This window comes from Proteus sp. CD3 (genome assembly GCF_008808075.1).
GTDB classification, from domain to species: Bacteria; Pseudomonadota; Gammaproteobacteria; order Enterobacterales; family Enterobacteriaceae; genus Proteus; species Proteus appendicitidis.
Window position 1 is genome coordinate 2,018,503 of sequence record NZ_CP019686.1, and the last position, 115,343, is coordinate 2,133,845.

Here is a 115,343-nt window from a genome sequence, read left to right on the forward strand (position 1 = left end):
TTAAAGGACCCTGATTTCCTAACAATAATAATAATCCGATACCGATAACTAATGGGGGAGTGACTAAAGGCAAATCTAATAACGCATCAATAAAACGATGCCCTTTAAAAGGAATTCTTGCCATTGCCCATGCGGCAGGTACACCTAGGATAATTGCTAGACATAAAGAAGTTAACGCTGTACTCAGTGACATACCAATAGCAAAATGAAATTCAGGATCGGTAATAACTTGCCTCAATTCAACATAAGAAAGTTGGCATATCAGTGCAATTAGCGATCCTAAGATCAGAAATAACAATAAAAAAAGTGGAATTAATGCCCATCGAAACACGTTATTTCCTTTTTTAGATAGATATTTATTTTGCTGTAATAATGAAAAAAGCCACCAGTGAGTTGGTGGCGAAAAAACACAATTTATGTGAGAAAAAAATCTATGGTTTCGAAATTACAGGAAGAAAACCATAATCAGTAAAAGCTTTTATTCCTTCAGCACGAGTAAAATAATCAGCAAGCAATTGTGCTTCTTTCGGATTTGCTGACGTTTTTAAAACAGCAAGTGTTGCCACTTCTTCTGGGCTGCCTTCAGGAACTGGAAGTAAAACGAGTTTATCTTGATTTTTCATTGCATCTGCATATCCAATAATGGCGGCATCCACTTCCCCATTAAGTAAATACATAAGCAATTGTTTAATGGTTGCTGTACGTACAACAACTTTATCACGTAATTTATCGCCTTGACCTGATGCATCAATAAGCTGCTCGCCACTTTTTCCTAATGCGATAGCTTTAGCATCACCCATACCTAGTTTTAATGAACTATTCGCAAGATCTTCTAGTGTTTTAATATCACCCACTTTATCTTTACGCACAGCAATAACTGGAATATGGCGAACAATAGAATATTGATTAACGACTTGCCCTTCTTTATCTAACTTTTCCACATAATCTTGTGAGCCAGGAAAAAATAAATCTCCCTGCTTAGTTAAATTAAAGCGTGTTAAAATTTGACCTGAACCGCCATATTCAATAGTAACTTTATTTCCTGTCTCTTTTTCAAAGACACTCACAACTTGCTCAACCGGTTGTTTTAATCCAGCACCTGCATAAAGATGAAGCTCGGCTGCAAATGTATTATGACAAATTAATCCTAATGCAAGCCCTAAGCCAGCAAGAAATTGGCGTTTCATAAAAATGGTGATCCTAACTATCGTTATATAATTTTTTATATAATGAATGATATAAGTGTTTAAGGCAAGAGGCTCATATAAAAAAAGATAAAAATGTTAACAACTTATCATTTTTATCTTTTTCTTTATATGTAAGCTTTACAAAATAGACTGATCAAAACAAATGCTTCAACTACTTTATTTTTATCAGAAATAAGGAAATCTTAAATAGTGGTTTGCCAACAAACCCTCGCTTTCACGAGGATATTATCACTCATTGTCTAGTTCTAATAATGCCAGCGCTGTCACTTCATCAATCACAATATCGGTGGCGTAACCTCCTTTTATCGCCCCTATTGTTGCCTGAATATTTTCCACACCACCAGCAATAAAAAGTCGCTGTGTTATTTGTCTTAATTGAGCAAGGCTGATTCCCATTACCCTAAGGTCAATATCAGAAACCAAAGGATTACCTTGCGCATCATAAAAACGTCCACAAATTACACCAACAGCACCCAAATCACGATATTGGGCCATCTCACTGCTCGTTAAAACCCCTGTTGCTACCAAAGGATTATCATCAAATGTATTACCCACAACAAAAAGGGCTTTATTACACTGATTTAGCGCCGAAAAATTACGCCTAATAATAGGCTCCGCTTGAAGTTCCATTGCTAAACGCGCACTAGAAACCACCGCAGGCACATGCAAATTAATACTACACCCAGACAACTTGTTTGCGATTAACGCGGCCGCTTCTGTTGTTTTAAAATCAGGCTGTGGCGCTACTGCACCTATCATTTGTAGTACTGTGATATTTTTTAATGACTTGGGTGGAAGATAATGACCTAATTTATAAATTGTTCGTCCCCAAGCGACACCTAAAATATCATCATCATTAATTATCTGAGAAAGATACATCGCTCCTGCTTTCGCTAATCTTTCTCTATTCATATTTAAAGTGTGTTGCGATTTATTCTTTTCTTCATCAGGTAAAATAAGCACATTATTAAGATCGAACTTTGCTTTTATTCTGATGGCATAATCAATCGTAGAAAATACTGATGAATCCAAGTTAATATTTACGAATCCTTTTTCTCTAGCTAGATGCAAATATTTCACGACTGTAACACGAGAAACACCCATAATATTTGCGACTTCACTTTGACTGAGTCCGTCCTGATAGTAAAGCCACGCAGCATAGAGAACGGGATCATTATCAAATAAACTCGCGTTTTTTAGCGAATTATTATCCATTTTAAACCCCACAAATTTTTATAAATCTTATGACTAATTAGTTTATTTTATATTAGAGATATTATTGAAGATAAAAATGCTCTTAGCAAAATTAAGTCTTATAACACAAACAGATACATTTCATTAATCTACTAATAATATCGGCACCCTGGATATTTTCTTTACTACAAGAACCTTATAATACGTAAAAAGCCCTTAATGATGCCGTAAACATTTCATATCGAGAAAGTTTTTTTTGAAAATACTGTTTTATTTCGCTAAAAATAAAAATATTAGCTTTAAGTTTTAAATAGTTTTATTTTGATAAAATTAAAATCACCCAAATCTTATTGTTGCTATGAAAGATCAAATTAATTTTAAAAGGAAAAACAATGATAATCGCATACTCAACAGCACCAAATGAAACAATCGCTAATGAAATTGCTCACTACCTTATCAATGCAAAGCTTGCTGCTTGTGTAAGTTTAATACCTCACGTAAAATCTATTTATCATTGGAATAATGAAATTATTGAAGATAATGAAATACTTATGATGATAAAATCCGAAAAAAGCAAACAACAAAACTTAATTGATACTCTTGTCGAAATACATCCTTATGATACTCCTGAAGTGATTATAATACCGATTGAAAATGGTTTTAAAGGTTATCTTAATTGGCTCCATACCTCTTTGAATTAAAATACCGTTAAATTTTCAGTGAGATCTCTTTTCTGATATTTTTTTCAAAAAATGATAATTAGTTGTGAATTAAAGCATCTTATATCATCTCAATTATGAGACAAATAACCTGTTGTTAATATCAAACTAAATTGCTTTTTTTTGAACATGATAAGCATTTAAAATACTCTTTATAAGTGTCTGTATTTTAATTTCAACTAACGATAATCTAGGTGGTTAATTATATTTCTAATATAAAAATATTTATTTTGTTAGTCTTAGTGTTTTTTTAAAAAATAGGAAAAAATAGGTAGAATAGCCTTTAATGCTAAATTAATAAGGTTACTAGCATCTTATTCTTTTTATTTTCTGTTATAATCAACAGACTTTCTCTAAATTACATGCAAAAAGGAGTAAGTTGTGAAAACAAACAGAGTCGCAAGACGTATTTTAGGTTTACCTTATAATTTAAGTCGGTCTAAAAAGAAAGTGCGTTTTTCCATTATTGCCTCTACAAACGCTGAAAATGTACCTGCTAAGTTAAAAAACACAGCTAAAGTCTGTTTAAAACAGGATTTCAGAAAGAACGCAGAGCACAAACGTATATATATGAAGTTAACAGATGCTTATCCAGAGTATCTTGCAACTAATTAATATTTTTATACGCCAACGCTATTTAATAAATATTTTCGTATTTAGTTTGTATACTTAAAATATAAAAAATAGCATATCCCTTACATCATGTAAGGGATATTAGTTTTCTAGGCTAGTTTATTTTTGCTATTTATAGAGTTCTTTTCTTATATTTATAAGCGTAACTTCTGCCATTGAAGGCTCCACTTTATCCGGCAATGGGCTTAATTGAAATGCGCTCTTAATAGTCTTAATAAGAATTTCACTGCGTTCTAATAATTCATCATAACTAAACTGACCAGCCTTAATTGCTAATAATTCATCTCTATTATCACACCAAACCTTCACTTTACCTTCTTGTGCGATCCCTAATGCAATATAGAGTAATCTAAAGGTATGCATCATATTCTTACTATCGTAACTTCTGCCATGATCAATGTTTTGTTGGTAACGAACATCATTACGTTGTTCAACCCACTGCCAATATTCATGATATTGCTTGCGGTATGCACTATAGCCTTCTTTATTAAAGCTAAGATAACCTTCTAGTTTTGCTGTTTTAGAAATACTACTTAGCAATACATCATTTGCATTTTCTTTTTTTATTATTCCTTGATAAGGCTCTTTATCATCATAATAAATTGCATAAATATCTTGAGCATGAGTAAGTTTTGTTAACCCAATATACTCTTGCTTCCAATGTCGATTTTCTAACCAATTATTGATTAATATTGTTTTTCCATCTTCAATGACATAACAAAAATCAAGAATAGTTTTTAATTTTTTTTCGACTGGATTTACTATTTTTTTATTTAATCCCTGAGCTTTCTTAATCTGCCCTTGTGCATAGTGGACAAATGTTTGAACACAAGTTTTAGACAAAAACCATTCTGGTTTTATCAATGACATTAAAGGGTGTCGATAAATAACCATCTGTTTGGGGGAATTAAGTAATTCTAAAATATTAGGATTAGATGCACACAATAGCTCTATAAATCTTCCAAGCTCATAATAGACAATATCATTGGTTTCATTACTTACTTGTGGTGTATATTCCAATCCATAAAAAAGATCTTTAGGAAGATAAAAGACACCTTTAATATCTGTATCTGATGTTTCCGTTGCAAGATTATGCGAACGACTTCCAGCGATACTTTCAAATAAAAGGTAAGGTTTTATATCTTCAATCGTCAGTTTCATCTAATTTTTTCCTAAACCAATTATTTAAAATATCATTATCTGGCACTGCTCTTTTGGGTAATTGAACATTTGTCTCTTGCCATAAAAAAATCATTAAATGTTGCATCGCATCTGTTGGAACCCAAGTAAAATGTTCATTTTTATCTGATTTAAATTCTACTAATTTTTTGATGTCTTTTTGTTCTTCAACAGTTAAAATTTTTATCAGCTTATCCAATTGCATAGGCGGAATATCTCCCGTTTTCACTGTCCAATAAGCGGATAAAAGAGAACGCAGCATATAGAACCATTTTTTTAATTTTATTGGCTCTGCACTAATCTCATTTTTAGCGTTATTATCAGAAGAATATCCACTCACAACTTTAGCAATTCCTCTGTAATGATGAACAATTACTTTTGGTTGATAATAGAGTTTTGCAAGCTCCAATAACTCTTTTTGAACATTAGGATATTGTTGATAAATTATTGGCGATTGGAGCCATTCTAATAATATACAATTCGATTTACGTAATAAGTGTAATGCTTTGGTAAGATCCCAAGCGCCTACATCAAACCAACTATTTTCTATCCATTCGAAGGTATCTTTAGGTTTATCAATAGAAAGATAAGCATTACGAGGCCGTATAAAAATACCTCGAACATCATAATCACTATCTGTTGAGGCAAATCCCCAAGCTCGACTACCACTTTCTGCAACATAAAGTAATTTAACTTGATGCTCTTGCTCTATTTGCGGTAATTTTTTTAATATCTCATTATGCATGATATCCTTATCTCCTATTTTATTAATTTACAACATCATGTAGATGCTGTTATTTATAATTCGAGTATTAAACAATAATAACGAAGTTAAAAAAAAGTGATCAATTCAATGTAATTAATAATGGATTTTTCTATGAATAACAATAAATTTAAAAGCATTGCTGAAATTAGAAAAGATAACCTGATTTATATTATTGAACGCTACTACAACGGCAAACAAAAATTACTTGCTGATGCGTTAGGTGTAGCCCCAAGTATGATCTCCCGTTACCTATCACTAAAAAACCTAAAAAGTCATCGCGAACTTACCACTCACATGTCACGAAAAATTGAGTATGTGACTAGAATTAGTAAATATTGGATGGATATAGACCATTTGAAAGAGGGTCATGCGAAGTCAGAAAAAGAAGAATACATTCTGACCGAGATTGGACAAATACTTTCAGATAACATCACAACATTTATGTTAAACGATGGAATAAAATCAAGAGTTAAACTCTCTGTTGATTCGGGTCTTGCACAATCAACGGTTAACCGCATTATTAATTGTGAAGCCAGTGCCACCACTGAAAACATTGATGCTATTGCTAAGGCAATGAGACGTCAGGCTTACGAATTATTAATCCCTAAGAATGATAAAGGCGCTATTTATTACGATAGAAAAGCCTATTCTAAATTACCTTTAAGTGAACAAATATCAATTCAAAACTTTATTGAATTTATTATTTATAAAAATAATCCTACAACTAGTGAATAGATATATACAAAAAAGCCACCAGTAACTTACTGATGGCTCTTGTTTTTTTAACCTTTATCAACTATTGCTGATAAACGGTATTTTATTCCCACTCGATGATCAATACCGTCTTAAAACACTATAAAATCAATATGATATTATTATTTTTACATGTCGGTACCACACAAAATACCATGGTAAGAAAACCTGGAAGCTGTACTGGTCGTATTACCCGACGCAAAACGCTTTTAGACTGACAACTTGTACTCCACAAAAGATATTCGTCCAAAAGCGGTTATTCAAAGAAGTCAACCCCCGGGTAGGATCTTCCGCTTGCCTCCACCAGACTTACATCATCACGAAGCAATGTCACCATCGCTTCATGATGTGCTGTTATCTGCTGATCGTCCCAGCTTGTATTTCGAGTGATTTCCGCCATTCTCTTGAGCTTGGGACTTTGAAGTTCAATCGTATCCTTGAAGTTTTCGGCCTTCGCTCTGGGAAGACTATTGCTGAATTTTGAGTTCGCACTGACGCTTACGAGCGCGAGGTTGCCAAGCAGGTTAAGGCTAGAACCTGAAACAACCGCGCCTGACTGCTCTTTGTCCGGATGCTGTGGATAAAAGTGCTCAATGGAAGTTCTAAACTGAAATTTGAAATCTCGTTTTGAGGAATCGCTCAACAGAAGATAGTCGAGATACGAAAAGACAATACGGCTGATACCAAACCCTTGTGGTTGCTGATCTTCTTCAAAGGGGAATGTCTCTTTAACCTTGCTGCGAGCATATCCCTTCAACAAATCGGCAAGATCCGCATGTTTCACGTCTCGAGGGGCTTTAACAGAGAGCCAGCGAAGAACTTTGGTAATCCAGTGCATCGTTCGCGGAGAAGTGTAGGTAATCCGAAGCATGGACTGAAGCAGCAATACATCTCGGGTATGTGGATCAGCACTCCCATCCTCCTCTAAGCTTCCATTGCTGGCCGAGAAAACATGGATGTACGTCGGGGTTGGCTTCTTGTCCCCGCCTCCTTTTTTCAGTCGCTGGAGAGACCAATCGCCATCGTCACCGATGTTTGCCGTGAATTGACGCTTCAAGATGAAGCCATCGAAGAGGTTGCGGCACTTGAGAAGCATAAATGCAAAACTACGCACCCAATCAGCTTTAGCATCGGGTACATTATTTACGGCGTCGTCAAATGACTTGATGAGGCACTTGTCGTCAAGCAGGCCTTCGTCTTCGACCTCATCGCCTTTCATAATTCTTAGAACGTGTAGCAGAAAGGCCGGAAACTCAATAGTCGAACGAAACCGCTCGTTGCCCTCGTCTTCAGTGGAATTTGACTCGAGCTCTTTAGCGTATTTTGACAACGCCTCATCCAAGGACAACGATACCCCTTCGGAGGATTGCCTTGATGAATTGATGCCGGATTGCGGACGACTTTCCATTAGCGAAGCGAAGCTGGTCACCTCCAGCCAGGACCATTCATCACCAAATACTTTGTTTCGCAAACTTGTGTCACCACGGGTCAGAGACATCTGGACATAAGAATCCATGTCAGCACAGGAATCCCAAACCCACGCAAAGCATTCGCGTTCATATTGATTGGGCAGTTTGCTCATCAGGCGAGCCTTAACAATATCAACCTGCTTGAGTTGCTGCCCACGAGTGTTCATGATCTCGAAGTAGCGATTGAGGTCGGTATTGGGTGGCAGCGAGGCACGGACGACAGTCACCTTCGTTAGCAAGAAATCGGAGAATTTTTCGCGTGAGCGATTAAGGTTTTCATTCTGTTTGAAGAACTGATTGATGATGCTGTAGCCTTCATGAATGCCAGCATCTGCATTACTCGTGGAGCCCTGCGGTCGAAAGTGCTCCTTAGCCGCCTCCTGTGCTACTCGCAGCAGGGCCTCAGTTGCCCGTGCGCGCGACTCATATTGCAAGTGGCCTGCATGGCCAACCGACGGCTTCTCACCCTCACCGTCTTGCTCCAGGAAGGTCAGAAGCAGATAGAGGGTTGTAAGTCGTTGTTGTCCATCTATGACCTCGAACTCATCCTCTCTACCCCGCTTGATTACAACAAGGTTCCCAAGAAAATAGTTGTCCTGGCCCCCTACCACCGAGTCTTGAATATCGCTAATAAGTTGCTCAATCTGTTCGGCCCGCCAAGCATAGTTCCGTTGATAAATAGGAATCAGATAATTGTCAGTGAATAGCTTGCCTACTGTTAACAGTTCAGGTTTCAACTCCTTCTTGCTCATTGCAGCCCCTTGATAAAAGCTACGAGTTCCTTTTCGTGGTTATCGCTGTATGGCTTACTTGCTATTGGAAGTTTGCGAACAACACTTCCAGTCATCGCGTTACGTAGCAAAACAAAAGGCGATTTATTTGCATCGTTTTTACCTCGCGCTCGGTTGTCAGCAGATACAAATTGCACACGAAGTAACTCGACCCGCAAGGCATATGCCCATGCAAATAACCTATTTCGCACTTCATCTACATCTTCATCGCCAAACTTGTTTGTATAGCAAAGCAGCGCGGCAATGAACAATTCGTACACGTAGCGGTAGCGACTTTGAGATGGGCCAAAGTTTTTGAAACCTCTGTCAATAACCTCTTGTTCCAGTATCTTCAATTCGTCAAGCATGAATGTCACCATCTCGAAAAATGAGCGTCCTGCGATTATCGGGGCATCAAGCTGAAAGCGGCTGCGCCCGGCATTTCGTGCATCATGTGTAGAGGATACCGACCATGCACTTAGAAGTGGCATAGCGGCTTGTGCTGCAAGGTGATATCGCAGATTTGGCGAAAATGACCTGTGGGATCGTGATGAAATGCCCTTGAACATGCCGATGTCCCGAATAGTAAATTCGAGCGAGCTTTCGCCTCGTGACCACTTGGATATCCGGTATAAAAAAGTAGAAAAAAGCCTGTCCAGATCCTCATCGTTTACGGCTTCCCAAGCCTCAACGACAGCCACTTTCATAGCAGCGGACTCATCGTGCATTTCGCGTAGGTGGTGTGCTTTGAGCAAGTCGTGAGGGGCAAGCGGTTTGCCGCGATAGTTCTGGGAATCAAAGACACGAAATGCCTCATCAATATCGTCCGTCACAATACGCACCAACTGACATTTGTGACAGATAAAATCCAAAAACTCTTTTTTATCTTCCAACTGCGACAGGCGCTTTTGAAGCTCTATCCAAACTAGGGAGACAGGGGTTTCGCTGTTACCAGACATCGAAATTTGATGATTTATCGGATCTAAGGCCGCAAGAATCATTCGCAAAGTCAGCAGGCGCTGCTGCCCGTCGACTACATTGAGATACTCACCATCATCGTGAAGAATGATTGCACCCAAAACATAGGGAATATCTTTTCGTTCGGTATCTCGAAGAGCTTCGCTGATATCATCCACCAGTTGTAGAGCAGTCGATACCTTCCAACTGTATGGGCGTTGATAGTTCGGTATCCGAAGACCTTGCTTGAGTAGTTCATCCACGGTGACTGCACTAACACCGTTCTCTCCGTTAATCGCCATTCCTATGTCCCTTCATTGACGCTTTTCTATTTTCTCAGCGTATTTTCCGCAAACTTTATTCACCTATATGGATACTTCGATTCCGAGCGGCGGCTGTCTTGTTCACAATTTCTATCACGAGGTGCTCCTCTGGCGCATATTTAACGATCTGGGGCATGGGTCGAGAGAGCGGTTCTGATCAAAGCGAGCATCGTTGGCATCAGCACAGCGCTGCAATGCACCCGGTTGTCGATACCATGGCATTTGCTGATACTGTCACATGGTATTTGCTATATCTTCGATTCAGCGTCGGCTTTATACCATGAAAAATGCCATTGATAATGCAGTCGATATCATCAATGGCACTCACTAAATCAAATAATAGGCTAAATAATAGCCTCACTCCCACTCAATTGTTGCTGGTGGTTTGCCGCTGATATCATAAACGACGCGGGAGATACCGCTAACTTCATTGATAATACGGTTAGAAACACGACCTAAGAAGTCATAAGGTAAATGCGCCCAATGCGCTGTCATAAAGTCCACTGTTTCAACAGCACGTAATGAAACAACCCAGTCATATTTACGACCGTCACCCATAACGCCCACTGAACGCACAGGTAAGAACACGGTAAATGCTTGGCTTACTTTGTTATATAAGTCAGCTTTATGTAATTCTTCAATAAAGATTGCATCCGCACGACGTAATAAATCACAGTACTCTTTCTTGATCTCACCTAATACACGAACCCCTAAACCAGGACCCGGGAATGGATGACGATAAAGCATATCGTAAGGTAAGCCTAACTCTAGACCAATTTTACGAACTTCATCTTTAAACAGTTCTTTTAATGGCTCCACTAAACCCAGTTTCATATCATCAGGTAAACCACCCACATTATGGTGTGATTTAATCACATGAGCTTTACCTGTTGCAGATGCTGCAGATTCGATCACATCTGGGTAAATAGTACCTTGCGCTAACCACTTAACTTGTGGCTGTTTAACAGCTTCTTCATCAAAGATTTCAATGAATGTATGACCAATGATTTTGCGTTTTTTCTCAGGATCGTTTTCGCCCTTCAACGCAGTTAAGAAACGTTCTTCTGCTTCAACATGGATAATATTTAGGTCAAATTTACCTTTAAACATTTCCATGACTTGCTCTGCTTCATTCAGACGCAATAAGCCGTTATCAACAAATACACATGTTAAACGTTTACCAATCGCACGGTTTAACAATAATGCAGTCACTGAAGAGTCAACACCGCCTGATAACGCTAAAATAACGTGATCATCACCAATTTGCTCTTTTAAACGAGCAACCGTGTCTTCAATAATTGCAGCAGAAGTCCACAGAGCATCACATCCACAAATATCTAAAACGAAACGTTTTAAAATCGCTAAACCTTGATGGGTGTGTGTCACTTCTGGGTGGAATTGAACACCATAAAAACGTTTCTCTTCATTCGCCATAATAGCAAATGGGCAAGTTTCAGTGCTGGCTACTGTTACAAAGTCTGATGGAATAGCAGTAACTTTGTCACCGTGGCTCATCCACACATCTAATAATGGTTTGCCATCTTCGCTAACTGAATCTTGAATATCATTAAACAGAGCACAAGTTTCACGAATTTCAACTTGTGAATAACCAAATTCACGCTCACCAGAAACTTCGACATCGCCACCTAATTGCATCGACATCGTTTGCATACCATAACAAATTCCTAATACAGGAACGCCTGCATTAAATACGTATTCTGGCGCACGAGGGCTGTTGTCTTCAGTCGTACTTTCAGGGCCACCAGACAGAATAATACCATTAGGATTAAATTCACGAATTTGTTCTTCTGTAACATCCCATGCCCAGAGTTCACAATAAACGCCGATTTCACGGATACGACGAGCAATAAGCTGCGTATACTGTGAACCGAAATCAAGGATAAGAATGCGATGATTATGGATATTTGCTGTCATTTGTGGTGAATTCCAAAACAGATAAAGTCATAAAGTTGAAAGGCTTGCTAATTTACAATCAAAACAAGCCTTTCTCGGAATAAATTACATACCTAAGCGATAGTTAGGTGATTCTTTTGTGATGGTGACATCATGGACATGGCTTTCTTGAATACCCGCACCACTGATACGGACAAATTCAGCTTTGGTATTCAATTCTTTAATTGTTGCGCAGCCTGTTAAGCCCATGCATGAGCGTAAACCACCCATTTGTTGGTGAACGATAGTTTTTAATAAACCTTTATAAGCAACGCGACCTTCAATACCTTCTGGTACTAATTTGTCTGCTGCATTGTCGGTTTGGAAGTAACGATCTGATGAACCTTTAGACATTGCACCTAACGAGCCCATGCCGCGATAGGATTTATAAGAACGGCCTTGGAATAGTTCGATTTCGCCCGGAGATTCTTCAGTACCTGCAAACATTGAACCCACCATAACGCAAGCTGCACCTGCTGCTAATGCTTTTGCGATATCGCCAGAGAAACGAATACCACCATCTGCAATAACAGGAATATTGCGATCTTTCAGTGCTTCAACTGCATCTGCAATAGCGGTAATTTGTGGTACACCAACACCAGTTACGATACGTGTTGTACAGATTGAACCAGGGCCAATACCAACTTTAACCGCACTTACACCTGCATCAGCCAGCGCTAAAGCACCTTCTGCGGTCGCAACGTTGCCACCAATAATAGGTAGATTTGGATATAATGCACGAGTATCACGAATACGCTGTAATACACCTTCAGAGTGACCGTGAGACGAGTCAATAAGTAAAATGTCAACGCCAGCAGCAACTAATGCTGCTACACGTTCTTCGTTACCAGCACCTGCACCAACAGCAGCACCTACACGTAAACGACCGTGTTCATCTTTACATGCGTTTGGTTTACGCTCTGCTTTTTTGAAGTCTTTTACAGTGATCATGCCTTTCAGGTGGAAGTGGTTATCAACCACTAAGGCTTTCTCTACACGTTTTTCATGCATTCTTTGCATAACAACATCGCGTGCTTCACCTTCTTGTACAGTTACTAAGCGATCTTTTGGTGTCATTACCGCAGTAACTGGTTGGTCTAAATCAGTAACAAAACGAACATCACGCCCCGTAATAATACCCACTAATTCGTTGTCATTAGTTACAACTGGGTAGCCCGCAAAGCCATTGCGTTCAGTCATTGCTTGAACTTCACGTAAAGAAGTTTCTGGTGTTACGGTGATAGGATCAGTGACAACACCACTTTCATGTTTTTTCACACGACGAACTTCTTCAGCTTGACGTTCGATAGACATGTTTTTGTGGATAAAACCAATTCCACCTTCTTGAGCTAATGCGATAGCTAAAGGCGCTTCAGTCACAGTATCCATTGCAGCAGAAAGCATAGGAACATTTAGGCGGATTGTTTCAGTCAGTTGAGTAGACAAGTCGGCAGTATTAGGAAGAACAGTGGAGTGTGCAGGAACTAACAAAACATCATCAAATGTAAGTGCTTCTTTTTTAATTCGTAACATAGCAATATCTCACCAAGGCGGCTTTTAGGAAATAGAAAATATTGCCGCGGAATTATACACACCGTAATCGGTTGCTTCTAGCTTTTTTTCAAAATTTTTATTGATCCTGCCACTAACTTAGGTAGTATCAATCAATTAAGTCTTTGTTTTAAAATTTGATCTGGCTCACATGACACTACCGATAAACAATAATATTTTTACTGTTAGCCGTCTAAATAAGACCGTTCGCCAGTTATTAGAAATGGAAATGGGTCGCATTTGGATCAGCGCTGAAATTTCCAATTTTACTCAACCTTCTTCTGGTCACTGGTATTTTACATTAAAGGATACGAATGCCCAAATTAGAGCGGCGATGTTTCGTGGGCAAAATACTAAAGTTACTTTTCGCCCTCAGCATGGTCAGCAAGTTTTAGTTCGCGCAACAATTACATTGTATGAGCCACGAGGCGATTACCAATTGATTGTTGAGAGTATGCAACCTGCTGGTGACGGGCTATTACAACAACAATTTGAGCTATTAAAACAAAAACTCAGTGCGGAGGGGTTATTTGATGCTATTCATAAAAAATCCCTACCATCTCCCGCTAAACAGATTGGTATTATTACTTCATCAACCGGAGCAGCACTACACGACATCTTAAATATTCTTCGTCGTCGTGATCCTTCTTTGCCTGTGCTTATCTACCCAACCGCTGTTCAAGGTGCTGAAGCGCCTATGCAGATTGTTCATGCCATCGAGCTTGCTAACCGCCGTAAAGAGTGTGATGTTTTAATTGTTGGTCGTGGTGGCGGTTCGTTAGAAGATCTCTGGGCATTTAATGATGAACGCGTTGCTCGTGCTATTTTTGCCAGTGAAATTCCGATTGTAAGTGCAGTTGGTCATGAAACCGATGTGACCATTGCTGATTTTATTGCCGACCTTAGAGCGCCAACCCCTTCTGCTGCCGCAGAGCTTATTAGTCGTAACAAACTTGAGTTATTGCGCCAATTACAATCGCAGCAACAACGCCTTGAAATGGCGATGGATTACTATTTAGCAAAAAAATTACGCGCAATAACACAGCTTCATCATCGTTTGCAGCAACAGCATCCTCATTTACGTCTTGCTCGTCAGCAAAATGTATTAGCTTCCACACAACAGCGCTTAGTGACTAGTTTTCAGCGACTATTGCAAACCAAACAACATCAACAAACACAACTACAAAAACGCCTTAATTACCAAGAGCCTAGTTCACAAATTCAAGCATTACTTCGCCAACAACAACAGTTGATTTACCGTATGAGAGAAAGTATTTCACTACAGTTATCTCGTCAACGTGAACAATTCGCTATTAGCTGCTCTCGTTTAGAAAGTGTGAGTCCTCTCGCAACACTTTCTCGCGGTTACAGTATTAGCGAAACAGAGTCTGGAGAAGTGCTGAAAAATACCAAACAAGTGAAAGTGGGCGATCCATTAAAAACCCGTGTTGAAGATGGTTGGATCACCAGTGAAGTGGTTAAGACACAAAAAATAAGAGCAAAGCGTAAAACAACCACTAAAAGTGACAATTAACCCCTGCTTCTTATTTAATTCGATACAAAAGGAAAACGGCATCAAAATCATATTTGGTGCCGTTTTTTATTCTTTATTCAGATAATTATCATTGAATACTAAAAACGCACTTCTCCTGCAAATAAGTAGCTTCGACCTCGAGCTGTTTGAGTATTACTTCCCGGATCTTGCATTATCGGCGCTGAATTACTTCTATCAAGTGCATTAGAATAGTTTTTATTCATTAAATTATGCACGGCAAACTTCAGCGAAATGTTTTTATTAATTCTGTAATTACTATAAAGATCAATAACCGTTGGAATATTATCTTGTTGCACCATAGGCACTTTACCCGTGTCGTAATCTATGCCTTCAGGTGAGGATTTACGCGATTTTCCCGTTATTTGGATCACAGTCCCTAGTTCTAATGACTGGTCATCAAAGAAACGAACACCGGTATCAATAGTGGCATAATATTTAGGTAATTCAGAAGCGGGTGTTTGCCCAAAGTCTGTACTGGCAATCGAAGTCGGTTGAGATGTTCGCTGATCGCTATAAGAAAGGTTTGTGTAAAATACACCAGCATCATAATTTGCTTGAAGCTCATAACCACGCAAGGTTACTGGCTCAAGGCTATTGGTATACAGGAAAATATTGCCATCATATTCTATTCCGGCATAATCATCATCCGTTAAAGAACCGTCATTTTTACAACGCACCCCACCTTTGCATACAAAATAAGACTCACTAGAAATGTAGTCTTTGACTTTTGTGTGATACCACAATCCTTTAAATCGTAAGCTGTCACCTTCAACAATTAAATTAGGACGATAGCTATTAAAACCCAATTGAACAGTATCTGCCTTTTCGCTTTTTAAAAATGGGTTCATTGAAGCACCACCTTCATTGGCAAAGAAGATTTCTTGCGATGTAGGCGCTCTCATCGTTTGTGCATAGCTTACAAATGGCTGAAATTCAGGAATAATTTCAGCAGAAAGCAGCATTCCTGGGTCCCAATTTCTATCATGGCGATTGACATTCATTTCACCTTCAGGGAAACAGGCAGCTGTTGGATCGCAAGCTGGTTTACGCCCTTTAATATGATAATCGACATAATTTAAATTGAGATCTAGCGTATAAATATCGTATTCAAATTTCATTTGTGAGAAGAAGCTGGTTAAATCGTTTTTTCCTTGCGGTGCAAACGTATTATATTCAACCATATTTTGTGATTGCCACGGATCAGTAGAAGGCGCAGTAACACTGCGTTTGTATTCCGTTGACATTAATTTGGAGCCAAGCGTTAACGCCATATCCAGTTCACCGTAATTAAAGCGACTGGTATTTTTGGCCACTAATGAGTCAGAGATATTTTTGGCGTTTGCTTCACGTAAACTTACAAGAGAATCACCAGCAAACTTTTGCGATGCTTGGCTGTGGCTAAGCAGAATTTCGCTATCAAATAGATCATTTAATGGTGTATAACGATATTTTGCATAATAATCTTTAGCATCAATTTTACGGCGATTAAAATCATTGTTATAAAAACGACCACTTAATTCTAATTCATGAGAATCATTTGGTTTTATATTTATTTTGGTGAGTTCTGAGTGTGGTCTTTGATTAAATTCTTTACTTGTCGAAAATTCTTCACTATTAAAACCAGCACCATTTTTATAAGACGATTCTATTTTATGTCCACTTAACGCAAGCATTGCGCCAACCGAACCATTATCATTAAATAATGAGCGCTGCCCTGCAAAAGCAACCATACCGTTATAACCTAAGCCATTTGTACCACCAGCCGCTTTACTTCTTACTCCCCATGAATTCCCTTTAAATATAATATCTTCTACACCAATAGTTTTAAAGTTAGCACTTCCTGCCAGAGCATTAATACTATTTTCACCATCTTGTTGACCACGAGAAATGTCGATTTGAATAATAAAATTCGGATCGATCATGGTATTAAATTGGTTGTAGGGTTGCGCACCATGAGCATATTGGCTAGGTGATGTGCTATACATAGTTTGTGTGACACCATCCACCATCATATTCACACGCCCAAAACCGCTAAGCCCGCGAATATTAACACTAACACCCGGTTGGCTCACATCCATTTGAGTATACGTTCCTGGTGTTGAACGTAATGCTTGTTCAACAGTTCCAAGATTATTAATTTCACCAATAGAACTATAAGCACCAGGTTTTGCCAATGCTTTTTGTTCTGGTGTTTCTTTTTGTGCTGATGAGACTTTTAAGCTACTAAATTGAACCGCTTTATCAGTTTCAGATGCGATGGCAAGATGATTAACACCCGAAAATAAAATAAGAGTGCTGAGTATTTTCCTTGTAAACTTCATAATAAACCTATTCTTTATTTTTATTTAAATAGGCCCACGTTGCTTTATATAAAGTAATTAAACTAGAAAATATTATTATTGTTATATTCGCTTTAAATAATAGCGCTGTCTCCCTTAAAGAGAGACAGACTAGTATTAAATTTATTTATTATTACTGATTATTCTATTTTATATTTTGAGCTTTAAAATAGACTTCAGGCTGTTCTAACATCAGAATAAAAGCATATTCTTTTGCTGTGTCGCGTAAGCGATTAAAACGTCCTGATTTACCACCATGCCCTGCACTCATATTCGTATCAAGTAATAGTAGGTTATTATCTGTTTTTAATTCACGCAATTTAGCAACCCATTTTGCAGGCTCCCAATATTGTACTTGTGAATCATGTAATCCTGTTGTGACTAATAAATGAGGATATGCCTTGGCAACCACATTATCGTATGGGCTATACGATTTTAGGCGGAAATAAACGTCTTTATCCGCAGGATTTCCCCACTCTTCATATTCCCCTGTTGTTAAAGGAATAGAAGCATCAAGCATTGTTGTCACAACATCCACAAATGGAACTTGAGATACAACACCGCGGTATAATTCTGGTGCCATATTCACAACAGCCCCCATTAATAAACCACCTGCACTGCCACCCATAGCATAAACGTGTTTAGGCGCTCCGTAACCTTTGGCAATTAGATATTTAGTGGCATCAATAAAGTCGGTAAAAGTATTAACTTTATGTTCCATCTTACCTTGGTTATACCAACGCTTTCCTAATTCACCACCACCACGCACATGCACAATTGCATAAACGAAGCCTCTGTCTAACAAGCTTAAACGCGGTGAACTAAATGAAGGATCAATGCTACTACCATATGAACCATAGCCATAAATTAAGATAGGATTTTCACCTTTCTTAAATAAGTCTTTGCGATAAACCAATGATACGGGAACTTCAACACCATCTTGAGCTTTTACCCAAATGCGTTCACTTTCATACAAATCACGTTCAAAGCCTTTTACTTCTTGCTGTTTAAGCAGTTGCTTTTGATGCGTTTGCATATTCCATTGATAAGTTGAAGAAGGCGTTGTCATGGAAGTATAACCAAAGCGTAGCTCTTCGCTATCTGCTTGAGGGTTAAATCCTAGCCATGCCATATAAACCGGATCGTCAAACGTAACATTCGTTGATTGACCTGTTTTCCAATCAATCTGACGTAATGACACTAAACCTTGTTTTCTTTCTTCAACAACCAACCAGCGATTAAAGAGATCAAAGCCTTCTAAATCGACATCTTTTTGTGGTGCAATGACGGTTTCCCAAGGCTTATCAATTGATGAAGTTTTATAAAGACCAAACAATTCACTCTCATGATTCGAGCGAATATAGAATTCGCCATTAAAATGGTCGATATCATATTCACGCCCATCTTGACGGGCAGAGAAGATAACCATCGGTTTTTCTGGTGAATTCGCATCAATTAAACGAGATTCTGAGGTTGTAGAGCTTTCGATAGAGACAAGAATGTAATCTTTAGATTTGCTTTTACCCATCCATGTATAAAAACGGTCGTCGTTTTCTTCAAAGATTTTGACATCTTGTTTACGATCAGTGCCATATTGATGGCGATAGATTTGATAAGGCAGTAGCGTTTGCGGATCTTTATCAACATAAAATAGTGTTTTGCTGTCATTTGCCCACACTAAGTTTGCAGAGATATTGGTTAACACATTCTCTTTCCATGTATTATCCGATAAATCTTTATAGGCAACATTATAGTTTCTGCGCCCTTCTTTATCTTCTGCAATAGCAATACGTTTGTTATCTGGGCTGATTGTCAGATCACCTAATTGATAGAATTCATGCCCTTTAGCACGCTCGTTTCCATCAACGAGAACTTCCCATTCACCTTCGCTATTTACGGGTTTGCGCTGATAAATAGGGAAATCTTTACCTTCTTGATAAATAGTACGATATGTATATCCATTATAAATATAAGGTACTGATTCATCGTTTTGAGCCATTCGGCTCACCATTTCATTAAAGAGCGTTTCTTCAAGCGCCTTACCTTCTTTCATTACTGATTCGGTATAGGCATTTTCAGCATTCAGATAATCGAGTACGTTAGGATCTTTACGTGAATCATCTCGTAGCCAATAATAATTGTCGGTGCGTGTATCTCCGTGATCTGTCATCACATGAGGCACTTTATTCGCTTTTGGTGGCATCACTAGGGAGTCCTTCTGGTTTTGAGCCAATGCAGGTGTTGCTGAAATTAACAATGCCATGATCGCACTCGTTAATTTCAACGTCATCCGTTTTTTTGTTGCGATTAGCATAACGTTTATTTCCTTTTAACCTGTCGTTAGAACGTTAGTTTAGAAAACTCAATTGGCATTTCAACCATTATTTTACCTTTCGACAATAACTCTATTGGCGGTATAGGCAAAGGTTCAGCACGTTTGAGTACTCTTTGTGCTTCTCTGTCTAAAGAACGCACGCCACTACTAAGGATCAACTCACTCGATATGACATAACCTTGTTCATCTACAATAAAGCGCACTTTAGAAACGCCGGTTTTACCTTTGCTTTCTGCTTCTTCAGGATAGGCTTTATAGCGATTAAGGTGCCCTTTTGTTTTAGCTTGCCATAATGCAAGCACACTTTCTGAACTATCTGAATCGCTATCATAATTTGCGCTAACATCATTAGATTGCTGTTTCGCTGCAGAGCGACTACTTGAAGGTGCTGATTGGCTAGACACATTTTCACTAATAGTGGGCGCAGGCTTTACCGGAGAGGTAATAGGTGTCACTTTGGCTGTTTGCTCTACATTGACTCTTCTTTTAGGTTTTTCGAGTAAAATCTCTGCATTTTCATTCACAATCAGATCAGGCTGTTTTTCAGCAATATCTTGCTCTACCTTTTTTTGGCTTGCTATCGCCAGTTGTTGATCGACGCCTACAACCTGTTTTTCATCGCTGATTGCTTGTACGTTTTCACTTAAGCTCATCATTACAGCTAATTCTGGCTCTTGTATAAATACCTTACTCTCTTTATTGAAATAAAAACAAGCCATGACAAAAATAGCATGTACACCGATAGCCAAAATAAATGCTTTGGAGCTACAAAGCTGAAATTTTGGCATTTGATCCATACAAGAGGAAATAAACATATTCGTGTTATCAATAAATTAAGGTAATGCGACAGGTGTTATCCAAAGATAATCGGCATGAACTGAAGTAACATCACTTCCCTCTTCCGTCATTATCACGACTGTCACGTTTTCATTCGGTGCTAGATCAGCAACGTGTAAAGGTACACCCATTACTTTTGTGGCATGAAAAGAGCCAGCAATTAAAAGTGCGGGTGTCGGAGCATCTAATAAACTTTTAGCCATTGCACGATCGCGCAATTGCTGAATAACCGTCATTTTTTCTGCTTGTGTTTTATCAAGCTCGCCACCATGAGAAAGCTCGATGGTCTTTTGAATAAGTTCGCGAACAGATGGAGCAGTTGAATGCACACCATCAATAATAGGAGGGTTTTTATACGCACTAGATATTTCACTACGATCAATATTTGCCGCTAATAAAGGATAATCCGCGCTTAGCCCTGCTTTAACTATATTGCCATACCATTTCCAAGGCCAACCTGAATTCCATTTTAATGCAGCCATTAATCGCTCATCTCGTAGGTATTCAGAGCCTGAATAACGTTTTTTTGTATTATCAACTAATGATTGCTGGCTTGGTGTTAGCATCTCAAGTAAAACCGCTCCTTGAGGGCGCTTTTTAGGCAATTCTGTCATTAACCAATATTCAATATCATGATGATAAGCATTGTCATGTTTTTCACCAATAATCACATGCGATTGATTTGCTAATCGTGTTAACAGTGTATCTGCGGTGATGAATTGCCCAGTCTGAGTATCAATGATGTTTGCTGACTGAATAATTGCCAGATCTACGGTTGATACAGGTTGTTTTTCTATCGAATGACATGCTGAAAGGCTTACCAATGAAACTAGTAGTAAGATCCTTTTTGATATTGAGAAAAACATAATCATCCTATTAGTTATATATACCTACTTTAGTCGGAGTCATAGATTAATATTAATGTTAACAGTTATCAATATCATTCTGATATTAATTTGCATTTAATGTTTTTTGTATCTATTCAAAGAGTATAAAAGTTGAAAAGCATAAAAAAAGCGCCTGATAAAAGGCGCTTTATAGATGGAATAATTTAATTAGTAATTATTAATTTTGAGATTGTGTCTGAGCTTCAACAACAGCTAATGCCACCATATTTACGATACGACGTACTGACGCAATTGGCGTCAAAATATGAGCTGGTTTAGCAACACCCATTAATACTGGTCCTACTGTCACACCATCAGAGCTAGTTACACGTAGTAAATTATAGCTAATACGTGCGGCTTCCATTGTTGGCATAACTAACAGGTTTGCAGAGCCTTTTAATGGGCTATCTGGCATTATATCTCGGCGAATAGATTCCACTAACGCTGCATCTGCATGCATTTCACCATCAATTTCTAATTCAGGCGCACGCTGTTTGATTATCTCTAATGCTTGTCTGAGTTTAATTGAAGATGGGCTATCAAAAGAGCCGAAACTTGAGCGAGAAACCAGCGCTGCTTTTGGCTCAATACCAAAGCGACGAATAGTATCAGCAGCCATAATTGTAATATCTGCTAGTTGTTCTGCGGTTGGATCTTCATTGACGTAAGTGTCTGTAATAAAAGTGTTACCACTTGGCAATAGCAGTGCATTCATTGCCCCTGCGGTTTCCATTCCTTCACGTAAGCCAAACACATTTTTGTAGATTTCAAAATGTTCAGAATAGCTACCCACAGTACCGCAAATCAGACCATCTGCTTCACCTCGGCGAACCATAATGGCACCAATAAGTGTTGGATTGCCAATCATTGCTCGGCGAGCTTGCTCTTGTGATACACCGCGACGTTTCATGATTTGGTGATATTCTTGCCAATATTCTTTGAAACGTGGATCGTTTTCATTATTCACCACTTCAAAGTCTTTACCGGCTTTAATATGTAAACCCAATTTCTGAATACGCATTTCAATCACACTAGGACGACCAATTAAGATTGGTGTAGCTAATCCTAATGTTACTAATTCTTGTGTTGCATGCAGTACGCGGTTTTCTTCCCCTTCTGCTAACACAATGCGTTTTTTCTCTTTTTTCGCTTGAGAGAAAATAGGTTTCATAAATAAGTTCGTTTTATAAACAAACTCATTAAGGTGTTCGATATAAACAGAGAAATCTTCAATTGGGCGAGTTGCAACACCAGAATCCATCGCCGCTTTGGCAACCGCTGGCGCAATTTTCACAATCAAACGTGGATCAAACGGTTTCGGAATAATGTATTCAGGGCCAAAAGAAAGCTCCTGATCACCATAGGCCGAAGCAACTTCTTCGTTTTGTTCAGCAAGTGCTAATTCTGCAATAGCATGAACACAAGCGAGTTTCATCTCTTCATTAATTGTTGTCGCACCAACGTCTAATGCGCCACGGAAGATGAATGGGAAACACAATACGTTATTAACCTGATTTGGGTAGTCAGAACGCCCTGTACAGATAATCGCATCAGAACGTACCGCTTTTGCTAATGGGGGTAAAATTTCAGGCTCTGGGTTTGCAAGCGCAAGAATAAGCGGATCGCGTGCCATTTTTTTGACCATTTCTTGCGTTAATACGCCAGGCCCTGAACAACCTAAGAAAATATCAGCATTATTAATAACATCATCTAATGTACGAGTACCGTTATCTTCGATTGCATAAGCCGCTTTGGTTTCTGCCATATTAGCTTCACGTCCACGGTAGATAACCCCTTTAGAGTCACATACAGTAATGTTTTCGCGTGTTAGCCCTAAAGCAACTAATAAGTTCATACAAGCAATAGACGCGGCACCTGCTCCAGATACCACCAATTTTACTTTACTAATTTCTTTTTTAATAATACGTAAGCCATTAAGAATAGCGGCTGTAGAGATAATCGCTGTACCATGCTGATCATCATGGAATACAGGAATATTCATTTTCTCACGCAGTTTTTTCTCAATATAGAAACACTCTGGTGCTTTAATATCTTCGAGGTTAACACCACCAAACGTTGGCTCTAATGATGCGATAATATCAACGAGTTTGTCAGGATCTGTCTCATTAACTTCAATGTCAAAAACATCAATGCCAGAAAACTTCTTAAACAAAACGCCTTTACCTTCCATCACAGGTTTACCTGCTAAGGCACCAATATTTCCAAGCCCTAGTACCGCAGTACCATTTGAAATCACCGCGACAAGGTTACCTTTGGCTGTGTAGCGATAAGCGGCAAGAGGGTTTGCTGCAATTTCTAAACAAGGAACAGCAACGCCCGGTGAATAAGCTAATGCTAAATCACGTTGGGTTGTGAGTGGTTTTGTCGGTGTTACTGTGATTTTGCCAGGTACGGGAAATTCATGAAAATCTAGAGCGCTTTGTTTTAATTTGTCTTCCATCTTCATATCCTTTGTATCAATAGGGTAAGGGCTTCGTTAGTATAATGGTAATGACGCGTTAAATCATGACGGCTCCGACACTTTTTTCAAATTAGTAAACTCGATTTATTAGAAACAACTAATACCTAGTTATAGGTATATTATTAACGCTATTTAATTTCATCAGTGTAATAAACTCGAACAGAAAAAAGACAATATCTGTTTATTATTTACCAGATATTAAATTAACATTTAAAATAATTAAAATTTTTATATAGCTTAAAAAAACAATAACTATTTTCACTTGTTGATTATTTTTAATATAGCCCAGTTTACGGTCAACTCATTGTAATTATAAAGATTTTATAGAATTAGATTTTTTGTTAGTCGTTTTGGTTATTTTCTTTTTTACCCGTAACAATAATTGGTGTAATATTGCCAACCGTCAATTTTATTTTCTTATTGTTTTAATAAGATGTCTGATTCTAATTTTTATTCCTCATTTGGAATTTACTTTTTTATTTTCTGCTATTGGAAAGATTACGCACATTATTATTTTTTTTTAGGGAGAGGGGTTATGCCTAGCTACTCAATTATGATAGTGGATGATCACCCTATCATGAGATATGGATTACGGCTATTGTTAGAAAAAGACAAGGATTTTGTCGTAGTAAGCGAAAGTGGCAATGCTCAAGAGGCTGTAACCGCTGCAAAACAGTTAAATCCAGACTTAATTATGATGGATTTAAATCTACAAGGGCGTTCAGGTATTGATATTATTCGGACACTTCGTCGCTCTGGTTTAACATCTTATGTTCTTGTTTTATCCGTTTCTGATTCACGTAATGATGTTTACGCTGCGTTGGATGCAGGCGCAAACGGTTATCTTTTAAAAGAGTGTGAGTTAGACATGCTATTACTTAGCCTACGTAAAGCGGCTGTTGGGCATCCAGTTTATAGTGAGCGAGTGTGGCAATATATTCAGCTTAGGCAAAACTATTCTGATCCACTTTCAGCGTTGACTAAAAGAGAGTTGGATGTTCTTCATGAAGTGTCCGCAGGAATGAAAAATAAGCAAATTGCTGAGAATTTATTTATTTCTGAAGAAACAGTGAAAGTTCACATTCGTAATATTTTAAAGAAATTGCAGGTTACTTCTCGTTTAGCTGCCAGTCTTATTCTTATTAAGCATCAGTACTAAACGTATTACCCCGACACAGGGTCGGGGTAATAAGATATATCGATTTAATATTCCATTTAAGTCTATATCACGTCATCTATTACTCAATAGGTACTGGATAACTCAATACTTTGAAATGATTATCCGGTAATTTTTCGATATTTAACTGATACAGCTCTCGGTTTATTCCATTAATTACAATATCAAGTTCACTAAAGGCGGATTGTATTTCTTCATTGGTTGCCCATGAAGGAATGCCTTTCACACCATAATAAAAATAAATTTTACTTTTACCTGAGCCTATTGGCTGAATTTCTTTTATCTGACTAATAAACAGGTGACCATAACAGAAATCTTGATAAGGTTGCCACGCTCTGCGCCCCTTTTCACTGAGATTGAACACCCATTCTTCTCCATTTGCGGTTTGTTCAATCAATCCTGCCTCAACTAATGCATGCATTCTTTCTAATACCCATGGTGCATCATCTTCATTGCTGTACACAGGCCATTTCCCTTCGCCCAAACACAATAAATAATCACTGTTAAAAAAGGCCTCTAAGGCTATTTTATACTCATCAACTTTTTGGCTGTCATTTTCTTCATCTGCCCAGCTAAAAGAAGAGAGTAAAAGCAATATAAGACTCAGTGAAATACTTTTCATATTTTCTTTTACCAACGGAAATCTTTATTCGTATTTGTATTACTCTACGCTACACAATTCGTTACACTAACGTGACAGTTTAATATCCGATATATTTTATAATGTAAATAGGATTTTTCACTACAACAAAAGCTGTTATTTTGGAATTGTATAACACTCACTCTCATCAATACTAATATTACGTATTGTCATATAAGGAAAATATCATGTCCACGACGAACCTGACATATACCATGTACGGCATAAAAAATTGCGATACAATCAAAAAAGCACGTAAATGGCTAGATGATAATCATGTTTCCTACACATTTCATGATTACCGCAAAGAGGGTTTGACGGAAGCATTATTACGCACCTTTACAGAAAATTTAGATTGGCAGACACTTGTGAATAAAAGAGGAACAACTTGGCGTCAATTATCTGATGAAGAAAAAAACGCAATCACAGATGTTACCTCTGCAATCTCACTTATGTTAGATAAACCCGCCATCATTAAACGCCCTATTCTTGTGTCATCAGATAACCGCTTTATTGTTGGTTTTGATGTCAATGATTATTCGACCTTTACAGGAGCCTAATTTTTATGTCCTGCCCTGTTATTGAGCTTGCACAACAACTGATTTCGCGTCCCTCAATCAGCCCTGATGATCAAGGTTGTCAGCAACTGATTATCGATAGGCTTGCCCCTCTTGGTTTTACGATTGAAAGAATGCCTTTTGGCGAAACTGAAAATCTTTGGGCTTGCCGTGGTGGTGAAGGTGAAACACTGGCTTTTGCTGGTCATACTGATGTTGTACCAACAGGTGATCCTACTTTATGGGATAACCCGCCTTTTGAACCATCTATTCGTGATGGTCTGTTATATGGGCGCGGTGCGGCAGATATGAAAGGCTCGCTTGCCGCCATGATTGTAGCGGCTGAACGCTTTGTTCGCGCCTATCCCGATCATCGTGGACGACTCGCTTTTTTAATTACATCAGATGAAGAAGCCAAAGCTGCAGACGGTACAGTTAAAGTCGTACAATCTTTAATGTCGCGTGGCGAACGTCTCGACTATTGCCTTGTGGGTGAACCTTCAAGCCAACATCATTTAGGTGATATGGTAAAAAATGGTCGTCGAGGCTCAATAACAGCAAATTTAATTATTCAAGGTGTGCAAGGTCATGTCGCTTATCCTCACCTTGCAGAAAATCCCATTCATCTTGCCTCCCCTTTTATCCAAGAGCTAGTGAATACGGTTTGGGATGAAGGTAACGAATTTTTCCCAGCAACCACAATGCAAATTGCCAATATCCATGCAGGTACAGGCAGCAATAATGTCATTCCCGGTGAATTGTTTATTCAATTTAATTTCCGCTTTAGTACTGCCATTACAGATGCAGAAATTCGCCAACGTACAGAAGCATTATTACAAAAGCACCAACTTCGCTATCAGTTGGAATGGTCTTTATCTGGTCAGCCTTTTATTACTGGTCAAGGCAAATTGCTTGAAGCTATCCGTTACTCCGTTAAGCATTACACCAATTTAGAGCCAGAACTTTCCACCAGCGGAGGCACTTCTGATGGTCGGTTTATTGCCCAAATGGGAGCGCAAGTTGTCGAATTAGGCCCTGTTAATGCAACAATTCATAAAGTTAATGAGTGTGTTAATGCGGCAGATTTACAACAGCTTAGCCGAATTTATCAGCGGGTTATGGAGCAACTTATTTTATGATAACGCCTTTAATGCTAACTGGACGTTCTACTGATCATTTAGTCACTTTATCCGGCCAGCATCGCTTACAATTTAATGCCACTAAGGCTTTTTTAGCATTACAACAACAAGCCGCAAAAGCAGGCTTTAAATTAATGCCAGCCAGCTCTTTTCGTGATTTTAATCGCCAATTGGCGATATGGAATGGAAAGTTTGAAGGTACTCGCCCCGTTTTAGATGCACAAAGTCAGCCAATAGATATTCATGCATTATCAGACGGTGAGCGCTGTATCGCTATTTTAAAATGGTCAGCATTGCCCGGTGCAAGTCGCCATCATTGGGGCACGGAGATTGATATTTACGATCCTTTCCGTTTACCTGAAGGTCAATCATTACAATTAGAACCTTGGGAATACGAGAATGGTGGCTATTTTGCAGAGCTGAATGAATGGTTAACGGAAAATATGTCAGCGTATGATTTTTATCGTCCTTTTACTCATAAAGAGAGCGATATTGCTTACGAGCCATGGCATATCAGTTATTGGCCTCTTTCTCATGAAGCTTCTCTTGCTTACACACCTGATATTCTAAAATCTGTGTTAGAAGAAGAGAATATTTATGGTAAGCAGTGGCTATTAGCTAATCTTGACGAAATATTTGCACGTTTCATTGTTTTGCCCGAGTAAATTTTGCTTGAGTAACGTTATTTTTCATATGGGGCTTCTTGTTGATCGTTAACAGGAAGTCGCCACATAAATATCAACAAACACGCTAAGATTATCAGCAATAATATTCTGACCCAAAGCATAGACACTAGCCACAGTGAAATCGCAAACGTAATTAAGATAATTAAGATAGCTTTAGGTTTCGCCCCTTTGGGCATAGCGTGATAAGTTTGCCAATATCGTAAATAAGGGCCGAACCAAGAACGATAAAGTAACCAATAATGGAAGCGCTTTGACGAACGAGAAAAACACCATGCAGCAAGTAATAAGAAAGGTGTCGTGGGTAACACAGGCAAAATAACACCTAAAGTGGCTAATCCAACACATAACCAACCTGCTATAATCAATAATATCCGTTTCATGCTGTGCTTTCCAATCTATGCTTTATTGCGTTATTTTATAGAGTAAATAAAAAAGATCCTCATTCTCAACAACAATTTTAAAATATAAGGCTTATTTATGCACTGGTTTGCTGACTATTGGTGGGTAATTTTAATTCTTTTAGTAGGAATTATTATTAACGCTATTAAAGATATGAACAAAATCGATCCCAAGCAATTTCTTAAAAATAAGCGAAAGCTGCCTCCACATCGTGATTTTAATGATAAATGGGATGATGAAGATGATTGGCCTAAACAAAATCAAAACAAGAAGGATGAGAATAAGTAGCTAACCACTGTTGATAACGCGATGTTAATTGAGGATCTTTTTCAGCCATTAATTGTGCGCATTGTTCTCTTAATTGCTTAGTTAAGGCTTTTTTTCCTGATAAAGAAAACTCAGTCACACACTGCTCAACTGCCTTATTGTCTACAAAAAAAGCCACTAATAACAGATAGTGTTGTTCATAACCCACCAAAAAGTGAGCAACACTCTTATAAACAGTAAGCGCTGGACGATGAGCAAATGCAAAACCCGCCATCATTAACCAACTGTCTTGTGGTCTATCAATATGATTTGGTATTAAATTATCCGCCAAGCAGAGCTTAGTTTGCTGTTTTATTTGCGGATATTGCAAAGCAAAAGCACGTAAAGACGAGCGCAATAACTGTTCGCCTTTTTCTGTTAGTGGATAAATTGCCATTGCCGCGTAACATCCACTGCTTGCCTCTTTATGAACCCCAAGCCGTACTATTTGAAAGCCACATTGCATCCAAAACTGTGCTAACACTTCGGTATAACCAAAGCTCACCGAAAGATAATCAATAGCCTGTTTTTGGCTCACTTTGACAATATCAGCAATTAAATTTGCAGCAATTTTTTGGCGTCGATATTGCGGTAAAACCGCAATACGGCTAATACGCAATGAGTTTAAACACATTGCATCGGGCGTTAAACCATAAGTGACCAATGATTGAGCAACCAGATTGCCTCTAGGTCTACGAGTACCTAACCAGACATCATGAGCAAGTTCGAAAGGTAATCCCCCTTCTTCGATACACCACACCGCACCCACGATTTTTTTATTAATTGATGCAGACCAATAACGCTGTTTTTGACCATCAAGTAAACGTCGTAGATCAAGTGGGGTTGTTCGATAATGCGCACTAGTAAGTAGCTGATAAAAATCATGTAGTTGTGAAATGTTATTATGCCAATTTCCTTGAAGCTGGTGGATATCGATTTCACCTTGTTGCTGACAATCAAAATCGTACTCAGGTTCATCAAGCAATAACAACTGATTTAACCAATTTTCTAATGGGCAATTTTTAGCCCAACGAATGGGGGTTTTTAATTGATAGGTACGCAAATTAGGAATATTGTCTCCTAACTTCAGCATAAAACCTCGGCCTGTTCCTTCATAGCCTTGTACCGTGGTTGTCATTAATACATTAGGAAAATAGCCACATAGCGCTTCTAGCTGTGCAATAGGCAGAGAAGCTGCCTCATCAATAATCAGCCAATCACTGTGAATTTCGTTATTTATACACAGCGCTAATAAATTATCAGGAGAGCAAAATGAAATAGCTTTACTGGTGTGTGAAGATAAAACATCTGTAATATTTTTAGCCGGCGCGCATACCAGTACATTTCCTTGATATTGCTCGATAAACATTCCTGCTAACGCTGACTTTCCTCTGCCTCTTGGTGCAATAACACTCCAAATACCTGATGTTGATAATAGCAAATTATCTAAAATAGCTTGCTGCTCTGCGGTTGGTTTACCTTGTGGAAGCGTCCAAGATTTAGCTTTTTCAATCAATGGGGGAAAATGAAATGGCGTTGATTGTTGCCAGACAATGGCGTGATCATCATTTAAAGTGATGTTTTTTAGCCATGCCATAAAATTTGGTGTTGAAAGCACGCCTTGAGCATCATTCCAGCGCTGACTATCGTTATCGATATAACTGTCCCAACATTCAATCTCCGGCAAGCACAAAATCAATACACTGCCTGCTTTTAATGTGCCCGCTAACATGGCTAACGCATCAGTATTAAATCCCTCATTAGCATCAAAAACCGCATGTAGAAACTCACGCCCTAATAGGCGAATAGCATGTTCAGGCAAAATAGCATCAGGTTGATTGGACGAAATAGTGACCCAATCACCTTGGCATAATTGAGTCATTTGCTGGATCTGTGCCGTTTGCCATGCAGATTCACCCGCTAATAGCAGTAATTGGCGTTGCCCTAATTGAGCTAATTTTTGCTGATATTGATGTAAATGGGAAAATGGCACAGCTAGGATTTACCGATTAACAATGAAAGAATACCCGCTGCAATTAATGGCCCAACAGGTACACCACGGAAAAGTGCAACACCAATGACGGTTCCCACTAATAAACCAGCAACCGTTGAAGGCTGGTTATTCATTAAAGAAACGCCCCGTGCACCTAACCAAGAAACCGCGATACCTATTGCAATTGCCAGCAGTGATTTCCAGTTTAAAAATGAGTTAAGAACTTCTTGCCCTGAAATACGCCCAGTTGCTATGGGGGTCATTACCCCAATAGTCAAAATTAAGATCCCGATGGTCATGCCATATTTTTCAACAACAGGAAAATATTGATTTAGAGGCGTGATTTTAATCACTAACAAAGCAAGCATTGCCAACGTTACAGTCATATTATGACTAATAATACCAAGCCCCGCGAGAACCAGCAAAATTAATAGTGAGGGATCAACGTTACTCATGTTTGTTCCTAAGCCTTTCTCTTTATAGCGTTAATTATCTTTTATTTACCGTCGAATGGTATTAGTTCAAAGACGAAGAAGCAAATGTATCGCAAGATTTAATGCTGCCACTGTTATAGCCTCTCATAAACCAAGTCTTGCGCTGTTCTGCAGTGCCGTGTGTAAAACTATCAGGCACGACATAACCCTGCTGTTGCTTTTGTAATTTATCATCACCTATCGCTTGTGCCGTTTTGATCGCTGTTAATAAATCGCTTTCATCAATACGACCTTCACCTGCAATAAAATGTCCCCACATTCCAGCAAAACAGTCTGCTTGTAGCTCTAATTTTACAGATAAACGATTTGCTTCTGCTTTTGATCGCGCCATTTGTTGTTTTTCACGCATTTGATCAGTGATACCTAATAAATGCTGAACATGGTGCCCTACTTCATGTGAAATCACATAACCTTGAGCAAATTCACCACCACCACCTAGGCTATGTTTCATTTCATTATAAAAAGAGAGATCGAGATAAATTTTTCTATCCGCGGGGCAATAAAAAGGTCCCATTATTTTCGTACCTGTACCACATTGCGTTGTGGTGCTGTTGGTATATAAAACGAGTTTAGGATAGCTGTATTGTTTGCCTGCTTGTGCAAAAATAGTTTGCCAAAAATCTTCTGTGCTGGCTAAAACGACACTACTAAAATCTGCAGCTTCATTATAAAGGGCGCTTTGTTGTTCGTTACGTTGTGGCGATTGTCCGGTTTCACCCGTTAATGAGTTAAAGTCAAATCCCATAAAACTGGCTATCACTAAAACAATAATAATCACAAACCCATATTTAGTGCGTAGCAAAAGTGCAATTAATCCTAATGGGAGATTACCACCGCCTGATGCGGGAGAAGATTGCCCTCTTCTATCTTCAACATTGTCACTTCTTCGGCGATCATTCCAACGCATAACTTATCCCCATAGTTTAAATAGACGACTTTAGCTTTATTATGAACAAATTTATCACTTGATTTGAGATAATAACAAATAATTGCAATCTCTATTCCCTATTTTTTAAGAGCAAGATAATAGAGACTATCAGAGTAAGATGACACCCGTTGTCACAACGAAAAAATAAGCATCGTAAGGAATTAAATCTGCTTTTTTAACGATTTCATAATAGAATTCTTATTTCTTGCCTGTGTATTTTCCTTCACTAATAAATAGATAATTTAATGACTCGAACCCAACGTTTACTCACTTTATTGCAGATTTTAAAAGAAAATCGCTATCCGATCACGGCAGAAGTATTAGCTGATAAATTACAAATTAGTGTCAGATCTATTTATCGTGATATTGAATCTTTACGTAATCAAGGTGCTGAAATCACAGGTGAAGCAGGTATAGGTTATCAGCTAAAATCAGGCTTACTCCTACCACCATTAACCTTTGATATTAATGAACTCGAAGCGCTTATTTTAGGATTACGTTGGGTGGAAAGTAATACAGATAAAGAATTAAGTCACTCTGCATTACGAGCAATTAATAAAATCAATGCCGTGGTAACAACACAGCATCAAACTTTACTTGAACAAAATACATTATTTGTTCCCACAAACCGAATTATTGAAGTTGATCATACCATTGCTAAAGATATGCGTTTTAGTTTACGCGAAGAAAAAAAAGCCAAAATAGATTATCAAGATGCTCAAAAACAATTAAGCACTCGAATTATTTGGCCAATTGCTGTGGGTTATTTTCAAGATTCGCAAGTGATTGCTGCATGGTGTGAATTACGCCAAAGCTATCGCCATTTTAGGCTCGATAGAATTATCTCTTATGAAGTATTAAGTGAGAATTTGCCTTACCCTAAAAACTATTTACTCTCTCGATGGAAAAAAGAGATCCTCAAAGAGGCTCCTGACAAAAACTGACGCACCGTTTGCGTAATATCTTCCTTGCTGTCTCAGTTTAAACAACATCATATTAATCAACACAGTAAGGAAACATCATGAGTGAACTTATTTTTTATACTAATACAATGTCTCGCGGTAACACAGTGGAGCTTTTCTTAAAAATGCTAGATGTGCCTTATCAGCGTGTTGAATTAGAATATGGCGAACCAATGCGTACCCCTGAATATCTTGCGATTAATCCAATGGCAAAAGTGCCTGCTCTCGTTGATGGTGACAATATAGTCACTGAAACAGCAGCAATTTGTGCTTATTTAGCCGATAAGTTTATTGAAAAAGGATTTGCGCCTGCTTTAAATTCGCCAGAGCGTGCGGCTTATTATCGTTGGTTCTTTTTTACAGCAGGTCCTATTGAATCCGCATTTACGGTAAAAGAGCTTGGTATGGAGCTTAATGAAGAACAGCAAAAATCATCTGGTTTTGGTTCTTTTGAACGTGCTTTTCATTGCTTAGAAACCGGCTTAGACAGCGCAAAACCTTATCTTTGTGGCAAAAATCTAACGGCGGTTGATGTTTATGTCGGTTACTTCCTTATATTTTTATGCAAATACGCACTTATTGAGCCGACACCATTAATTAATCAGTATCTTGATAACCTTGCACTTAATAATGAAATAAAACAGTTATTAAAAAGTTTAGGATTACGATAAATTTTTTATGATTAAAAATCATTCAATCAAGCTAACTGCATAGCTGCTTAATTATGTTCTTTAATACATTCCATTTAAAACGTGATATTTAAAACGCGATATTAAAAAAAAGGTCAGTTTTTAAGCTGACCTTTTCTAATTACATCAAGTTTGGCTTGACGTAATCGTTTGCGTATTTAGTCTAAAGAAACACCGATTCGACGTGCAACTTCTTCGTATGCTTCAATTAATCCGCCTAAGCTTTGACGGAAACGGTCTTTGTCCATTTTATCTAAGGTATTTTTATCCCATAGACGGCTTCCATCAGGAGAGAATTCATCACCTAATACAACTTTGCCATGAAATAGACCAAACTCAAGTTTAAAATCGACTAAAATAAGCCCTGCTTTATCAAAGAGTTCGCTAAGGACATCGTTTGCTTTATAGCTCAAACGTTTCATTTCTGCGAGGTTTTCTTTAGACACCCAACCAAAGGTTTCACAGTAAGATTCATTGACCATAGGATCATGACGCGCATCATCTTTTAAGAATAAATCAAAGATTGGTGGATTTAAAAGTGTACCTTCTTCAATACCTAAACGTTTGACTAATGATCCCGCTGCACGATTACGGATAACGCATTCAACAGGTACCATATCGAGTTTTTTTACTAGCACTTCATTATCAGAAAGCAAACGTTCCATCTGCGTTGGGATACCCGCTTCTTCCAGTTTATTCATAATGAAATGGTTAAATTTGTTATTTACCATTCCTTTACGATCAAACTGTTCAATACGTTGGCCATCTAACGCTGATGTATCATTTCTGAATTCAAGGATAAGAAAATCAGAAGATTCAGTGGCATAGACCGTTTTGGCTTTTCCACGATACAACTCAGCTTTTTTCTGCATCTGACACACTCCAAAGATGTGATAGGTTTAACAAGAAATTTGCTTCCCATACTCTACTCTAGATCAGATAAAAAAGCTTTTAAAACGTGAGTACTATCACTAAAAAATCTTAGAGGCAACGCACGGCTCACAACGTTTTGTTGTTGAAAACTACCAATAAAAGAGTCGTTTGATAAAATCAGGATATATAAAATAGAAAAAGTCAGAATAAGAATAGATTATATCACCGCATTATTTCTATTTTTAGATGATATTATTAGTAAGCATTAGATCTGTTTCAGATTACATCTATTTTGAGTAATTAATAATAAAAAACCAGATTAATTTCTTTTTATTGAAAGTTAATCTGGTTATCAATGTTAGCATCAATAAATTTTAATAACTTATTTCTTATCTATTTTTATATTTAAAAAATGCATGTTATCTCTTAATAACATCATGCTTAATTAAATAATAAAACAATAGATCTCATAAGCAAACCAACCTAATAAAGCGCCAGCAGGTAAATCAATTAAGTAATGTTGTTTCGTAAACATGCAAGATAATGCAATAAATAATGGGAATAAGAAAACCCATGGACCTAAAGTTGCATAAGCAAGGCATGCTGTGAGTGTTGCAACGGAAACATGCATACTTGGGAAGCAGTTTGAAGAGTCATCAAAATACTGAACAAATTTAAGAAATTTCTCTGACGCTGTTTTTCCTGGGTTTAAGGTGCGCCAATGTGCTGGGGTTGCAACAGGGAACACAACAAAGAAAAACATTTGCATGACGAGCAAAACAATATAACTAAAAACAATCATAATAAATTGTCTTGAGTCTTGAATGATCCAATTGAGATATAAAATTGCAGGATAATATAAGAAGCTATAGATCCATGACCACCATGGCCAGAAAGGAATTTTCTCATCAATTGGTGAATTAATAACTTTCACTTCTCTCAATGTATATCGTTGAGTAAAAAAATAAAATTGATAAACACCTACGATAAGTATCCCACTTAATATCAAGTGAATAATCATATCACCTGCACTCATAAATACCTCTTTATATAGTCAGCAAATGCTTTGTTATTTTTATTTAAGAATAAGAATTGACGCAATATTGCATAAATTTAAGCGTATTGCATTAAGATTAATATTATTAATAATAATTAAATTAAACCCTATCATTAAAAGAGCATTCAATTAATGACGTTTAATTTAGATTAATACCATTATGTTTAGATCATAAAAAAGCCGCACAACATTTATTGTGCGGCTTCTCGTATTTTTAAAGAAAAATACTTATTTTACCGGTTTACTGAAAGCAGCTTTCAGCGCAGCAACCATTTGATCATTTTGTGATTGTGTTAATGGTTTACCTTTATCACTGATAAATTGTAAACTACTGCGGTTATTTAAATCGCCGACTTGTAATTTATAATCAGCTTCTTCAACCGTTGGTCTATCAACACCTAACGCGCTCCAGTTTGCACTGCTCATTCCTTTATAGGTTACTTCAATTGAACCTTTAGAACGTGTGCGATCGCCCATCTTCATACCAACACTTTCTAATGCGATAGGTAATCTATCCCAAACCACATCAAATGGTGCACGAACGATAATCACTGGAAGACCTGCATTATCACTGCCACTTTGGACATCGATAATACCTTGTAAATTACTACTTGCCGTATTTTCGCTTAAATTACGCATACGGTTTAAGCCATCAACCAATTCGTTAAGCATTAAAATATTGTAACGCTTCACTTCAGCCGGATCAGTCATTTCAGTTTCGCCTTGGCGTAAACCTTCGTTAGTCACTGTTAACGAAATAACATTACCTGACTGAGCAATCACTAAACGCTGACGTGTTTGGAAAGGTACGTTTTCATCAGCACGCAACCATGTGATCCAATCAGTATGAAGCTCTTTTTGTCCCGCATCACTTTTAACAATCGCAACACCTTTCTCTTTTAAGATAGCGTTAACTTGCTCATATAGTGTTGTATTTTCAGGTGAGTTTGGTAATAACAAACGGCTGTTATCTGCATTATTTTCACTGCGTGAACCACTTAACAGATTCAATGCTTGAGTTGGTGGACGAATATCAAGCGCTAAACCAACAGGTTCAGTTTTTTTAGGGGTTGGAATGTCATATTCCCCATTTTGCAAAGGCAACACCATACCCGCCGGAATCGCTAAATTCTTTAGCCCTGCCGTCTCTAAATAAGACTCATCACCACTGACCTGACGTTTATAGCGCTGATCACTTGAACAGGCTGCCAGTAAAACCACCAGCGACAGACCCGCGACTTTCATAATCTTTGATTTATGCAATAGTGTTGCCATTAAAATTCCCTAAGTTTTACAGTATTCCCGCTGTTAACAGCGCTTTCTCAACAATTTGCTGACCTGATGATGTCAACGGAGTCATAGGTAAGCGCAATGTGGCGTCTTCAATCAATCCAATACGTTGACACGCCCATTTAGCTGGGATTGGATTAGGTTCAACAAATAACTGATGATGTAGATCCATCAGACGTCGATTAAGTTCACGCGCTTTCGCAAACTCACCCGCATTTGCTAATCGACATAATTCTACCATCTCTGACGCAGCAACGTTAGCAGTAACCGAAATAACACCATGACCGCCAAGTTGCATAAAGTCTAATGATGATGCGTCATCGCCACTTAATAAGATAAAACTATCATCATTAACCAACTCTTGGATTTGACTAACACGACTTAAGTTCCCTGTCGCCTCTTTAATTGCCACAATATTATCCAACTTGGCTAAACGTGCAACTGTTACAGGCAATAAATCGCATCCAGTACGACCCGGTACATTATACAGGATTTGTGGTAATTCGGTGCTTTCAGAAATCGCTTTAAAGTGCTGATATAATCCTTCTTGTGAAGGTTTATTATAATATGGCGTCACACTTAAACAACCTGCAATACCTTTATTTTCAAACTGTTGTGTAAACCAAACTGCTTCAGATGTTGCATTAGCGCCTGTACCAGCAATGACAGGAATACGCCCATCTGCCATATCTAATGTCATTAAAACGACATCAACATGCTCATCGTGACTTAATGTTGCAGATTCTCCTGTTGTACCGACAGAAACAATGGCTGCACTGCCTGCCTTAACATGATAATCAACTAATTTACGTAAACTAACCCGGTCAACGTTGCCTTTTGCGTCCATTGGCGTAACCAATGCCACCATACTGCCTGTAAAATTAAATTCGTTATTCACCATAATCATTGCTCCGAGATAGACGTATACTCAATGGTACTCATTCATTGCTCTATTGAAAACTACTTAACTCTAGGTTTCTAATGAAATTTGCTAATATTCTTTGATGTGAATTAAAGAGATATAATAATTGAAGATAGTGAGCAAGGGATCTTGGCAGAAATCGAAATTTGTGTTTACCTGTTAAGAATAAACTGAAAGTCAAAAGGAACCTTATTTTGCCCATACCTGATAAACATTTTCTCGTCATTACTGCATTAGGTGCTGACCGTCCTGGTATTGTTGATACCATTACACAACTAGTCAGCCAATGCGGGTGTAATATCGAGGACAGCCGACTTGCGATGTTTGGTCAAGAGTTTACGTTTATCATGCTACTTTCAGGTGGCTGGAACGCTATTGCGCAATTAGAAGCGTTATTGCCCATTAAAAGTGCGGAACTGGATTTATTGACCGTAATGAAAAGAACCACCAATGGTGCGCCAATTACTTATCCTTCAACAATCGCAGCGAAAGTTGATATTGAAGATGCACCCGGTATTGTAGAACGTTTTACTAATCTATTTAGCCAACATAATTTTAATCTTGCTGAATTAATATCTAAAACACATCCATCAGAAGATGGCTCTCCTGCCCGTTTAGAAATACAAATTACGGCGCATAATCCATTAGATGATCATGGTATTGTTATTAATGAGAAATTTAATCAATTATGTACAGAGCTGAACGCTCAAGGCACAATTAGTATCGTAAATAGTCTGATGATGAAACAGTAAAAATGGAGAATGACCTAATGAACCCATTAAAAGCCGGTGAAAAGGCGCCTCAATTCAGTCTGCCCGACCAAGATGGAGAAACAATTAATTTATCTGATTTCGCTGGCCAACGTGTGCTCGTTTATTTTTACCCTAAAGCAATGACTCCGGGTTGTACAACCCAAGCATGTGGCTTACGTGATGAAATGGATGCGCTAAAAAAAGCCAAAGTTGAAGTATTAGGTATCAGCACAGATAAATCAGAAAAACTTTCCCGTTTCGCTGAGAAAGAGATGTTAAATTTCACGTTGCTTTCAGATGAAGATCATAAGATCGCAGAAGAGTTTGGTATCTGGGGAGAAAAGCAATTTATGGGAAAAACTTACGATGGCATTCATCGTACAACATTCTTAATTGATAAAAATGGTGTTATCGAACACGTATTTGATAACTTTAAAACCAGTAATCACCATCAAGTCGTTCTCGACTATCTCGCTCAGCATCCATAATAAATGCTTCGATTGATAAAATAACAGACAGCTTACACTGTCTGTTTTTCTATCTATCTTTTATTACTGCATTCAATGCTGTACTTAGTTTTTCTTGATATGTTGCTCATTCGCAATTTCATCGGGTAAGGCATGCAATACTGCTTTTATCAGCGTTGCTAATGGAATAGCAAAGAAAACGCCCCAGAATCCCCACATTCCACCGAATATAATCACTGATAATATAATAACTAAAGGGTGCATATTTACGGCTTCAGAATACAAAATGGGTACTAATAAATTGCTATCTAATCCTTGAACAACAAGATAAGCGATAAATAACGCCCAGAAATCAGAGCCTAATCCCCACTGAGATAATGCAATCACAATAACTGGGATCGTTGCTAAAACAGCACCAACGTAAGGCACTAAAACAGAAACACCGACGATAACAGCAAGTAATACAGAGTAGCGTAAGTCAAAGAAAGCAAATACAAAATAAGTGAAAATGCCCACAATTATCATTTCTGTGACTTTACCACGAATATAGTTGGTAATTTGCTGGTTAACTTCAATCCAAACTTGTGCTGCCAATATTCTGTTTTTGGGTAAAACACGACGAACCGCATTAAGCATCTGTTGCTTATCTTTAAGTAAGAAGAACGTCATTAAAGGGACAAGAATAAGATAAATCGACAGTGTAATAATGCCGATTAACGAAGCTAATGACACTTTTAATACAGATTCAGCCACCGTTGAGAACTTGCTACGTAAGTTTTCTGCCATCATATCAACGATGCCAGCATCCATTAATGCAGGGAAACGATCGGGTAATTCACGCGCAAATGCATTGAACTTATTGATCATATTTGGGATATCTGAAATCAGTGTCATCCCCTGTTGCCACACAGTTGGCGCTAAAATCAAAATAACAATGGCACTAATACCGATAAAGAGTGTCAGAATTATCGATACTGCCCATATACGAGCGCATCCTAATTTTTCAAGTAAATGAGTTGGCCACTCTAAAAGATAAGCAAGCACAATTGCCACCAATAAAGGAGCAAGTATGCCACTGAAAAAATACAGAATTGAAAAGCCGGCAATCAAAATGACCACAAGAGCGATAACTTGTGGATCAGCAAATCGGCGTTTGTACCATTGAACAAGCAAGTCCAGCATGAAAATAAAGATCCTTTATAATAATCAGAACAATAGAGCTATATGTATTCATTTACATAAGCAATAATCTTTTGACAGATTTTACGTTAGGTTTTGCTATCATACATCATTAATTATTAATTATTCGTTAAGATAGCCATCAGGATACAGTTGTATGAAACTCAGACTTAAAAAACCCTTAGTCGCGCTTCTTGTTTCTGCGTTGCTATCAACATCAGTAGTGCCAGCGCATGCTGCGATTGATATTGAAGACTCTTTACCTGATATGGGAACTACCGCAGGCTCTACATTAAGCATCAATCAAGAAATCGCTATGGGTGATTACTATACTCGCCAACTGCGAAATAGTGCACCATTAGTTTTTGACCCATTACTCTCTAACTATATTAATAATTTGGGGCAAAAACTTGTTTCTAACGCCAGCTCAGTCAAAACTCCTTTTCACTTCTATTTAGTTAACAACCCCAATATTAACGCCTTTGCATATTTTGGCGGAAACATTGTTTTGCATTCTGCTCTCTTTCGATATAGCCAGACAGAAAGTGAATTAGCCTCTGTAATGGCTCACGAAATCACACACGTTACTCAACGACATTTAGCGCGAATGCTTGAAGACCAAGCTAAAACAACACCACTCGCACTTGCTGGCGTATTGGGTTCTATTCTGATATTTATGGCAAATCCCAATGCCGGTCTTGCTACCTTTACGGGAAGTATGGCGGGTATGCAACAAAATATGATCACATTCACGCAAATGAATGAGCAAGAAGCAGACCGTATCGGAATACAGACACTCTATCGTGCAGGATTTGATCCCAAAGGGATGCCTGATTTTATGCAAATTCTTGCTGACCAAGTACGATATAGCTCTAAACCGCCTGAAATGTTATTAACGCACCCCTTACCCGATAGCCGCTTATCCGATGCAAGAAGCCGAGCAAGTCAATTTCCTGCTCGACAGGTTCCACAGTCAGCTAACTTTCTGTTTGCTAAAATGCGTGTCTTAACCATGCTGACGAAAAACCCAACATCTGAGAATGCATTACAAACGGTACTTGATCAGTTTAAGCAAGGTACTGATCTTGAAAAGTCGGCCGCAAATTACGCGCTAATACTGATCTATTCTCGTGATCGTAAATTTGATGAAGCAAGAAAACTGCTCACCCCGATGTTAGAAAAAGAGCCTAATAATATTTGGCTTATTGATGCAATGACAGATATCGATTTAGAACAAAATAGAGCCGGTGATGCAGTTGCAAGATTACAACTCGCATTAAAACAAAACCGCAGCAACAACGTCATTATTGCCAATTTAGCGAATGCATATATGCATAATAAGCAATATAACGAAGCTAACCGCCTACTTTATCGTTATACCTTTGATAACCCAAATGATCCTATTGGCTGGCAATTAATGGCAGAAAATTCAGCCAAACAGGGTGATAGAGCACATGAATTAGCCGCTTATGCGGAAGATTTAGCACTTAGAGGTGACTTTGAAACAGCGATCCGTTACTTAGGTGATGCAAGTAGACAAGTTAAACTGGGTAGTAATGATCAAGCTCGCTTTGATGCTCGCATAGACCAATTAAGAAAAATTCAGCAAAGAGACAGTCAATTTAAATAAGGGACAACCATGACCAAGAAAGTGACGATTTATCATAATCCACGCTGTTCAAAAAGCCGTGAAACCTTACATTTACTGGAAGAAATGCAAATAACGCCTAATGTTATTCACTATCTAGATACAGCACCTTCCGTTGCGGAGCTTAAAACACTGCTCAAAGCATTAGGTTTTAATGATGCAAGAGAGTTAATGCGTACAAAAGAAGAAATTTATAAAACGCTAAAACTGGCTGATGAAACATCACAAGATGCATTAATTCAAGCAATGCATGAAAACCCTAAACTTATTGAACGCCCTATTGTGGTTGTCGGTAATAAAGCCCGTTTAGGTCGTCCACCAGAGCAAGTGAAAGAACTGTTTAATTAATCTTCAAAATTTAAAGCCCATTTATGTTCTTAGGCATGTGTTCTTAGACATGTGTTCTTAGATATATGGGCTTCTCTCTATTCACAATTCACATTATTATTGATCCCACAACCGTTTACTCTCTTTTCTCAATTAAGAAACAAACTCTTAAATGTTATTAAATTGTAAATATCGCCATTAGCAAAGTGTTTCTTATTTCCACACGAGAAAAACAACAATGGCTTTGTGCTTTCAAAATTTTTCATTTCAATTTCATATTTTTTATGGGTAGGAAATCCCCATTTTTGAAAACTTTTACTGAGATCACACTACTCCGCACAAACTCACAATTATAAGAAAAAAATAATCATGCGTTTCATTTATATTGTGACTCAAGTCTCTTTACACAAATGCATTCCTACATATCATGAGCATCAGAAAATATGATAGCAGAATCAATAAACAATAAATTCTCGCTAAAATATTTTTTCATTATCATCCAAGAAAGAAATTAACAAGAAACATACATTTAAAACAATACTGCAACACAGCAATAAGCTTTCAATTTGTTATTTACTCTATCTCTTCTTTTATTGTTGTTTTTTAACTTGATAACAACTAATTAGTGTGAAACGAAGTTGTAGATGTATATGAAATAAACAACGTTATAGCCAACATTATGGGCAATTAAAACTAACCAATCGCCATTATTGGTGTCAGGTGATTGCTAGGCTAATAGGAAAACAGATGAATATCGTACTTAGATTAAAACTTGTCTCATTCCTCCAGTTCTTTATATGGGGATCTTGGCTTGTCACATTCGCCTCGTATCTCTTTGGAGAACTGCATTTTAAAGGTAGTGATGTTGGGCTTATTTTTAGTGCTCTTGGACTTGCCTCACTTATCGCACCCGTCATCATGGGATTTATTGCAGATAAAATAAATAACCGTAAATTAGTGTTTATTACCCTGCATATTTTTTCCGCATTAGCATTAGTGTTAATGTCGCAAATGACAACAGTCACCACACTATTTTTTGCGACTTTATTACATTTGTTGTTCTTTATGCCAAGTATCTCAATGGCAAACAGCATTATTTTCGAACTGTTAGAACAAAAACATTTAGAGCCTAATAACTACTTCCCTAAAATTCGTGTTTACGGCACTGTTGGTTTTATCGCTGCCATGTGGGTTATTAGCTTCTTAGGATTAGGTAATAGCTATCATCAGCTCTTTGTTGCTGCGATCGCTTCTATTGCTTTAGCAGTATTTGCAATGTTCTTACCGGCAACTAAAGCCGTAGACAAAAACGAAACCAAAGCCGAAGAAGTGGCATTTAGTCTCACTAATATTCTGCAAGTATTTAAAAAGAAAAATGTTGTTGTTTTCTTATTCTTCGCAACACTGTTAGGATCTGTACTGCAAATTACCAATACCTTTGGTGTGCCATTCCTGCAAGATATTGCACAATCTCCAAATGCAGACGATTCATTCTTTGCACGTTATCCTTCTGTGTTCTTATCTATTTCACAGATTTCAGAAGTCGTATTTATTCTGTTTCTACCACTGTTATTAAAACGCGTAAGAATAGAAACTATCGTTTTATTCAGTATGATTGCTTGGATCTTACGTTTCGGCTTCTTTGCTTACGGTGACTACACATCATTAGGTCAAATCGTCTTATTGTTATCAATGATTGTGTATGGTTGTGCATTCGACTTCTTTAATATCTCTGGTTCGCTATTCTTAGAAAAAGAGATCCCATTACAATATCGTTCAACAGCACAAGGTATGTTTATGACCTTAGTGAACGGTTTTGGTACTTATTTAGGTGCAATGTTAAGTGGCTGGGTCATTGATTTATATACCACCAATGGTGCGGTTGATTGGAAATCATTCTGGTTAATCTTCACTGGCTACACAGTGGCAATTACTGCACTTTATCTGATTTTCTTACTGGTTCCTCAGAAGAAAACCAAAGTAGTAGAAGCAAACTAATTATTTAACCCTCCCCCTTTATTGTTTGTGTCTCTCACCGCTTGCCTTGTATAAAGACAAGCGGTTTTTTTATCTTGTCTTTTTTATTAAAAAAGATAAAAACAGCAAGTTCACCGTTAATAAATAACAAAAAAATAAATAACAAAAATCTGTTACTTTCGATGAGTGTTGAGTTTGAAGTAGAGGTAGGTTTTAGATTATTCGCCTCACCTAACGAGATGAGTGAGGCTATTTAAAGTTTGAGTATATCTTTCACAAATGGGATGGTCAGCTTACGTTGAGCAACAATCGATGCGTGATCAAGTTCATCAAGCATTTCAAATAAGGTGCGCATTTTTCTATCTAAACGTTTTAATACAAAACGACCAACATCTTCAGGTAATTCAAAACCACGAAGTTTTGCTCTTAATTGCAACGCTTGAATTTTTTCTTCATCACTTAACGGTTGCAAACGGTAGATTTGCCCCCAATCAAGGCGAGAGGCTAAATCAGGAAGTTGTAGCTCTATTTGGCGAGGTGGTCTATCCCCTGTAATTAATAAACAGGTTCGCCCATGCTCTAAAACACGGTTATAAAGATTAAATAAGGCGAGTTCCCACTCTTCATCACCAGCAATACATTGAACATTATCAATACAAACTAAGGATAAATGTTCCATACCTTCAAGAACATCGGGAACAAAGTAGGCGCGTTTATCAAGGGGAACATACCCAACAGCATCACCTTTTAAGGAAAGTTCAGCACAAGCGGCATGTAATAGATGGCTCTTTCCACCTCCGTCACGGGACCAGAAATAGATATAACTGCCATGAGATTGATGAATGGCGGTTCGAATTGCCGCGACTAACGACGCGTTTTCCCCTGCATAAAAGCTATCGAATGTCTCATCATCGGGCAGAGATAGTGGTAATGATAGCTGTGACGGCGTATTCAGAAGCACCTCACCTGAATAGTTTAATAAACGTGGTGATTCTAACACAAATTCTCACAAGGTCAGAACCAATATTAAAAAAGCACATTGCACTGATTAAGATAACAGCAAGATCACCAAGATAAGCCTATTTTATATACTACTGGCGCCTCCTTAAATTGTTACTTAGCTGTACCTTGAGTTATTTAGAGCCAAATCAAAAAACATTCCGTGTTTAATGAGTTTCACTTTATTATCTGAGTTTTAATTTCGCAACATCATTACCAGAAGGTTGCTGATAAATGTCGAGCTTAAAATATTTGGCTGATGCGTTTATATACTCAAAAATTTCAGACTGAGTCTCTTCATATTCAACCCAAGTGGTTGCACGAGTAAAACAATATAACTCTACTGGTAATCCCATTGGTGTAGGTGGCATTGTTCTGATCACTAAATACATATCAGGTCGAACATCGCCACGCATTTTTATCCAATTTAGCATGTACTTACGAAATAGCTGTAAGTTAGTCACTCCTTTTGTTTCTAACCACGTATTAATATCCCCAATCTCTTCTTCTTTTCCTTCAAGCATTGCTTCGATGCTTTTACGAAGTGGCGCTGTATTTTTTAATTCTAATACTAGCTCTTGCGTGGCAAATGAAATTGAAGATTGGTCAATATAAAAACTACGTTTAATCCGACGCCCTCCTGATGAAAACATCGGCTGCCAGTTAGTATATTTTTCGGTCAAAAAGTCTTTGGTTGGAATACGGGAAATTGTATTATCCCAATTACGAACTGTGATCGTATGTAATGCGATATCAATCACTTCACCGCTGATATTACTGCTGGGTAATTCAATCCAATCATAAAGCTTTAATACTTTTCCGTTAGAGATAAGAATATTGGCAACAAAAGAGATAAGTGTATGCTGGAAAACAAACATTAACACCGCAGCAATAGCACCAAAGCTGGAGATAATAATAAGCGGTGATTGTTCAGTAAATAACGCAATGATCAGGATAAAAGAGATAATCCAGACCACAATTTTGGCAATTTCAATATAGCCTTTGATGGAGTTATTCCGATGCCACGCTCTTTTAGCATGCCGAATATTGAAGATATCAAGCGCGTTATTCAGTAATGAGGCAATATTGATAATAATAAAAGCACGAGCAACCGTCTCAAAGATAATATTCATTTCAGCGGAAAAAGACGGCAGTAGCTGATTAATATAGAGAACGAGTGTAACGGCAACAATAGATGCACTCTTTTTAGCGATATCTTCTATAGTTTCTTCATCTGAAAGTTCAGTAAATAAAAAAAGTAGACGCTTTGCTATTCGGCGGAAAATCATTTTGGAGAGAAACCACACCACCAGCAACACAATAACTAAAAATATCGTGATAAAAATCTGCTTTGATGTAATGAAATCATAAATTTCAATCAGCTTTTCCATAAATTACATTATACCTTTTTTGAGACACCCCAACCTTAAAACGAATACCGCTTAATTAGCAGATAAAATGCCTATTTCGCATAAGAACAGATCTCCATTGTCTCATTTATTTTATTTAAATAAACATCATGGTTGAATTAATCATGCTTTTCTAAGTTTTAAACACTTAAAATATTAAAAATCTTAGTTTTTAATATGACATAAAAATAAAACACAATAAAAAAGGTGGAGATCATCCACCTTTTTTATTAATTTCAGCATATTGCTTTAGATTTTCTTAATCGCTTACTTTTTGTTTGCTGTACCACTCACCGATTCAATGGTGTTATCCACTAATTCTGTTTCTGGGCGAACAATACTCACTAATTTAAAGATTAAGCTTAAAACAATACCCACAATAGTTGCTAATGCCATGCCTTTTAATTCAGCAGCACCAATTTGAATAGAAGCACCACTCACGCCAACAATCAGAATAATGGCAGTTAATATCAAGTTTTGCGGTTTGTTGTAATCCACTTTTGAATCTAACAAGACACGAATACCTGATGCGCCAATAACACCGTAAAGCAGTAATGAAACCCCACCCATAACTGGAACAGGCACAGCCGCAATAGCCGCAGCCAGTTTACCGACACAAGATAATAAGATGGCGAGAATTGCCGCACCACCAATAACCCATGAGCTGTAAACCTTGGTGATCGCCATAACACCAATGTTTTCACCATAAGTGGTATTTGGTGTTGAACCAAAAAAACCCGAAATAATGGTAGAGAAACCGTTTGCGAACATAGAACGATGCAAACCTGGGTTTTTCATTAAATCGCGTTGCACAATATTTGCTGTGACAACGAGGTGTCCAACGTGCTCAGCAATAACCACTAATGCGGCAGGTAGGATAATAAAGATAGCACTCCATTCAAAACGCGGTGAATAGAATGTCGGTAATGCAAACCAGTTTGCTTCTTTAATAGGAGTAATATCAACAACGCCCAAGAAGAAAGAGAGTGCATAACCAGCTAATACCCCAATAAGAATAGGAATAATAGCAAGGAATCCTCTAAACATCACAGAGCCTAAGATAGTCACACCTAAAGTCACCATAGAAATAAGCAGTGTCTGACTATCGACCGGTGCATCTGCACTTGGTAATAATCCTGCCATTCCTGCAGCGGTTCCTGCTAATTCAAGCCCGATGACGGCAACGATTGCGCCCATTGCCGCAGGCGGAAACATCACATTAATCCAGCCTCGCCCTGCTATTTTGACAATACCTGCAACGATACAAAACAACACACCACAGACGATGAATCCCCCAAGTGCTAATTCATACCCTAAAGGTAACAATAAAAGCACAGGTGAGATAAACGCAAAACTTGAACCTAAATAAGCAGGAATGCGTCCTTTACAAATAAAGAGATAAAGCAGGGTTCCGATCCCGTTAAATAATAATATTGTTGCCGGATTAACTTTAAATAAAATAGGCACAAGTACGGTAGCGCCAAACATTGCAAACAGATGTTGAAGACTCAACGGGATTGTTTGTAATAATGGTGGGCGCTCTTCTACCCCGATTGCACGACGAGTCATGCTTACGACCTCTCTTTAATATGAATGTGAAATTGGTTTGTATATTTTTTACTATAAAACAAGATAATAGGTTCAAAAAAAAGCCGACTATCAAAGTCGGCTTAATTATTATTTTGTACCAAATATCTTATCACCAGCATCGCCAAGACCTGGAACGATGTACCCGTGCTCATTAAGATGGCTATCAATAGATGCAGTATATAATTCCACATCTGGATGAGCTTCTTCTAATGCCTTAATACCTTCTGGAGCAGCAACCAGTACTAATACTTTAATTGAAGTACAGCCCGCATTTTTTAATAAATCAATTGTGGCAATCATAGAGCCGCCTGTTGCTAACATAGGGTCAACAACAAGAGCCATACGCTCTTCAATATTGGATGCTAATTTCTGGAAGTAAGGGACAGGTTTTAATGTTTCTTCATCGCGGTAAACGCCAACTACACTGATTCGGGCGCTAGGAATATTTTCTAATACTCCGTCCATCATCCCGATACCTGCACGGAGGATAGGAACTACTGTGATTTTTTTTCCTTTAATCTGTTCTATCTCTACCGAACCACACCAACCTTCTATTGTTACCGTCTCTGTTTCTAAATCGGCGGTAGCTTCATACGTCAGTAGACTGGAAACTTCTGAAGCCAGTTCACGAAAGCGCTTAGTGCTTATATCATGATCTCGCATCAGCCCCAATTTATGTTGAATGAGTGGGTGTTTTACCTCAACGATCTTCATAATTTCTCCTAATGTACGACGCAGCCTGACAAAAAAATCGCGAGATTATACCGCTTTTTTGCCAACATTCCATCGTTTTTCTATTGATATTGATCAAACGCACAGCTTTTAACCACACCAACATGAATAATTGTGACCTATAAAGAAGATCCTCGCAAACGTTTGCTTTGCCTGTTAGAATAGCATCCGCACACATTTTTTCTTAACAGCAACTTGCCGTGAGGGCTCTACGTGACTAACAAATCCTCTCTCAGCTATAAAGATGCCGGTGTCGATATTGATGCAGGTAATGCTTTAGTCGATCGTATCAAAGGTGTAGTAAAAGAAACCCGCCGTCCTGAAGTTATGGGGGGTTTAGGTGGTTTTGGCGCACTTTGTGCAATCCCATCTAAATACCGCGAACCTATTTTAGTTTCAGGCACAGATGGCGTAGGAACTAAACTTCGCCTTGCGATGGATTTAAATCGCCATGATGACATCGGGATTGATTTAGTCGCAATGTGTGTCAACGATTTAATTGTTCAAGGTGCAGAACCCCTTTTCTTCCTTGACTACTATGCCACAGGAAAATTAGATGTCGATACCGCAGCACGCGTAGTAACAGGTATTGCAGAAGGTTGTAAGCAATCTGGTTGTGCGTTAGTCGGTGGTGAAACGGCTGAAATGCCAGGAATGTATCACGGTAATGATTATGATATCGCAGGCTTTTGTGTCGGTGTGGTTGAAAAATCAGAAATTATCGATGGTAGCAAAGTTAACGCTGGCGATGCGCTAATCGCTTTAGCATCAAGTGGCCCTCATTCTAATGGTTATTCATTAGTCAGAAAAATTCTTGAAGTCAGCAATACAGATGCAGAAAACACCTCATTAGGTGATAAATCACTAGCTGATCATCTGTTAGCGCCTACTCGTATTTACGTAAAATCACTCCTGTCATTAATTGAAAATATTAATATTCATGCTGTGGCACATATTACAGGTGGCGGATTCTGGGAAAATATTCCTCGTGTGTTACCTGAAAATACGCAAGCGCGTATTGACAGTAAAAGCTGGGAATGGCCACCCGTTTTTAAATGGTTACAAGATGCGGGACAAGTCAGCACACATGAAATGTATCGCACCTTTAACTGTGGCGTTGGCTTATTAATCGCCGTTAACCCAAATGACGTTGAAAAAACATTAGCACATCTTGCTGAGTGTGGTGAAAACGCATGGTTAATTGGTGAAATTGCGCCACAAGCTGCGGGTGAAGCACAAGTTATTATTAACTAATGAAAACATGTGAATGAAAAATATTGTCGTCCTCATCTCAGGAAACGGCAGCAACCTACAGGCGATTATTGACGCCTGTAGGGCAAATAAAATCACGGGTAATGTGGTTGCTGTCTTAAGTAATAAAGCTAATGCGTATGGTCTTGAACGGGCAAAACTTGCTGATATTCCAGCATACTTTGTTGATCCGACTCTCTATGATGATAGAGCCGATTACGATAAAGCATTAATTGAACAAATCGATGCTTATCAGCCCGATATCGTCGTTTTAGCCGGTTTTATGCGTATTTTATCGCCTGATTTTGTGACTCATTATCAGCATAAATTATTAAACATCCATCCTTCTTTGCTGCCTAAATATCCCGGATTACACACTCATCGCCAAGTTTTAGCGAATAAAGACGCTTTTCATGGCGTTACCGTCCATTTTGTTACCGAAGAACTTGATGGTGGCCCCATGATTATTCAAGCTCGCATTCCTGTTTTACCGGATGATACTGAACAATCATTACAAACAAGAATACAAGCAGAAGAGTATCGTATTTATCCATTAGCGATCGGTTGGTTAGCGGACGAACGGTTAAAAATGCAAAATAATCAAGCCTTTCTCGATGATATTGCGCTTTTCGACAACCTTGGTTAACTATTTCATTTAAGATAAAAAGTCACATTGTGCTACACTGTAGCCCGCGTGACTTTTTTTGTGTCACCCTTTTCTCTTTTTATTCAATGCATTCACCGAGGTGCTTATGTCCGGTGGTAAGAAAGTTCCACCTATAAAATTACGTCCTCTCGAACGAGAAGACCTCTCTTTTGTCCATCAACTTGATAATAACGCCAGCGTTATGCGCTATTGGTTTGAAGAGCCTTATGAGGCTTTTATTGAGTTAAGCGACCTTTATGAAAAACATATTCACGACCAAAGTGAACGCCGTTTTATTGCCGAAAGTGACGGCACTAAAGTTGGACTTGTCGAGTTAGTTGAAATTGATTATGTTCACCGTCGTGCTGAATTCCAAATTATTATCGCCCCAGCGCATCAAGGTCATGGATATGCTGCACGCGCGGCAAAACTTGCGATGGATTATGCTTTTTCTGTCCTTAATTTATACAAACTCTATTTAATCGTCGATAAAGAGAATGCTAAAGCGATTCATATTTATGAAAAGCTTGGCTTTAAAAAAGAAGGTGATTTAATAGATGAGTTTTTTGTTAACGGTGCCTATCGTTCTGCGATTAGAATGTGTACTTTCCAAGCGCCTTATTTTGAACAAAAAGCCAAAGCGGCAAAACCCGAAAATTTTGTAAAACCGGGTGCGACTATTAAGCAACACGTCTGATTTATTCAGATATTAAGTTTTAACTTTAACCCTTGTTGGAGTTCAGATGTCCCAGGAACGACTCTATATTGATAAAGAGATCAGTTGGCTTGCGTTTAACGAACGTGTTTTACAAGAGGCGGCTGATAAACGAAACCCGTTAATTGAAAGAGTCAGGTTTCTGGGGATCTATTCAAATAATCTTGATGAGTTTTATAAGGTTCGCTTTGCTGATGTAAAACGCCGTATTTTAATTAATGAAGAGCGTGGCTCCCGCTCTGCATCAAGCCATGCTCGCCATCTTATAAAGAAAATTCAATCAAAAGTGGCTAAAGCCGACCAAGAGTTTGATGCTTTATACAATGATTTATTACTTGAGATGGCGCGAAATCAAATCTTTTTAATTAATGAACGCCAAATCTCACCGAATCAACAAATCTGGTTGCGCCAATATTTCCGCCAGAATTTAAGAAAACACATAACGCCTATTTTAATTAACCCTGAAACAGATCTAGTTGAGTTTCTTAAAGATGACTATACCTATTTAGCGGTTGAAATTGTGCAAGGGCAAATTATTCATTATGCCCTGTTAGAAATTCCGTCAGATAAAGTACCTCGTTTTGTTATTCTGCCGACAGACCAAGGGCGTAGTAAGAAAAAATCCATGATTTTATTGGATAATATTTTACGTTATTGTCTTGATGAGGTGTTTAAAGGCTTTTTCGATTATGATTCATTAAATGCTTATTCCATGAAAATGACGCGAGATGCAGAGTACGATCTTGCGACAGAAATGGAATCAAGTTTACTTGAAATGATGTCATCAACATTAAAACAACGTCTTACCGCAGAGCCTGTCCGTTTTGTTTATCAACGTGATATGCCAGATGAAATGGTGGCGTTGTTGCGCAGTAAATTAGGTTTATCGAATAATGACTCCGTCATTGCTGGTGGTCGTTATCATAATTTTAAAGATTTTATTAACTTCCCAAATGAGGGGAGTAAATTTCTGTTAAATAAACCGATCCCACGTTTACGCCATATTTGGTTTGATAATTTCCGCAATGGTTTTGATGCGATACGTGAGCGTGATGTTTTGCTCTATTATCCTTATCATACCTTTGAACATGTGCTGGAATTGTTGCGCCAAGCCTCTTTTGACCCAAGTGTTATCTCAATAAAAATCAATATTTACCGTGTAGCTAAAGACTCTCGGATCATTGATTCGATGATCCATGCCGCGCATAACGGCAAACGTGTCACGGTAGTTGTTGAGTTACAAGCGCGTTTTGATGAAGCGGCAAATATCCACTGGGCAAAACGCCTGACAGAAGCGGGTGTACACGTTATTTTCTCTGCGCCGGGTCTAAAAATTCACGCGAAGTTATTTATCATTTCACGTTTAGAAAATGGTGAAATCATTCGCTATGCGCATATCGGTACAGGGAACTTTAACGAAAAAACCGCTCGTCTTTATACTGACTATTCACTATTAACGGCTAACACTGAAATTACCAATGAAGTACGCCGCGTTTTTAGCTTTATTGAAAATCCTTATCGCCCTGTTACCTTTGAGCATTTAATGGTTTCGCCACAAAATTCGCGTACCCTTTTAAATCAGTTAATCACCAATGAAATTCACAGTGCTCAAGCTGGGCATCCTGCAGGGATCACATTAAAAGTGAATAATTTAGTTGATGAAGAATTAGTTAATCGCCTTTATGACGCATCAGAAGCTGGTGTAAAAGTACGGCTGTTAGTCCGTGGTATGTGTTCTTTAGTGCCTAATCAGCCGGGATTTAGTGAAAACATTCAAGTAACCAGTATTGTTGACCGCTTTTTAGAGCATGATCGTGTTTATGTGTTCACTAATAAAGGGGATGAAAAAATCTTTCTCTCCTCTGCCGATTGGATGACGCGAAATCTTGATTATCGCATTGAAGTTGCCGTGGCGTTGCTTGATCCTCAACTAAAACAACGCGTTCTTGATATACTGGATATTCAATTTAATGACACCGTAAAAGCACGTTATATCGATAAAGATTTAACAAATAGCTATGTTCCTCGTGGAAATAAACGTAAGATCCGTTCCCAGCTTGCTGTCTATGAGTATATTAAATTGTTAGAACAACCAGGTTCACGAGCGTAACTTTATGCCTTTATCACAAAATGACTCATCACCACGTCCTTTAGAAATTGCAGCTATTGACCTCGGTTCTAATAGTTTTCATATGATAATTGCGCGTGTTGTTAATGGCGCATTACAAGTATTAAGCCGTTTAAAACAGCGAGTTTATCTTGCTGATGGGCTTGATGATGATAACGAATTAAGCGAAGAGGCTATGTTACGTGGGTTATCCGCCCTTTCTCTTTTTGCTGAAAGGTTACAGGGTTTTCCTGCAGAAAATGTCACCGTCGTGGGAACGCACACTTTGCGTGTTGCCACTAATGCAAAAGTCTTTCTTCAACGAGCCAAAGAAGTTATTCCTTATCCTATTGAAATTATTTCAGGGCATGAAGAAGCTCGACTTATTTTTATGGGTGTTGAACACACTCAATCTGAAAAAGGTCGAAAACTCGTTATCGATATCGGTGGTGGTTCAACAGAATTAGTTATTGGTGAAAATTTTGAGCCAATTTTAATCGAAAGCCAACGTATGGGTTGTGTCAGTTTTAGCCGTCAATTTTTCCCAGAACAGAAAATCAGTGAATCTGCTTTTCGTAAAGCACGAGAAAAAGCTGCCCGTAAAATGGAAAAGATTGCATGGCAATACAAGATGACTGGCTGGGATGTGGCTTTAGGAGCATCAGGCACCATTAAAGCAGCGCATGAGATCTTAGTTGAGTTTGGTGAAAAAGACGGTGTTATCACCCCAGAACGCCTACTTATGCTCACGAAACAAGTTTTACGATTTAAGAAATTTAAAGATATCGCCCTGCCGGGTTTATCCGATGAACGTAAACATGTTTTTGTTCCAGGTTTGGCGATTTTATGCGGCATTTTTGATTCGTTAGGATTAAAAGCCCTACACCTATCTGACGGTGCATTACGTGAAGGCGTGCTTTATGAAATGGAAGGCAGATTTCGCCATCAAGATATTCGCCAGCGCACAGCTAAAAGCCTTGCAGAACACTATAATATCGATAGAGAACAAGCAAAGCGTGTTCTTGAAACAATGCAATCTCTTTATGCTCAGTGGGCGCAACAAAATCCTAAACTGGTTCGCCCTGATTTAGAGGCTATTTTAGTTTGGGCTGTCATGTTACATGAAGTGGGATTAAGTATTAATTTAAGTGGGTTACACCGACATTCTGCTTATATTCTTTCAAATACTGATTTGCCTGGTTTTAATCAAGAACAACAACTGTTATTAACAACTCTCGTTCGCTATCACCGAAAAGGGATCAAGTTAGATGAGTTGCCTAAATTTAATCTTTATAAAAAGAAACAGTATTTTCCTCTCGTACAAATACTAAGATTAGCAACTTTACTTAATAATCAGCGACAATCGACGACAAAACCTGCATCTTTGCGTTTAGTTACAGATGAAAATCATTGGACACTTTATTTTCCTGCAAACTATCTTTCCGATAACACATTGATGGAATTGGATTTAGAAAAAGAACAAGAACATTGGCAGGCAGTTCCGGGCTGGAAACTGGATATAAAAGAGGAATATGCTTAACAATATGATATTATACAGAAAAAGACGCTAGTCAACGCGTCTTTTGTTGCATCTATCATACAACAACTATCACACAACAACATAGGTTTGATTTGTGACGATAATATGAACATCACCAACGCAATATTGTTCAAGATTCATATTTTTTATACGGAGAAGACCGATAATCATCCTAAAATGGAATAATTAGTGTCAATGGTTATCTCCCTCGTAAGAATTAAAAAGGAATAACATGTCTCAACCAGCTATCAACAATGATACTGCGGCTGCCATCAATCCGTATTCACAAAAAGTGGCACACCTGCGTCAGCAAATTTTGAGTATCTTTCTCGAAGATGATCATTTTGTTGAAACCGTTTTAGGTGAAGCAAGTGAAAATGATAGGCTGAGCCACCACGAACTTCATGAAAAAATCACCACTGTTAGAGAATTACTACAAGATCTACACGCGGCAGATATTGCAGATATTCTTGAAGCCCTTCCCTATGATGAACGTCTAGCCTTGTGGCATTTGGTTGATAATAATGAACGTGGTGCTGTTTTAGTCGAAGCTTCTGTCGCCGTTTGGGACAGCTTAATTAAAGATATGACTGACCGTGAGTTATTACGATCGGTCGCCACATTACATGTGGATGAACAAGCGTACATCGCAGAGCACTTACCTCGCGATACGATGCGCCGACTTCTTACCTATTTAGAACCAAGTCTGCGTAATAGGATAAGAGAAGTACTTCAATATCCCAAAGACAGCGTTGGTCAGATGATGGATTTTGAGTTCGTCACTGTGCGAGGCAATGTTACGTTAAAAACGGTACAGCGCTATCTACGCCAACGAGGCTCTATTCCTGAAGCAACGGATAAAATTTTCGTTATTGATAATAAAAACCATCTATTGGGCGAACTTCCATTAACCACTGTTTTAACACAATCACCTGATAAACTTGTCTCTGATGTAATGAAAACAGACACCGTGAGCTTTATGCCTGAAGAAAAAGGCGAAGACGCAGCGGGTGCGTTCGAACGTTATGACTTAATTTCAGCGGCTGTTGTTGATAGTAATGGTCTTCTAATGGGTCGATTAACCGTTGAAGATATCGTTGATAACATGCATGAAGAGAGCGATACCAATATTCGTCGTATGGGGGGGTTAAGCCCAGAAGAAGACGTTTTCGCACCTGTCGGACAAGCGGTTAAAACACGTTGGACTTGGCTTGCTATCAACTTATGTACTGCTTTCGTTGCCTCTCGTGTTATCGGTGTCTTTGAAGATACTATTTCCCAATTAGTTGCTCTCGCCACATTGATGCCGATTGTTGCGGGTATTGGGGGAAATACAGGTAATCAGACCATCACAATGATTGTCCGTGCATTAGCGCTACACCAAATTCAAACTGGCAGTTTTTCTTTCTTAATTTTAAGAGAACTTGGCGTTGCCTTTATTAATGGTGTTGTTTGGGGAGGAATAATGGGAATTGTCACCTTCCTTCTCTATGGCGACCTTGCTATGGGGGCGGTAATGACAATGGCGATGGTATTAAACCTCTTAATGGCTGCCATGATGGGTGTATTGATCCCAATGACAATGATTAAATTAGGTAAAGATCCCGCTATTGGTTCGAGCGTGATGATAACCGCTATTACAGATACAGGTGGTTTCTTTATCTTCTTAGGTTTAGCGACTATCTTCTTAGTTTAAAACACCCTTATTACACTAACGCCACTGATAATAAAATACAGTGGCGTTTTTTTATGTCCATCAAACAGATATTAGACCGTTGTTGATAGGTAATAATAGACAAGCAACAATGCAATAATGAGTGAAGTAATAAAAGTCTTTTTAACAGAGGTACTTAATAAATAACTGTCATTTTGATTGGCGTCATTAAGCATGGCTTTTAATACTAAACCACCGCCTAATGCGACGATAGAAAGTGATGCGAACAAAACAATTGCAGCTAAGAGAGCAGTACTGATTGAGATAGGGATCATAAATCCTCCTGTTCAATTGACTTCCCGATGTAATTATAACCAAGAATAATTTTTTTGATGCCTCTTTTTGTTTTTATTTTCAACTCAACGGAAAAGCGCACCAAAGCCACAATTTGCATAAAAACACAAAAATAAAATTATCATTATAAATTTTATTGGATTTTAATTCCATAAAATTAACCAATATTGAAATTGAATTTCAATACATCAGCATTTAACATACAGTAGAATATTCTAATATTTCATTTTCTATCAGATCATATCTTTCATTATTAATGCTATTAGCTTTCTTAATTATCTAATAATAAGTTAATTTATGGAATAATAATAAATTAGCTCATACCTTAATTTATTATTCCCTTGTTTATTTAGACTTGAATAAATATATTCAACACAAAACCTTTTTTATTTAAAAACACTAAAATATTATTCATTTTAAATTTATATAATAATTTTATTATATATTGTTGAAATTTAATTAAACGGAGTTTAATAATGAACTTCACCTATTAAGTGAAACTGAAAACCTAAAAAATATTGATTTACAGCTAATAATGTTGTTTTAATTTCATCTATTTACATCCTTAAGAGCTTCCTGTTATAACTTAAACCATCATCACAACATTATTCTTTCTCGTATAAATAGCCTTTAAATAACCTTTCCCTGTTATTTATTTTCGCCCTATTTTATTCGCACATTTAAAAAGAATCTAATTGTGATTTTATTACTTATTATTTTTATCACGATGATTATTATAGGTTGTTATTATGACATCACAATCACACTCCACTCAGCCGTTGAGTCAACCTACGGCAAGACCATTAAATCGCAGCGACTATAAAACGTTGGGTTTATCCTCACTAGGAGGAACTTTGGAGTTCTATGATTTCGTGATCTTCGTGTTCTTTACGAAAACATTGAGCCACTTGTTTTTTCCTGGTGATAACGCCTTTATTGCACAAATGCAGACATTAGGTATCTTTGCAGCCGGTTATCTTGCTCGTCCTTTGGGTGGCATTATTATGGCACACTACGGAGATATTATCGGGCGTAAGCGCATGTTTACCTTAAGTATCTTCTTAATGGCTGTACCAACATTAGTTATTGGTTTATTACCAACTTATGCCAGTATTGGTATTGCAGCGCCATTATTGTTGTTATTAATGCGCATTATGCAAGGTGCAGCTATTGGTGGTGAAATGCCGGGAGCTTGGGTATTTATCGCAGAGCACACCCCAAAACAACGTTATGGCTTAGGTGTAGGCACATTAACCTCAGGCATTACTGGCGGTATTTTATTAGGTTCAATCGTGGCGATTGTAGTCCAACGTAGCTATAGCGCCCAAGAAGTTAGTGATTTTGCATGGCGTATACCGTTTATTTTAGGTGGTGTGTTCGGTTTGATTTCTGTTTATTTGCGTCGCTTCTTACAAGAAACGCCAATCTTTAAAGAGATGGCGGCGAAAAAAGCGTTAGCACAAGAAATGCCTGTGGTTTCAGTGATTAAAAATCACAAACAAGCCTGCTTAATTACTGCGGTATTAACATGGTCTTTATCAACGGCGATTGTTGTCACCATTTTGATGACCCCCGGTGTCATTGTTGAAGGGATCTATAAAATTGATAGAACGACATCATTAGAAGCAAACTGTGTTGCAACATTAACCTTAACCTTAGGTTGCATATTCTGGGGTTGGATTAGTGATAAGTTAGGAACACGCGCATCAATGACATTATCATGGGGTGGTTTGATTGTTACCGCATTCCATTTCTATGGCAGTTTAGATGCAGCAATGTCAGGTTTTCAGTTAGCATTTAACTATGGTTTGATGGGCTTTTTTGTTGGAGCGATTGCAACTACACCTATCGTTAGCACAAGAGCATTTCCACCATCAATTCGTTTTTCTGGTTTGTCTTTTGCTTACAATATGGCTTATGCCTTATTCGGTGGCTTAACGCCAATGTTAACAGGAATATGGTTAGAAAAAACGGCAATGGCAGGTGCATATTATGTTGCGGGCGTATCATTATTAGCGATTGCAGTCGCCTTCTTACCTTTAGCTTATAAAGGTTGGACAGCCGTTAAACCCACAACTCGCGAGAAAGATGTTGCATTACACGTTGATAAAGTGATCGGTTAGGTTTTTATCAATATCACAGGATATTCTACCAGTCCCCTTACGCAATACCGCCCTTATTAAGGGCGGTATTTTTTTGTGATTTGCAGTTTTTCTGAATTTTATTTTTAATGGCACAAATTACTGTGTCATTTTGCTTAGCGTAGGTGCAGTGATCAGCATTAAAATTGCGATAACACCCGTTACAATACCGATTTGTAAGAATACGCTACTGTAAATTTCTAATGAAGCGTGAGCACTTTGTACGTCTTCTGGTACTGCCATCAGGCTTGCAACTTTACCTGCAATAATTGCAGCGGCTGCCGAAGTTAAGAACCAAGCACCCATAATAAAGCCCATTAAACGCTGTGGTACAAGTTGAGCAACCATTGCAAGACCCAGCCCTGAAATCATTAGCTCACCAATACTTTGGAAACCATAACTTGCAACTAACCACCATGAAGACACAATACCCGCTTCATTTGCCATGCTTGCACCCAGTGGTAGCACTAAGAATGCCGTCGCACTTAAGAACATCCCTACGGTGAACTTATATGGCATAGGCAGTTTATCACCCATAAAGTTATATACCGCCGCTAATATCGGGCTTGCTAACATGATCCAGAATGGATTAAGTGACTGGAATTGCTCAGGTTGAACACTGAAACCTAAAATAGAATGCTCAACGTTATGGATTGCGAAAAAGTTTAAAGATGTTGGCATTTGATCGTAAAGAACGAAAAAGACCACGGCTTCAACCATCAGCAAGAATGCCACAATCATTTTACGACGTGCCGCACCTTTCATCATAAAGGTTTCACGCGCAAAAATCAGGATGATCCCTAATGAGATAACAGCTAAAGACCAACTTGCCACTTCATTATTATGTAACAACCAAGTCGATACCGCCGTTAAAGCTACGATACCCACCAGCGTTAATAACAATTTTGAATAATTAAGCGGTTCAAAATCAGGTCTAGAACCCTTATCTTTGATCCAACCACGGCAAACCATAAAGTTTGCTAAGGTGATCAGCATTCCCACAACGCTTAATGCAAACGCAACATCCCAACCATAATTAGCCGCTAACCATGGCGTTGCTAACATAGATAAGAATGAACCTACGTTGATAGACATATAGTACATCGTAAATGCACCGTCTAATTGCGGGTCGTCTTTCTCATAGCAAGTTGCTAATAATGAAGATGGGTTAGCTTTAAATAAACCGTTACCTACTGCAATTGTTGCAAGTCCCCAATAAATCACGTCTTTATCGTGATCAGAGAATGCCACCATCGCATAACCAATTGCCAGTACGATTGCCCCAAGAATAATAACCCTTTTAGTACCAAGGACTTTATCCCCAAGCCATCCACCGATAGCCACAAAACCATAAACTAATGCGGTAAATGCAGCAAAAACAGTGATAGCTTCTGCTTCACCCATGCCCAGCATTTTAACCAAGTAAACGGCCATGATCCCTTGCAGACCGTAATAGCCGAAACGTTCCCATAATTCGATTGAGAAGATGAGATAAAACGCACGAGGCTGTTTAAATGCATTCAGGCTCGGTTTTTGTCCATCGTCAGGTGTGTTTGCAGTTGACACTAAAAACCTCTAATTATTTTATTACGCCTTTATATTTAGGCTAATTTTTACAAAAATTTCGTTATTCAAGACAGAGTTAAAGCTCGGTGAATTTCATACTGGATTGTTATTCTTTGAAAAGAGTTCAACGCAGAGAAAAACAAGGTTGGCATTCTATCACTGGAAAGCATAATTATCTAAGAATTATAACTAACTATTGCGTTTTATCATAGTTACAGGCATTTGTACAAAATAGTTATGCGATTAAAAAAACATCAAACAAAATAACTCACTGATAATCAATAATTTATTTTCTACTTAATTATCGCCATATAAACAATTAAGCTATGCTACTGCTTATCCCTATTTTGCTAAATTAGCACTTATTGAATAACAGCGATAAAAAAATACCAGTAGCAATTTGTTTTAACTGATTAAAATAACGCCAATAAAACACATTCCTTGACTTAATTTCCATATTTCCTCCATTTTTAACCGTGAAGAAACAGGTAGAATGTCACCATTCCAGATTTTCATTTCAGTATTTCTGATTAGCTAGTTGCCAGTGGGATCACAAAAGTAATGAATAAAAACAAAAATGCTAAAAAAAGAGTTTCTCTTATTATTGCTTTAATCGTCGTAATCGCAGGAGGTTACGCTTATTGGCAATTTAATACAGCAAAAACAGTGTCGCCTGAAAATAAAGAAACTCAAGCAACAAGCTCACAAAGCCGAGGTACAGCAGGATCTCGTCGCCCTCCTTTACCTCCTGTTCAAGTTGCAACATCAACACAAGAAGATGTGCCTCAATTTTTATCTGCTTTAGGTACGGTAAAAGCCACTAACAGTGTAACCGTCACTAGCCGTGTTGAAGGTCAATTAATGGCATTACATTTCACCGAAGGGCAACACGTTCAAAAAGGTGATTTATTAGCTGAAATTGACTCTCGCCCATTTGAAGTTCAATTAGCTCAAGCCAAAGGACAACTTGCAAAAGATCAGGCTACATTAGCTAATGCACGTCTTGATTTAGCGCGTTATCAGAAATTAGCAAAAAACCATTTAGTCTCACAACAAGAGTTAGATAATCAGCAAGCTTTAGTTAAACAGTCTGAAGCCAGTATTCGTATTGATGAAGCCACTATCAGTAATGCACAACTGCAACTCACTTACAGCAAAATCACGGCACCTATTTCTGGGCAAGTAGGTTTAAAACAAGTTGATGTGGGTAATTATATTTCTGGTGGTTCATCTACGCCTATCGTCGTTATCAATCAAATGGATCCGGTTGATGTGCTTTTTACATTGCCAGAACAAGATCTCGCGAATGTTATTCAAGCACGTAAAAATAATGCTGATTTACCCGTCACCGCATTAGATAGAAATAATCAATTTGAATTAGCTAAAGGAAAATTATTTAGTGTTGATAACCAAATTGATGCAACAACGGGCACGATTAAATTAAAAGCACGCTTCCCTCAACAAGAGACGACACTGTTCCCTAATCAGTTTGTAAATGTCCGTCTTTATGTCACCACATTAGAAAAAGCCGTTGTTATTCCTAATGCAGCTTTACAAATGGGCAATGAAGGTCACTTCGTTTGGGTTGTAGACAGTGAAAATAAAGTGAATAAATTAGGTGTTGAAGTTGCCTTACAAAATGCGGAAAAAGTGGTAATAGCCTCTGGTTTATCAGCAGATCAGCGTGTTGTAACCGACGGTGTGGATAGATTAACGCAGGGTGCAAAAGTCGATATCGTGACACCAACGGCACCAAAGACGAAAGAAAATAACCGTGTTGTTGCGGAGAAAGCGTAATGACTGAAAAAACACACGGTACAGGTGGGGGACCTTCTCGCTTATTTATTCTGCGCCCTGTTGCAACAACTTTATTTATGGTTGCTATACTCCTCGCAGGGATTGTCGGCTATCGCATGCTTCCCGTCTCTGCATTACCTGAAGTTGATTATCCCACTATTCAGGTCGTTACTCTCTATCCCGGAGCAAGCCCTGATGTAATGACATCAGCAGTTACTGCGCCATTAGAGCGCCAATTTGGACAGATGTCCGGATTAAAACAGATGTCGTCACAAAGCTCTGGCGGTGCATCGGTGATCACACTGATGTTCCAATTAACATTACCCTTAGATGTTGCAGAGCAAGAAGTACAAGCTGCAATAAATGCGGCTACTAATCTGCTCCCCTCTGATTTACCTTATCCACCGATTTACAGCAAAGTAAATCCGGCTGATCCACCTATTTTAACCTTGGCGGTTACTAGCTCCACATTACCGATGACACAGCTGCAAGATATGGTTGAAACCCGTATCTCGCAAAAAATTTCACAAGTTAATGGTGTAGGTTTGGTGGCATTAGCAGGTGGTCAGCGCCCTGCTGTCAGAGTCAAACTCAATGCTCAAGCCGCAGCATCTTACGGTTTAGATAGCGAAAAAATTCGTGTAGCAATCAATAATGCGAACGTTAACTCCGCGAAAGGGAGCCTTGATGGGCCAACTCGCTCTGTGACGTTATCTGCAAATGATCAGATGAAATCATTAGAAGATTACCGTCAATTAATCGTTACTTATAAAAATGACGCACCTATTCGTTTATCTGATATCGCAACCATCGAACAAGCGCCTGAAAATAATCAATTAGGTGCATGGGCAAATAATGAACAAGCAATTATTATCAATGTTCAACGACAACCCGGTGTTAATGTTATTGATACCACTGATAATATTCGTAATTTATTACCTGATTTAGTCTCTAATTTACCAAAATCCGTTAATGTTGAGATCTTAACCGACAGAACCACCACGATCCGCGCTTCAGTTAAAGATGTGCAGTTTGAACTTGGTTTGGCTATCGCCCTTGTGGTAATGGTCATTTATCTCTTTTTACGCAATGGTGTCGCAACCTTAATTCCAAGTATTGCCGTACCGCTTTCATTAGTGGGTACGTTTGCCGTGATGTATTTTTGTGGATTCTCTGTCAACAACCTCACGTTAATGGCATTAACCATTGCAACAGGCTTTGTTGTCGATGATGCCATTGTCGTGATTGAAAATATTTCCCGTTATCTTGAACGTGGTGATAAACCGTTAACAGCCGCTTTAAAAGGTGCCGGTGAGATTGGTTTTACCATTATTTCACTCACTTTCTCTCTGATTGCTGTGCTGATCCCGCTGTTATTTATGGGTGATATTGTGGGGCGCTTATTTAGAGAGTTTGCAATCACCCTTGCTGTTGCCATTCTTATCTCTGCGGTAGTTTCGCTCACATTAACGCCAATGATGTGCGCTCGATTGCTAAAACCTGAAAATGAAATCAAACACAACCGTTTTGAAATGGCGTGCGAGCGTTTCTTTGAAAGAATGATTGCCGTGTATGCAGTTTGGCTCAAACGTGTTTTAAACCATCAATGGATAACACTTGGCGTAGCCCTTAGCACATTAGTACTAACTGTATTGCTATATATGTTTATCCCTAAAGGCTTCTTCCCATTACAAGATAACGGGCTATTGCAAGGTACTATTGAATCCTCACAATCTATTTCTTATCAAGCAATGGTAGAAAAACAACAGCAAGTCGTTGATAAATTAATTGATGATCCGGCTATTGATAATATTGCTAGTTTTGTGGGTATTGATGGAAGCAACGCAACCTTAAATACGGGTCGTTTGCAAATTACGTTGAAGCCTCTTGATCAAAGGGATTCCCGTATTGATGTGATTATTCCTCGTTTACAAGAGCGTATTGCTTCTATTTCAGGAATGACGCTCTATCTGCAACCAACTCAAGATTTAACGATTGATACGCAAGTTTCTCGTACTCAATATCAATTTACGTTACAAGCAACATCATTAGATGAATTAGCTTATTGGGTGCCTAAGCTCTCTCAAGCACTAAAAGATAGCCCAGAATTAACGGATATCAGCAGTGATTGGCAAGATGGCGGCATGATGGCGTATATCAAAGTGGATAGAGACTCGGCAAGCCGTTTAGGTATTTCAATGAGTGAAATAGATAACGCACTTTATAATGCTTTTGGTCAGCGTTTAATTTCAACTATCTACACTCAAGCCAATCAGTATCGCGTGGTATTAGAACAAGATATTCGTAATGGTGATGGATTACAGGCACTTTCAGCCGTGCATTTAACGGGTAAAGATGGGGCGATGGTACCTTTATTATCTATTGCATCCGTTGAGCAACGCTTAGCGCCTCTTTCTATTAATCATCAAGAGCAATTTCCTTCAGCAACATTCTCATTTAATGTCGCTGAACAATCGTCTCTTGAAGAAGCGGTGAAAGCAGTGAAATTAGCTGAAGAGCAAATTTCTATGCCAAAAGATATTACCACCCAATTCCAAGGGGCGACGTTAGCATTTGAAAGTGCGCTTTCAAGTACTTTGTGGCTAATTATCGCGGCAATTGTCGCAATGTATATTGTATTAGGTGTGCTGTATGAGAGTTTTATTCACCCTATTACCATTTTATCTACACTGCCAACAGCAGGTGTCGGTGCATTATTGGCTTTAATCGCCGCAGGCAACGAGCTTGATATTATTGCGATTATTGGGATCATCTTACTTATCGGGATCGTAAAGAAAAATGCGATTATGATGATAGACTTTGCTCTTGCCGCTGAGCGAGAACAAGGTTTAACGCCTTATGAGGCTATTTATCAAGCATGCTTATTACGTTTCCGTCCCATCTTAATGACCACAATGGCAGCGCTTTTAGGTGCTTTACCTTTAATGTTAAGTACTGGTGTTGGGGCAGAATTACGTCAGCCATTAGGGGTTTGTATGGTTGGTGGCTTAATTATGAGCCAAATTTTAACCCTATTTACAACACCGGTAATTTATCTGTTATTTGATAAATTATCGCTCTATATCAACCGTAATAAACACGTTGAGAATAATAACGGGGCTGTATCATGAAGTTCTTCGCCCTCTTTATTCAACGACCAGTAGCAACCACATTGCTCAGTTTAGCGATTTCACTTTGCGGTGTATTAGGCTTTATGTTACTTCCTGTGGCACCTTTGCCACAGGTGGATTATCCCGTTATTAATATCTCTGCCTCTTTACCTGGGGCATCTCCTGAAACCATGGCATCCTCTGTGGCAACACCGCTTGAGCGCTCTTTAGGGCGTATCGCGGGCATTGATGAAATAACATCAAGCAGTTCGCTGGGGAGTACCAATATCACACTGGTGTTTGATTTAAACAAAGATATCAATACCGCAGCTCGTGATGTACAAGCGGCATTAAACGCTTCACAAAGCTTATTACCATCAGGTATGCCAAGCCGTCCGCGTTATTATAAATCGAATCCTTCTGATGCACCGATTATGATCTTAACGCTCACCTCTGATACCCAAAATACAGGAGAACTTTACGATCTCGCCTCAACTCGCTTGGCACAAAAAATCTCGCAGATTGAGGGTGTCAGTGAAGTTTCTGTCGGTGGAGGATCATTACCCGCGATACGTGTTGCTCTCAATCCTGATGCGTTATTTAACCAAAATGTCAGCCTTGATGATGTCAGAAAAGCGATTAGCCAAGCGAATGTGCGCCGACCTCAAGGCTTCGTAAATAATGACGAGGGGCGCTGGCAAATCCAAACTAACGATGAGCTGAGTAAAGCCGCTGAATATCGCCCAATTATTGTGCATTACAATCAAGATGCTGTTGTGCGTCTAAGTGATGTGGCACAAGTCACAGATTCCGTACAAAACTCACGAGCCGCAGGAATGAGTGGCGGAGAGCCTGCTATCTTACTGGTTATTCGTCGTGAAGCGGGTGCCAATATCATTGAAACCGTCAATCGCATTCGTGAAGAGCTTCCAGAATTACGAGAGCTTATTCCTGCCAGTGTTGATTTAAAAGTTGCACAAGATAGAACCCCTACTATTCGCGCATCCCTAGCGGAAGTTGAACGTGCGTTAGCCATTGCGGTGGCGTTAGTCATTTTAGTCGTGTTCTTATTTTTACGCTCAGGTCGCGCCACGCTGATCCCAGCAATTGCTGTACCCGTTTCATTAATTGGTACTTTTTCAGCCATGTATCTCTGTGGCTTTAGTTTAAACAACCTTTCATTAATGGCATTAACCGTGGCTACGGGCTTTGTGGTTGATGATGCGATTGTGGTGCTTGAAAATATCTCTCGCCATATTGAGAATGGTTTAAAACCTAAAGATGCTGCGTTGAAAGGGGTTGGTGAGGTTGGTTTTACTGTTCTTTCGATGAGTCTTTCTCTTGTTGCTGTTTTTATTCCATTACTGTTAATGGATGGTCTTGTTGGGCGACTATTTAAAGAATTTGCGATCACCTTAACAGCCGCTATCGCCATCTCACTATTTGTTTCTCTAACGCTAACCCCAATGATGTGCGCGCATTTATTAAAAGGGATAAAACCGAAAGCACAGTCACATTTACGGGGGTTTGGTAAGTTACTTTTCCGCGCCCAGCAAGGTTACAGTGTCACATTACAAGCCGCCTTACGCCATAAACGCTGGGTTATGGCGATTTTTCTCGCCACATTGGGCTTAAATATTTATTTATATATCAGCGCACCAAAAACCTTTTTCCCCGATCAAGATACGGGTCGTTTAATGGGATTTGTGCGTGCTGACCAAAGTATTTCATTCCAATCGATGAAAGAAAAAATGACCCGCTTTATGCAAGAAATTAATGCCGATAAAGACGTTGATAGCGTAACGGGTTTTACTGGCGGAGGACGCATTAACAGTGGATTTATGTTTATTTCCCTTAATCCACTGTCAGAACGTACCGATAGCGCCAATAAAGTGATCGACCGTTTACGAGCCAAACTCGCTAATGAGCCGGGAGCGAATCTCTTTTTAATGCCAGTGCAAGATGTTAGAGCGGGTGGACGCCAAGCGAATGCCAGTTATCAATTTACATTATTAGCAGATGATTTAAGCGAGTTGCGTAAATGGGAGCCTATTGTTCGTAAAGCGTTAGGCGAATTACCTCAGCTTGTAGACGTTAACTCTGATAAAGAAGATAAAGGCGCTGAAATGGCACTGACTTACGATCGCGATACGATGTCGCAATTAGGTATTAATGTCAGTGATGCCAATAATCTGCTGAACAATGCTTTTGGTCAACGACAGATCTCCACCATTTATGCGCCGCTAAATCAGTATAAAGTGGTGATGGAAGTCTCTGAACAATATACCCAAGATGTCTCTGCGCTAGATAAAATGTATGTGGTCAATGCTCAAGGTGAACGTATTCCATTATCCGCATTTGCAAGTTGGTATCCTGCTAATGCACCATTAAGTGTGAATCACCAAGGATTATCTGCATCTTCAACAATTGCCTTTAATATTCCCGAAGGCTATACATTAGCTGATGCCATTGATTCTATTGAACGCACAATGACAGAGTTAGGTGTACCTAATACCGTCAGAGGCACCTTTGCAGGAACCGCGCAGATTTTCCAAGAAACCATAAAATCACAGCTTATTCTTATCTTAGCGGCGATTGTAACGGTCTATTTGGTATTAGGTGTACTGTATGAAAGCTATATTCATCCGCTGACCATTTTATCTACCCTGCCGTCTGCGGGCGTAGGTGCGTTGTTAGCATTACAGCTTTTTAATACACCTTTTAGTCTGATTGCACTTATTGGCATTATGTTGCTTATTGGTATTGTGAAGAAAAACGCCATTATTATGGTGGATTTTGCAATTACCGCGCAGCGCGAAGGCAAGTTATCAGCTAAAGATGCCATTATTCAAGCCAGCTTATTGCGTTTTCGTCCTATTATTATGACAACACTCGCGGCTTTATTTGGCGCGTTGCCATTAATGTTAGGTAGCGGAGATGGGGCCGAGTTAAGACAACCTTTAGGGATAACAATTGTAGGTGGTTTATTAATGAGCCAACTACTGACCCTTTATACAACCCCGGTTATTTATCTATTTTTTGATGGATTGCGTGAACGTTGGCAACAACGACGTATCAGCAAAAAAGAGGCAAATGCATGAAATTGAGAAGCAAGCTGTTCTTAGTCATATTCGCCACTTGTATGGCCGTTGTGCTTGCGATGCATATCGGTATTCGAGGTAGCTTTCAGCAGGGATTTATTGGCTATATCAAAAAAAACAGCGAACAGCGTGCAACTCTTTTAGCTGAAGCCTTAACAGATCAATATGCAATAACGGGTGATTGGCGTTTTCTCAATAGAGATGATCGTTCTCTTTATCAAATATTACGTAGTATTGACCAAATAAGCCAAAGTGGTGAAGGACCTGCGCCAAGGGGCTGGCGTACTCAGTTTTGGATCGTTGATAAAGAGATGAAACGTTTATTTGGTCATGATAATCAATTTCCTGAAGAGATATTCAAAAAGCCCATTACTTCTCATGATGAAATTGTCGGTTGGGTGATTGTCAGTGCCGCTGATAAAATTAGCAGTGAAGCAGATATTAGTTTTGATAAACAACAACTGCGTACCAGTTGGATAATTGCAGGTTTAGCAGTTCTTTTTGCTTTACTCATCACACTTATCCTTTCTCGCAATATGATACGCCCTGTTAAACGACTGGTTGAGGCAACACATAAATTAGCGGCTGGTGATTTTTCTGTTCGTGTGACGCCCACCAGTAAAGACGAGATCAGTCAACTCGCTACCGATTTTAATCAACTTGCCAGCACACTAGAAAAAAATGAGCAAATTCGTCGTGATTATATGGCTGATATCTCACATGAATTGCGAACTCCCCTCGCCATTTTAAAAGGGGAACTTGAAGCGTTGCAAGATGGTGTCAGAAAGCCCACAGCAGAAACACTAAACTCCCTTTTATTTGAAGTCACAAATTTGACTAAATTGGTGGGTGATCTCCACCAGCTTTCATTATCAGACAGAGGCTCGTTAACTTATCGTAAAGATTTTATCGATATTAATGAGGTGATTTTGTTGGCGGTGGCTTCTTATCGTCACACCTATCAAACTAAAGATATTACGCTACTCACCGAATTAGATGATTTATCTCCACTGATTGTGCAAGCCGATCCTGATAGGTTGATCCAGCTTTTCCATAATCTGTTAGAGAATAGCGTACGCTATACTTATTCAGGCGGGCAATTACATATCAGAACTAAAAAAGAACAAAATCATGTTGTTATTTCATTAGAAGATAGCGCTCCGGGATTAGATAACGCTCAATATAAAATTGTTTTCCAGCGCTTTTATCGTGCAGAAAACTCACGAAATCGTGCAAGTGGAGGTTCAGGTTTAGGTCTTGCAATTTGCGAAAATATTGTTGAAGCTCATAATGGTAAGATAAGTGCGATGCCTTCCTCTTTAGGTGGCATGAAAATCCTTATAGAATTACCTGCATATTCTGATGATCTTTAAGCCTAATAACCATTGAGCCAATAAATGACAGTATCTGAATCCCTCTATTCAATTCTGATTGTTGAAGATGAACCTAAACTTGCCCAATTGCTTATTGATTACCTTCAAGCATCAGGTTATCAGACTCATTGGTTAGCAGATGGTGCTGAAGTGAGCCATTGTGTAAAACAGCAACACTACGATTTAATACTATTAGATCTGATGTTGCCCGTTAAAGATGGCATTACGATCTGTAAAGAGTTACGTCAGTTTTCAGATATTCCAATCATTATGGTGACGGCTAAAACAGAAGAAGTTGATCGATTACTCGGGCTTGAGATTGGCGCTGATGACTATATTTGCAAACCTTATAGCCCAAGAGAAGTCGTCGCCAGAGTCAAAACGTTATTGCGTCGTTTTTATCGACCACAAGATATTATCCAAAGCGATAAATTAGTTGTCATTGATGAGCAGGCTTATCAAATTCAATACAACAATAAAATTCTCGATTTAACCACTGCTGAATTTCGTTTACTAAAAGCCTTAGCGACTCAACCGGGCAAAATATTAACCCGTGATCAATTAATGGATCATCTTTATGATGACTACCGCATTGTGACGGATAGAACCATTGACAGTCATATTAAAAACTTACGACGTAAACTTGAGCAACTTAACGATCAAATTGAATTTATTCGCTCAATTTATGGTCAAGGCTATCGTTGGGAAACCCAAGCTTACCGTTTTCGATGATATTTTTTCAGGAATACATTGAACCTCGCTACACTTAAGCGCTAGAATCCACCCCTTTATGATATACCCCTACCCAATGTGTGGGGGACTGACTTGAAATCAGAACCAGGAAATTAACCATGTTTACACCCGAATTGCTCTCCCCTGCTGGCTCCTTAAAAAATATGCGCTATGCCTTTGCTTATGGCGCAGATGCCGTTTATGCAGGTCAGCCACGTTATAGCTTACGTGTGCGTAATAATGAGTTTAACCACGAAAACCTTGCTAAAGGTATTCAAGAAGCCCACGAATTAGGTAAACGCTTCTATGTTGTGGTTAATATCGCACCGCATAATGCTAAATTAAAAACCTTTATCCGTGACCTAAAACCCGTCATTGATATGGGACCTGATGCGCTGATTATGTCTGATCCGGGTTTGATCATGATGGTGCGTGAAGCCTTCCCTGAAATGGATATCCACCTTTCAGTCCAAGCCAATGCGGTTAACTGGGCAACCGTAAAATTCTGGCATCAAATGGGATTAACTCGCGTGATCCTTTCTCGTGAACTCTCTATTGATGAAATTGCTGAAATTCGTAAGCAAGTACCAGATATGGAATTAGAAGTGTTTGTTCACGGTGCTTTATGTATGGCTTACTCCGGCCGTTGCCTATTATCTGGCTATATCAATAAGCGTGACCCGAACCAAGGTACATGTACTAACGCTTGCCGTTGGGAATATAAAGTCGAAGAAGGCAAAGAAGACGATGTCGGTAATATCGTTGAAAAATACACGCCAATTCCAGTTAAAAACGTAGAGCCTACTTTAGGTGTTGGCGCGCCAACAGACAAAGTCTACTTAATCGAAGAAGCTAAACGCCCTGGCGAATATATGACTGCGTTCGAAGATGAACACGGTACTTATATCATGAACTCTAAAGACTTACGTGCGATTGAGCACGTTGAGCAATTAACACAAATGGGTGTGCATTCGCTGAAAATTGAAGGTCGTACTAAATCCTTCTATTACTGCGCCCGTACTGCACAAATGTATCGTCGTGCAATTGATGATGCAGTTGCTGGTAAACCTTTTGATCCAACATTACTAACAACATTAGAAGGCTTAGCACACCGCGGTTATACCGAAGGTTTCTTACGTCGTCATACCCATGATGCGTACCAAACTTATGAATATGGTTATTCTGTCTCTGACACGCAACAATTTGTCGGTGAATTCACAGGTAAACGCGTAAACGGTTTAGCTGAAGTTGATGTTAAAAATAAATTCGTTTTAGGCGATAGCTTAGAATTAATGACACCAACAGGAAATATTCAATTTACGTTAGAAACACTGTTTAACAAAAAACAGCAGCCAACAGATGTTGCACCAGGTAATGGTCACATGGTTTATTTATCTGTTCCTGAAGATGTTGATTTAGATTTTGCACTGCTGATCCGCAACCTACAAGGTACAACAACACGCCAACCGCATAAAATTGATGCGGTAGAAGTGAAGTAAAGCGTCATAATCTGATTTAATGTGGTCAATTTCAAATACAGATCACATCAATAATAATTTGTTTACCGTATCATCAGTTCCGAAAAATAAAGAACTAGAATGAATACAGTAAGACTAGGAACCACCTCCTTGGCAAATCCAATCTCCCTTGGATTTGCCTTTTCTTTTTGTCCCTTTCTTATCAACGCCCTTTTGTCTAAAACACACGCCCTTTTTCGTTATCATTTGTAAAAAAAATAGTAATTTTCTCGATATCCGTTACCTTTAAAAGAGTGATTCAATTAAAGGAACTCATCAATGAGTAAAATTAGTTTGCTAATCATTAATGGAAAAAACGCGAATAATAACGCATTGAGAAAAGCCGTTTACCAATTACGTGATGAAGGTTTTGATCTCCAAGTCAGGGTTACTTGGGAGTCCTGTGATGTACGGCGTTTTGTACAAGAGGCTATTGATATAAATGTTGAAACGGTGATTGCTGCGGGAGGTGATGGCACAATTAATCGTGTTGCTTCTGAACTTATTCATTTATCACCTTCATCGCCGCCAACCCTTGGTATTATTCCATTAGGTACAGCAAATGATTTTGCCACCAGCGCACAAATCCCTCGTGATATGGAAAATGCACTTAATTTAGCCGTTAAAGGTCGTGCAAGACCTATTGATATTATTGCCGTTAATAAGACTCACTATTTTATCAATATGGCAACAGGCGGCTTTGGAACAAAGATCACAACAGAAACCCCTGAAGCCTTAAAATCAGCATTAGGTGGAGCTGCCTATTTTATTAATGGTCTTTTAAGTATTGACGCTTTAAAAGCGGATCATTGCACAATTGAAGCAGAAAATTTCCACTGGGAAGGTGAGTCTCTTATTTTAGCTATCGGCAATGGACGTCAAGCGGGTGGAGGACAAAAACTGTGTTCCGAAGCTTTAATTAATGACAATAAACTCAATCTTACCATCGTTGAAGCTCACGAACTTCTCCCCTCAATTTTAAGCAGCATGTTTGATAGCAAGAAAAATGACAAGATAATCGAGCGAGAAAGTCGCTGGGTAAACATTAGTGCTTCTCATGAAATGGTATTTAATTTAGATGGAGAACCCCTTTTAGGGAATAAATTTGAATTTATTGTGTTACCTGAAGCGATCCACTGCCGGTTACCGCCTCAATGTGACTTGTTATCTTAGTGTAGATAAATGACAATCACTCTCATCTCATCATGAACTGGAGTATGTAATGACTGATATAGTAAGTTTGTTAGGTACTGATGCAAAATCATTATTAGAACATCGTTGCCAAACCATCCCAAGCGAAAATCTCTACCTGCCAGGTTCTGACTTTGTTGATCGTGTTATGATTGATAACAATCGCCCTAATAGCGTGTTACGTTCAATGCAAACCCTGTTTAATCACGGGCGTTTAGCGGGAACAGGTTATCTGTCTATTTTACCTGTTGACCAAGGTGTGGAGCACTCTGCCGCAGCCTCTTTTGCAGCAAATCCACTCTATTTTGATCCAAAAAATATTGTTGAATTAGCTATTGAAGCAGGTTGTAACTGTGTTGCTTCTACTTATGGTGTTCTTGCCTCTGTTTCTCGTCGCTATGCACATAAAATCCCTTTTCTTGTGAAATTAAATCACAATGAAACCCTAAGCTACCCAGCGCAATATGACCAAACACTGTATGCCAGTGTAGAACAAGCCTTTGAAATGGGTGCTGTTGCCGTGGGTGCGACTATTTACTTTGGTTCACAAGAAAGCCGTCGCCAAATTGAAGAGATTTCAATGGCTTTTGAGCGCGCTCATGAATTAGGTATGGTCACTGTATTATGGGCTTATTTGCGCAACCCAGCCTTTAAGAAAGATGGTGTAGATTACCATGCAAGTGCAGACTTAACCGGTCAAGCAAACCATTTAGCCGCGACAATTGGCGCGGATATCGTTAAACAAAAAATGGCTGAAAACAACGGTGGCTTTAAAGCAATTGGTTTTGGTCATACTGATGAGCGCGTTTACACAAAACTCACCACTGAAAACCCAATTGATTTAGTCCGTTACCAATTAGCCAACTGCTATATGGGTCGTGCAGGATTAATAAACTCTGGTGGCGCTTCAGGTAATAATGACCTTGAAGATGCTGTACGCACTGCGGTTATCAATAAACGCGCAGGTGGTATGGGTTTAATTTTAGGGCGTAAAGCGTTCAAGAAATCAATGAAAGACGGTGTTGCGCTAATTAATGCAGTACAAGATGTTTATCTGAATAAATCTGTCACTATTGCTTAACCGATAGATTTAAATGTGAAAGCCACTCAAATGAGTGGCTTTTATGGTTTAGCGACTAAATGTTTTTGGTTTTTGCACTTGCGTTATTGCATGTTGAGGAGCCATATCTTCACGCTCTATCACTTTCATTGCATTTTGCCCTGCTGGCAATGCTCGCTCAATCAATAACTCTGCATGAGACTTCGCTAAAATCGATTGTAATTGCTGATGCTGATTGCACCAAATGGCATCAACATCTTTATCTCGCGTTGTATCACGTTGATGTGTTAACGCCACCGTTCTAGCTTGAAAACGCGCCTGTTTTCCGCCTAACTCTAAACCATAATCAGGAATTGTGGCATGAGACACAACAACTTGCCCTTTATCAAGCCATGCATTTACGGCATTTTCATGCACCACATAACCTAATTCACTTAAACCAGCCAATACCGCCTCACATTGTTTTTTCATTGAAAGTTGCTGTTCATGCATTTCAATGGACTGTTTTAACTTTGTGATCATTACATCAAGTTGTTCATTGGTTGCTAATGAAGCAACCGCTTCTGTATCTCGACTAAGAGTCAGCATCTCTTTATCATCAAAGCTTTCAAGCTCTGCACATAAACGTGTTAATTCTTCCATTAATTCAATATGCTTCACGCTATTACGTAAGCTTTCAGCGATATTCATGATCATGGAATCTGCGAGTAAACGCAGTTTTTTGCGATTATCCTGTTCTTTACTGCTACCCTGCTCTTTGCTATTAACAAGCTTTTGCATTTCAATAAGCTGGTTTGCATTATCATTGGCTTCTGCTTCATTCCCCACCAGCCGTAATTTTTCAATCATCAATTCAATTTGATGACATTGTTGTGCAAAGGGGCTTTGAGGCTCGCCACTTTGCCATAATTGTTGGTTATATACAGATTGCGCTTTTAATTGCGTCAATAGTTCAGTTTGAGCAGGGCTGAGTTGCGCTTTTTGCGCTTCAATTTCACCCGTGACACGAAATAGCAATAAGCTAATGTCCTCAGCACTGATATTTTCGCTCTGTTCAATTTCAGTGATTAAAATACTGTCAGATGCTAATTGTGATTTTAATTGTTTTAATAGTGCCAATGATTTTTGTTTGCTTTGTTGGATATGACGTGCAAGCGCTTTTTCTTCAAGTACTTGTTCTCGTAAGTTTTTCATATCTTGTCGTAAAGGTGCAATAAACTGGCTTAATTTATCCGTTAATCCACTCACTGATTGAGCACTTAATGCATCCAATTGCTGATTATCTTTCACTAATGCATTAAAGGTAGATTCAATTTGGCTCACTCTTTCATCTTGATATGTGAGCTGTTCAACCAATGCCCGCCATTGCTTGAATTGTTTTTTGCTATTCGCTAATTGTCGATGATAACGGATAACATTGGTTTCTTTTACAGAGATATAATGTACTGATGAACTCATCATTCACTCACTTTTTCATTCAGTAAAGAGGCATGTTGTAAGGCTTCAAGAAGTTGTTGTTGCGCTTCTTGGCGATGATAAAACCATTGTGTCAACGAAACACGATAATGATAAGGCACCACTTTACGCAAAATATCTTTTCGCCATAGCTCACGCGCGCAAGCCTGAGATAACCACTCATGTTGTGGCATATCGCACTCAATTCCCATCAGTAATTTACCTTGGCGCTCATCTTCAATTAAACAGTCAAAAGAGAAAATTCCCGCTTGTTGTGAGGGGGCAATATGATATCCCTGAGATTGAATAAAACGAGTGACATCGATAACAAATTGATCGTTTATCTGCTCTTGAGTTACCACACTAGCTTGAGTACGACATAAGCGGGCTAATAAACGTTTATTTTCCTCTTGTTTATTAATCTGATGGCAATAACTCGCGTAAGTTAAATAGCCTTGTAAGTAATCACGCGGAATTTCAGGGTGTTTATTGGTGCTTAATAAATCAGAGATTTCATCAATCGGCATTGATGACATAATCACCACTTGTTTTTTCGCTCTGGTGATAGCGACATTTAAACGACGCTCTCCTCCCGTTTGCCCTAATACACCAAAATTACGCCTAAAGGTGCCTTGTGCATTACGACCAAACGTTGTCGAAAACAAAATAACATCTCGCTCGTCACCCTGTACATTTTCAACGTTTTTCACAAAAAACGACATATCTTCATCGTTATCCAAGCGCGCGCTTTCTTCAGTGTAAGCCTTTAAAAAATCCACATCATAGTCATTGCGATCACGAATATGCTGATTAATTAATTGAGCTTGTTTTTGGTTAAACGTCACCACGCCGACAGACGGACGTTTATCAAAAGGCATCTGCCATAAGGTTGCTAAATGCTCAACGATCGCCAAAGCCTCTTTTTCATTGGTTTGATTGACATAAGTACCATTGATAGCCATGAAATGCAGCGGTTTTACTGTATCAATGGTTTTTGCTGAGTGTTGAGCAGGAATATTTAGCCGATTCTCGTAAAAGGCATAATTTGAGAAATTAATTAGCTCTCGAAATGCTGAGCGATAATGAATATCTAACGTATGAATAGGCAATACTGTTCGAGCGAGGTGAAGTAAATCAGGGCAATGGCAAATTTGACTGGAGTCCCATTGTTCACTGCTTTTCTCTTGTTGTTCATCTTCCTCGTTATCGTTATCTTCATCGTCTTCATTTTCATTAAATTTACCGCTGAAAAAAGAGGAAGGCGGCATCTGTTTCTCATCACCACTTACAATAGCTTGTTTACCGCGATATAACGTTGGTAATGCAAATTCAATCGGCATTTGTGAGGCTTCATCATAAATAACACTGTCAAAAAGCCCTGCTTGTAAAGGTAATATTTGGCTTGCCACATCCGGTGTCATCAGCCAAATAGGACGTAATCTTAACAATCCCAGTTGCGTTGCTTGATCAATAAATTCACGTAATCGTAATGCTCTAGGCCCAGTTAAACGTGTTATTTTTTCCCAATGACGCGCATTTTCAATTCTCGATAATTCGATATTTTCCGTTAATAACGCACGATTAGTTTGCTGTAATTGCTGATAGCTCTCTGTCAGTTGCTCAATATATTTCTGCAATTGTTCAGACTGAGTCTTTAATACCGGATTTTTTATTTCAATGTCCGTTCTGACAACGCTATAAAACAGATAGCTCAATGTCGCTTTTAAAAGATCGATAGGATCAGAGGACGAGTTTTCATCAACCAACTGGCGTGATAATGCTAAAACTTGCCAATCATTGGGTGAAAAATGTGTCGTTCTTTGTCGGAATAACTGAAATTGACTTAAAGCAGGCAAGCTGAGTGCTAATTGCTGTAATTGGGTTGTCAGCAATTCACCTTTATTGATCGCACCATAAAATTGTTGATAGCAGAGATCGGTAAGTGTTTCTTGTAAACCCACTAGTTTATCAAGGCTAGTTTGCTGTGTTTTAGCACGAATAATGGCATTCTCAATTTCTAAACATTGCTGTTCAAAGCCCTGTTTTTTCGCTGATTGAATCGACTCAATAAAATGTTCAGGTTGAGGATATAACGCTAATAGCGCGATATCATCACCACAGGCTTTAAGCTGAGTCATCACCGTACTGATTGTGTTCTGCCACTGCGTATTTTGTTGTTCAAGGTGCTGTTCTAGCCCTAGTTGTTGATAAATAGGTTGCAACTCTTGATACAACAAACGCCATTGTTGTTCTGTGGTGATCGTTTTGTGTAGCGTTATATAATGTTCAACCTTATCTTCTTTACCACTTTGCGCAATAAAGTTTTTTAACTTACTGTTTCGACTATAATAATAAGGATTTAAGAAACGTAAAAACGAAGGCTTTAATTTATCAGCTACGGCTCTTGATAACGTTGCTAATGTGGCATTATCTAACGGAGCAAGTAAGCGGAAAATCAAAGGATCACTACTTTCACTATCAATTTGCTGTAAACGTGTTGCTAATTGCTCTAATTGAGCAATCAACTGCTCTCCTTTATTTTGCTTACCTTGTTCATTTAAAAACAGCGTTAGCCAACGCGATAAATTATTCCATTGTTGATCATTACAATTTTTTAATTGCTGTTTGCACTGCATGAGTGCTGTTTCGTGAGTGGTTAATTTATCGATTGTGATTTGTTGATAAGGTAAGCTATATGCCGTATCGCGCTGTTTTTCTGCTTCAATAAATCGCGTAATATTTTCATTAAATTGGCGATATAACGTGCTGTCAGGCAAAAATAAAGCAACGTTATTTAATGGCGTGTTTTCATAATTAATCGCATACCAATCTAAACCATATAACGTTAAATTATCGATAAGCTGAATAAACGTTGCTTTATTATATTGAGAAAGCAAGGCATTTAATTCATCCGAACTTGTAGCCCACTTTTGTTGTGACTCTAATTCGAGTAATCCAGATAACACTTCTCGATATGAATAATCATATTGTTTATCCGTTAGATATAACGCTTTATAGTAACTATCTAACGTTGTTTCATAAAATTGAATTAAGTTAAGTGTTCTATCACGATTAAACGGTGTGTCTTGCTTAACATCTGCGATCAGTTGTCGTTTATACTCTAATGCCAGTTGCTCTCTGATCGCTGAAATAATCTCTCGCCCTTTAGGGTTTTGATGAATAATCAATACTCTATCTTGTAAGCCATTAGCCACTAATCGTTTATAAACCACATCTAAAGCGGCAGGCTTTTGACACAGCACAAGCGCTGTTTTTTGTCGCCCTATTGCATCAGCAATTAAGTTAACAATAGTTTGGCTTTTTCCTGTTCCCGGAGGTCCTTCTATCAATAATCCTGTTTGCTTTCTTGCCGCTTGAATAATGGTATTTTGAGAAGGATCTGCCAACGACAACAAATAGTTATCTGTTAGTGTCTCTTGTGTTTCTAAAGCTTGTGCTGTCGTATTCACTTTCAGCATAGTGGCAAGAGCAGTGCCGTTAATAGGTAAATGGGCAATTTGTTGTAGATCAGCACTTATCATTTGCCCAATAAAAGAGGTGTGAAATAACACCGCAGAACAATGAATATAAGCACTGTTTTCTGGTATTTCTTCAGTTAATGAAGGTAAGGGGCTTAATGTATGATCTGACGTGGTTAATAAAGACGAGAGCGTGAGCATCATTTCACTGACACTCAAGCCCGTTTGTGACATTAAGCTATCGAGTACTTTTTGCCATTCATTAACCGTAGGAATACCGATAAAGTTTGCAAGGGCTGGATTTAAACGTACCGATGCACGCTCTGTATCAAACGCAATTTGCACCGCACCTTGAGCGCCACCCAAAATATTCATTGAAACAGGCCACAAGAAAAGCGGGGCAATACGTGGCTTTATTTTATTGGGTTGCGTATTTAGCACTAAAAAAGGAAAGCCTAAATACATGCCATTAATACCCGTATCTCGTTGGTAAGACTGAGTATTAAGTTGTAAGATCCACAAGCGGTTATTTAATTTTTCACGTTGACGTAAGACTTCGCCTTCTAATGAAAACAATCTTTTCTTACGGTTAATTAAATGCTCAAGTAAGTTTGTCGCTTTTTCATTATCAAAACTGCATTCGGTTAAATCAACGCGCCCTGCATTGGGTGTTAAACGCATTCTGACTAAATTACCGCGTTGACTTGTAGAAACTAATTTTTTAGCAAAAAAATGTAACACTTCTAAAATATATTTTTGCGATTCAGGTACTTGCCATTTCTCAACGGGAATACAAAGCATCACAATAATATGTTCAAGAGGCAATCTGCGCGTTAAGAGAAAATCATCAGCCCACCTATCAATAATATCGTGATTAACGCGCTTAAAATCCCCTATTCTTTCGCTAAGCTGTTCAATAAGTTGATATCGCGGTGTGGCTAATAATACTTTAGCTTGTTGTTTATCAAACGTCTTAATAGCCAGATCTCTGGCTAATTTAGCCGCATTATTCACCAGTGAATCTAACGTGATATATTGCCCAATCTCTGCACTTAATAACAAAATATAGTCATTTTCATGCATATTCTTACGATCGATTAAAGCACGTAGATTTTCATTATAAGTATCTGGAAATTCTGCACGAATAATTTCCCAACGCGCCACTAATTGACTTAAAGAAGTGATTAACAAATAAAGCTGTAAGCTTTCTTCATTTAATGGAATACGTTGTTGCTGTGCTCTTTCACGAACAGTGCATTGACGATAATAAAGCTGAACAAGCCAATGCGTTTCATCAATAGATTGCAGTTCAGTGGCAAGAGGCTGACAAATTAATTGATAACCTAATAAGGGGTGCTCTAAAAGCCATGCAGGAGTGATGATCTCGCCACGATAAATCAATGGCATATTAGGATTTAAAATTCGTAGCGCGAGTGTAAAACGTAAATCTGGCTCAATATCTTGTTTTTCAACTAATGACTGCAATTGGGCAACTTGTTTGCCACTATTATCAAATTGGCTTAACCAAGTCGTGATTTCACCATGAATAAGTAATTCCGTTGCTTGATCCCAGTATTGCTCTTGGGCAGCTACCATTGCAAATGCATCAGGTTGATTAAAAGGCTGATCTGCAAATTGAAATTGATAATATTGCTGATTTTCATTGTTGCGATTAATTTCTGGCGCTTGTACCGCTAAGCCTTGTAGCCACGCATTGACTTCATTCCATTGCCAGCGTTGAAAGCGATCACGACAGAGTAGACCACGTAAAAGTAATTGAATATTAGGATCTAAATCATCTGGTAGCTCAACACCATTGGTCATTACTTGAATTAAAAACGCATTATCATGGATATGTTTAAAACAGGCTCCTTGCGTTAATTGCTCAAGTAAAATTATCCCTAAACTCCACCAATCTGATGCTGCCGAAACGCCACCCGCTAATATTTCTGGCGCACTATAACGTGAAATTTCAAGCGGAGAGACAATATCGAGATCAAATTCAGATAAACATGCCGAACCATATTCAATCACCACAATATCAAGGGGTTCGCGAGTGCGGATCATCAAATTGGAGGGCTTTAACGCACGATGGCGCACACCATGTTCTGTTAATGCCGCAATAGCCGTACCTAATTCTGAGACTAATGCATTAATTTCATTCGGTTGCCAAAAATCACCACGTTCAATAAATTGGCTTAGTGAACCACCATCTAATCGCTCGGTAACATGCCAAGCTCGGTTTTCCCATCTACCCGTTTCATAAAACACGGGTATATGGTCAGTAGAGATCAGATTTAAGACTTGATAAATAGCAGGATCAGGCTCTTCACCTTTAAGATAGAGTGTTAATACGCCCTCTTGTTCTGTTTTGATATTGCTTACGTTGTAGCGTTCTCTTTCGCTATTAATAGAATTGATACGTTGTTCAAGACGCCAATCACCAATCAATCTAAACGTTTCATTATCAGTAATGTCGTTATTTTCAATCTCATCCGCTGGATCAGCACCACATTCAAAACAGATAAAATCGTCTTCTCCCATCAAATGTCCGTTGACACACTTGCGAGGCTGAAAATGATTAAGATCGGGGATTACCGTAGATGCCTCAATGGAAGGAGATGAAGATATAGGAGGAGATGGACGCCAACCTGATTCATGAATAGGTTCAATCGTTAGATCCCATCCACACGGTTTATCATTAATCTGTCCTGCACAGAAAATCTCAGTTAATTGGCGCTCCGTTTGGCAGTGAGGACAAAAACGTATCATGGTCATCCTTTATTCCATCTCTCTTATCTTTTTATCTGTTTTAATTGAGTATCTTGTTGTGCTAATACTTCACGCAAACGAGCCATATCGCCCTTTTGAGGAATACCGGTAAGATAAATACGCCCTTGGTTATCCAGTGAGAGATCAAGCACTTTGTCTTCTTCGGTTACACTTCTGTCAAAAGCACTAAAACGCGCACGCCCCATCGCTGTTAAACAATGAAGTTGCTGATTATCACTGCCTCGTAACATCAAACTTTGCGTATTTTCAACTTGATATCGACCACTCATTAACGCATCAATTAAGCCTGACATTTTAGTGACTTGTGGCTCTATCTCATTCCAGTGATAACCACTGTAAATAAAAATATCTCCCGAAAATTGCTGACGTAAAGCCGTTAATAATGCATAAAGCGCTTCTGGTTGTTCAAAAGGTTCACCGCCAGAAATCGTAATACCATCAGCAAATGAAAACCAAGGTTGAATTTGTTGAATAATCGCATCAACCGTGGTGCTTGCGGTTTTTCTTTCCCATGTATCTGGCGATAAGCAGCCTTTACAGCGCAAAGAGCATCCTTGAAACCAGATACCAATTCGTTTTCCTGGTCCTAATGTTGTCACTGGAAAATGAATTCGCGATAAACTGATCAACATTCATTTACCTGTGGCACCAAAATAATATTGGTCATTTCACCTATCTGAATATCTGCAATTTGATAAGCTTTTTCTATTGCCAAATCACTATCAAAAATAGCTCTTGAGAGTGGATTAATTAAATAAATCTCTAATTGGTTGCGAATACCACGACCGCCATTTGATAAATCAGATAAACAGTAGAATTTTAACGTCGATTTAGCCGTTTCTGATATCGACAATCTGAGTGATTGTTTATCAAGGCTAGATAGGATATTTGCGACCATTTGTTCAAATATCTGCTCCGCAACATCTTCTCGAATAAAATCAAATACAATAATATTTTCACCAATACGGTTTAATAATTCAGGTCGATTTAAAACCAATTTAAAGTGGCGCTCTATTTCACTTTTTACTTTACGGCTGACATTTTCAAAAGGTTCATGAGGCAGAACATTCGCCACTCTTTCACCATTATTATCAACATGGTAGATCCCAAGATTTGAAGTAAATATAATTAATGCTTCAGAAAAATAAACGCGATCACCACGCCCTGACGTTAATACCCCATCATCAATAATCTGTAGGAATTTATCCATTAAATGAGGATGCGCTTTTTCTATCTCATCAAATAACACAACGCTAAAAGGCTTTTCGCGAATCGCATTGGTTAATTCACCACCAGAGTCATAACCCACATAACCTGGAGGCGCACCAATCAAACGTTGATCAGCATGTTCGGCACTAAATTCAGACATATCAAAGCGAATATAAGCACTTTCATCACCGAAAAGCAGTTGAGTAACCGTTTTTGCTAACTCAGTTTTCCCCACACCAGTTGGTCCGGCTAAAAACAGCACTCCTCGAGGTCTTCCCCCTTTATTGCTGCCCACGCCCATCATTGCGCGCTTAATAATATCTAATAAATGCGTCACAGCATGTTGTTGCCCTTTAACGCGACGTTGTATAACTTGTGGTGCATTACGAATTTTTTGTTTATCGATTTTTTGCCACGGATCTTCGGTGATCCCCACTTTGTAACGTCTTACTGCATCACTAATTCGCGTTATTCCAACTTCTTCAATTCGCGCTAATTGCACAATCGCCACTAAATCTAGCAGTAATAGCCCTTCTGTTTCATCGATAAAATCATTAAGGATCAGTTCTTTTTCACTTTCAATAAGCGATGAAAACCCTGCCAATGACACCAATAAATTTGGCGCTAGCGCTCTGCGGATCTGACTATCGGGTTTTGCAACAGGAATGGCTCGAATTCGAGGATTATTAACGGTAAACCAATCGGGTAAATCGGTTTCTTTTTCCACTATCCAAAAAACGCTATTAAAGAAAGGTTGATTATGTTCGCCAGCAGGTCTTGCTCTCGCTTGATGAGAAGTCACTAATGCTCGTGTAAATAAGCTATGTTCGGCAGGCATCAGATTATCACGATGAGAAAGCAAGCAAGAAGCGAAATCAATACATAACGCAATCGGCTGACCTGTTATTGTTTGCCATTTTTCTAATACACTATTTAAGCTATCAATATTACCTGATGCACGATCGCCCGTAACGGTTAATCCTAATTGTTGCATCAACATTGCGCCATCTTGCAAAGAGTGTGTAGGATTAGCGACCCATTGAAACCCCGTTAATGGCGTATAAGTGATGATATGAACGTAACCCACTTCATACAAACTGTTATAAACTGTCTGGTTAAAAGGCAGTGGCGTTATAACATTAGGCGTAACTTCACTAGCTTGTAAGTCACGCACATTACCAAATAACACAAACTGGCTTTTCAATGGAATAAAACGAAGTAAATCGCGTAACCAGCGTGGTTTTTGAAAAGTAGTATTCATATCATCCCTTACTGAAAATAAGCTATATCTTACCCTAATTCCTCGATATACAGGCTGTTTATATTAAAAGCAGTGTTAATTATTTGAAGAGTCCGATCATAAAAATGAGAATAGAGCCATAGCGGCTCTATTTAAGATAAGTGTTGTTGTAAGCAACATTACCACCAGCGATGAAAATGATGTACAGGGCCGAAACCTTGCCCAACTTCTAAGCTGTCGGCATATTCTAATGCTTGCTGTAAATAGACTTTTGCTTGTTCAACACAAGTTTGCCAGTTAGAAACTTGAGGGCGAATAGCAGCTAAAGCCGCTGAAAGTGTACATCCTGTGCCGTGGGTATTTTTCGTATTAACGCGTTTGGAAGTAAATCGCCACTCGCCATCTTGCGTAAATAACCAATCAGGGCTTTCATTTTCCGTTAAATGTCCACCTTTCATCAACACCGCATTGCATCCTTGCTTTAGTAATGCATAGCCTTGTTGTTTCATCGTTATTTCATCTTTAGCGACTTCACAACCTAGCAGTGCTGCCGCTTCGGGCAAATTAGGCGTGATCAAATCAACCAGAGGCAAAAGCTGAGTGACCATTTTATTAACCGCATCAGGCTGTAATAGAGGATCACCACTTTTTGCAATCATCACGGTATCAAGTACAACAAAAGGGATCGCATATTGCTGAAGCTTGTCACAAACTACGTCAATAATCGAAGCATTAGAAAGCATGCCAATTTTGGCACTATCAATTCGAACATCAGATAAGACCGCATCTAATTGAGCGGCAACAAAATCAGGGGATAAATCATAGACACTACGGACACCACAGGTATTTTGAGCAACAAGTGCTGTCATTACTGTTGTGCCATATACACCCAGTGCGGAAAATGTTTTCAGATCGGCCTGAATACCTGCACCACCACTGGGATCGGTGCCTGCGATAGACAATGCATTGAATCTCACTGATTAACTCCTCCTTTCACCAGTTACAGAAAAGTCGGGCTCTGTTAATCAGCAGAGTTACCTTGACTTCCCTACGCTGGCATTATCCAGATCAGGTTATACGGGTTCATCTCAGCCATAAGGCGCCCCGAGCCAAAGCCTGTAAATTCAGGCGATAACGAGTATCGCATGCTCAAGATAAAGAAGCTAGCTTGATAGCTCATCTCAATCTATAGATCCTCTATTGTTGAGATTTGTGATTCAGTAAGATAAATCAGCTAAGGTTGTATATAATAAATACTAAGCCGATGGCTTCTATTGCATGACACATCAATTTAAGGAATATATTTTAGCTATATTTAAATAAGAAGAATAAAATAAATTATTTTGTTCGTTTTAACGACAATCGATATATTATCTGCTAGATGAGGTATTTATAATGCATTTCTGGACAATCACACAATGCGGAGGGGCTAAATGAAAAATGAACCATCGCAACAGAATAATGGACAATCAATGCCTTATCTTATTCCTGATGCAGATTTTAATGTAAAGTTGAAAATTCACTCTAGAAATATTGATCATACAAAAGAATTCCTTGAAAAAGGTGTGGAAGACTTTGTATTACCAGAATATAGCATCCCTAATGGGTATCGTTTTGTTAAATCTTTAAAACGCAATCAATATCGTTTAATTTCAACTACCAATGCACCTGAAACAGTTTATCTTGTAGAGCTTATTTTTCGCAAAGACATTATATTTAGTAAAACAACATGTACCCAAGTTAAAGTATGGCGAACTGTTTCTGAAGAACATGATATTGCGACAAGATATCTCCCTAGACACTTCTTTAGTTATTTACTTAAAACATACAACATTGTTGTTTCTGATGAAGAGCAAACCGGTGCAGGTAAGCGTTTTTGGGAAACAATGATTGATTGGGCTTTTACTGCTCACCTTAATGTTTATATTTCAGATGGAACAGAAGAAAACCGTCCTCTAACAGTAGTGAAAGATACTGATGATCTTTATGAAAATTGGGACGCTTTCTGCTGGGGTAAGGATCGTGATACTCATACTCACCGACTCCTTGTTATTAGCCAAGAAAAATTATCTCAATAAATGCTTTCTTCCCGTTGAGAGAGTGTAAGCAACAATTCTTTAATTTGCACTCTCTCACCATAGGATTATCTGTATAAAAAACAGACTGCACTCCTGTTGTTAACGGTTAAACCTAAACGTTTTATAAACCAACCTCTGTTTTTTTCTTTTTTTTATTTAACTCTTCTTATTCGTTACTCTATTATCCGCTGGAAATTAATCTCTTTTTATAACCTAATGTTATTGATATTAAATTTATCTCAATATTTTCATTAAGTCATAAAAATAGCTATTTTATGGAATTTTGCTGTTGAAAATGACCAACCTAAAATTATTTCTCTTTAACCTTATTTATCAGCTATTTATTAGCAATCTAATAAAAACTTAATTTTTCATTAAAAACAATACATTATCATAAAAAATAATAGTATTTAATATCAGAAAAAATTACGTTCATAAGTACAATAAATCTATTTGTTTTCTTCTTAACCGATTCTAATCCCTTAAGATTTTATTTAAGAAGTAAAGTTTCAGATACCTCTTATCTTAAATACTTGTCGATTAAATAACACTATTAGTAATGTTTATTTGTCATCACCAGAATCACTGTTTATGCCGTACTCGGAGTTATATTATGTCATCATCCTATTTTCACCCTAGCGTATTAGCCACAACGCTGTTGTCTCTTGCATTAACAACGTCTGCTTTCGCTTCTGAAAATAATTCCAATATCCATCAGATTATTACGACAGAAAACCAACAAATCACCAGTAATCCATCTCAATCTAATAATGAAGAGAGCTACTGGGGAAAATTCAAACGTAATGTCAATCAAACTTGGGACAATGACCAATATAACTACTATTTGCCTGTATGGACTTGGCATAATCGTTTTACTTACGATAAAGAAAAAACGGATCGCTATAACGAAACACCTTGGGGTTTTGGTATGGGTAAATATCGTTATGACAACGATGGTGATTGGCACTCTCTTTATGCGATGGCATTTATGGACTCTAATAACCGTGTACAGCCTATTATGGGTTATGGTTTTGAGAAAATGTGGTATCCCGGTGATAAAGATGGATTTCGTATGGGCGCAGGTTTTACACTAAGTATTACAGCACGCCATGAATACAACTATATTCCTATGCCACTCCCGTTACCGTTAGTTTCTGTCGGTTACGGACATCTTTCATTACAAGCCACTTATGTTCCTGGTACTTATAACAATGGTAATGTGTTATTTGCTTGGTTACGTTGGCAGTAATTTTTTATTTTTTCCGCTCAAAATAATTGCAGATAATAAAAATAGAACATAAAAAAACGCATCTTAATGATGCGTTTTTTTATTATCCCAATAAGTCAGTAATATTTAAATATCTTGGCTTGCTTGGGCGCTATTAGGTATTTTCTTCATACGGGAAATCTTAAATCCAACCCATAAGAACGCAATCCAGAATGGCATTAAAATTACCGAAATATTCACTTGTGGCATAAATAAGATAATCACTAAAATCATGCATAAGAAAGCCAGGCAGATATAGTTACCATATGGATACCAAAGTGCTTTAAAGAAAGGCTCTACACCCTCTTTGGTTTTTGCTGCTCTGAATTTTAAATTCGCTAAACAGATCATTATCCAGTTAAGTACTAGCGTGGTTACAACCAACGCCATTAATAGTTCTAGAGCCTGATCAGGTAATAAGTAGTTAACTAAAATACCTAATGAAGTCGCAATCGCAGACAATAGTAATGACACTACTGGTACACCACGTTTATTAATACGAGAAAGCACATGTGGTGCATTACCTTGTTTTGCCAAGCCATAAAGCATACGACTATTAGAATAAACACCACTGTTATAAACAGACAGTGCAGCAGTTAATACCACGGCATTTAAAATATTCGCGATTAAGAAATTATCCAAGTTATGGAAAATCAGAACAAATGGGCTTTCACCTTTTACGACTTGAGTCCAAGGATAAAGTGAAAGTAACACTAACAATGAACCGATATAGAAAATTAAAATACGATAAACAACTTGGTTAGTCGCTTTTGGAATGCTCACTTTTGGGTTTTCCGCTTCAGCCGCGGTGATCCCCACCAGTTCGAGTCCACCAAAAGAGAACATCACAATGGCTAATGCAGACATGAATCCCGTAAAGCCATGAGGGAAAAAGCCTAGCTCCCATAAATTGCTAACCGAAGCTTGAGGACCACCATTACCACTTGCCAGTAAGTAGCTCCCAAATAAAATCATACCAACAATCGCCAACACTTTAATAATGGCAAACCAGAATTCTGTTTCACCATACATTTTAACGTTAATCAAATTGATTAAGTTGATTGCCACAAAGAAGATAGCAACGGAAACCCAAACAGGAATATCAGGTAACCAATAGTTAATGTATTTCCCTGCTGCGGTTAATTCTGCCATACCGACAAGAATAAACATCACCCAATAGTTCCAGCCAGATAAGAAGCCAGCAAATGGGCTCCAATATTTATTAGCAAAGTGACTAAACGAACCCGCAACTGGCTCTTCGGCAACCATTTCGCCTAATTGGCGCATGATCATAAACGCAATAAAACCACCAATAGCATATCCTAATATTACTGAGGGGCCTGTCATATTAATAGTTTGCGCTATACCAAGAAACAGACCAGCGCCGACAGCACCACCCAGCGCAATTAGCTGGATATGTCGATTTTTCAGACCGCGCTTAAGTTCTGTCTGTTGCGACTCTCTCGCCATACATCCTCTTCTCTTTATTATTTTATCAACTTAACATGTAAACTAATATTTACGATTTTGTTTATTTCAAGCCCCCATTAAAACACTATTCTGACTTGAATAACAAATACATTTTATGCTAGGCGAAAAATAATAAGAAAAGCTATCTTTTAGTGATGTTTAGAGGGGAATAATGTGGTAAAGCGACAAAGACCTTGTTGGAAATCCTCTCCTCGATCGCAAAAATTATCTAAAGCCACAAGATAGAGGCCAAAGGTAATGGCTAATGCAATAATTAAGCTAATAATTATTTTCTTTGCGTTCAATTTAAAATCCTTTAAATACATTTTGTTAGTATGACTTATCACATTATAAGCATTCGCTTAAATACGATAACAAGACAGGGAGTTGTTGTTATAAAATTCGCAATCAATTATCTCTATGAGTAAATTTAGCATAACTTTCATTATGAAAGGTAAACGCTTCCTCGACAGATTTCAGATAATTTGCATTATTTCGCTCTAAACTGTATGTAAAATGACCTTATATTATTTTAAGTACACATTTTGCCAACGATTAGAGATAGCTATTCATTAATATGGATTTCTCTGTCTGTTATTTTTTGTATAAGATTAGGGAGTTAATTTTGATTTTTACCTTAACTTCATTGATAGAATGGAACTGTAATGCCACAAGATAATCATCTCGCATTGGTTTGCGCGCTTAGTAAATGGATTGAGGAGCATTTAGGTCGTGTTATCCATCTTGAAGAGTTGGCGGCTTATTCTGGGTATTCTCTTTGGCACATGCAGAAAATCTTTAAAGAAGTCACAGGCACCTCTTTAGGAAAGTATATCCGTCAGCGTAGATTAGCTGGCGCTATTCATTTATTACGTACCAGTGAGCGCTCTATCTTCGATATCGCCCTTGATTTCGGCTTTGGTTCACAATCTCACTTTACTTATATGTTCCGTAAAGAGTATGGCATCACGCCTTTCGACTTTCGGCAAAATCAAGAGATCGTTTTAGAAACCAAACAACCTTTACATTTACAATCACCTTGTTGTGATTAACCCTTCCATTTATGTGGCATTATACAGATAGCCTTTAATGTCACATAAATAATACTCAAGCTATGTGATGATAGACCGCTTCGCCCTTCCTTTATCATAATTGCTTTTATTTAATATGGGGATGCTAATGAGTATTAAGCTTATCGCGATTGATTTAGATGGAACCTTGCTTAACAAACAACACGAAATTACACCAGAAGTAAAACAAGCAGTTCAGCGAGCAAAAGAGGCAGGAGTTAAGATTGTATTAGCTTCAGGACGCTCCTTTAATGGCATCTCTCCCTATTTAAAAACACTTGGTCTTAATACCTCTGATTGTTACTGTATCAGCAATAATGGTAGCCAAATCCATCAAGCAGATAATGGTGAAGTTATTATTCAAGATCTGCTCAATTTTGAAGATTACCTCTATTTTGAAAACCTCGCTCGTGAGATTGGCGTCCATTTTCACGTTATCAGCGATAATAAGATTTATACGACCAATAGCCATATTAGCCATTTCACCTGCCAAGAAGCCTTTCTATCTTGGACACCACTTTATTATCGTCCACTGAATGAAATGCAAACTGATATGTATTTTAGTAAGTTTATGATTGTTGATGCACCTGCCGTTTTGGATAATGCCATTCAATATCTTCCTGCTAATATTTATGAACAATACAGCATATTACGTAGCGCTCCTTATTTTATTGAAGTGTTGAACACCAATGTCAATAAAGGGAGTGCGGTTCAAAAAGTCGCCGAACATCTAAAAATTACGCCAGAAAAAATTATGTGTATTGGTGATCAAGGTAATGATTTAGCAATGCTGAAATATGCGGGTTTAGGCGTTGCGATGGGAAATGCCCCTGAAGAAGTAAAGAAAGTCGCTAAATTCGTCACACTTTCTAATGAAGAGCACGGTGTTGCAGTGGCTATTAATAGATTTATTTAAACACGATCTTTTTTGTGTTTTATCGCGAATGCCTACAAAATTATATAGCAATTGTGATCCTTAGCAGAGGATCACACTGCTTTTCAACCAAAAACATAGCCTTTTATTATTCTATAATTACTGTTAAATAAGCGTTAAATCCGCCTTTCTTCTTACATATCTCTCAGAATTTGCTACTATTAATTCACTTTTCGTTATTCAAACTGCATTTTTACAACATATTCAGCTAATAAATAGGCTAATGGTAGAATAACAAATATAAATCATTAATATATTTTCTTCACAGACAGGTAGTTTTAGTTATGCTTTCTACAAAAGACATGCTCGTTCTTGGAATGATGGTTTTCGCACTCTTCCTCGGTGCTGGCAATATTATTTTTCCCCCTATGGCGGGTTTCCAATCAGGAAACCTCTGGTTTAGTACATCTTTAGGTTTCCTTGTTACGGGTGTCTTACTTCCTTTTCTTACCTTAGTTATTGTTGCAATTCGTGGACGTGGAGAGCGACTTTCTGTTGATTTACCTTCATGGGTTGCCGTCATTTTCTGGGTAGCACTGTATTTGATCGTGGGTTCTACTTTTGCGATGCCTCGTGTTACCAATACTGCTTATGAAATGGGTTTCTTACCTTTAGGTCTTATTGAGAAAAATACCGCAACACATCTGACTTTCGCGCTTGTTTTCAATATTACAAGTATGTTCTTTATGCTTAAACAAGGTACGATGATCAGCGCCATTGGTAAGTTTATGACGCCAGCACTATTAGTCCTGCTGGTGGTTGTGGGCATTGCTGTTGTGGCTAAACCGATTTCGCCAATGGGTGAACCGACAGGTCTTTATGCGGTAAATGGCTTCTTCTCTGGCTTTATTGATGGTTACCAAACCATGGATGTCCTTTCTGCTATGGCATTTGGGGGGATCGTTGCTCGTGCTTTATATACCAAAGGCATTACTGAACCACGTCAAATCGGTTTTATTACCGTAAAAGCAGGCATGATTTCAGTTTTACTGTTAGCCGCACTTTATCTGTGCCTTTTCTACTTAGGTGCGACAAGCCACTCTGTTTCTGTTTTTGCTGATCCTGCACTCAATGCCACTAACGGTGGTCAAATATTCTCTCGTTATGTTGATGCATTATTTGGCTCTGTGGGTACTTGGCTGATGGGAGGAATTGTTTTATTAGCCAGTATGACCACACTTGTAGGTGTAACAAGTGCTGCTGCAGACTACTTTGCAACATTCCATCACCGTTTAGGCTATCGCTTTTGGGTTGTGGTATTTACGTTAATGACCACTGTTGTATCAACGTTTGGTCTTGATACACTATTACGAGTGACTATTCCTGCATTATTAATGATTTATCCAACATCAGTCACATTAGTATTACTGCAATTCATTCGTAATAAATTAAAATCACCTCGCTTTACCTATCGCTTTACAATTACAATCATTGTTTTGATGAGCCTTTTCGATACATTGAAACAATTGAAGTGGTTAAATGCTGATTTACTGCAATTATTTAGCTATATCCCACTGTCTGATTACGGCTTAGGTTGGGTATTACCAGGTGCGATTGCATTTATCATCTCACTGGTTGTTAGCTTAAATTTTAAAGAAGAAAATCTTTCAATAGAAAGTACAGCGAAATAACCAGCATATAACACCTAATTTGTAATACTGGTTATAAGTTGATAAAAAAAAAGCGTCTTCCAAATTTTATCTTGGAGACGCTTTTTGTTTTTCTATTATCTGCACTTAGCTGTATTTAGCTGTATTTTTACTATCTGGAAATGTTAAGTTCGGTATTTCTCAATCAATGCCTTTAAAATGGCTTCTGATTGAGCATCAGGAAGCCCATTTGCTTTCTCTGATCTAAAATGCATTTGGAAAACCTTTACTACTTTTTGTGCATTATTATCTAACACACCATTTGTTGGTGTTTGATAACCGTATTGCTGCAATAACTTTTGGAAATTAGCGACATCAACAGGCTCTGAAGGATCTCTACCCGCTAAATAAGTTTGTACTAATTTCTTATCTGGCCAAGCTCCAATTCCTTGGTGGGCTAATCTTTCCCAAGGGAATAAAGGACCAGGATCAACTTTTCTCAGAGGTGCAATATCACTGTGACCCAAAACGTTTTGAGGCTCGATATCATAACGTTCAATAATATCTTTCATTACCATTGAAATCGTCACGATTTGATCTGCGGTATAAGAATACCAATACCTAAATTTACCATTATCACGGTAGCCCAGATTGACTATCTCAATCCCAATGGAGCAATTATTTAGGCTTGTTGCGTCTCCCCACTGACTAATGCCCGCATGCCATGCAATTTGCCGTTCATCCACTAATGAAGTAATCACTGGCTTTCCATCAATAGATGAAGGATGTGTAGGGATCAAATAGTGGCTACTGACTCTTCCCCCAGTAAGAACCTTAAGCGAGCGTTCATCATCTAGCGCGGTATAGTGCATCACCAGATATTTTACACAGTCATTTGCTTCCTGCTTATTAGGAATAACTTTAACTATATATTCACCTCTATCAATAAATACTGGTTGCTTGGCACAACTAGTTAAGAGGCTTATTGCAATAAGTAATCCTATATAATACCGACTAGACCTCATTTCTGATCCTTGATTAATTATTCCCAAAGTTAAATTGTAATAAAAAAACCCATATTAAAGAATATGGGTTTTGAGTTTTGACGCTTTTTTATTATTTTTTTGGTTATTGCTTTAGTTATTGCTCACTTTTTCACATCGAACTAAAGGTTCATCAGGAACAATATTCTCATCCCAAATACCTTCTTCAATATCATCTTGTAATTCTGGATATTGGCGAATATCAAATGTAGGCAGTAAACCAGCTTGTCGTTGCTGGTTATAATCTTTAACTAATTTTAAGGCGACACCAGAAAGCAAGATGATTGCGATTAAATTAGTCATTGCCATTAATCCCATTGAAAGATCAGCCATTTTCCAAACTAAAGGCATATCGGCTAATGCGCCAAACATTACCATCACTAATACCGCTGAGCGTAAGAGAAATAATCCTGTTGTGTGATTACGCCCAAGGAAAATCATATTACTCTCAGCATAAGCATAATTGGCAATAATGGATGTGAAAGCAAAGAAGAAAATAGCTATCGCAATAAAGGTACTTCCCCATCCACCAACTGTTGATGATAAAGCCAATTGTGTTAATTGAATGCCGTTAATACCTTCAGGATAACTGTCTAGCACACCTGATGATAAAATGATCACTGCAGTGGCACTACAAATCACCAAGGTATCCATAAATACCCCTAGCATTTGAACATAGCCTTGAGATGCAGGATGTGGTGGATAAGGTGTTGCGGAAGCAGCGGCATTAGGTGCAGACCCCATACCTGCTTCATTAGAAAAGAGACCGCGCTGAATACCTTGTGTCATCGCTTGGCTAATACCGTAGGCAACGGCACCAGCAGCCGCTTCTTGTAGCCCAAAAGCACTTTTAAAAATTAAAATGAAAACTTCGGGTAAGCGTTCGATATGATCTGCGACAACCCAAAATGCTAATAATAAATATGCTGTTGCCATAACAGGAACAACTAATTCAGCAACACGAGCAATCCAGCGCAGACCACCAAAAATAATAAATCCGCTGGTGAGTACTAAAAAGATCCCCACATAAAGTGGATCAAAATTAAAGGCAGAAGCTGTAGCTTGAGCAATAGAATTCGCTTGAACAGCATTAAAAACTAAGCCAAAAGCGATAATTAAGAAAATGGCGAAGAGAACTCCCATCCAGCGCATTTTCAGTCCTTTTGTCATATAATAAGCAGGACCGCCACGGTAGTTACCATCATCATCTTTTGTTTTATAAAGTTGCGCGAGTGTACTTTCTATTAATGATGTCGCCATACCAATTAAAGCGACAACCCACATCCAAAAAATAGCGCCAGGGCCGCCCGCAGTTAAAGCAATCGCGACTCCCGTCAAGTTTCCTGTACCTACGCGCGCAGCTAGACTGGTGCATAATGCCTGAAAGGAAGAAATCCCTGATTTATCTGACTTATGGCTATTTTTTAAAATAGAGAACATATGACTAAAATGTCGGATTTGTATAAATCCGGTACGGATAGTAAAGTAAATACCTACTCCAAGAAGCAAATAGATAAGAACATATCCCCATAAAATGTTATTCGCAAAGTTTATTAGCCCTGTCAAATCAATCCCCTTATATAATAACGTATATAACCTATCCTTACATCGCTATTGAAATAAAAAAGTAAACAGATATCGTGTAATTGAGTCAATTACTGATCCGAATCTGTATTAAAGTAATATCAAAAATTACTGTGTGAAAAGCGAACTAAATGTAGCACAATATTGCATGATATGTATATTTTTTGTTTATTTTTTTACATATTATTATTTTAATTTAATTATCTCATTAACCAAAATGAACAATATTGAAAAATAAAAAAACCATACATATCATTAGGATAAATAATTATTTCTTTATTTTATTAACTCTAAAAAGTAAAGTAAATACTTTAGTCATTAAGTTAATCAGTCATTTTAGAAAAAAAGTAAACAGATTAAAAAAACATCAATTAATAATCTTTTCTATTTATCTAAAATAAGATTTAGATGAACTATTAAAGTGATTAATTAAGATTTTTTCAATTTCCAATTTAACGGTTCAGTAATTAACATTTAAGAAATAAATATTTTTACAACAATTAACAATAAATATTTTATATTGTCGCATCAATAAAACTCTTTAATATTAATAAGATATTAAAATAAGATAAAAAATCAATTTTACATCTTTATTTTATTACACATCCATAATGCATTAATTCAAGTCTAGTTTGTTATCTTTCATTTTTAATGAAAACTGTTGGTTGGTTTCTCTTCTTTTTTTATTCACTAACTATTCATTAATAACCCTATTCTTTTTTGAATATTAATTAAAGTTTAATAACACTTTATTTCATATTAATAAAAAAATGTAGAATCACGTAAGTTTACCTATTAACCATTTAGTTAATTTTATTTATAATATGTTTTTCCCTGGTGTTGTATTAATTTTCGCCCTGTTTCCCCAACAGGGCATTTTTTTATCTCAATATTTCAGCACCTTAACGTAACTCTTTGTCAAATAATATAAAATAAAAACAGATAGAATATCCAATTGATAAATTAACATTATTCAACTATTTTTAATGCAAAATCCCACTTTCTTTTCCTTGATCTAAATCAAATTAAACATTCATATTATTTACCCTTTTTAGAGGTAAACTGATTTTTTCTCTATTTAAAAATTTATTTAATAAGGATTAAAACGGCTTATTTTATCATTCACCTTATTTGAATTACTCATAAAGTGGTATAAAAATTAAAGAGGAATAAGATTTTATTGTTATATTTAATGGTCTAGATTAAATATCAACCCAAATAAAGCACATCATTTTTACTACACATTAATGACTAATATCTTTATTTGCTTGCATTAATAAGCATGCTCTTTTACCTTACTGATATTGTTATAGAGGGAAAGATAATGAGTTATAACCTTTCAGAATTAACACAAGAAGAAAAAGATAAGTTAAATATAAGCTTAGCCGCTTCAGGCGTCGCTTTTAAAGAGCGCTATAACATGCCCGTTGTAGCAGATGCTGTTTTAAGAGAACAGCCTCAAGCTTTTCAAGCCTTCTTTCAAGAAAGGCTGGTATTTTATCGCGCAAGAAGCCAACACTATTCTCGTTTACCTTATGACCCACCGGTAAAAAAATAGTCAAACACGCTCCGTTATTTTGATAATGGTAAAAAAAGAGATAATCCTTGGTTTATCTCTTTTTCTTTCAAGCGATTAACTACAACTCACTAACACCTATCTATTATTTAGGAGAAACATAAGTAATAGTATTGTCATCACAATTGACTTGAACATTGTAACGAAGATCTGTTCTCGCCCCTCTTACATTTAATACCATCTGATAGTTATTATCCATCTTGATAACTTCATTAGCATTAATACTTGCAACAGGTTTTGGACCTAATGTATTTTTATCATCTTGCCAGCGAGGTAAACGATTTTGTAAAAAATCATTTTTTACTCTTGTAACAAGTTGATTGTTATCTAAATTAACACAACTCGCAAATGGCGCAGAACGCACAATATCTTTATTCACATTTTCGATACTTTCTGCAGATGCTCCAAAAGAAACGGCAAGTAAAAGACCCGCTCCAAGTATTCCTGTTTGACTCACAAGCTTGCTTAATTTCATATAACCTCCCGAAAATATCCCTTAAAACAGGATGTGTTTTCATTAAGCATAGCATATGGTTAATAACACTATTGTGACATTTGTTAAAAAATTGTTTTATTCATTTTCATCATCAAATACAATAGAAACAGATTCACGGGTTGAGTGTTTCTCTCTTAACTCTTGAGCGACTAATTGAATAGCCTCTCCACTGCTCATTCCCTCAGCCATAAGAGATTGAATTTTTTCTACCGCTTTTTGTTGCTCTTCATGTGTTAATGTAGGCATTCCTAGAAACATAATGTTACTCTTATCTTTATTAACGTCTATTTTGTATTTACATGAGTGTAATCTTTTTGATTACAATTTATTGTGCAATTAATACAACACACTTTGTTTACATGGTCATAAGATGGATATGCAATTACAACAACGCGAATTAACTTATACCCCTGATCTAGCTCTGCGGGTATTTTCTCCTATTGCGTCATTGCCTTGGTCTAGTTTACTTCATTCCGGCTTTGCCGAACATCCTCATAATCGTTTTGATATTGTTGTCTCCGATCCTGCTGTGACTTTAGAAACTCGCAAACAAACGACAACAATTAAAGAAAAAAACGGCACGGTAAAACGTTCCAAAAAAGATCCTTTCACTCTCATTCAATCTGCGTTAGAACAATTTGATTTTCACCCAGAACAAAGTGAGTCATTGCCTTTTTTGGGTGGCGCTTTAGGTATCTGGAGTTATGATTTAGGTCGTCGTTTTGAAAACTTACCTGAACTAGCGAAAAATGAACTTAATTTCGCAGATATGGCAATTGGTATTTATGATTGGGCGCTGATTGTCGATCACCACTTAAAAAAAGCCACTTTAATTAGCTATCAAAATATTGATGAACGCTTACAGTGGTTAGAAAGCCAATCTTCCACAGCGCTTGATTTACAATTCACCTTAACAACAGAGTGGCAATCAAACATCAATAGTGATGAATATAACAAGAAAATTGCTAAAATTCATCAATACTTACTTTCGGGTGACTGCTATCAAGTTAATTTAGCTCAACGTTTTTGTGCAAGTTATACAGGTAGTGAATGGGGTGCATTCTTAACATTGAATAAGGCGAATAAAGCCCCTTTCTCTTCTTTTATGTGCTTGCCAAATAACTTTGTGATTAGTGTTTCACCTGAGCGCTTTATTCATTTAGCAGATAATAAAATAGAAACACGACCAATAAAGGGAACATTACCTCGTAAAGCAACACCAGAAGAAGATGATGAACAAGCTCAATTATTAGCAAATTCGCGTAAAGATCGCGCTGAAAACTTAATGATTGTAGATTTGATGCGTAATGATATTGGCAAAGTTGCAGTAACAGGCTCCGTCAAAGTACCTGAGTTATTTGTTGTTGAGCGTTTCCCAGCAGTACATCATTTAGTCAGTACGATTACAGCGCAATTACCGTCTCATTTAACAGCAACTGATTTATTAAGAGCGGCTTTCCCGGGCGGTTCTATCACTGGCGCCCCAAAAATCAGAGCAATGGAGATCATCGAGGAACTTGAACCTCATCGTCGCCATGGATACTGTGGTGCAATTGGTTATATCAGTTTTTGTGGCACAATGGATACCAATATCAGCATTCGTACTTTATTAACTGAAAAAAATAAAATTTACTGTTGGGCGGGTGGTGGTATTGTTGCTGATAGCGTTGCTGAAAAAGAGTACCAAGAAACATTTGATAAACTTGGGCAAATATTAACTGTTTTAAGTGAGTCAACTATCGATGACACCCATTGATACTTTTATCAATCGTTTTCAACTCACATTACCTGATGACAAGGTAAGTCAGCCTCTTCATGCCCAAAAATCGGCAGCCGTCTTGCTGCCGATTATCAATAAACCTAACCCAACATTATTATTAACCGAGCGTGCATCAACACTACGCTCTCATGCAGGGCAAGTCGCTTTACCCGGTGGTAAACGTGATCCAGAAGATAGCAACCTTATTGCAACTGCACTAAGGGAAGCACATGAAGAAGTGGCTATTCCCCCCAATGCCGTATCTGTAATTGGTCAATTAGCCCCTTTACAAAGTTCTAGCGGATATTTAGTTACCCCTATTGTTGGCGTTATTCCTGCGGGTTTACCTTTACGCCATAATCCAGCGGAAGTTGCCTCTATCTTTGAAATGCCACTAAGTCATGTACTTAATGCCCAACATTATCAACCTTTAGATTTTCATCGTGCTGGTGAAAATCATCGTATCTACTTTTATCCCTATAATGGACATCTCGTCTGGGGATTAACCGCTGCTATTTTGCATAGACTCGCTTTACATATTACTTAGCACGCTATTTTATATTCAGCTTGTGCTTTTTATCACCGCCTTCACAACTCTACTTAGCTATTTTAAAAAAATGTTGTAAACTACATCATTAACGGGACGATATAATCGTAAAAACGATCCCTTTACTATAAATAACTATATTTTATTCTTTTTAACCCTCTCTCTTATTATTAAGGAGTCTGACGTGATTAGCGTTTTCGACATGTTTAAAGTGGGCATCGGACCATCTAGCTCTCACACCGTAGGGCCAATGAAAGCGGGTAAAGAATTTGTCGATGATTTAGTCAGCCAGGAATTGATTGCGTCTGTCACTCGTGTAGCTGTTGATGTTTACGGCTCCTTGTCTTTGACAGGCAAAGGTCACCATACTGATATCGCAATTATTATGGGGTTAGCAGGTAATGCACCAGCTACTGTCGATATTGACAGCATTCCCGGTTTTATTCGTGAAGTTGAAGAAACTGGCAAGCTTTCATTAGCAAACGGCTTAAAAGTGGTCGATTTCCCAGCAGAAAGTATGCATTTTAGCAACGACAACCTGTCATTACATGAAAATGGTATGACAATCCATGCTTTTGCTGGCGACAAAGAAGTCTATAGAAAAACGTATTATTCTATTGGTGGCGGTTTTATCGTTGATGAAGAAAACTTCGGTAAATCAACATTAAATAGCAAGCCTGTTTCATACCCTTATGCTAGCGCAGAAGAGTTATTAAAACACTGTAAAGAAACGGGTTTATCCATTTCTAGCTTAATGATGAAAAATGAGCTAGATCTGCATACTCAAGCAGAAATTAATGCTTATTTCGCTGATGTTTATAAAACAATGCAAGAGTGCATTGAACACGGTTTAAATACAGAAGGCGTATTACCAGGACCATTACGTGTACCTCGTCGTGCTGCCGCATTAAATCGCTTATTAACATCAAGCAACAGCCTGTCAAACGATCCAATGAAAGTCGTTGATCTTATCAATATGTTTGCACTGGCGGTTAATGAAGAAAACGCCGCAGGTGGACGCGTTGTTACAGCACCAACAAATGGTGCATGTGGTATCGTTCCTGCTGTATTGGCTTACTACGATCGTTGCATAGAGCCTGTTACACAAGAAACCTACTTACGCTATTTCTTGGCATCCGGTGCAATTGGTATTCTTTACAAAATGAATGCTTCTATTTCAGGGGCTGAAGTCGGTTGCCAAGGCGAAGTTGGCGTAGCTTGCTCAATGGCAGCTGCGGGTCTTGCTGAATTATTAGGCGGAAGCCCAGAGCAAGTCTGTATTGCTGCTGAAATCGGTATGGAACACAACCTTGGTTTAACTTGTGACCCTGTTGCAGGTCAAGTTCAAGTTCCTTGTATTGAACGTAATGCCATTGCTTCTGTTAAAGCTGTTAATGCCGCGCGTATGGCAATTCGTCGTACCAGTGAACCTCGTGTTTCTCTCGATAAAGTCATTGAAACCATGTATGAAACAGGTAAAGACATGAATGCTAAATATCGCGAAACATCACGCGGTGGTCTGGCAATCAAAGTACAGTGTGACTAATTAACACTATTTAGACGAAAAGCCATTCACTTTGAATGGCTTTTTTATTTTAGCTACTTTATTTTTAATCATTGCTTAACTCTTAGATAACTAAAGAGAATAATTATAAAATACACAATTAAAATTAAGTAATATATCTTTTTATAATTTAAAAATTTCTTATTTTTCTATATTAAATAGATGTATTAAATATAGATATTAAATATACTCATTAAATATAGGCTTATTTAATATTCATTTAATTTCGTAGAAAATAGAGCTTATAATTTTTAAGTGTATTCATTTCTATAAAAATTTAATTTCTTATTATAAAAATAATTAAAACCCATTGTTTATTATATGGTTAATTATTCATCATATTGAAATTTATCATTTTTTTAACATATGGTAATTATTTATAATATATTTAAACTCACCGGACTTAATAATGATAATTATTATCAATATCATCTTTGAAATATAATAAATAATATGTTGCCTTTCAAAAATAATATGTTATCTTCTGCATCAAGTCATTGGGGAGTAGCCTGTCTTAAAATAAGGATCATTATTTTAAGAAATCTGTATCAACATACTCGCTTATTTTCATCTAGCGTGGTGCAGATGCCGTAATACGGTTGGCAAGACCATAGACACATAATTGTACTTCTTTGGTTGGGGGTCAATTGTGTGTATATGGAAATACCCCAACCGAGGCTTTATTATGAGTTTCTACGCCACTATCATTCTCGCCCTAGCCCTTTCTATGGACGCATTTGCTGTTGCTGTCTGTAAAGGTGCCACATTACACAAACCTCGTTTTCGCGAAGCACTCCGCACTGGATTTATATTCGGTATTATTGAAGCCAGCACACCCGTTATTGGTTGGGCGCTAGGTTTATATACAAGCCAATATATTATTCAATGGGATCACTGGGTTGCCTTTGGATTACTGTTTGTTCTTGGTAGCCGAATGATTTACCAAAGCTTAAAACGTGGAGATGATTGCCCTTGTGAAGAAGAAGCCCCACAGCGTCACGGCTCGCTGTCTTTAATCGCAACAGGTATCGCTACAAGCCTTGATGCAATGGCAATTGGTGTCGGTTTAGCCTTCCTTCAAGTCAATATTGTTCATACCGCAATGACGATTGGTATGATGACCATGATCATGGCAACGCTGGGTATGTTAATTGGTCGTTATGTTGGCCCCGTACTTGGAAAAAAAGCAGAAATTATCGGTGGGATCGTATTAATTGCTATCGGCTTTAATATTGTATTCGAGCACTTAGAATTATTTATGTACGCTAACTAATTGCTAATAAAGCATATTAAAAAGCTTAGGTTTTAAATATCACAACCTAAGCTTTTTTATTAATTTAATAAAATATTTTTATTTCACATGATTAAGCATGACGTTGATAAACACGAATTAAAAAGTCTGTTTCACATTCAAAGTTTTTACTTGCCGCTAATGCCTGTTTTACTTCTTCACTTGCACGCCATGCAAACGGTGTCATTTGCAATAAATCAAAAGCCTGCTTACCGTTTAAATTCATCATATAAGCAACTTGATGTTCAGACACTTTATTAAATCCATCAAAATGTTCTTCTTTTAATGGATGAAGATGTACTTCTGAATAAATCAGTGCTTTTAACTGATAAAGATGACGAGGAGCCGGTGTAACCGTAATAATATAGCCATTGTGTACAATGACTCTTGCTAATTCATCACTATTACACGGAGCGTAAATACGCACAACCGCATTTAAAGAGGCATCACAAAAAGGTAAACGTTGACTTGAAGCTACACAAAAATGAATGGATGAATAACGTTTAGCGGCGTATTTAATCGCAACCTTAGAAACATCTAAGCCATAGACTTGTGGGTGATGTAATTTTAGATTTTGATAAATTTGATTGGTGTAATAACCTTCACCACAACCAATATCCAATACAACACTGTTATCTTCAGGCAATAATGTTTGTATTAACTCAGCCACTTTATCTCGCATTGGCTGGTAAAAACCGGCATCTAAAAACTCACGGCGTGCGTTAATCATTTCAGCGCTATCACCAGGCTCTTTTGAGCGTTTAAATTGCACTGGCAACAAATTGACATACCCTTCTTTAGCACAATCAAATTGATGATTATTTTCACAAACCCAACTGTGAGCTTGAAGAGAAAGTGCCTGATAACATAATGGACATTGATAAGACATAATAATATTTTTGTATAACCCAGAATAGAATTGGGAGAGATAATAACATACCTCTCCCAATCTTGCGGAAAACCTTACTCTTTATTTTTAATCTTAAGTCATGCTTTTTCTGCTAAGTAGCTTACTAAGCACAACTTATAGGCGGATCAAGTTCGTTTTAATTTTTCAGTATTAGCGATAAATAACGCAATAACTAACAATAATATTGCACCTGATTGAATTAGCGTATCAACAGAGTCTTTATGCTCAACAATAATTAAACGCACTATTGCCGTTATTCCAATATAAATAAAATATCTAAGAGGGAAATGCCCGCCAGATAAAAAATACTTAACAATAAGTGCAATAAACTCAAAATAAAGAAAGTAGATCAAAATACCTTCTAATAATTGATAAGACGACTCTTCTGCACCTAAATTAAATAATAATGAAGCGATTACATAGGTTTCTTTGATAAGAAAACTGACCAATACAATCGCTAAAATAAGTAACCCAATATTAAGCACCCACTGTAATATAGTGGCAATACATTTCAGTAAATCTTCGCTTGATTTTCTCATATAAACTATAACCTAGTGGGATCATTCCGTGATGTGTAAAAATAATAAAAGGTTTATTAGACAATTTTAATGGATTTACGCATTCACCACACCATTTTTTTATCTTTTAGAGCCAAAAAACCAAGAATAATGATGCAATAATCGCAATATTTGCTTTTAAATTTCAACTTATAAGCTGATTTACTTATACTTAATTTAAGGGCTAATTTATTGAAAAGGCACGCTATGGCTAACAAATACCTCGTTGCAATTGATTTATTAGAAGATAGTAGAATTCAACGCATGATCGAAGATATTCACTTTCTAGCTAGAAAACCAGAAAATTATTTCCATTTCATTACAGTTATGCCTAATTTGCGCTCTTTAGAAGCTTACGGGCTTGATTGTAATAGCACATCTGTCATTGAAAAAAAGCAACAAGCTTTAGTTTTATTGACTGAAAAATTAGAGCAATGCGTAAAGCAACAATTTCACTTACCCAAAGAGCAATACCAATGCCATGCCGTTATTGGTACACCTAATTATAATATTCTAGAGCTAGCAGATAAAATTGATGCAGATACCATTATTATTGGTTCAAGTTCTCGCAATAAACGTAATATTTTACTGGGTTCAACAGCGGATTATATTGTAAACAATACGTCACTTTCAGTAATGGTTATTCGCAAGTAAAATCACCAATACACTTTCTTTTTGGCAATAAAGTTAGCTCATTTATTGCCAATAAGTATTCTACATTTTTCTTCGTTATAAATAGCACTAAATGTACTTTAATTTTTTTATTTCAATAGGTTAATTTGTTAGAATACAGACCAAAAAACAAAAATTTCACCGCTTTCAATAGACTTCGTTGCATTAAATACTACTCAAAAGATAAAGATTGCCCTGTATTGAAATCTTTCGCATTAAGATATTTTCGCCCTAATACACCAGTGCAATGACATCCATACACATCAATATTTTCATCTATGGCTTTTTTAGCGCGTTGTAATGCTGATGGTGTTGCACAACGTAAATGCAACCCGCCTATAATCGCTTGAATTTGGTTATTTCCGGTTATTTTTTTTGCATGCCCAATAATGGATTCAATTCCCGAATGGCTACAACCCGTGATAATCACTAGCCCTTTTCTCCCTTGCCAAACAAGAAAACTATCATCAAGAACGTAATCATCTTCTTCGCCTGATCCATGAATAATAACACCATAGCGTTTATCCACTTGGCGTTGAGTCACTTGTCCCGAATAGATAAAATTTTCTTCGATTACTAACGGTGCTTGTGTTAATTCAAAAGCAAACTGCGCTTCGAGTTTTGCTCGATCAAATAAAGGAGCTAACCGTTTAAATTTAATATTTTTATTGCCTAAAAAAAGGGCTGAATAACGAATAGAAAATAAATGTGGATGAGCGATAACTCGTGGTTTATGGGTGAAAAAATCTGCAGGCAAATGTGTAAGCCCACCAAAATGATCATAATGCCCATGAGACACAACAATCGTTTTCAATGTGGTTAAATCAATACCCATTTTTTTTGCATTTGAAATAAAGGTAAGGTCTTTTCCAGTATCAAAAAGAATTTTAGCTTGGCACTCATCATCTTCTAACAATAATGATAAACCAGGATAATGGCTAAGTTCAGGATTAATCGATTTGTTTTCTAGTAATGCGGTGATCGTTAACATAGGGATTTTTTAATTATTATCAGGAGATAACTTAATAGTAATTAAAAAAAGAATTTGTTCCAAATATAAAAACTGCTGATTTGTGCGATTGCTTTACCTTTTGGTCGCATAATCGCTGTTATGTGTGAACAAAACATAACAGCGATATCACTAAACCTTGCAGATATTCTTACTACTGTTCGCTTATAAACACATTAGGCTTATCTAACTCCCTCTATTATCTCACTACCATAACAGAACGTTTTGCGTAACGTGTAATATCTGCGGCGGTTGAACCGATATGATAAGAATCATCTTCAGGATTATGCGAACTAATCACAATTAAATCTGCATTCACTTCATCAGCAATCTGCAATATTGCATCTCGTGGTGTACCAATACAAATGTGAGTTTGCATTCGGTCATCAGGTAAATCAAAACGCTCGATTATTTTTTTAAGTTCTTTTTCTGCTGACGTTTTTAAGCATCCTTGATCTAATTGATCGCCATTCATAACAAGTCGATAATAAGAAGATTGTGGAAGTTTAGGCAACACATACAAAAAGTGAACATAAGGATCTTCATTTTTTGCAATGTTTTCCACTAACGGAATTGCTTTGTTCATCAGGTTATCTTCATCAATATCAATGGGAACCAAAATATTCTTATACATACCGTCTCCTTTTATTTTAATTGTAGGATAGTGTATTTCTAGAAAAATGCCGGATGTAGTTAACATATTTTAAAAATAGTTTATTTCAAAAAAATAACGCCTATTTTTCACTCAAAATAAAGGTAAACACTAAGTAAAAAAACAAAAATAGAAACAAACAGAAATAAATATAAAGTTTATTTTTAATCATTTTTTATTAGTAATAACATATTACTAATAAATAAAAAGCCTTATTAAAATAAGGCTTTTCACTTTTACTAGATCGCTATTGTATTACTTTTGAGAAAGATTTTTCTGTTTGTTCTTCTTAACGTATTGATAACCAATTGCTAAGGCAATAAACCATAATGGAGTCACACTTAATGCTTGGCGAGTATCATGTTCAAAAGCGAGTAGCACAGTCATAAATGCAAAAAACGCAAGACATAACCATGACATAATAATTCCCAAAGGCATTTTATAGATAGACTTCTCATGCAATTGTGGGCGTTTTTTACGATATGCTAAATAAGAGCATAAAATCATACTCCAAATAAACATAAATAATAATGCCGACACTGTTGTTACCAAGGTAAATACATGCATGACATCAGGAATAAAGTAAATTAATACAATTCCGCACGATAAACATAAGCTAGTAAATAACAGCCCATTGGCAGGTACGGCACGTTTAGATAATTGGCTAAACTGTTTTGGTGCTTCACCTTCTTTAGATAAACCAAATAACATTCGGCTTGTGGAGAATATCCCACTATTTGCAGAAGAGGCTGCTGCTGTTAATACCACAAAGTTTACTAAGCTTGCAGCTGCAGGTATTCCTATCATAACGAATAACTCAACAAATGGGCTTTTATCCGCCAAAATAGAACGCCATGGAGTTACCGACATAATAATCGCTAATGCGAATACGTAAAAAGTAATAATACGGATAGGGATAGCATTGATAGCTTTCGGTAAGGATTTTTCTGGATTACGCGTTTCTGCAGCCGCAGTGCCGACTAATTCAATCCCAACAAACGCAAAAATAGCAATTTGGAATCCGGCAAAAAATCCACTTAACCCTTTAGGGAACATTCCTCCATCATTCCAAATATTCTCTAGTGCTGCGGTATGCCCTGCTGGCGATTCAAACCCAATACTGATAAGAACAATACCCACAATAATTAAAGAGACAATTGCGGTTATTTTTATCATCGAGAACCAAAATTCCATTTCCCCAAAGAGTTTGACTGTCGCTAAATTTAAAATAAGCAATGTCAGCACACAAATAAAGGATGTGCCCCATTCAGGAAAATTAGGAACCCAATAACTAATATAGGACGTTATCGCGACAATATCGGCAATACCCGTAATGACCCAGCAAAACCAATAAGTCCAGCCGACAAAAAAACCAGCCCATGGACCTAATAAATCACCAGCAAAATCACTAAATGACTTATATTCTAAATTTGATAATAACAGCTCGCCCATGGCTCTCATCACAAAGAACAAGACAAAGCCAATTATCATATAAACAAAAATAATTGATGGTCCAGCTAACGAAATGGTTTTCCCTGATCCCATAAATAGACCAGTACCGATAGCACCACCAATGGCAATTAATTGAATATGACGATTTGTTAGCCCCCGCTGTAGAGTGGCATTTTTCACTCTAACGGGTGGAGAAATTTCTGTTTGATCTTCCATACAATACCTGAAGTGTTTTCATATTTTTGATGTTGTTTTTACCGCTATTTTATTTTTTGGCGCGGTAATATGTTTGCGAAATTATTGTGACACAAATCTCAGTATAAGTAATGAAAAGATCACTTTTAGTAAAATGAATGGTGCTTTGATAACCAGATAAGATCCTTTCTTTAATTTAATCGGCGATATTTTATCCATTTGAAAAAAAATCAAAATAAGCACTTGACCATCGCATTTGAGAGGAGAATAATTAGCGCATCGGGTTGTTAGCTCAGTCGGTAGAGCAGTTGACTCTTAATCAATTGGTCGGGAGTTCGAGCCTCCCACGACCCACCAAATTTAAGCTGATAAATCAGACATTTATGCCACTTAGAAATAAGTGGCTTTTTTGTTTTTATAGCTGAATGTCGCAAAAGTGTCGCATTTATCTTAAGCTAAAAACTCAAAATAATACGATAATTAAAAAAACAATATCGACTTATATTTCCTTCAGTTTTTATAATAAGTGAGTTCAACCAAAACAAACAATTAGTCTAATTTAATTAGATAATCCAATATAAACCACAAGAAAACTTACTTTATCTCTTTCTTATTTTTAAATTCTCCGCCAAAGTCATCAATCAAAACGTAGCTAATGATATTTATTTTACTATCCACTAAGTCAATTTTCTGTTTGGTAAATGACATTTTAAATAATAGTATTTTTCCAATTGTTATTATGCTTTTAAGTTATCATTTATATATTTCTTTAATCTAAACGCAAAACATTCTTAAACTTATTTAGTTTCACTTTACTGGAAATGATAGAAATAAAAAGCATGTTGCTTACCTTTTTTAATGAAACTTCATAATCTCCTACTGGGAGAAAAATAACTTCTCCTGCACGATATTGTGGATCATCTGGCTCTAAATCGCCGCCAGTTGTATCCTCTCCTGCACCAATGAAAATTTCACCTGATGGACAGTGTATATTTATTTTTACATCTGGAGCGTCAATTTTATCGCATAGATTAATCGTGTAAAAACCATCATTACCTAAACCAATAAATGCGATATTACCTTTGTTCATTTCATCTAACTCATCATCAGGTATGCTCCACCAATCTGCTGTATCTGACTTTCTATGTTGGATTGCTTGTAAATCAAAAATAGCCAGAGTTGCCGTGTCAGTCATAAATGAAAATGCGTTTAACATATACATGCTCCAAAATATTTTTATTCTCTTTATGTATCGGTCAATTATATAGGATTTTATCTATACTATTTGGCAAGCCAATTACTTATACTGGACACATACCCTATACTTTATACTCTAAATAATTCTAGGTGTGGCTAGGCGACAAGCAAACGAGTTGCTAGGTGCATACAAAAAGTAGGTAACTAGCGTGAGTGCAGCCAACAACGCTACAACTTAAAATATGACGAGCATCATGGATGGTCTTATGAAATTACAACAGTTCCTTATCCCTCTTTCCCTTTATGCGGTTTCTTCATTGCCAGCAATCGCAGCTTCAACTCAATGCACAGAGACTGAAAAACAAACCAATATTGCCAATAGCAACATTATATTGCTCAGTGAGTATAACGGCCCGGTTAAATCAGTCACGATGACAAGCACGTTACCTCATGACGGACGTTTTAAAGCACTAAAAGGTGAAATTCACTTTGATGAGTGTGGAAAGTTATTGAAAGATAGCACATCAATGCAAGAGTACGTTGAAGGCAATATAGAAACTAATTTAATAAGAACATTGCCTGATAACCCTTCTGTTATCCGATATCAGTTTCAGATAAAAAATGCCTATGGCTCACATTCTATCTATATGCAAGAAACCTATCATAAAGATGGGCAGAACCGGTTCAACAAAAAAGTTATTCAATATTATTCAAATGATGGCACTTTGCTGGATACCATTACCAGCCAATTCGACTATAAAGATGGACGCATTATTAAAGAAACTAGCAAATCGTCTGATCCTACAACTGAGACTATCACAACAGAGTACATTTATAATCCTCAAGGAAAATTACAATCTGTAATCGAAGATGGCAAAATAAACCTAGAATATAAGTATGATCTAACAGGAAAAGTAGTTACTCAATCAAACTATATCAAAGGTATTAATGGAGAAGATAAAGCCTTTATCACTACTTGCCTTGAATGGGACAAATTTGCCAATTGTTCAAAAGAGGAACTTGAAAGTACGATTAAATTTGATGATGAAGTCATTAATTTTAGTAAGGCTATGCTTCATAACGAGTTTATTTACTACGAATAATATTTATATTATATTCTCATATCAAATTTAAGTTAATAATATAAAAATCAGACTATCAAAAATAGACTGGTTTTTATATTTATTACATATCATCTTATCTATGATTAAATACTCCCTCGTGATACTTTCATTAAAAAACAATTTGTGTAAAACTACTTAAATCAATTAATGATGAATATGCTTTATAGCGTGTTCTCTTTTAATAAAATTTAAGATGACTCATTATATGAAATTATCACTCCTTTCTATTTTTTCTCTATGCACACTTTTTATGTCACTCCCAGTATTTGCGACATCAACATCTTGTAAAGATCAACAAAAACAGGTGAATCAGTCTAATAATATGCCCACCCTGTTAGAGTTTTATTATGGCCCTATAAAATCCATCATTATCACTAGCACATTACCTGAAAAAGGTCGATTTAAAGCCTATAAAGGTGAAATTCAATTTGATGAATGTGGCTCTCTCACTAAATTTGATTCGTCTACGCAAGAATATATTCATGAGCGGATCGAAACAAATCTTGTAAGAATGTCAACACCTTATAATATCAAATATAAATACCAGCTAAAGAGTTTACACAAGATCTATACACTTTATCTTAATGAGATATATGGTAAAAATGATCAAAACCAGCTAATAAATAAAACCTCTCATTTTTATGATGGAGATGGAAAACTTATAGGTACTGATTTTTCAGAAATTTTTTATGATGGCAGTAAGATTGCATCAGAAACAATTATTGAATCTAACGCTGAAAATCAGGGAAGTACAATTTATTATTCTTATGATAATAAAGGTCGTCTCTTAAAAGCAATTGATAATAATGAAGTTATATTAGAATTTAATTATGGTAAAGATGATAAAATCTTACATCAAACGCAAATATTTACGAGTTTGTATGATGATATAAGAGAGTATGATAGTACTTGCCAAGAATGGGATAAATATAATAATTGCTTAACATGGAAAATGGTAAGTGAAGTTAGAAAAGATGGCACCATAATCGATACCAGCACAGCAATTGTATATAATAAATTTGAATATTATGAATAATTTATTAGTGTTAAAAGTTTAAAATCATACTCCCTTTTAAATTTATAATGAGTTTATATAACAAAGGTCACTTTATTTAATAAAGTGACCTTTTATTTATCTCATTTTCTCTATTTTATTATGTATTACGATATTGAGTTTCAGCTTCATCAAAGCGTTGTTGATTCTCTTTACTTGGCTCTTTACCCATTAAACTGATGACAACGATAGCAATAGAGGCAAAGATAAAACCAGGAATAATTTCATATAATCCAAACCATTTATATTGCATCCACACTAACACGGTTAAAGCACCAATCAACATTCCAGCAAATGCACCATTACGAGTCATACGTTTCCACATTACAGAAATGAGGATCACAGGACCAAAAGCAGCACCAAAACCAGCCCACGCGTTACTCACTAAATCAAGTACCTTATTGTTTGGATCACGCGCTAGGAAGATTGCAATAATTGCAACTAATAACACCATGCCACGCCCTACCCAAACTAACTCTTTTTGGCTCGCACTTTTACGAATAAATGGCTTATATAAATCTTCAGTTAATGCACTTGCACAGACTAATAATTGACAGCTTAATGTACTCATTACTGCAGCTAGAATTGCAGACAACAGAATACCAGCAATCCATGGATTAAAGAGCAGTGAAGCCAACTCCATAAAAATACGTTCATTTTTAGCTGTTACAGCACCCGCTTGTGCAGGATTCATTTCAAAGTAAGCAATACCAAAGAACCCAACTGCAACCGTACCGCCTAAACAAAGGATCATCCACGTCATACCAATACGGCGTGCTTTACGAATAGTTTGGTTAGAGTCAGCTGCCATAAAACGAGCAAGAATATGAGGTTGCCCAAAATAACCCAATCCCCATGCTAATAATGAAATAATTGCGATGAAATCAAGCCCTTTGAACATATCCAAATAAGATGGATCTTTTGCTTTAATGATAGCAACAGAAGTATCAATGCCACCCACGGAGAAAATAACAATAATAGGCGTTAGGATCAGAGCAAAAATCATTAAAGTCGCTTGAACAGTATCTGTCCAACTTACAGCAAGAAAGCCACCTAAAAAGGTATATGCAATAGTTGCAAGCGCACCATAAATCATCGCTTCGTGATAAGGAATATGAAATGTAGATTCAAACAGCATTCCACCAGCAACCACACCTGATGCGCAATAAATAGTAAAGAAGATAAGAATAACTAACGCTGAAATGATACGTAGCATTTTGCTTTTATCATCAAAACGCGATGTCAAATAATCGGGTAACGTTAATGCATTATTGTTTTTTTCAGTTTGCAAACGTAAACGCCCTGCCACTAAACGCCAGTTTAGCCACGCCCCTAAACAGAGTCCAATAGCAATCCAGCTCTCTGAAATACCGGCAAAAAATACCACGCCAGGCAATCCCATTAATAACCAACCACTCATGTCTGAAGCACCCGCTGACAACGCAGTAACTACACTGCCAAGTCGCCGACCGCCAAGAATATAATCATCAAAGTTTTTTGTTGAACGATAAGCAAGGTAGCCAATAAAAAGCATACCCAAGATGTAGATCGTAAATGTAATTAGCATTGGCGAAGTTAAAGCCATAATTGCAGTTCTCCATAAATCTGTTTCCGATCATCGGTATGCTTTTGACTTGTACAGGAACGTTGCACTTCGTTGCGCATTAATGATCTTTTCAGTTTTTAATTAAAATAATTTCTTACAGCAACAGATAAAGCATTCACATCAATCCTAGAATAGGTTAACTGCATTTAACAAGAAATTAACGTTTAAATGTTTAAATTTTGTTTATGACTTCACACTATTTGTCTTAATTTGAGGATGTATTATAAATATAAACATCAATAAAATAAATATAATTAATTGATTTATATATAAATAAATAGAACAAATAAATTGTATTATTTTTAATCACTCGTAAAACCTGACTACTTTCACATTATTTATAAATAAATTGTTAACAATGTTGCACAAAGTTGCAACATGAATGATATTAATAAAATAACGGGTAACTGTACTTGTGAATGAGAAATAGAATATGAGGAGCACTGCATGAGTAGCACAACAATGGGTGTTAGACTTGATGAAGAAACCCGCAATAGATTAAAAGAAGCCGCACAGAAATTAGATAGAACATCACATTGGTTAATTAAACAGGCTATTTTCAATTATCTAGAACAAATTGAAAATGATCAGGTCAATCTTGGTCACTCAACATTTGCAGAGCAAGATATTGATGAAAGTACCGAAACACCAACTGCCCATTATCAGCCTTTCTTAGAATTTGCTGAGCATATTCACCCGCAGTCTGTTTTACGCTCAGCAATTACTTCTGCTTATCGCACACCTGAAACACAAGCTGTACCTATGCTATTGCAACAAGCAACCTTACCTGAAAACGAGGCGCAAGCAACGCATAAATTAGCCTATTCCATTGCCGAAAAATTACGTAAACAGAAAAATGGAATTGGGCGTTCAGGGCTGGTTCAAGGTCTATTACAAGAGTTCTCACTTTCTTCACAAGAAGGTGTTGCACTAATGTGTTTAGCAGAAGCTTTATTGCGTATACCTGATAAAGCCACGCGTGATGCACTTATCCGCGATAAAATCAGTCATGGAAACTGGCGTTCACATTTAGGACAAAGCCAATCGATGTTTGTGAATGCGGCGACATGGGGCTTGTTATTCACCGGTAAATTAGTTTCTACACATAATGAAGAAAAGCTGTCTAACTCTTTAAATCGCATTCTCACCAAAAGTGGCGAGCCATTAGTCCGTAAAGGTGTTGATATGGCGATGCGTTTAATGGGTGAGCAATTTGTTACTGGTGAGACTATTTCTCAAGCTCTCGCGAATGCGCGCAAACTAGAAGAAAAAGGCTTTAGCTACTCTTATGACATGTTAGGGGAAGCGGCATTAACAGAAAAAGATGCACAAGATTATTTAGTCTCTTATCAACAAGCCATTCACGCTATTGGCAAAGCCTCTAATGGTCGAGGTATTTATGAAGGCCCAGGTATTTCTATTAAGCTTTCAGCGTTACATCCTCGTTATAGCCGTGCTCAATATGAACGCGTTATGTCAGAGCTTTACCCTCGCCTACTCTCATTAACATTACA

General features: G+C 37.7%; 94 protein-coding genes, 1 tRNA gene and 2 riboswitches (2 of these 97 only partly in view). Of the genes, 47 read left to right on the top strand and 48 right to left on the bottom strand.

All coding sequences use genetic code 11. The annotated features are described in order from the left end of the window. The 3 genes from BTA34_RS09225 to BTA34_RS09235 form a co-directional block, all read right to left on the bottom strand. On the bottom strand, positions 1 to 331 hold the 5' portion of the coding sequence (locus BTA34_RS09225) for an ABC transporter permease (protein WP_151435385.1). The gene continues 446 nt to the left of window position 1, outside the view; the window shows 331 of its 777 coding nt (coding positions 1–331); the start codon lies at positions 329 to 331; the stop codon falls past the left edge of the window. 100 nt (positions 332 to 431) lie between these two features. Beyond that, a complete protein-coding gene (gene modA, locus BTA34_RS09230; RefSeq protein WP_151435386.1) occupies positions 432 to 1,187 on the bottom strand; it encodes a molybdate ABC transporter substrate-binding protein in 756 nt (251 codons plus the stop codon). Between the two features lie 249 nt (positions 1,188 to 1,436). Beyond that, positions 1,437 to 2,423, bottom strand: a complete 987-nt coding sequence (locus tag BTA34_RS09235; RefSeq protein WP_151435387.1) for a sugar-binding transcriptional regulator — start codon at positions 2,421 to 2,423, stop codon at positions 1,437 to 1,439. Between the two features lie 371 nt (positions 2,424 to 2,794). On the opposite strand from BTA34_RS09235, the gene cutA reads away from it, so the two are divergent. Further along, positions 2,795 to 3,103 (top strand): divalent-cation tolerance protein CutA, encoded by a 309-nt coding sequence (gene cutA / locus BTA34_RS09240; protein WP_151435388.1) that lies wholly within the window; start codon positions 2,795 to 2,797, stop codon positions 3,101 to 3,103. 399 nt (positions 3,104 to 3,502) lie between these two features. Then, on the top strand, positions 3,503 to 3,736 hold the full coding sequence (gene sra / locus BTA34_RS09245; protein WP_151435389.1) for a stationary-phase-induced ribosome-associated protein: 234 nt from the start codon (positions 3,503 to 3,505) through the stop codon (positions 3,734 to 3,736). Between the two features lie 126 nt (positions 3,737 to 3,862). On the opposite strand, the gene BTA34_RS09250 is transcribed toward sra, so the two are convergent. Continuing rightward, complete coding sequence (locus BTA34_RS09250; RefSeq protein ID WP_151435390.1) at positions 3,863 to 4,915, bottom strand: DNA polymerase beta superfamily protein; 1,053 nt, start codon at positions 4,913 to 4,915, stop codon at positions 3,863 to 3,865. After that, complete coding sequence (locus tag BTA34_RS09255; RefSeq protein WP_151435391.1) at positions 4,899 to 5,678, bottom strand: DNA polymerase beta superfamily protein; 780 nt, start codon at positions 5,676 to 5,678, stop codon at positions 4,899 to 4,901. The genes BTA34_RS09250 and BTA34_RS09255 overlap by 17 nt, the downstream gene beginning before the upstream one ends. Positions 5,679 to 5,810: 132 nt before the next feature. Here BTA34_RS09255 and BTA34_RS09260 point away from each other — a divergent pair, with 132 nt between their 5' ends. Further along, positions 5,811 to 6,434 carry an XRE family transcriptional regulator gene (locus BTA34_RS09260; RefSeq protein WP_151435392.1) on the top strand — a complete coding sequence of 208 codons (624 nt, stop codon included), beginning with the start codon at positions 5,811 to 5,813 and terminating at the stop codon, positions 6,432 to 6,434. 274 nt (positions 6,435 to 6,708) lie between these two features. Here the strand turns inward: BTA34_RS09260 and BTA34_RS09265 are convergent, their stop codons facing one another. Beyond that, the gene (locus BTA34_RS09265) at positions 6,709 to 8,673 is read right to left on the bottom strand and encodes a DUF262 domain-containing protein (protein ID WP_151435393.1); all 1,965 of its coding nucleotides are present in this window, start codon (positions 8,671 to 8,673) and stop codon (positions 6,709 to 6,711) included. Beyond that, positions 8,670 to 9,950 carry a DUF262 domain-containing protein gene (locus tag BTA34_RS09270; RefSeq protein WP_151435394.1) on the bottom strand — a complete coding sequence of 427 codons (1,281 nt, stop codon included), beginning with the start codon at positions 9,948 to 9,950 and terminating at the stop codon, positions 8,670 to 8,672. The genes BTA34_RS09265 and BTA34_RS09270 overlap by 4 nt, the downstream gene beginning before the upstream one ends. A 155-nt stretch (positions 9,951 to 10,105) precedes the next feature. Between BTA34_RS09270 and BTA34_RS18370 the strand changes: the two genes are divergently transcribed. Then, a complete protein-coding gene (locus tag BTA34_RS18370) occupies positions 10,106 to 10,255 on the top strand; it encodes a hypothetical protein (protein WP_265576056.1) in 150 nt (49 codons plus the stop codon). Between the two features lie 73 nt (positions 10,256 to 10,328). Here the strand turns inward: BTA34_RS18370 and guaA are convergent, their stop codons facing one another. Both guaA and guaB read right to left on the bottom strand, forming a co-directional pair. Next, positions 10,329 to 11,906, bottom strand: coding sequence for a glutamine-hydrolyzing GMP synthase (guaA, locus tag BTA34_RS09275; RefSeq protein WP_100160335.1), 1,578 nt, complete (start codon positions 11,904 to 11,906; stop codon positions 10,329 to 10,331). 84 nt (positions 11,907 to 11,990) lie between these two features. Further along, positions 11,991 to 13,457, bottom strand: a complete 1,467-nt coding sequence (gene guaB / locus BTA34_RS09280) for an IMP dehydrogenase (RefSeq protein WP_151435395.1) — start codon at positions 13,455 to 13,457, stop codon at positions 11,991 to 11,993. 169 nt (positions 13,458 to 13,626) lie between these two features. Here guaB and xseA point away from each other — a divergent pair, with 169 nt between their 5' ends. Then, positions 13,627 to 15,009 (top strand): exodeoxyribonuclease VII large subunit, encoded by a 1,383-nt coding sequence (gene xseA / locus BTA34_RS09285; RefSeq protein ID WP_151435396.1) that lies wholly within the window; start codon positions 13,627 to 13,629, stop codon positions 15,007 to 15,009. A 98-nt stretch (positions 15,010 to 15,107) separates the two neighbouring features. On the opposite strand, the gene BTA34_RS09290 is transcribed toward xseA, so the two are convergent. From BTA34_RS09290 to maeB, 5 genes are all read right to left on the bottom strand, one after another. Next, a complete protein-coding gene (locus BTA34_RS09290) occupies positions 15,108 to 17,351 on the bottom strand; it encodes a TonB-dependent receptor (RefSeq protein WP_151435397.1) in 2,244 nt (747 codons plus the stop codon). Positions 17,352 to 17,514: 163 nt separating this feature from the next. After that, on the bottom strand, positions 17,515 to 19,683 hold the full coding sequence (locus BTA34_RS09295; RefSeq protein WP_151435398.1) for a S9 family peptidase: 2,169 nt from the start codon (positions 19,681 to 19,683) through the stop codon (positions 17,515 to 17,517). 26 nt (positions 19,684 to 19,709) lie between these two features. Next, positions 19,710 to 20,492: an energy transducer TonB family protein gene (locus BTA34_RS09300; RefSeq protein ID WP_265576057.1), complete on the bottom strand. Its 783-nt coding sequence runs from the start codon at positions 20,490 to 20,492 to the stop codon at positions 19,710 to 19,712. A 45-nt stretch (positions 20,493 to 20,537) separates the two neighbouring features. Next, a complete protein-coding gene (locus BTA34_RS09305) occupies positions 20,538 to 21,407 on the bottom strand; it encodes a ChaN family lipoprotein (protein ID WP_151435400.1) in 870 nt (289 codons plus the stop codon). A 199-nt stretch (positions 21,408 to 21,606) separates the two neighbouring features. Beyond that, positions 21,607 to 23,889 (bottom strand): NADP-dependent oxaloacetate-decarboxylating malate dehydrogenase, encoded by a 2,283-nt coding sequence (gene maeB / locus BTA34_RS09310; RefSeq protein WP_151435401.1) that lies wholly within the window; start codon positions 23,887 to 23,889, stop codon positions 21,607 to 21,609. 556 nt (positions 23,890 to 24,445) lie between these two features. Between maeB and BTA34_RS09315 the strand changes: the two genes are divergently transcribed. Beyond that, on the top strand, positions 24,446 to 25,069 hold the full coding sequence (locus BTA34_RS09315) for a response regulator (protein WP_069368881.1): 624 nt from the start codon (positions 24,446 to 24,448) through the stop codon (positions 25,067 to 25,069). 79 nt (positions 25,070 to 25,148) lie between these two features. On the opposite strand, the gene BTA34_RS09320 is transcribed toward BTA34_RS09315, so the two are convergent. Then, positions 25,149 to 25,709 (bottom strand): hypothetical protein, encoded by a 561-nt coding sequence (locus tag BTA34_RS09320; protein ID WP_100160343.1) that lies wholly within the window; start codon positions 25,707 to 25,709, stop codon positions 25,149 to 25,151. Positions 25,710 to 25,915: 206 nt separating this feature from the next. On the opposite strand from BTA34_RS09320, the gene BTA34_RS09325 reads away from it, so the two are divergent. The 3 genes from BTA34_RS09325 to BTA34_RS09335 are packed head-to-tail and all read left to right on the top strand — an operon-like array spanning position 25,916 to position 28,088. Next, entirely contained in the window at positions 25,916 to 26,287 is a 372-nt protein-coding gene (locus tag BTA34_RS09325) for an ArsC family reductase (RefSeq protein ID WP_151435402.1), read from the top strand. Positions 26,288 to 26,292: 5 nt separating this feature from the next. Next, on the top strand, positions 26,293 to 27,423 hold the full coding sequence (dapE, locus tag BTA34_RS09330) for a succinyl-diaminopimelate desuccinylase (protein WP_151435403.1): 1,131 nt from the start codon (positions 26,293 to 26,295) through the stop codon (positions 27,421 to 27,423). After that, complete coding sequence (locus tag BTA34_RS09335; protein ID WP_151435404.1) at positions 27,420 to 28,088, top strand: M15 family metallopeptidase; 669 nt, start codon at positions 27,420 to 27,422, stop codon at positions 28,086 to 28,088. The genes dapE and BTA34_RS09335 overlap by 4 nt, the downstream gene beginning before the upstream one ends. A gap of 17 nt (positions 28,089 to 28,105) precedes the next feature. On the opposite strand, the gene BTA34_RS09340 is transcribed toward BTA34_RS09335, so the two are convergent. Further along, complete coding sequence (locus BTA34_RS09340) at positions 28,106 to 28,489, bottom strand: DUF454 family protein (protein ID WP_151435405.1); 384 nt, start codon at positions 28,487 to 28,489, stop codon at positions 28,106 to 28,108. A 97-nt stretch (positions 28,490 to 28,586) separates the two neighbouring features. Here BTA34_RS09340 and BTA34_RS09345 point away from each other — a divergent pair, with 97 nt between their 5' ends. Next, on the top strand, positions 28,587 to 28,796 hold the full coding sequence (locus BTA34_RS09345; protein ID WP_036936107.1) for a YpfN family protein: 210 nt from the start codon (positions 28,587 to 28,589) through the stop codon (positions 28,794 to 28,796). Here the strand turns inward: BTA34_RS09345 and BTA34_RS09350 are convergent. The 3 genes from BTA34_RS09350 to BTA34_RS09360 all read right to left on the bottom strand — a co-directional run bounded on the left by BTA34_RS09350 (position 28,759) and on the right by BTA34_RS09360 (position 32,208). Next, positions 28,759 to 30,807, bottom strand: coding sequence for a tRNA(Met) cytidine acetyltransferase TmcA (locus BTA34_RS09350; RefSeq protein WP_151435406.1), 2,049 nt, complete (start codon positions 30,805 to 30,807; stop codon positions 28,759 to 28,761). The two genes, BTA34_RS09345 and BTA34_RS09350, sit on opposite strands and share 38 nt — an antisense overlap. 2 nt (positions 30,808 to 30,809) lie before the next feature. Next, complete coding sequence (locus BTA34_RS09355; RefSeq protein WP_006533030.1) at positions 30,810 to 31,262, bottom strand: DUF441 domain-containing protein; 453 nt, start codon at positions 31,260 to 31,262, stop codon at positions 30,810 to 30,812. Between the two features lie 61 nt (positions 31,263 to 31,323). Continuing rightward, positions 31,324 to 32,208 (bottom strand): neutral zinc metallopeptidase, encoded by an 885-nt coding sequence (locus BTA34_RS09360; protein ID WP_151435407.1) that lies wholly within the window; start codon positions 32,206 to 32,208, stop codon positions 31,324 to 31,326. Between the two features lie 266 nt (positions 32,209 to 32,474). Between BTA34_RS09360 and BTA34_RS09365 the strand changes: the two genes are divergently transcribed. Both BTA34_RS09365 and BTA34_RS09370 read left to right on the top strand, forming a co-directional pair. Beyond that, positions 32,475 to 33,173 carry a helix-turn-helix transcriptional regulator gene (locus BTA34_RS09365; RefSeq protein WP_151435408.1) on the top strand — a complete coding sequence of 233 codons (699 nt, stop codon included), beginning with the start codon at positions 32,475 to 32,477 and terminating at the stop codon, positions 33,171 to 33,173. A 77-nt stretch (positions 33,174 to 33,250) separates the two neighbouring features. After that, positions 33,251 to 33,862: a glutathione S-transferase family protein gene (locus tag BTA34_RS09370; protein WP_151435409.1), complete on the top strand. Its 612-nt coding sequence runs from the start codon at positions 33,251 to 33,253 to the stop codon at positions 33,860 to 33,862. Positions 33,863 to 34,038: 176 nt separating this feature from the next. On the opposite strand, the gene purC is transcribed toward BTA34_RS09370, so the two are convergent. The 4 genes from purC to dapA all read right to left on the bottom strand — a co-directional run bounded on the left by purC (position 34,039) and on the right by dapA (position 38,001). Beyond that, positions 34,039 to 34,752: a phosphoribosylaminoimidazolesuccinocarboxamide synthase gene (gene purC / locus BTA34_RS09375; protein WP_088495303.1), complete on the bottom strand. Its 714-nt coding sequence runs from the start codon at positions 34,750 to 34,752 to the stop codon at positions 34,039 to 34,041. A gap of 446 nt (positions 34,753 to 35,198) precedes the next feature. Continuing rightward, positions 35,199 to 35,789 (bottom strand): phosphatase PAP2 family protein, encoded by a 591-nt coding sequence (locus tag BTA34_RS09380; protein ID WP_151435410.1) that lies wholly within the window; start codon positions 35,787 to 35,789, stop codon positions 35,199 to 35,201. Positions 35,790 to 36,038: 249 nt separating this feature from the next. After that, entirely contained in the window at positions 36,039 to 37,085 is a 1,047-nt protein-coding gene (bamC, locus tag BTA34_RS09385) for an outer membrane protein assembly factor BamC (RefSeq protein WP_151435411.1), read from the bottom strand. 16 nt (positions 37,086 to 37,101) lie between these two features. Further along, positions 37,102 to 38,001, bottom strand: coding sequence for a 4-hydroxy-tetrahydrodipicolinate synthase (gene dapA / locus BTA34_RS09390; protein ID WP_151435412.1), 900 nt, complete (start codon positions 37,999 to 38,001; stop codon positions 37,102 to 37,104). A gap of 215 nt (positions 38,002 to 38,216) precedes the next feature. On the opposite strand from dapA, the gene BTA34_RS09395 reads away from it, so the two are divergent. Both BTA34_RS09395 and bcp read left to right on the top strand, forming a co-directional pair. After that, entirely contained in the window at positions 38,217 to 38,774 is a 558-nt protein-coding gene (locus BTA34_RS09395; protein ID WP_088495300.1) for a glycine cleavage system transcriptional repressor, read from the top strand. 17 nt (positions 38,775 to 38,791) lie between these two features. Further along, the gene (bcp, locus tag BTA34_RS09400) at positions 38,792 to 39,262 is read left to right on the top strand and encodes a thioredoxin-dependent thiol peroxidase (RefSeq protein WP_151435413.1); all 471 of its coding nucleotides are present in this window, start codon (positions 38,792 to 38,794) and stop codon (positions 39,260 to 39,262) included. An 84-nt stretch (positions 39,263 to 39,346) separates the two neighbouring features. Here the strand turns inward: bcp and BTA34_RS09405 are convergent, their stop codons facing one another. Continuing rightward, positions 39,347 to 40,423, bottom strand: coding sequence for an AI-2E family transporter (locus BTA34_RS09405; protein ID WP_151435414.1), 1,077 nt, complete (start codon positions 40,421 to 40,423; stop codon positions 39,347 to 39,349). Positions 40,424 to 40,577: 154 nt separating this feature from the next. Between BTA34_RS09405 and BTA34_RS09410 the strand changes: the two genes are divergently transcribed. The 3 genes from BTA34_RS09410 (at position 40,578) to BTA34_RS09420 (ending at position 44,393) form a co-directional block, all read left to right on the top strand. Then, on the top strand, positions 40,578 to 42,050 hold the full coding sequence (locus tag BTA34_RS09410) for a tetratricopeptide repeat protein (RefSeq protein ID WP_151435415.1): 1,473 nt from the start codon (positions 40,578 to 40,580) through the stop codon (positions 42,048 to 42,050). A gap of 9 nt (positions 42,051 to 42,059) precedes the next feature. Beyond that, positions 42,060 to 42,416: an arsenate reductase (glutaredoxin) gene (gene arsC / locus BTA34_RS09415; RefSeq protein ID WP_151435416.1), complete on the top strand. Its 357-nt coding sequence runs from the start codon at positions 42,060 to 42,062 to the stop codon at positions 42,414 to 42,416. Between the two features lie 726 nt (positions 42,417 to 43,142). After that, the gene (locus tag BTA34_RS09420) at positions 43,143 to 44,393 is read left to right on the top strand and encodes an MFS transporter (RefSeq protein ID WP_151435417.1); all 1,251 of its coding nucleotides are present in this window, start codon (positions 43,143 to 43,145) and stop codon (positions 44,391 to 44,393) included. Positions 44,394 to 44,625: 232 nt separating this feature from the next. On the opposite strand, the gene hda is transcribed toward BTA34_RS09420, so the two are convergent. The 4 genes from hda to upp all read right to left on the bottom strand — a co-directional run bounded on the left by hda (position 44,626) and on the right by upp (position 49,084). Continuing rightward, entirely contained in the window at positions 44,626 to 45,333 is a 708-nt protein-coding gene (gene hda / locus BTA34_RS09425; protein WP_006533048.1) for a DnaA inactivator Hda, read from the bottom strand. 223 nt (positions 45,334 to 45,556) lie between these two features. Further along, positions 45,557 to 46,762: a mechanosensitive ion channel family protein gene (locus BTA34_RS09430; RefSeq protein WP_151435418.1), complete on the bottom strand. Its 1,206-nt coding sequence runs from the start codon at positions 46,760 to 46,762 to the stop codon at positions 45,557 to 45,559. 285 nt (positions 46,763 to 47,047) lie between these two features. Then, positions 47,048 to 48,349 (bottom strand): uracil permease, encoded by a 1,302-nt coding sequence (gene uraA, locus BTA34_RS09435; RefSeq protein WP_099075635.1) that lies wholly within the window; start codon positions 48,347 to 48,349, stop codon positions 47,048 to 47,050. Between the two features lie 108 nt (positions 48,350 to 48,457). Next, positions 48,458 to 49,084, bottom strand: a complete 627-nt coding sequence (upp, locus tag BTA34_RS09440; RefSeq protein WP_023581896.1) for a uracil phosphoribosyltransferase — start codon at positions 49,082 to 49,084, stop codon at positions 48,458 to 48,460. A 231-nt stretch (positions 49,085 to 49,315) separates the two neighbouring features. Between upp and purM the strand changes: the two genes are divergently transcribed. From purM to mgtE, 6 genes are all read left to right on the top strand, one after another. Beyond that, on the top strand, positions 49,316 to 50,356 hold the full coding sequence (purM, locus tag BTA34_RS09445; protein ID WP_151435419.1) for a phosphoribosylformylglycinamidine cyclo-ligase: 1,041 nt from the start codon (positions 49,316 to 49,318) through the stop codon (positions 50,354 to 50,356). A gap of 13 nt (positions 50,357 to 50,369) precedes the next feature. Continuing rightward, a complete protein-coding gene (gene purN / locus BTA34_RS09450; RefSeq protein WP_151435420.1) occupies positions 50,370 to 50,999 on the top strand; it encodes a phosphoribosylglycinamide formyltransferase in 630 nt (209 codons plus the stop codon). Positions 51,000 to 51,105: 106 nt separating this feature from the next. Further along, complete coding sequence (gene speG, locus BTA34_RS09455; RefSeq protein ID WP_151435421.1) at positions 51,106 to 51,696, top strand: spermidine N1-acetyltransferase; 591 nt, start codon at positions 51,106 to 51,108, stop codon at positions 51,694 to 51,696. A gap of 46 nt (positions 51,697 to 51,742) precedes the next feature. Next, positions 51,743 to 53,824: a polyphosphate kinase 1 gene (ppk1, locus tag BTA34_RS09460; RefSeq protein WP_151435422.1), complete on the top strand. Its 2,082-nt coding sequence runs from the start codon at positions 51,743 to 51,745 to the stop codon at positions 53,822 to 53,824. A 4-nt stretch (positions 53,825 to 53,828) separates the two neighbouring features. Further along, the gene (gene ppx, locus BTA34_RS09465; protein WP_151435423.1) at positions 53,829 to 55,361 is read left to right on the top strand and encodes an exopolyphosphatase; all 1,533 of its coding nucleotides are present in this window, start codon (positions 53,829 to 53,831) and stop codon (positions 55,359 to 55,361) included. A gap of 232 nt (positions 55,362 to 55,593) precedes the next feature. After that, entirely contained in the window at positions 55,594 to 57,057 is a 1,464-nt protein-coding gene (gene mgtE, locus BTA34_RS09470; protein WP_151435424.1) for a magnesium transporter, read from the top strand. Between the two features lie 71 nt (positions 57,058 to 57,128). On the opposite strand, the gene BTA34_RS09475 is transcribed toward mgtE, so the two are convergent. Continuing rightward, entirely contained in the window at positions 57,129 to 57,350 is a 222-nt protein-coding gene (locus BTA34_RS09475) for a hypothetical protein (RefSeq protein WP_151435425.1), read from the bottom strand. 768 nt (positions 57,351 to 58,118) lie between these two features. On the opposite strand from BTA34_RS09475, the gene BTA34_RS09480 reads away from it, so the two are divergent. Beyond that, on the top strand, positions 58,119 to 59,492 hold the full coding sequence (locus tag BTA34_RS09480) for an MFS transporter (RefSeq protein WP_151435426.1): 1,374 nt from the start codon (positions 58,119 to 58,121) through the stop codon (positions 59,490 to 59,492). Positions 59,493 to 59,609: 117 nt separating this feature from the next. On the opposite strand, the gene dtpA is transcribed toward BTA34_RS09480, so the two are convergent. Continuing rightward, entirely contained in the window at positions 59,610 to 61,076 is a 1,467-nt protein-coding gene (gene dtpA, locus BTA34_RS09485) for a dipeptide/tripeptide permease DtpA (RefSeq protein WP_151435427.1), read from the bottom strand. A 561-nt stretch (positions 61,077 to 61,637) separates the two neighbouring features. Here dtpA and BTA34_RS09490 point away from each other — a divergent pair. The 8 genes from BTA34_RS09490 (at position 61,638) to fbaB (ending at position 74,978) form a co-directional block, all read left to right on the top strand. Beyond that, positions 61,638 to 62,873: an MdtA/MuxA family multidrug efflux RND transporter periplasmic adaptor subunit gene (locus BTA34_RS09490; RefSeq protein WP_151435428.1), complete on the top strand. Its 1,236-nt coding sequence runs from the start codon at positions 61,638 to 61,640 to the stop codon at positions 62,871 to 62,873. Further along, positions 62,873 to 66,004: an MdtB/MuxB family multidrug efflux RND transporter permease subunit gene (locus BTA34_RS09495; protein WP_151435429.1), complete on the top strand. Its 3,132-nt coding sequence runs from the start codon at positions 62,873 to 62,875 to the stop codon at positions 66,002 to 66,004. Before BTA34_RS09490 ends, BTA34_RS09495 begins: the two co-directional genes overlap by 1 nt. Then, complete coding sequence (gene mdtC / locus BTA34_RS09500) at positions 66,001 to 69,084, top strand: multidrug efflux RND transporter permease subunit MdtC (protein ID WP_151435430.1); 3,084 nt, start codon at positions 66,001 to 66,003, stop codon at positions 69,082 to 69,084. Before BTA34_RS09495 ends, mdtC begins: the two co-directional genes overlap by 4 nt. Next, entirely contained in the window at positions 69,081 to 70,457 is a 1,377-nt protein-coding gene (baeS, locus tag BTA34_RS09505; RefSeq protein WP_151435431.1) for a two-component system sensor histidine kinase BaeS, read from the top strand. The genes mdtC and baeS overlap by 4 nt, the downstream gene beginning before the upstream one ends. A gap of 24 nt (positions 70,458 to 70,481) precedes the next feature. Continuing rightward, positions 70,482 to 71,189, top strand: a complete 708-nt coding sequence (gene baeR, locus BTA34_RS09510; RefSeq protein ID WP_151435432.1) for a two-component system response regulator BaeR — start codon at positions 70,482 to 70,484, stop codon at positions 71,187 to 71,189. Between the two features lie 119 nt (positions 71,190 to 71,308). Then, positions 71,309 to 72,688: a tRNA 5-hydroxyuridine modification protein YegQ gene (gene yegQ, locus BTA34_RS09515; RefSeq protein ID WP_151435433.1), complete on the top strand. Its 1,380-nt coding sequence runs from the start codon at positions 71,309 to 71,311 to the stop codon at positions 72,686 to 72,688. 297 nt (positions 72,689 to 72,985) lie between these two features. After that, complete coding sequence (gene yegS, locus BTA34_RS09520; protein WP_151435434.1) at positions 72,986 to 73,879, top strand: lipid kinase YegS; 894 nt, start codon at positions 72,986 to 72,988, stop codon at positions 73,877 to 73,879. 49 nt (positions 73,880 to 73,928) lie between these two features. Further along, positions 73,929 to 74,978: a class I fructose-bisphosphate aldolase gene (fbaB, locus tag BTA34_RS09525; protein ID WP_151435435.1), complete on the top strand. Its 1,050-nt coding sequence runs from the start codon at positions 73,929 to 73,931 to the stop codon at positions 74,976 to 74,978. Between the two features lie 48 nt (positions 74,979 to 75,026). Here the strand turns inward: fbaB and BTA34_RS09530 are convergent, their stop codons facing one another. From BTA34_RS09530 to thiD, 5 genes are all read right to left on the bottom strand, one after another. Then, positions 75,027 to 76,418, bottom strand: a complete 1,392-nt coding sequence (locus tag BTA34_RS09530; RefSeq protein WP_151435436.1) for a hypothetical protein — start codon at positions 76,416 to 76,418, stop codon at positions 75,027 to 75,029. Beyond that, positions 76,415 to 82,669 (bottom strand): protein kinase domain-containing protein, encoded by a 6,255-nt coding sequence (locus BTA34_RS09535; RefSeq protein ID WP_151435437.1) that lies wholly within the window; start codon positions 82,667 to 82,669, stop codon positions 76,415 to 76,417. Before BTA34_RS09535 ends, BTA34_RS09530 begins: the two co-directional genes overlap by 4 nt. A gap of 17 nt (positions 82,670 to 82,686) precedes the next feature. Then, on the bottom strand, positions 82,687 to 83,316 hold the full coding sequence (locus BTA34_RS09540; RefSeq protein ID WP_151435438.1) for a 4Fe-4S single cluster domain-containing protein: 630 nt from the start codon (positions 83,314 to 83,316) through the stop codon (positions 82,687 to 82,689). Continuing rightward, entirely contained in the window at positions 83,310 to 85,154 is a 1,845-nt protein-coding gene (locus BTA34_RS09545) for an AAA family ATPase (RefSeq protein ID WP_151435439.1), read from the bottom strand. The genes BTA34_RS09540 and BTA34_RS09545 overlap by 7 nt, the downstream gene beginning before the upstream one ends. A 158-nt stretch (positions 85,155 to 85,312) precedes the next feature. Continuing rightward, the gene (gene thiD, locus BTA34_RS09550; protein ID WP_151435440.1) at positions 85,313 to 86,110 is read right to left on the bottom strand and encodes a bifunctional hydroxymethylpyrimidine kinase/phosphomethylpyrimidine kinase; all 798 of its coding nucleotides are present in this window, start codon (positions 86,108 to 86,110) and stop codon (positions 85,313 to 85,315) included. Positions 86,111 to 86,161: 51 nt separating this feature from the next. Next, positions 86,162 to 86,250: riboswitch (TPP riboswitch) on the bottom strand. Between the two features lie 316 nt (positions 86,251 to 86,566). On the opposite strand from thiD, the gene BTA34_RS09555 reads away from it, so the two are divergent. Continuing rightward, positions 86,567 to 87,211 (top strand): hypothetical protein, encoded by a 645-nt coding sequence (locus BTA34_RS09555; protein ID WP_151435441.1) that lies wholly within the window; start codon positions 86,567 to 86,569, stop codon positions 87,209 to 87,211. Positions 87,212 to 87,824: 613 nt separating this feature from the next. Then, a complete protein-coding gene (gene pagP / locus BTA34_RS09560) occupies positions 87,825 to 88,460 on the top strand; it encodes a lipid IV(A) palmitoyltransferase PagP (protein WP_151435442.1) in 636 nt (211 codons plus the stop codon). A gap of 105 nt (positions 88,461 to 88,565) precedes the next feature. Here pagP and BTA34_RS09565 read toward each other — a convergent pair whose 3' ends face one another. After that, entirely contained in the window at positions 88,566 to 89,948 is a 1,383-nt protein-coding gene (locus tag BTA34_RS09565) for an amino acid permease (protein WP_151435443.1), read from the bottom strand. Between the two features lie 149 nt (positions 89,949 to 90,097). Beyond that, the gene (gene mgrB / locus BTA34_RS18375; protein ID WP_164996175.1) at positions 90,098 to 90,274 is read right to left on the bottom strand and encodes a PhoP/PhoQ regulator MgrB; all 177 of its coding nucleotides are present in this window, start codon (positions 90,272 to 90,274) and stop codon (positions 90,098 to 90,100) included. 339 nt (positions 90,275 to 90,613) lie between these two features. Here mgrB and BTA34_RS09575 point away from each other — a divergent pair, with 339 nt between their 5' ends. From BTA34_RS09575 to brnQ, 3 genes are all read left to right on the top strand, one after another. Then, a complete protein-coding gene (locus BTA34_RS09575) occupies positions 90,614 to 91,000 on the top strand; it encodes a helix-turn-helix domain-containing protein (RefSeq protein WP_006533085.1) in 387 nt (128 codons plus the stop codon). 127 nt (positions 91,001 to 91,127) lie between these two features. Beyond that, a complete protein-coding gene (gene yidA / locus BTA34_RS09580) occupies positions 91,128 to 91,934 on the top strand; it encodes a sugar-phosphatase (RefSeq protein ID WP_151435444.1) in 807 nt (268 codons plus the stop codon). A 302-nt stretch (positions 91,935 to 92,236) separates the two neighbouring features. Continuing rightward, on the top strand, positions 92,237 to 93,583 hold the full coding sequence (gene brnQ / locus BTA34_RS09585; RefSeq protein ID WP_151435445.1) for a branched-chain amino acid transport system II carrier protein: 1,347 nt from the start codon (positions 92,237 to 92,239) through the stop codon (positions 93,581 to 93,583). A gap of 143 nt (positions 93,584 to 93,726) precedes the next feature. Here the strand turns inward: brnQ and BTA34_RS09590 are convergent, their stop codons facing one another. Both BTA34_RS09590 and BTA34_RS09595 read right to left on the bottom strand, forming a co-directional pair. Beyond that, a complete protein-coding gene (locus BTA34_RS09590) occupies positions 93,727 to 94,566 on the bottom strand; it encodes an N-acetylmuramoyl-L-alanine amidase (protein ID WP_151435446.1) in 840 nt (279 codons plus the stop codon). Positions 94,567 to 94,677: 111 nt separating this feature from the next. Beyond that, positions 94,678 to 96,150, bottom strand: a complete 1,473-nt coding sequence (locus tag BTA34_RS09595; RefSeq protein WP_151435447.1) for an alanine/glycine:cation symporter family protein — start codon at positions 96,148 to 96,150, stop codon at positions 94,678 to 94,680. Positions 96,151 to 97,492: 1,342 nt separating this feature from the next. Here BTA34_RS09595 and BTA34_RS09600 point away from each other — a divergent pair. Next, a complete protein-coding gene (locus tag BTA34_RS09600) occupies positions 97,493 to 97,726 on the top strand; it encodes a DNA polymerase III subunit theta (protein WP_100160381.1) in 234 nt (77 codons plus the stop codon). Positions 97,727 to 97,829: 103 nt separating this feature from the next. On the opposite strand, the gene yebF is transcribed toward BTA34_RS09600, so the two are convergent. Together yebF and BTA34_RS09610 are read right to left on the bottom strand one after the other, a co-directional pair. Then, positions 97,830 to 98,219, bottom strand: a complete 390-nt coding sequence (gene yebF, locus BTA34_RS09605) for a protein YebF (RefSeq protein ID WP_151435448.1) — start codon at positions 98,217 to 98,219, stop codon at positions 97,830 to 97,832. Between the two features lie 96 nt (positions 98,220 to 98,315). Next, on the bottom strand, positions 98,316 to 98,498 hold the full coding sequence (locus BTA34_RS09610; RefSeq protein WP_151435449.1) for a YoaH family protein: 183 nt from the start codon (positions 98,496 to 98,498) through the stop codon (positions 98,316 to 98,318). Positions 98,499 to 98,610: 112 nt separating this feature from the next. Between BTA34_RS09610 and pabB the strand changes: the two genes are divergently transcribed. The 4 genes from pabB (at position 98,611) to mntP (ending at position 103,383) form a co-directional block, all read left to right on the top strand. After that, positions 98,611 to 99,996 carry an aminodeoxychorismate synthase component 1 gene (gene pabB / locus BTA34_RS09615; RefSeq protein ID WP_151435450.1) on the top strand — a complete coding sequence of 462 codons (1,386 nt, stop codon included), beginning with the start codon at positions 98,611 to 98,613 and terminating at the stop codon, positions 99,994 to 99,996. Continuing rightward, complete coding sequence (locus tag BTA34_RS09620) at positions 99,983 to 100,546, top strand: CoA pyrophosphatase (protein ID WP_151435451.1); 564 nt, start codon at positions 99,983 to 99,985, stop codon at positions 100,544 to 100,546. The genes pabB and BTA34_RS09620 overlap by 14 nt, the downstream gene beginning before the upstream one ends. Positions 100,547 to 100,730: 184 nt before the next feature. Beyond that, positions 100,731 to 102,092, top strand: coding sequence for an L-serine ammonia-lyase (locus BTA34_RS09625; RefSeq protein ID WP_109374205.1), 1,362 nt, complete (start codon positions 100,731 to 100,733; stop codon positions 102,090 to 102,092). Positions 102,093 to 102,597: 505 nt separating this feature from the next. Then, positions 102,598 to 102,710: riboswitch (yybP-ykoY riboswitch) on the top strand. A gap of 85 nt (positions 102,711 to 102,795) precedes the next feature. Continuing rightward, a complete protein-coding gene (gene mntP / locus BTA34_RS09630) occupies positions 102,796 to 103,383 on the top strand; it encodes a manganese efflux pump MntP (protein WP_151435452.1) in 588 nt (195 codons plus the stop codon). A gap of 91 nt (positions 103,384 to 103,474) precedes the next feature. Here the strand turns inward: mntP and rlmA are convergent, their stop codons facing one another. Both rlmA and psiE read right to left on the bottom strand, forming a co-directional pair. Then, positions 103,475 to 104,290 (bottom strand): 23S rRNA (guanine(745)-N(1))-methyltransferase, encoded by an 816-nt coding sequence (gene rlmA, locus BTA34_RS09635; RefSeq protein ID WP_151435453.1) that lies wholly within the window; start codon positions 104,288 to 104,290, stop codon positions 103,475 to 103,477. A 146-nt stretch (positions 104,291 to 104,436) separates the two neighbouring features. Further along, positions 104,437 to 104,850: a phosphate-starvation-inducible protein PsiE gene (gene psiE / locus BTA34_RS09640; protein WP_023581865.1), complete on the bottom strand. Its 414-nt coding sequence runs from the start codon at positions 104,848 to 104,850 to the stop codon at positions 104,437 to 104,439. A 225-nt stretch (positions 104,851 to 105,075) separates the two neighbouring features. Here psiE and BTA34_RS09645 point away from each other — a divergent pair, with 225 nt between their 5' ends. Beyond that, positions 105,076 to 105,522 (top strand): universal stress protein, encoded by a 447-nt coding sequence (locus BTA34_RS09645; RefSeq protein ID WP_151435454.1) that lies wholly within the window; start codon positions 105,076 to 105,078, stop codon positions 105,520 to 105,522. Positions 105,523 to 105,712: 190 nt separating this feature from the next. Here BTA34_RS09645 and BTA34_RS09650 read toward each other — a convergent pair whose 3' ends face one another. From BTA34_RS09650 to cycA, 3 genes are all read right to left on the bottom strand, one after another. Then, positions 105,713 to 106,531 (bottom strand): MBL fold metallo-hydrolase, encoded by an 819-nt coding sequence (locus tag BTA34_RS09650; RefSeq protein ID WP_151435455.1) that lies wholly within the window; start codon positions 106,529 to 106,531, stop codon positions 105,713 to 105,715. 217 nt (positions 106,532 to 106,748) lie between these two features. Next, entirely contained in the window at positions 106,749 to 107,183 is a 435-nt protein-coding gene (locus BTA34_RS09655) for a universal stress protein (protein ID WP_151435456.1), read from the bottom strand. Positions 107,184 to 107,456: 273 nt separating this feature from the next. After that, entirely contained in the window at positions 107,457 to 108,869 is a 1,413-nt protein-coding gene (gene cycA / locus BTA34_RS09660) for a D-serine/D-alanine/glycine transporter (protein ID WP_151435457.1), read from the bottom strand. A gap of 260 nt (positions 108,870 to 109,129) precedes the next feature. On the opposite strand from cycA, the gene BTA34_RS09665 reads away from it, so the two are divergent. Then, positions 109,130 to 109,205: transfer RNA gene (locus tag BTA34_RS09665), tRNA-Lys, on the top strand. 412 nt (positions 109,206 to 109,617) lie between these two features. On the opposite strand, the gene BTA34_RS09670 is transcribed toward BTA34_RS09665, so the two are convergent. Then, positions 109,618 to 110,064: a DUF6386 family protein gene (locus BTA34_RS09670; protein WP_151435458.1), complete on the bottom strand. Its 447-nt coding sequence runs from the start codon at positions 110,062 to 110,064 to the stop codon at positions 109,618 to 109,620. Between the two features lie 235 nt (positions 110,065 to 110,299). On the opposite strand from BTA34_RS09670, the gene BTA34_RS09675 reads away from it, so the two are divergent. Next, positions 110,300 to 111,148, top strand: a complete 849-nt coding sequence (locus tag BTA34_RS09675; RefSeq protein ID WP_265576058.1) for a hypothetical protein — start codon at positions 110,300 to 110,302, stop codon at positions 111,146 to 111,148. A gap of 226 nt (positions 111,149 to 111,374) precedes the next feature. Further along, positions 111,375 to 112,205: a hypothetical protein gene (locus BTA34_RS09680; protein ID WP_151435460.1), complete on the top strand. Its 831-nt coding sequence runs from the start codon at positions 111,375 to 111,377 to the stop codon at positions 112,203 to 112,205. A 118-nt stretch (positions 112,206 to 112,323) separates the two neighbouring features. Here the strand turns inward: BTA34_RS09680 and putP are convergent, their stop codons facing one another. Continuing rightward, the gene (gene putP, locus BTA34_RS09685; RefSeq protein WP_151435461.1) at positions 112,324 to 113,808 is read right to left on the bottom strand and encodes a sodium/proline symporter PutP; all 1,485 of its coding nucleotides are present in this window, start codon (positions 113,806 to 113,808) and stop codon (positions 112,324 to 112,326) included. A gap of 468 nt (positions 113,809 to 114,276) precedes the next feature. Between putP and putA the strand changes: the two genes are divergently transcribed. Beyond that, positions 114,277 to 115,343: the 5' portion of a trifunctional transcriptional regulator/proline dehydrogenase/L-glutamate gamma-semialdehyde dehydrogenase gene (gene putA / locus BTA34_RS09690; RefSeq protein ID WP_151435462.1), read on the top strand. The gene runs 2,902 nt beyond the window's last position; only the first 1,067 of its 3,969 coding nucleotides appear in the window; it begins with the start codon at positions 114,277 to 114,279; its stop codon lies off the right edge, out of view.

What these genes read in the sequence shown, in the direction of transcription:
- guaB (WP_151435395.1), bottom strand. Translation starts at nt 13,457, where the DNA reads ATGTTACGAATTAAAAAAGAAGCACTTACATTTGATGATGTTTTGTTA.
- BTA34_RS09610 (WP_151435449.1), bottom strand. Translation starts at nt 98,498, where the DNA reads ATGTTTCTAGGAATGCCTACATTAACACATGAAGAGCAACAAAAAGCG.
- modA (WP_151435386.1), bottom strand. Translation starts at nt 1,187, where the DNA reads ATGAAACGCCAATTTCTTGCTGGCTTAGGGCTTGCATTAGGATTAATT.
- BTA34_RS09370 (WP_151435409.1), top strand. Translation starts at nt 33,251, where the DNA reads ATGAGTGAACTTATTTTTTATACTAATACAATGTCTCGCGGTAACACA.
- guaA (WP_100160335.1), bottom strand. Translation starts at nt 11,906, where the DNA reads ATGACAGCAAATATCCATAATCATCGCATTCTTATCCTTGATTTCGGT.
- mgrB (WP_164996175.1), bottom strand. Translation starts at nt 90,274, where the DNA reads ATGTATTTAAAGGATTTTAAATTGAACGCAAAGAAAATAATTATTAGC.
- BTA34_RS09335 (WP_151435404.1), top strand. Translation starts at nt 27,420, where the DNA reads ATGATAACGCCTTTAATGCTAACTGGACGTTCTACTGATCATTTAGTC.
- BTA34_RS09530 (WP_151435436.1), bottom strand. Translation starts at nt 76,418, where the DNA reads ATGATGAGTTCATCAGTACATTATATCTCTGTAAAAGAAACCAATGTT.
- BTA34_RS09260 (WP_151435392.1), top strand. Translation starts at nt 5,811, where the DNA reads ATGAATAACAATAAATTTAAAAGCATTGCTGAAATTAGAAAAGATAAC.
- purC (WP_088495303.1), bottom strand. Translation starts at nt 34,752, where the DNA reads ATGCAGAAAAAAGCTGAGTTGTATCGTGGAAAAGCCAAAACGGTCTAT.
- psiE (WP_023581865.1), bottom strand. Translation starts at nt 104,850, where the DNA reads ATGAGAAAATCAAGCGAAGATTTACTGAAATGTATTGCCACTATATTA.
- BTA34_RS09655 (WP_151435456.1), bottom strand. Translation starts at nt 107,183, where the DNA reads ATGTATAAGAATATTTTGGTTCCCATTGATATTGATGAAGATAACCTG.
- baeR (WP_151435432.1), top strand. Translation starts at nt 70,482, where the DNA reads ATGACAGTATCTGAATCCCTCTATTCAATTCTGATTGTTGAAGATGAA.
- maeB (WP_151435401.1), bottom strand. Translation starts at nt 23,889, where the DNA reads ATGGAAGACAAATTAAAACAAAGCGCTCTAGATTTTCATGAATTTCCC.
- yegQ (WP_151435433.1), top strand. Translation starts at nt 71,309, where the DNA reads ATGTTTACACCCGAATTGCTCTCCCCTGCTGGCTCCTTAAAAAATATG.
- BTA34_RS09540 (WP_151435438.1), bottom strand. Translation starts at nt 83,316, where the DNA reads ATGTTGATCAGTTTATCGCGAATTCATTTTCCAGTGACAACATTAGGA.
- BTA34_RS09545 (WP_151435439.1), bottom strand. Translation starts at nt 85,154, where the DNA reads ATGAATACTACTTTTCAAAAACCACGCTGGTTACGCGATTTACTTCGT.
- BTA34_RS09365 (WP_151435408.1), top strand. Translation starts at nt 32,475, where the DNA reads ATGACTCGAACCCAACGTTTACTCACTTTATTGCAGATTTTAAAAGAA.
- putP (WP_151435461.1), bottom strand. Translation starts at nt 113,808, where the DNA reads ATGGCTTTAACTTCGCCAATGCTAATTACATTTACGATCTACATCTTG.
- cycA (WP_151435457.1), bottom strand. Translation starts at nt 108,869, where the DNA reads ATGGAAGATCAAACAGAAATTTCTCCACCCGTTAGAGTGAAAAATGCC.
- BTA34_RS09360 (WP_151435407.1), bottom strand. Translation starts at nt 32,208, where the DNA reads ATGCGTTGGAATGATCGCCGAAGAAGTGACAATGTTGAAGATAGAAGA.
- BTA34_RS09325 (WP_151435402.1), top strand. Translation starts at nt 25,916, where the DNA reads ATGTCCACGACGAACCTGACATATACCATGTACGGCATAAAAAATTGC.
- BTA34_RS09620 (WP_151435451.1), top strand. Translation starts at nt 99,983, where the DNA reads ATGACACCCATTGATACTTTTATCAATCGTTTTCAACTCACATTACCT.
- BTA34_RS09555 (WP_151435441.1), top strand. Translation starts at nt 86,567, where the DNA reads ATGAAAAATGAACCATCGCAACAGAATAATGGACAATCAATGCCTTAT.
- BTA34_RS09405 (WP_151435414.1), bottom strand. Translation starts at nt 40,423, where the DNA reads ATGCTGGACTTGCTTGTTCAATGGTACAAACGCCGATTTGCTGATCCA.
- BTA34_RS09355 (WP_006533030.1), bottom strand. Translation starts at nt 31,262, where the DNA reads ATGAGTAACGTTGATCCCTCACTATTAATTTTGCTGGTTCTCGCGGGG.
- BTA34_RS09270 (WP_151435394.1), bottom strand. Translation starts at nt 9,950, where the DNA reads ATGGCGATTAACGGAGAGAACGGTGTTAGTGCAGTCACCGTGGATGAA.
- BTA34_RS09575 (WP_006533085.1), top strand. Translation starts at nt 90,614, where the DNA reads ATGCCACAAGATAATCATCTCGCATTGGTTTGCGCGCTTAGTAAATGG.
- mdtC (WP_151435430.1), top strand. Translation starts at nt 66,001, where the DNA reads ATGAAGTTCTTCGCCCTCTTTATTCAACGACCAGTAGCAACCACATTG.
- arsC (WP_151435416.1), top strand. Translation starts at nt 42,060, where the DNA reads ATGACCAAGAAAGTGACGATTTATCATAATCCACGCTGTTCAAAAAGC.
- BTA34_RS09380 (WP_151435410.1), bottom strand. Translation starts at nt 35,789, where the DNA reads ATGAGTGCAGGTGATATGATTATTCACTTGATATTAAGTGGGATACTT.
- speG (WP_151435421.1), top strand. Translation starts at nt 51,106, where the DNA reads ATGTCCGGTGGTAAGAAAGTTCCACCTATAAAATTACGTCCTCTCGAA.
- uraA (WP_099075635.1), bottom strand. Translation starts at nt 48,349, where the DNA reads ATGACTCGTCGTGCAATCGGGGTAGAAGAGCGCCCACCATTATTACAA.
- ppx (WP_151435423.1), top strand. Translation starts at nt 53,829, where the DNA reads ATGCCTTTATCACAAAATGACTCATCACCACGTCCTTTAGAAATTGCA.
- bcp (WP_151435413.1), top strand. Translation starts at nt 38,792, where the DNA reads ATGAACCCATTAAAAGCCGGTGAAAAGGCGCCTCAATTCAGTCTGCCC.
- fbaB (WP_151435435.1), top strand. Translation starts at nt 73,929, where the DNA reads ATGACTGATATAGTAAGTTTGTTAGGTACTGATGCAAAATCATTATTA.
- yidA (WP_151435444.1), top strand. Translation starts at nt 91,128, where the DNA reads ATGAGTATTAAGCTTATCGCGATTGATTTAGATGGAACCTTGCTTAAC.
- BTA34_RS09265 (WP_151435393.1), bottom strand. Translation starts at nt 8,673, where the DNA reads ATGAGCAAGAAGGAGTTGAAACCTGAACTGTTAACAGTAGGCAAGCTA.
- BTA34_RS09590 (WP_151435446.1), bottom strand. Translation starts at nt 94,566, where the DNA reads ATGAGGTCTAGTCGGTATTATATAGGATTACTTATTGCAATAAGCCTC.
- BTA34_RS09675 (WP_265576058.1), top strand. Translation starts at nt 110,300, where the DNA reads ATGGATGGTCTTATGAAATTACAACAGTTCCTTATCCCTCTTTCCCTT.
- BTA34_RS09295 (WP_151435398.1), bottom strand. Translation starts at nt 19,683, where the DNA reads ATGCTAATCGCAACAAAAAAACGGATGACGTTGAAATTAACGAGTGCG.
- BTA34_RS09315 (WP_069368881.1), top strand. Translation starts at nt 24,446, where the DNA reads ATGCCTAGCTACTCAATTATGATAGTGGATGATCACCCTATCATGAGA.
- pagP (WP_151435442.1), top strand. Translation starts at nt 87,825, where the DNA reads ATGTCATCATCCTATTTTCACCCTAGCGTATTAGCCACAACGCTGTTG.
- dapA (WP_151435412.1), bottom strand. Translation starts at nt 38,001, where the DNA reads ATGGTGAATAACGAATTTAATTTTACAGGCAGTATGGTGGCATTGGTT.
- upp (WP_023581896.1), bottom strand. Translation starts at nt 49,084, where the DNA reads ATGAAGATCGTTGAGGTAAAACACCCACTCATTCAACATAAATTGGGG.
- yebF (WP_151435448.1), bottom strand. Translation starts at nt 98,219, where the DNA reads ATGAAATTAAGCAAGCTTGTGAGTCAAACAGGAATACTTGGAGCGGGT.
- pabB (WP_151435450.1), top strand. Translation starts at nt 98,611, where the DNA reads ATGGATATGCAATTACAACAACGCGAATTAACTTATACCCCTGATCTA.
- BTA34_RS09320 (WP_100160343.1), bottom strand. Translation starts at nt 25,709, where the DNA reads ATGAAAAGTATTTCACTGAGTCTTATATTGCTTTTACTCTCTTCTTTT.
- dapE (WP_151435403.1), top strand. Translation starts at nt 26,293, where the DNA reads ATGTCCTGCCCTGTTATTGAGCTTGCACAACAACTGATTTCGCGTCCC.
- BTA34_RS09250 (WP_151435390.1), bottom strand. Translation starts at nt 4,915, where the DNA reads ATGAAACTGACGATTGAAGATATAAAACCTTACCTTTTATTTGAAAGT.
- purN (WP_151435420.1), top strand. Translation starts at nt 50,370, where the DNA reads ATGAAAAATATTGTCGTCCTCATCTCAGGAAACGGCAGCAACCTACAG.
- BTA34_RS09490 (WP_151435428.1), top strand. Translation starts at nt 61,638, where the DNA reads ATGAATAAAAACAAAAATGCTAAAAAAAGAGTTTCTCTTATTATTGCT.
- xseA (WP_151435396.1), top strand. Translation starts at nt 13,627, where the DNA reads ATGACACTACCGATAAACAATAATATTTTTACTGTTAGCCGTCTAAAT.
- BTA34_RS18370 (WP_265576056.1), top strand. Translation starts at nt 10,106, where the DNA reads ATGGGTCGAGAGAGCGGTTCTGATCAAAGCGAGCATCGTTGGCATCAG.
- BTA34_RS09475 (WP_151435425.1), bottom strand. Translation starts at nt 57,350, where the DNA reads ATGATCCCTATCTCAATCAGTACTGCTCTCTTAGCTGCAATTGTTTTG.
- BTA34_RS09290 (WP_151435397.1), bottom strand. Translation starts at nt 17,351, where the DNA reads ATGAAGTTTACAAGGAAAATACTCAGCACTCTTATTTTATTTTCGGGT.
- BTA34_RS09305 (WP_151435400.1), bottom strand. Translation starts at nt 21,407, where the DNA reads ATGTTTTTCTCAATATCAAAAAGGATCTTACTACTAGTTTCATTGGTA.
- bamC (WP_151435411.1), bottom strand. Translation starts at nt 37,085, where the DNA reads ATGGCAACACTATTGCATAAATCAAAGATTATGAAAGTCGCGGGTCTG.
- BTA34_RS09235 (WP_151435387.1), bottom strand. Translation starts at nt 2,423, where the DNA reads ATGGATAATAATTCGCTAAAAAACGCGAGTTTATTTGATAATGATCCC.
- BTA34_RS09420 (WP_151435417.1), top strand. Translation starts at nt 43,143, where the DNA reads ATGAATATCGTACTTAGATTAAAACTTGTCTCATTCCTCCAGTTCTTT.
- BTA34_RS09255 (WP_151435391.1), bottom strand. Translation starts at nt 5,678, where the DNA reads ATGCATAATGAGATATTAAAAAAATTACCGCAAATAGAGCAAGAGCAT.
- BTA34_RS09300 (WP_265576057.1), bottom strand. Translation starts at nt 20,492, where the DNA reads ATGCCAAAATTTCAGCTTTGTAGCTCCAAAGCATTTATTTTGGCTATC.
- BTA34_RS09645 (WP_151435454.1), top strand. Translation starts at nt 105,076, where the DNA reads ATGGCTAACAAATACCTCGTTGCAATTGATTTATTAGAAGATAGTAGA.
- brnQ (WP_151435445.1), top strand. Translation starts at nt 92,237, where the DNA reads ATGCTTTCTACAAAAGACATGCTCGTTCTTGGAATGATGGTTTTCGCA.
- mntP (WP_151435452.1), top strand. Translation starts at nt 102,796, where the DNA reads ATGAGTTTCTACGCCACTATCATTCTCGCCCTAGCCCTTTCTATGGAC.
- BTA34_RS09680 (WP_151435460.1), top strand. Translation starts at nt 111,375, where the DNA reads ATGAAATTATCACTCCTTTCTATTTTTTCTCTATGCACACTTTTTATG.
- BTA34_RS09480 (WP_151435426.1), top strand. Translation starts at nt 58,119, where the DNA reads ATGACATCACAATCACACTCCACTCAGCCGTTGAGTCAACCTACGGCA.
- ppk1 (WP_151435422.1), top strand. Translation starts at nt 51,743, where the DNA reads ATGTCCCAGGAACGACTCTATATTGATAAAGAGATCAGTTGGCTTGCG.
- cutA (WP_151435388.1), top strand. Translation starts at nt 2,795, where the DNA reads ATGATAATCGCATACTCAACAGCACCAAATGAAACAATCGCTAATGAA.
- rlmA (WP_151435453.1), bottom strand. Translation starts at nt 104,290, where the DNA reads ATGTCTTATCAATGTCCATTATGTTATCAGGCACTTTCTCTTCAAGCT.
- BTA34_RS09535 (WP_151435437.1), bottom strand. Translation starts at nt 82,669, where the DNA reads ATGACCATGATACGTTTTTGTCCTCACTGCCAAACGGAGCGCCAATTA.
- BTA34_RS09410 (WP_151435415.1), top strand. Translation starts at nt 40,578, where the DNA reads ATGAAACTCAGACTTAAAAAACCCTTAGTCGCGCTTCTTGTTTCTGCG.
- BTA34_RS09670 (WP_151435458.1), bottom strand. Translation starts at nt 110,064, where the DNA reads ATGTTAAACGCATTTTCATTTATGACTGACACGGCAACTCTGGCTATT.
- BTA34_RS09650 (WP_151435455.1), bottom strand. Translation starts at nt 106,531, where the DNA reads ATGTTAACGATCACCGCATTACTAGAAAACAAATCGATTAATCCTGAA.
- BTA34_RS09600 (WP_100160381.1), top strand. Translation starts at nt 97,493, where the DNA reads ATGAGTTATAACCTTTCAGAATTAACACAAGAAGAAAAAGATAAGTTA.
- baeS (WP_151435431.1), top strand. Translation starts at nt 69,081, where the DNA reads ATGAAATTGAGAAGCAAGCTGTTCTTAGTCATATTCGCCACTTGTATG.
- BTA34_RS09430 (WP_151435418.1), bottom strand. Translation starts at nt 46,762, where the DNA reads ATGGAAAAGCTGATTGAAATTTATGATTTCATTACATCAAAGCAGATT.
- mgtE (WP_151435424.1), top strand. Translation starts at nt 55,594, where the DNA reads ATGTCTCAACCAGCTATCAACAATGATACTGCGGCTGCCATCAATCCG.
- BTA34_RS09495 (WP_151435429.1), top strand. Translation starts at nt 62,873, where the DNA reads ATGACTGAAAAAACACACGGTACAGGTGGGGGACCTTCTCGCTTATTT.
- BTA34_RS09345 (WP_036936107.1), top strand. Translation starts at nt 28,587, where the DNA reads ATGCACTGGTTTGCTGACTATTGGTGGGTAATTTTAATTCTTTTAGTA.
- BTA34_RS09565 (WP_151435443.1), bottom strand. Translation starts at nt 89,948, where the DNA reads ATGGCGAGAGAGTCGCAACAGACAGAACTTAAGCGCGGTCTGAAAAAT.
- yegS (WP_151435434.1), top strand. Translation starts at nt 72,986, where the DNA reads ATGAGTAAAATTAGTTTGCTAATCATTAATGGAAAAAACGCGAATAAT.
- BTA34_RS09340 (WP_151435405.1), bottom strand. Translation starts at nt 28,489, where the DNA reads ATGAAACGGATATTATTGATTATAGCAGGTTGGTTATGTGTTGGATTA.